This is a genomic window from Nonomuraea sp. NPDC050451 (genome assembly GCF_044458585.1).
The window spans coordinates 325789-439845 of the sequence record NZ_JBITHZ010000006.1 but is presented as its reverse complement, the minus strand read 5'-3'; the positions used below and the strand labels follow the sequence as shown (position 1 = coordinate 439845).

The following is a 114057-nucleotide window of genomic DNA, read 5'->3' as shown; positions in this document are numbered from 1 at the left end:
CCGAACATGGCCGACAGGTGGGACACCGCGACCTTGCGAGCGGCCGGGGCGAACTCGCCGGTGCTGAGGTTGTAGAGGCCCTCGCCGGTGACGAAGCCGTTGGGCATGGCGGCGATGGTCCGCATGGTGGCCTTGAGCTTCTTCTCGGCCACCGGGTCCCCGCCGCGTTCCCACTCGGTCAGCCAGGCGGCGGCCAGGCCGCTCCAGTCGGTGCCCAGCCCGATCGCCAGGGCCGAGGGGTCCGGCGTGTACGGCTCCGTGCGGATCTTGCGGAGCGGGTCGATGGCCAGGAATGTCTTGTCGGAGTCCACCAGCGCCCGCATGAGGTCGCCGGTGCGCTCGTCGGCGGTCAGGAAGTAGAAGATGCGCCGGTAGACCGCGGTCGAGATGCGCTGCTGCTTGGCGCTGCACCCCCAGTGCTGCACGTTGTGCCGGCTGCCGAGCCCGGCCCAGGGCCCGAGGTGGTAGACGTCCACCTCGCCGGTGTGCCGGGTCATCGCCTCGGCGAAGCGGAACACGTCGGCGCGCCCCGAGCGCAGGTAGGCGTACCAGAGCCACAGGTCGGGCGAGAGCTCCGAGTTGTCCCAGGCGTAGCCGCCGACGTCGTAGCGCCACACGTGCCGGTCCTCGTCGAACGTGTGCATGATGTCGCCGTAGTCCCAGAACCCGTACCAGTGCCGCTGCTCGACCTGCTTCCTGTAGTAGTCGAAGAGGAAGTCGAGGCGGTCCTCGATGGTCTTCCTGCCGGGCGTCGACCGGTCGACGGGGCTGAACAGGCCGCCGAACACCTTGGCGGCGGCCAGGTGCGCGGGCGGCGCGACGATCAGGGGCGGCGTCCGGACGGCGTCGGCCATCGCCCCGAGCCGGGCGGCGTCGGGGGTGGCGGCCAGCGCCCAGAACGTCAGCTCGCTCGTACGCGCGATCCCGAGCGGCGTGCCGAAGCCGGGCTCGTAGTCCTCGTACGTGATGTTGAGGCCCTCGATCTGCTCCGGGTAGGTGTCCTGGCCCATGCCGTCGTGGTAGAAGCGGGTGTCCATCGGCCCGGCCTCCGGCGACCAGAGCCAGACGGTGACCTCGGCCTCCTCCGAGGCGGCCCCGCGGATGTCGAGCTGGGTGGGGTGCCGCTGCCAGAAGTCACGCATGCCGAACGCGAGGCCGCCGCTCGTCCCGCCCACGTAGCCGAGCCCCGAGGCCCGCCGGCCCTGGTCGACGGCGACCCAGCCGTACCCCTTCTTGGTGCGCTTCTTGAGCGTGAAGCCCTCGGAGGACAGTTGCGCGAGGGTGTAGTCGCCCCAGTCGGGGATGAGCTGGACGCGGCTGCTGACGCGCGTGTCCCAGGTGGCGATGTCCGGCAGCCGCTGCCCGGCCACCTGCGCCTTCCGCACGGCCGCGCCGGGGTCGCGGCGCAGGCCCGTGATGCCCTTGACGGCCTCGGTGAGCAGGCCGTGCCCGTCGCCGACGAACCGGATGTGCCGGTTGTACGGCTCGTCCCGCATCGGGACGCGGAAGCGCACGCCGAGCCCGGCGACGAAGTCGTGCTGCCCGTCGCGGTCGAACACGAACGTGTGCGTCATCCGCACGCTCTCCGCGCCCGCGTAGAAGTAGAGCCTGATCGTGAACGGCAGCCACGACCGGCCCTTCTTGGAGGTGTGGCGGCCCTCGATCCGGACGACCGCGCGCACCGGGCCGGACTGCTCGACCTCCACCTTCGAGATGTCGCTCAGGTAGGAGTCGACCTCGACGGTGCGGTCGTCATCGTCGTCGATCTTGCCCTGGCGGAGGTTGACGAGTTGCCCCTTGCGGGCGATCTCCGTCTCGCCGCGCCAGATCTGGCTGATCAGCTCGCTGCCGCTCTTGCGGACGCGGGCCCGGATCACGCCGGTGTCCACGTCCACGTACTGCTTCTCGTCCTTGACGGTGACGGGCTTGGCGGGGGCGGCGGCGGTGCCGGGCCGCAGCGTGTACGTCTCGGCCGCGGGAGCCCCGGAGCCGACCGCGTGAGCCGTCCACTTCAGCGACCCGTCCGGCCAGTACGCCAGCGGCCACGTCTGCATCGGCACGGCGGCGCCGTCGGCCGCGGTGAGCGCGAACGCCTGCTCCTTGGCCACGGCGCCCTTCGGCCACGGGACGCCCCAGGTGGTGCCGGGCGCCTCGGCGGGCTTGTCCTCCAGCCAGCGCAGGGGGACGTCGGGGACGGCCAGCGCCGCCAGCGCGGGCGACTCCAGCGCCGAGGCCAGCGGAACGGCGGCTCCGGCGACGGCTAACCCCTTCAGGGCGTCGCGGCGTGAGATCTGCTCGGACACAGGTGCACCTCCAGGCGGGAAGGGACGCGCTCGGACACGCCCCTCGGGGGGTTGTGGGTGGTACCGCTCCCTTGGGGAAGCGCTTTCCAAAGCCGGATGGCGGGACGCCCGCGGGCGCCCCGCCGTCAGGCGGAGATCACGCGGATGTCGCCCGCCGCCACCGTGACCGGGTCGCCGCCGGGCGGGGTCACGACCGCGTCCTCGCCCGTGTGGTTGACGGCGAACAGGTAGGAGCGGCCGTCCGCGTGCGAGCGCCGTACGACCTCCACCCCGGCGGGGGCGGCGGCGACGGGTTCGACGCCCGCCTCCGTGGTGACGGCGGCGATGACCTCGGCCAGGCCGTCGTCGTCGAGTCGGGTGGTGAGGTAGTGCGCGAACCCGTCGCCCCACTCGTTGCGGGTCCAGGCGGGCTCGCCGGTGGCGTACGTGTCGAGGACCTTCGCGCCCGTGGCGTGCGCCACCTCGCTCCAGGCGGTCCCCGACGCGCCCGAGGCCAGCGCGATCGGCCCGTCGAGGGGGAAGAACTCCTCGACGCTCACCCCGAGCAGGTCGCGCCACGCCCCGGGGTAGCCGCCGAGCCGTACCCGGTCGTGCTCGTCCACGATCCCGCTGTACGGGCCCACGAGCGCGACCCCGCCCCGCTCCACGAACTGCGCCAGGTTGGCCGCCCCCGCGTCGCTCACCAGGTAGAGGGCGGGCACCAGCACCAGGCGGTAGCCGGTCAGGTCGCCCTCGGGGTGGGCCAGGTCGCAGGTGACGCCGGCCCGCCAGAGCGCGGCGTGCCAGCGCTTGGCCTCCTCCACCGGGTCCATGTCCACGGAGGGCTGGGCCGGGTGGTCCTGGGCCCAGACGCTGGAGTGGTCGATGAGGATCGCCACGTTGGCGCTGACGGTGCTGCCCGCCACGTCGGCGAGCGCGGCCAGCTCGGCGCCGAGCGCGGTCACCTCCCGCCAGATCTTGGTGTCGGTGCCCGCGTGCGGCAGCATCGCCGAGTGCCACTTCTCGGCGCCGGCGCGGGAGGCCCGCCACTGGAAGTACATGATCCCGTCCGCGCCCCTGGCCAGATGGGTCAGAGAGTTGCGGCGCAGCTCGCCGGGGGCCTTGGCGCGGTTGCGCGGCTGCCAGTTGACGGCGCTGGTCGAGTGCTCCATCAGCAGCCAGGGCCGGCCGCCGTTGAGCGAGCGGGCGTAGTCGGCGGCGAAGGCCAGATCGATGTGCGGCTCCGCGCGGGCGCCGATCAGGTAGTGGTCGGTGGAGACCACGTCCATCTCGGCGGCGAAGGCCCAGCAGTCCATGTCCCAGTGCGCGCCCGCCATCAGGTTGGTGGTCGCGGGCACGTCCGGGGTGATCTTCTTCAGCAGGTCGCGCTCGGCGGTGTAGAGCTCGATGAGCGCGTCGGAGCTGAAGCGGCGGTAGTCGAGCTGCTGGCCGGGGTTGGGGAAGGTGGGGGTGGCGCGCGGCGGCAGGATCTGGGCCCAGTCGCTGTAGCGCTGAGACCAGAACGCGGTGCCCCACGCGTCGTTGAGCGCGTCGAGCGAGGCGTAGTGCGAGCGCAGCCAGGCGCGGAAGGCCGCCGCCGAGGTGTCGCAGAAGCAGCGCGCGTTGTGGCAGCCGTACTCGTTGTGCACGTGCCACAGGGCCAGCGCCTCGTGGTCCCGGTAGCGGATGGCCACCTGCTCGGCGATGCGCAGCGCCTTCTCGCGGTAGATCGGCGAGCTGGGGCAGAAGCCCTGCCTGCTGCCGTGGGTCAGCCGCCGTCCGTCGGCGTCCACCGGCAGCGCCTCCGGGTAGGTGTCCCCGAACCAGGGCGGCGGGGCGGCGGTCGGCGTGGCCAGGTTGGCCTTGATCCCGTTCGTGGCCAGCAGGTCCATCACGCGGTCGAACCAGCCGAAGTCGAACACTCCCTCGGCCGGCTCCAGCAGCGACCAGGAGAAGATGCCGACGCTGACCCGGTTGACGCCGGCCGCACGCATCAGCGCGACGTCCTGCTCCCACGTCTCCTCGGGCCACTGCTCTGGACTCCAGTCCCCGCCGTAGGCGATGACGTCCGGCATGAAACCTGCCTTTCGCAAGTCTGTTAGCGCTCACAGCGTGTTACGTCAGCGTTTACGGGGGATTAAAACGTTCCTCAAGCGCGTCGCACAAGGCCCGGCTCGCCACCTCGGATGGGTTCCCGCTGATCAACAGGGGTGATTACGCAGGCAGGCCCGCCAAATCCAGGCGTGACCCGTGATGCTGGTGTTACCTTAACGTTATGAGAACCGGGGAAGGCGGCCTCTGTGCGCCTCCCGATACAAACGTTTTACTCGATTCCCGCGCAACTCTGCCCACTCCAGGCCCGGAAATGCGGTCCCACCGGTGCCGCGACTGGCGCCATAGTCGTTAGTACGTTTTAATTGGTCCCCATGGCCATGGTCAGCATCAAGGACGTCGCCGCACACGCCGGCGTCTCCCCGGGCACGGTCTCCAACGTACTGAACCGGCCCGGAAAAGTCGCCCCCGCCACCCGGGAGCGGGTGGAGGCGGCGATCAGCGAGCTGGGATTCGTCCGGCACGGCTCGGCCTCGACGCTGCGCGCCGGGCACAGCAGGACGATCGGCCTGAGCGTGATCGACATCGGCAACCCGTTCTTCACCGAGGTCGCGGCCGGGGTCGAGGACGTGGCCAGCGAGCTCGGCTACGCGGTGATCCTCGGCAACTCGGCGGGCTCGCAGGACAAGGAGGAGCGCAACCTGCGGGTGCTGGCCGAGCACCGGGTGCGTGGCGTGCTGATCACCCCCTCCGGCGAGGACCCGGGCCGGCTCGACCGGCTGCGCGAGCGCGGCATCAGCGTCGTCCTGGTCGACCACCCGGCGCACCGGCCCGACCAGTGCGCCGTGGCCGTGGACGACGTCGCGGGCGGCCGGGCCGCGGTCACCCACCTGCTGGCCAAGGGCGCGCGCAGCGTCGCCTACGTGACGGGCCCGATGACGATCAGGCAGTGCGTGGAGCGCTGGGAGGGCGCCAAGTCCGCGATGCGGGCGGCCGGGCTGGACCCCGACGACATGAAGGTGGCCGAGACCGCGACGATGACGGCCCGCGCGGGCGAGAAGGCGGCCGCCGACCTGATCGGGAGCGGCCTGCCCGAGGCCGTGTTCTGCGCCAACGACCTGCTCGCGCTCGGCGTTCTGCGCGCGTTGTTGCGGGCGGGCGTGCGGGTGCCGGAGGACGTGGCGCTGATGGGCTACGACGACATCGACTTCGCCGCCGCCTCCACCGTGTCGCTCAGCTCGATGCGGCAGCCGACCTACCAGCTCGGCCGGATCGCCACCGAGCTGCTGCTGGACGAGTGCGACAACCCGGACACGCACGCGCACCAGCACATCATGTTCCAGCCCGAGCTCGTCGCCAGGGAGTCCACACAATGAGCCGCCGTTTCGCCGCCGTCGACCTCGGGGCCTCCAGCGGCCGGGTGATGCTGGCCGACCTCTCCGACGGCCTGGAGCTGACCGAGGTCCGCCGCTTCCCCAACGAGCCGGTGACCGAGGCGGGCCGCCTCCACTGGAACATCACCGGCCTCTACTCGGAGATCCTCGACGGACTGCGCGACGCGGGCCCGGTGTCGTCCATCGGCGTGGACTCGTGGGCGGTCGACTACGGGCTGCTCGACGAGTCGTACCGGCTGATGGGCAACCCGGTCCACTACCGCGACGACCGCACGCGTGGGGTGGCCGAGCGGGTGGCCGACTCGATCGGGGCCGAGTCCCTGTACGACGTGTCCGGGCTGCAGGTGCTGCCGTTCAACACGATCTACCAGCTGCTCGCCGACCGGCTCGACGGAGCCGTGACGATGCTGCTGATCCCCGACCTGATCGGCTACTGGCTCACCGGCGAGGTGGGCGCGGAGGTGACCAACGCCTCGACGACCGGGCTGCTCGACGTGCGCACCAGGTCGTGGGCGTTCCCCCTGATCAAGCAGCTCGGGCTGCCCAACGGGCTGTTCCCGCCGCTGCGGCAGCCCGGCGAGGCGGTCGGCGGGCTGCGGCGGCACGTGGCCGACGTGGTCGGCTGGTCGGCGCCCGTCACGGCGGTCGGCTCGCACGACACGGCCTCGGCCGTGGCGGCCGTGCCCGCCTCCGGTCCCGCTTTCGCCTACATCTCGTGCGGCACGTGGTCGCTGGCCGGGGTGGAGCTGCCCGAGCCCGTCCTGACGCCCGAGAGCCGGGCCGCGAACTTCACCAACGAGGCCGGCATCGACGGCACCGTCCGCTACCTGCGCAACGTCATGGGGCTGTGGCTGCTGCAGGAGTGCCTGCGCGCCTGGCCGGGCTCCGACCTGCGCGAGCTGCTGACGGCGGCGGCGGGCGAGCGGCCGTTCGCGGCCGTGGTCAACCCGGACGAGCCGGTGTTCCTGCCGCCGGGCGACATGCCGGCCAGGATCGCCGCCGAGTGCCGCCGCACGGGGCAGGAGCCTCCGTCGTCCCCGGCCGCGTACGTGCGGTGCGTGCTGGAGAGCCTGGCGCTCGGGCACCGGCTGGCCGTGCGGCAGGCGATGGAGCTGTCCGGCCGCGACGTCGAGGTCGTCCACCTGGTGGGCGGCGGGTCACGCAACGAGCTGCTGTGCCGGCTCACCGCCGACGCCTGCGGGCTGCCGGTGGTGGCCGGGCCCGCGGAGGCGACCGCGCTCGGCAACGTGCTCGTGCAGGCGCGCTCGGCGGGACTCGTCTCGGACCTGGACGAGATGCGCTCGCTGGTCGCCGCTTCCCAGCCGCTGCGCCGCTACGAGCCCTCCGGCGACCCCCAGGCGTGGGAGAAGGCCGCCGCGCGCATCGCCTGACCCCCTTCGACCTGCGGGTTTTCGCCTCCCGGGAGCAGGGCAGGAACCCGGCCAGGGGTTTCGGGGGGCGTCATGGAGATGCGTTGGCCGCTGCTGCGGCAGCTGACCGGCGAGGACCGCAGCGGGCGGGGAGCGGCGGTGAAGTCGGCCAGGACGGCGGAGCTGCGTGCCCGCACGGCCACGGCCGACCGGGTGGTCAAGTCGATCTGCCCGTACTGCGCGGTGGGCTGTGCCCAGAACGTGTACGTACGGGATGAACGGGTCGTCCAGATCGAGGGCGACCCCGACTCCCCCATCAGCCGCGGCCGGCTGTGCCCCAAGGGCGCGGCCAGCCTCCAGCTCACCACCGCGTCCGACCGCCGGCACAAGGTGCTCTACCGCCCGCCGGGCGGCGCCGACTGGCAGGAGATCGGCCTCGACACGGCCATGGACATGGTGGCCGACCGGGTCATCGCCACCAGGCGGGAGACCTGGGAGTGGGAGAGGGACGGCAAGCGCACCGCCAGGACCCTGGGCATCGCCAGCCTGGGCGGCGCGACGCTGGACAACGAGGAGAACTACCTCATCAAGAAGCTGCTGACGGCGCTCGGCGTGGTTCAGATCGAGAACCAGGCCCGCGTCTGCCACAGCTCCAGCGTGGTCGGGCTCGGCACGTCGTTCGGCCGGGGCGGGGCCACCACGTTCATGCAGGACCTGCAGCACTCCGACTGCGTGGTCATCCAGGGCTCCAACTTCGCCGAGGCGCACCCGGTCGGCTTCCAGTGGGTGATGGAGGCCAAGGCGCGCGGCGCGGTGATCATCCACGTCGATCCGCGCTTCACGCGCACGAGCGCGCTGGCCGACCTGCACGTGCCCATCCGCGCGGGCTCCGACGTGGCCTTCCTCGGCGCGATCATCAACCACGTGCTGGAGAACGACCTGTTCTTCCACGAGTACGTGGTCAACTACACCAACGCGGCCACCATCCTCAGGGAGGACTACCGGGACGCGGAGGACCTCGACGGCGTGTTCTCCGGCTTCGACCCGGAGACCCGCGTCTACGACGACGAGACCTGGCAGTACGAGGGGATGACGGTCTCCCCCGCCGCCGGCCAGCGCGACAAGGACTACGAGCGGCGGGTGGGCAAGCTGCCGCCGGGCCGCTCCGAGATGCTCGGCGCCACCGGCCTGCCGATGGACGGGACTCCGCAGCGCGACGAGACGCTGCGCCACCCGCGCTGCGTCATGCAGGTGCTGCGCCGCCACTTCGCCCGCTACACCCCGGAGATGGTCGAGCGGGTATGCGGCGTGCCGCGCGAGCTGTTCCTGCGGGTGTGCCGGCATCTGACGGACAACTCCGGCCCCGACAAGACCGCCGAGTTCGTCTATGCGGTGGGCTGGACGCAGCACAGCGACGGCTCGCAGTTCATCAGGGCGGCGAGCATCCTGCAGCTGCTGCTCGGCAACCTGGGCCGGCCCGGCGGCGGCATCCAGGCGCTGCGCGGGCACGCCAGCATCCAGGGCTCCAGCGACGTGCCGACGCTGTTCAACCTGCTGCCGGGCTACATCCCGATGCCGCACGCGCACGAGGACCTGGGCCTGCGCAAGTTCCTGCGGGCCGACTCGCCGCACCGGGGCTGCTGGGCGAACATGCCCGCGTACCTGATCAGCCTGCTCAAGGCGTGGTGGGGCGAGTCCGCCCAGCCGGACAACGACTTCAGGTTCGGCTACCTGCCCAGGCTGACCGGGTCGCACAGCACGTACGACACCGTGCTGGCCCAGCTCGACGGCGTCTGCAGGGGCTACTTCCTGCTCGGCGAGAACCCCGCGGTCGGCTCGGCCAACACCCGGATGCAGCGCCTGGGCATGGCGAAGCTCGACTGGCTGGTGGTCCGCGACTTCAACCTGATCGAGAGCGCCACCTGGTGGAAGGACGGCCCGGAGATCGAGACGGGCGAGCTGATCACCGAGGACATCGACACCGAGGTGTTCTTCTTCCCCGCGGCCTCGCACACCGAGAAGAGCGGCAGCTTCACCAACACCAACCGGCTGCTCCAGTGGCACCACAAGGCGGTCGAGCCGACTGGTGACGCGCGCAGCGACCTGTGGTTCATGTACCACCTGGGGCGGATCATCAGGGAGAAGCTGGCGGGCTCGGCCGACCCGATGGACGCGCCGGTGCTCGAGCTCACCTGGGACTACCCACTCGAGGGCGAGCTGTCCGAGCCGTCCGCGGAGGCCGTGCTGGCGGAGATCAACGGCTGGGGCCCCGATCGGCGGCCCCTGTCGGGGGCGGGCGACCTCAAGGACGACGGCTCCACGGTGTGCGGCTGCTGGATCTACTGCGGCGTGTACGCCGGCGGCGTCAACCAGGCCGCCCGCCGCAAGCCGCACACCGAGCAGGACTGGATCGCCGCCGAATGGGCGTGGGCCTGGCCGGCCAACCGGCGGATCCTCTACAACCGGGCCTCGGCCAGGCCGGACGGCAGCCCGTGGAGCGAGCGCAAGAAGCTCGTCTGGTGGGACGCGGACGCGGGCCGGTGGACCGGGTTCGACGTGCCGGACATCGACGAGGACAAGGACCCCGGCTTCCGGCCGCCGGAGGACGCCCAGGGCGTGGCGGCGCTGTCGGGGACCGATCCGTTCGTCATGCAGGCCGACGGGAAGGGCTGGCTGTTCGCCCCGTCCGGGGTGGTGGACGGGCCGCTGCCGACGCACTACGAGCCGCAGGACTCGCCGGTGGCCAACCCGCTCTACAGCCACCAGCGCAACCCGGCGCGCAAGGTCTACCCGCACGAGGACAACCGCTACCAGCCGAGCGGCGACGAGCCGGGCGCGTCGGTCTACCCGTACGTGGTGACGACGTACCGGCTGACCGAGCACTTCACGGCGGGCGGGATGAGCCGGCACACGCCGTACCTGGCGGAGCTGCAGCCGGAGATGTTCTGCGAGGTCTCGCCCGAGCTGGCCGCCGAGCGCGGGCTCGTGCACGGCGACTGGGCCACGATCGTCACGGCGCGCAACGCCATCGAGGCCAGGGTCATGGTCACCGACCGGATGCCGTCGCTGCGCCTGGACGGGAAGGTGCTGCACCAGATCGGGCTGCCGTTCCACTACGGGCCCAACGGCCTGGCCAGGGGCGACGCGGCCAACGAGCTGTCGGCGATCTCGCTCGACCCCAACTCCCACATCCAGGAGGTCAAGGCCCTGGCGGCCGACATCCGGCCCGGGCGGCGGCCGCGCGGGCCGGCGCTGCCGGAGCTGGTCAGGTCCTACCAGCGACGCGCGGGCGTCGGCGCCGGCACGGGGACGGAGGCGTGATGGGGCGTGTGGGGTTCTTCACCGACACCAGCATCTGCATCGGCTGCAAGGCGTGCGAGGTGGCCTGCAAGGAGTGGAACGCCGTCCCCGAGGACGGCCTGGCCTTCACCGGCATGTCGTACGACAACACCGTGGGCCTGGGCTCCGACACCTGGCGGCACGTCGCGTTCGTCGAGCAGCGCCGGCCGCTCGGCCACCAGGAGCCCGGGGTCGGCGACATGGACTTCCGCTGGCTGATGGCCTCCGACGTGTGCAAGCACTGCACGGAGGCGGCCTGCCTGGACGTGTGCCCGACCGGCTCGCTGTTCCGCACCGAGTTCGGCACGGTCGTGGTGCAGGAGGACGTCTGCAACGGGTGCGGCTACTGCGTGCCCGCCTGCCCGTTCGGGGTGATCGGCAAGCGGGAGAGCAGCGGCCTGGCCGCCAAGTGCACCATGTGCTACGACCGGCTGGGCGACGGGCAGGAGCCCGCGTGCGCCAAGACGTGCCCGACGGACTCGATCCAGTTCGGGGACCTCGACGAGCTGCGCGAGCGGGCCGAGCGCCGGCTCGTCCAGGTGCGCGAGGCGGGGACCGCCTCCGCCCGCCTGTACGGGCACGACTCGGGCGACGGGGTGGGCGGCATGGGGGCGTTCTTCCTGCTGCTGGACGAGCCCGAGGTGTACGGCCTGCCGCCCGATCCCGTGGTGACCACCAGGGACCTGCCGTCGATGTGGCGGCACGCGGGGGTCGCGGCGCTCGCCCTGCTGGCGGGCGTGGCGGCGACGGCGCTCCCGATCTGGAGGAGGCGGGGATGACCAGTCAGACCGACGTGCGCCTGGACGGCTCGGCCGAGCTGCGCACCGAACGCGAGGCCACGCCGGGCTCCGCGGGCGACCGGCGCGAGCGGCGCAGGCCGCCGGAGGCGGGCCCAGAGAAGGGCTACGACTCCTACTACGGCCGGCCGGTGCTGAACGAGCCGACGTGGCAGGAGCACGACATCGCCGGCTACCTGTTCCTGGGCGGCCTGGCCGGCGCGTCGTCCACGCTGGCGGCCGTCGCCGAGCTCACCGGGAGGCCACGCCTGGCCAGGGTGGGCAGGGTGGCCGCGCTGTGCGCGCTGGGCGGCTCGTTCTACTCTCTGATCCACGACCTGGGGCGGCCCGAGCGGTTCATCAACATGCTGCGGGTGTTCAAGGTGACCTCGCCGATGAGCGTCGGCACGTGGATCCTGACCGCGTACGGCCCGCAGGCCGTGTGCGCGGGGGCGGCCGACCTGACCGGGCGCCTGCCCAGGCTGGGCCGGGCCGCCACGGTCGGGGCGGGCCTGGCGGGGCCCGCGGTGGCCACCTACACCGCCGCGCTGATCTGCGACACCGCGGTGCCCGCCTGGCACGAGGGGTTCCGCGAGATGCCGTTCCTGTTCGCCGGCTCGGCCGCGGCCGCGGCGGGCGGGCTCGGGATGCTGGCCGCGCCGCTGTCGGAGGCGGGCCCGGCCCGCCGGGTGGCGATGCTGGGCGCGGCCGTCGAATGCGTGGCCGCCACCCGGATGGAGCGGCGGCTGGGGCCGCTGGCCGAGCCGCTCAAGCGCAGCCCGCTGCTGCGCGCGGGCGAGGCGCTGTCGCTGGCGGGCGCGCTGGCCGGGGTGACCGTCGGCCGGCGCAGCAGGATCGCGGCCGTGGCGGCGGGCGCCGCCCTTCTCGCGGGCTCCGCGTGCACCCGGTTCGGGATCTTCCGCGCCGGGATGGAGTCCGCCAACGACCCCAAGTACACCGTCCAGTGGCAGCGGAGGAAGCTCGCATGAGCCGCAAAGTCATCGCTTACCTGCCGTTCTTCTGCATCGTGCTGATCACCTGCGCGGCTTCCCTGCTGGCGGGCAGGAGCGTTCCCGAGGGCCGGATCCGGGGACGTACGATCAGCAGATGACCGAAAAGACCGAAACCACGCCTGGATGGCTCTCGCCCGACGAACTCGAGTCGGTGCGGGGCCAGCTGCCCATCCTCTACGTCGACGCCGTGCCGGTGCGGGTCGACGACACCGGCGTGGTCACCCGCGTCGGCCTGCTGCTGCGCATCGCGTCAGACGGCACGGTCAGCCGGGCGCTGGTCTCGGGACGGGTGCTGCACCACGAGCGGATCCGCGACGCGCTCCTGCGTCATCTGGAGAAGGACCTCGGCCCCGTGGCGCTCCCCCACATCCCCGCCTCCCCTCAGCCGTTCACCGTCGCCGAGTACTTCCCCACGCCCGGCGTCACCCCCTACCACGACCCTCGCCAGCACGCCGTCTCCCTGGCCTACATCGTCCCCGTCGCGGGCGACTGCCGGCCCCGGCAGGACGCCCTGGACCTGGAGTGGTTCACCCCTGAGGACGCCGCGTCGCCGGCCGTGCAGCAGGAGATGACCGGCGGGCAGGGCGTGCTGCTCAAGCAGGCCCTCGCCCACGTTGGCTGCCTGCCCTGATCAAACGGCTCTGCGGAAGGAGAGGGAGCGCCCGCCCGCGTCGAACTCGGCGCGGGCGGTGATCCGCTTCCCGCTCCCGCCGGGGAGCGCGAAGCCGACCGAGATCGCCGTTCCCGGGTCCACGCGCGGCATCGTGCGGGCCCGCGCGCGGTTCAGGCCCAGCTCGACCTCGCGCCAGGGCACCGACGAGCCGTTGTACAGCGTCACCACGACCTGGCCGCCGGTGATCTCGGTCTTCAGCCCGTACGGGATGCGCGGGTCCGGGCCGATCGAGTCGTCCAGCAGGCTCATCAGCTCGTCCACCAGCTCCACCCGCTCCGCCGCCAGGTCGCGGAGCTCCCCCGGGTCGGTGGCCAGGTCGTACAGCTCGACCCGGCCCTCCGGGCCGGCGCCCGCGATGTGCGGCGCGAAGCGGACCAGCTTCCACCGGCCGCGCCGGATCGCCTGGGCCTTGCGGGGCCGGTTCCACACCAGGTGGTCGTGCTTGGGGGCGCCCGCGCCGGTGAGCAGGCCGCGGAAGGACAGGCCGTCGAGGTGCGCGGGCACCGGCACCCCGGCCAGGTCCGCGAGGGTCGGCAGCACGTCCCACGAGGCCACCGGCTGTTTCACCACGCGCGGCCGCAGCCCTGGCGACCAGGCGATCAGCGGCACGCGGATGCCGCCCTCGTACACGTCGCGTTTGTCCCCGCGCCAGGGCCCGTTGGAGTCGAACAGCTCCGGCGTCACGCCCTTCTCGCTGTGCGGCCCGTTGTCGCTGGTGAACAGCACGAGCGTGCGCTCGGCCACGCCGGCCGCGCGTAACTCCCGCACCAGCGTGGCCACGTCGGCGTCGAGCCGGGCCACCTGCGCGGCGTGCCGCCGGTTCGGGCCGCTCCACGGCCGGTCCTCGTAGCGCCCGGCGTCGCCGGGGATGACGCTCGGCGAGTGCGGCAGGTTGGTGGGGAAGTAGAGCAGGAACGGGTCGTCGCCGCCGCGCCGGATGAACTCGATCGCCCGCTCGCGGAACAGGTCCGGCGCGTACTGTTTGCCGTCGAGGCGCACCTTGGCGCCGTTGTGCCACAGGTACGTGGGGAAGTACTGGTGGGCGTGGGCGTGGCCGATGTAGCCGAAGAACTCGTCAAAGCCGCGCTCGTTCGGGTGCGAGGCCTGGCCCGGCAGCTCGGGACCGAATCCCCACTTGCCGAAGCAGGCCGTGCGGTAGCCGGACAGCCGCAGCAGCTCGGCGAAGGTGAGGTCGGCGTCGGTGAGCGAGCGCTGCGGCCCGCCCTCCGGGTTCTCGCGTACGGTGCCGTGGCCCGCGTGCAGCCCGGTGAGCAGCGCGCAGCGTGACGGCGCGCAGAGCGGCGCCCCGGAGTAGGCGGTCTCGAAGCGCACACCCTCGGCCGCCAGCCGGTCCAGGTTGGGGGTGCTGATCAGGCGCTGCCCCTGGCTGCCGATCTCGCCCCAGCCCAGGTCGTCGGCCAGGATCACGACGATGTTGGGCCGCGCGGGAAGACCCGCTGAGGCGAGAGCGGGTTTGGGCAGGCTGAAGCCGGCGAGGCTTCCGGCGAGCAGGGTACGGCGCGAGGGCCCGTCGATCACGATCCGCAACCTATCGGAGCCAAAGGCGAATAGGAGACAAATCGCAGCTGAACTTCCGTCACCGCGTGTAGCCCCACAGGCGGCAGATCTCGCGCAGTTCCTCGGGCACCTCGTCCGCCGACGGCAGGGGGCGGCCCGCGACGACCGTCCCGGTGCGGATCTTGTCGCGCCAGTCGCCGATGCCCTTGACGAAGCCGCCGTGGTCCTTGTCGCCGTAGGTGAGCATGGCCGGCTCGAACTCCACGCCCAGGAAGAGGCAGAGCCGCCGCAGCTCGCGCTCAGGGTCGGCCACCAGGTCCTCGTAACGCAGGGTCAGCCCGTCGAGGTGGGTGCGGGCCTCCTCCAGGTACGTCATGTAGCTCAGCGTGCGCGGCACGGCCTCCTCCATGGGCCGCTTGTCCGGGTCGGCCTCGTGCCAGGACTGCACGATGGACATGGGGTGGCGCAACAGGAAGAGGAAGCGCGCGTCGGGCCAGCAGGTGGCGATGCGCCGCCAGGCGAACACGTTGCTCGGCGTCTTCTCCGCCAGGACCGGCTTGCCGCTGCGGGTCAGCTCGCGGTGGAGCAGCCGGTCCCACACGATGTGCTCGATGTCGCTGTGGGTGTGGCCGAGCGCGTCCATGGCCTGCCGTACGGGGTCGGTGCCGAGCCCGACCGTGACCCGCCTGAAGTGCGTCTCGATGGGCGAATGCACCTGGGAGTGGCTGTTCAGCATGACCCGCAGGAGCGTGGACCCCGACCGTACCGACGACAGCAGGAAGACCGGCTCGCGCAGCAGCCGGTCGTGCGCGGGATCGACGGGCGGCCGCACCTCGTCGCCGGGCAGCCGCTGGAGCACCAGCGGCGGCGGTGGCGGCGGTTTCGGCGGCTGCTTCCGCGGCCGCCGCGTCAACGTGTATCCGGTCAGGCCCTCCAGCGTCGTGTTGGCCCGGTACCTCCAGCTCATGGCCCACCAAGGTAGAGACGGCCCGTGAACCCCAGGTGAATCCGGGCTGTGAAACTCACCCCCGCTTGTGGACGACCCGCTCGTGCACGACCGCGTACGTGTTGCGCAGCGCCGCCATCGACTCGTCGTAGGAGGCCTGCGCGACCCCGGTGAACAGGCAGTCCACCACCATGAGCTGGGCGATGCGGCTGCCCAGCGCGCCCGAGCGGAACTTCGTCTCCCGCGCGGCCGTCGTGAGCGTCACGTCGGCGGCCCGGGCCAGCGGCGAGTCGCGGAAGTTCGTGATGGCCACGGTCGAGGCGCCGGACTTGCGGGCGATCGACAGGAACTCCACCGTGTCCACGGTGGCGCCCGTGTGGGACACGGCGACCGCCACGCAGCCGGAGTCGAGCGTGGCCGCAGACGTCCAGGCCGAGTGGGAGTCGTGCCAGTTGATCGCGGTACGGCCGATGCGCGACAGCTTCTGCTGCAGGTCGAGCCCCACGAGGGAACTCGCGCCCACCCCGAAGCTGTCGATCCGCCGGGCCGCCAGCAGCAGCGACACGGCGGTGGCCAGCGCGTCCATGTCCAGCGAACGGGCCGTGTCGGCGATGGACAGCGTCTCGTTCATCGCCACCTTGGAGACGATGCCCTCCAGGCTGTCGTACCGGTCGATGTCGCCGGACGCCTCCGGCAGGCTCGACGTGGTCAGCTCCTCGCGCGCCACCGCCCTGGCCAGGTCGATCCTGAGGTCCTTGTAGTGGGCGTAGCCCATGCGCTGGTAGAAGCGCACCACCGAGGTCGTCGAGGTCGCGCAGCGGGCGGCCAGCTCGGCGATGGACAGGTTGGCCGCCCGGGCGGGATCGCCGACGAACTCCTCCGCGATCCGCCGCTCCGACGGCCGCAGCGCGGGCATGGCGGCCCGGATGCGGATCAGCACGGTCCCGTCGTCCTCGGCCATCCTCACCCATCCCCGCAACGGAAAGAAAATACCCCAGTGGTAGGGTCTGCGTAATTTTATGACCGACTCCCCCCAGGAGACCACATGCCCCGTGGCGCAATCTCCGCGGTCGGCATCGCCGCTGCGCTGTCCATCGCCCTCACCAGCTGCTCGTCATCCTCGTCCTCATCCTCCGGGCCCGCCCCGAGCGCCGGCGGCGCGGCCTCCGGCAAGACCCTCGTGGTCGGCGTGACCTCCGACCCGGACACGCTCTTCCCCTGGAAGGCCACCCAGTTCCAGGCCGTGAACGTGCTGCAGAACCTGTACGGGACGCTCACGGAGTTCGACAAGGACCTGAACGTGGTCCCCGGGCTGGCCGAGTCGTGGCAGACCTCGGACGACGGCAAGAAGCTCACCCTCAAGCTGAGACAGGGCGTCACGTTCGCCGACGGCAGCAAGTTCGACTCCCAGGACGCGAAGTCGTCGCTGGAGAAGATCATGGACGAGAAGACGGCGGCCGTGGCCAGGGCGTCGCTGTCGTCGGTGAAGTCGGTCGAGGCGCCCGACGCGGGCACCGTGGTGCTGGAGCTGACCGGGCCCGACGCCGCGCTGCCCGCCAACCTGGCCACGGTCAACATGGCGATGCTCTCCTCCGACGACACCGAGGAGAAGCTCAACACCGCGCCGAACGGCACCGGGCCGTTCAAGCTGCGCAACCGCGTGGCGAGCCAGTCGATCACGCTGGCCAGGAACGACGCGTACTGGGGCAGCGAGAAGCCGAAGGTGGCCGCGGTCGAGTTCCGGGTGATCCCCGACGAGTCGTCCATCGTCTCGGCCATGCAGTCGGGCAACGTGCAGCTCGCGGTCTTCAACGACCCGCTCGTCGCGCAGACCGCGCAGGGCGGCGGCACGCTCACCGTGACCAAGACGCCGCAGCTCAACTACCACGTGCTCCAGCTCAACGCGCAGCACGGCGACCTCAAGGACGTCAACGTGCGCCTGGCGATCCAGTGCGCCATCGACCGCAAGCAGGTGCTCGACACCGCCGCGCTCGGCGAGGGCGAGGTGACCGGGCCGATCACCGCCCCCGCGTTCAAGTCGGATCCGAACAAGCGCCCCTGCCCGGCCCGCGACCTGGCCAAGGCGGCCGAGTATCTCGGCAAGGCGGGCAAGTCCGGCGGGGTGACCGTCAAGACCATCGTCTCCCAGGGCGAGTACGCGACCTCGGTCAACGAGGCCCAGAACCTCAAGGCCCAGCTCGCCGAGGCCAAGATCAACCTGGACCTGGAGGTGCTGGAGTCGGGCGCATTCGTGGACCGCTGGGTGACCGCCGACTTCGACGCGGCCGTGGCGCTCAACGGCGGCCGCCCCGACCCGGACGGCTCCTACGGCCGCTACTTCACCAGCAAGGGCAATCTGAACAAGGTCGCCGGCTACAGCTCGCCCGAGCTGGACAAGCTGTTCGCCGAGGGCAAGGCGACGACCGACCAGGCCGCCCGCAAGGCGATCTACGAGCAGGTCTCGGCGAAGCTGGAGGAGAACGCCCCCTGGATCTGGCTGTTCTCCGGCTACACCTACACCGCCACGACGGCCGGCGTGCAGGGGTTCGTGCCGATGGCCAGCGGCTCGCTGCAGTTCCTGCGGACCACCTCCGTCAGCTGATGAGACGTATGCGCAACCGCGTCATCAGCACGGCGGGGACCCTGCTCGGGGTGGCCGTGCTCGTGTTCGTCATGCTGCGGGCGATCCCCGGCGACCGGATCACGGCGGGGCTCGGCACCGAGGCGGCGGCGCTCACGCCCGCCCAGCGGCAGGCCCTGGAGCAGTACTACGGGCTCGACCAGCCGCTGATCACGCAGTTCTTCTCGTGGCTGGGCAACATGTTCACGGGGAACTTCGGCTACTCGGCCCGCCAGCAGCAGAGCGTGCTCGACCTGACCCTGCACTCGTTGCCGGTGACGTTCGAGCTGGCGGTGCTCTCGATCGTGCTGGCACTGCTGATCGGGGTGCCGCTGGGCATGCTGGCGGCCTCCAGGGCCAACTCCCCCAGGGACGCCCTCGGCCAGCTGGTGAGCCTGGCGGGGCTGTCGGTCCCGGCGTTCCTGCTGGCCACGGCGCTGCTGTCGATCTTCGCGGCGTCGTTCGGGTTCAACCCCAACGGGCAGGGCTTCGCCATGCTCTTCGACGATCCGCTGCTCAACCTGCAGCAGATGCTCCTGCCGGCGCTGGTGCTCGGCTTCGGCATCGCGGCGCCGATCCTGCGCACCACCCGCACGGCGGTGCTGGAGGTGCGCTCGGACGACTTCGTCCGCACCGCCCGCGCCAAGGGCGTGCCGGAGCGGCGGCTGCAGGTCAAGCACGTGCTCGGCAACGCGCTCGTGCCGATCGTGACCATGACCGGCCTGCAGTTCGGCTACCTGCTCGGCGGCGCGGTCGTGGTGGAGCAGATCTTCTCCGTGCCGGGCGTCGGCCGGCAGGTTCTGCTGGGCATCCAGCAGAAGGAGTACGCGGTCGTGCAGAGCACGGTGCTGGTGATCGCGCTGGCGTTCGTGCTGGTCAACCTGCTGACGGACGCGCTCTACCGGGTCATCGACCCGAGGGTGAGGGCCTCGTGAGGAGGAGTCCCGCCCTGGTGGCGGGGTCGGTGATCCTCGTGCTGCTGGCGGTCGTGGCGGCGCTGTCGTTCGCCGGGCTGCTGCCGTACGACCCGGTCGCGCAGCACCCGCCGTCCCGGTTCGGGGCGCCGTCCGGCGCGCATCTGTTCGGCACCGACCAGTTCGGCCGGGACGTGTTCTCCCGGGTGGCGGCCGGGGTCGGCAACTCGGCGCTCATCGCGGTCGTCGCCGTGGCGTTCGCGACCGTGGCGGGTACGCTGGGCGGGCTCGTGTCCGGCTTCTACCGCGGCGTCGCCGACGGCGCGATCGGCGGGGTCACGAACGTGCTGTTCGCGTTCCCGCCGCTGCTGCTGGCGCTGTCGCTGGCGTCGGTGCTGGACCGGAACTGGTTCACGATCGCCGTGGCCATCGCCATCGTGTACGTGCCCATCTTCGTCCGCGTCACCCGGGGCCCGGTGCTGTCGCTCAGGGAGATCGAGTACGTGAAGGCGGCCGTCTCGACCGGCATGAGCCGCTGGCAGATCATGCTCCGGCACGTCCTGCCGAACATCACCTCGATCGTCATCGTCCAGGTCGCCCTGTCGCTGTCGTGGGCGGTGCTGACCGAGGCGTCGCTGAGCTTCCTCGGCCTGGGCACGCCGCCGCCCGCGCCGTCGCTGGGCTCGATGATCTTCGAGGCGCGCAGCCTGGTCTTCGTGGCCCCATGGACGCTGATCGCGCCGGGCGCGCTCGTCGTACTGCTGGTCGTGAGCCTCAACCTGCTCGGCGACGGACTGCGTGACACTCTCGACCCGCGAGGAAGACGATGAGAATTCTTGGGATGATCTCCGGCACGTCGCACGACGGGATCGACGTGGCCGTGGTGGACTTCGAGCTCGTCGGCGGCCTGCTGGAGGGCCGGGTGGGCCACACGGCGAGCACGCCGTACCCGGCGGAGCTGCGGGCGCGGCTGATCGCGGCGCTGCCGCCGGCGCGGACGACGCTGGCCGAGGTGTGCGTGCTCGACACGCTCATCGGGCAGAGCTTCGCCGACGCCGCGGCGTCGGCGATCACGCTGGGCGGGCCCGTCGATCTGATCGTCTCGCACGGGCAGACGGTGTTCCACTGGGTGGAGGGCACGCACGCGCTCGGCACGCTGCAGATCGGCCAGCCCGCGTGGATCGCCGACCGGACCGGCGTCCCGGTGCTGTCGGACGTGCGCATCCGGGACATCACGGCGGGCGGGCACGGGGCGCCGCTGGTGTCGGTGCTGGACGGGCTGCTGCTGCGGGCCCACGAGGGCGGGGCGGCGGCGCTCAACCTGGGCGGCATCGCCAACATGACCGTGGTGCGCGGCGGAGAGCTGTACGCCTACGACATCGGGCCCGCGAACGCGCTGATCGACGCGGTGGTCACGAGCAGAGGGCTGAACGAGCGGGGCTTCGACGAGGACGGGCGGATCGCGGCCTCGGGCCGGGTGGACGAGCGGCTGCTGGAGGTGCTGCTGGACGAGCCGTACTACGCGCTGGCGGCCCCCAAGAGCACCGGCAAGGAGCTGTTCCACCTCGGGTACGTGGAGGCCGCTCTGGCCCGGGCGGGACGCGCGCCCGGGGACGCCGACCTGGTGGCGACGCTCACCGAGCTGACCGTCCGGACGGTGGCCCGGGACGTGCGGGCCGCCGGGGTGGGCGCGCTGGTCGTCTCGGGCGGCGGCTGCCGCAACCCCGTGATCATGGACGGGCTGCGTGCCGCGCTGCCCGGCGTGGACGTGGCGCCGTCCGACGACTACGGGGCCCCGTCCGACGACAAGGAGGCCATCGCGTTCGCGCTGATCGGCTGGCTGACCGCGCACGGCCTGCCCGGCACGGCGCCGGGAGGGACGGGCGCCCGGGAGGCCCGCATCCTCGGCACGCTGACGCCCGGCGCGGGGCCGCTGGCGCTGCCGGCGCCGGTCGCCGAGCCGCCGCGCTCGCTGGCGCTGACGCGATGAGCCGGCCCGCCGGCGACGATCCGGCGAGCGCCCCCGCGGGGGTGGTCATGGCCGCGCGGACGCCGTGGTTCGACCTCACCGAGTGCGCCGGTCACCGGACCGTGCGCCGGGAGGGCGGCGAACTCGTCGGCGAGGTGCCGATGACCCTGGACACCTGCCACGACCTCGCCTCGGTCACCAAGGTCGTGGCCACCACGACGGCGCTCATCCGCCTGGTGTCCGACCGGCTGGTGGACCTGGACGCGCCGCTGAGCGCGTACCTCGCCTACTCGTACGAGGCGATCACCGTGCGGGACCTGCTCCTGCACCGCGGCGGGCTGTGGGAGTGGTGGCCGCTCTACATCCAGCCGGAGCCGCCGCCCCCGCGTTACCGCCCCGGCCGCGCCCGCCACTACTCCGATCTCGGCTTCGTCCTGCTCGGCCGGATCGTCGAGACCGTCACCGGCCTGGGCCTGGACCAGGCCGTGACCGAGCTGGTCACCGAGCCGCTCGGCCTCGGCTCGACCGGGTACGCCCGCCCGGCGGGCCCCGAGGTGGCCATGAGCGCCCTGGACGACCGGATCGAGATGGTCATGCTCGACACCGGCCGGCCGTACCCCGTGCCGTACCGCAGCTCCGACTTCGCGCGCTGGCGGCGCGGGCCGGTGCTCGGCGAGGTCGCCGACGGCAACGCCCACCACGCCTTCGGCGGGGTCGCCGGGCACGCCGGGCTCTTCTCGACCGTGCCGGACCTGCTCGCCTACGGACTGGCGATGTCCCGGTACCAGGAGTACGACCGGCTGTGGCGGCCCGAGGTGGCCAAGGAGTTCTTCACCCCCGGCCCCGACCCCGGTCAGGCCCTGGGGTTCCGCACGTACGAGCTGCGGCTGCGGGACGAGACCGTCACCGTGCTCGGTCACCCCGGCTACGTCGGCTGCGCGGTCGGCTTCGTGCCCGGCCGCGACATCGCCCTGGCCCTGGCGAGCAACCGCCTGCTCGTCGAGGGCGAGCCCACCCCCACCGCCGCCCTCTGGGCCGGCCTGCTCCAGGCCGCCACGCAACGATCGAGGACCGCATGACCCCCCTCCTGGAGATCCGTGACCTCTCGGTCGCCTTCCGCACCCGCAGGCAGGACGTCACCGTCGTCAAGGGCGTCTCGATGGAGATCCTGCCCGGCCAGACCGTCGCGGTGGTCGGCGAGTCGGGCTCCGGCAAGTCGACCACGGCCGCCGCCGTCAACCGGCTGCTGCCGGACAACGGCCGCATCACCGGCGGCCGGATCATGTTCGACGGCCGCGACCTCACCGGGCTCTCCGGACGCGAGATGACCGCGATCCGCGGCGCGGGCATCGGCCTGGTCCCCCAGGACCCCATGTCGAACCTCAACCCGCTCATGCGCGTCGGCGACCAGGTCGCCGAGGCGCTGGAGGTCCACGGCGTGGCCACCGGCAAGGCGGCCCGGGCCCGCGTGCTCGAACTGCTGGACCTCGTCGGCATCCCCGACCCGGGCCGCCGGATCGGGCAGTACCCGCACGAGTTCTCCGGCGGCATGCGGCAGCGCGCGCTGATCGCCATGGGGCTGGCCTGCCGGCCGAAGCTCCTCATCGCCGACGAGCCCACCTCCGCGCTGGACGTGACCGTGCAGCGGCGCATCCTCGACCAGCTCGAGCAGCTGACCGCCGAGATGGGCACGGCCGTCCTGCTCATCACGCACGACCTGGCGCTCGCGGCGGAGCGGGCCGACGTGGTGGCCGTCATGCACGACGGCCGGATCGTCGAGACCGGGCGAGCGCGGGAGATCCTCGCCGAACCCGCGCACGAGTACACCAGGCGGCTGCTGAACGCCGTGCCGAGCCTGTCGTCGGTCCGCGTGCCAGGTGCGGTATCTGGACCGTCCCATGAGAGCGAGGACCTGGTGGTGGTCGAGGGCCTGCGGAAGGTGTTCCCGATCAGGGGCACGGGCGAGGAGCTGACCGCGGTGGACGAGGTCTCGTTCCGGATTCCGAAGGGCCGTACCGTCTCGATCGTGGGCGAGTCGGGCTCGGGCAAGTCGACCACCGCGAACCTGCTGCTCGGCCTGGACGACCTCACCTCCGGCAGCATCCGCTTCGACGGCACGGACCTGGCGGCGCTCGGCAGGCGGGAGCTGTTCGCCTTCCGGCGGCGGGTCCAGCCGGTGTTCCAGAATCCGTACGCCTCGCTCGACCCCCGCTACCCGGTCGGGAAGTCGATCGCCGAGCCGCTGCGCGTGCACCGCGTCGGCACCGCGGCCGAGCGCAGGAAGGCCGCGGCCGAGCTGCTGGAGAAGGTGTCGCTGCCCGCGTCCATGGCCGACCGGCTGCCGCACGAGCTGTCCGGCGGCCAGCGCCAGCGCGTGGCCATCGCGCGGGCGCTGGCGCTCTCGCCCGAGCTGGTCGTGCTGGACGAGGCCGTCTCCGCGCTCGACGTGCTGGTGCAGGCGCAGATCCTGGAGCTGCTCGCCGGGCTGCAGCGCGAGCTCGGGCTGAGCTACCTGTTCATCAGCCACGACCTGGCCGTCGTACGGATGATCTCGCACGAGGTGCACGTCATGCAGAACGGGCGGATCGTGGAGAGCGGCGCCGCCGAGGACGTCTTCGACCGCCCGTCCGCGGACTACACCCGCGAGCTGCTCGCGGCGATCCCCGGCAACAGGTAGGTTGGAAATCCGGACTCTCTCGGAGGTGAGGATGCCCAGGGAATGCTCGATCGCCAACGCGCTGGCGGTGGTCGGCGAGCGGTGGAGCCTGCTGGCCATGCGGGAGGTCCTTCTGGGCGTGCGCCGCTTCGACCAGATCGCCCGCAACACCGGCGCCAGCCGCGACATCCTCACCGCCAGGCTGCGCAAGCTGGAGGAGGTCGGGCTGCTGGAGCGCGAGCTGTACGAGTCGCACCCGCCGCGCTACGAGTACGTGCTGACCGAGGCGGGGCGGGCGCTGCACTCGGTGCTGCTGTCGCTCATGGACTGGGGCGACCGGTACGTCACTAAGGGAGAGCCGCCAACGGTGTGGCGGCACAGTTGCGGCGAGCCGCTGGAGCCGCTCATGGTGTGCGCGCACTGCCGCGGGCCCGTACACGTAGAGGACATGTCCGTTATACGCGTACATCAGCCGCAGTAGGCCCTTCAGCCGTCACAGTGGAGGGGTGAAGATCCTCCTGGTTCAGCCCCCTCACTGGTCCCCCGACGGCCACGCCAACTTCGACGCGATCGAGGAGCTCGTCACCGCGCGCTCGGGAGACGTGGTGCTCCTGCCCGAGCTGGCGGGCGCCAGCCTGCCGCGCGCCGAGTACCTGGCCAGGGTGCGCACCCTGGCCAAGGCGACGGGGATGGCGGTCGTCGGCGGGTCGCACTACGACGGCCCGGTCAACCGGGGCGCCGTGTTCGACGCCGGGGGCGAGCTGCTGACGGAGTACGACAAGGTCCACCCCTACGGCCTCGAACTGCGCTCGGGCGTGGTCCCCGGCCTCCCGAGCGCGGGCTTCGAGCTGAACGGCCGCCGCCTGCACGTCCTGCTCTGCGCCGACCTGTGGTACTCGGCCAGCCTGGCCGGGCGCGACGGCCTCGACGCGGTGCTGGTGCCGGCCTTCTCGGTCACCCGCTGGGACGGCCCCGCCCCGGCGCGCGAGCTGTGGCAGCACATGACCGTGGCGCGGGCGTACGAGTTCATGACGTACGTGGCGGTCAGCGACTGGCACCACGAGACCACCTACCACGGGCATCCCTGCGCGGGGGTCGCCGGGTTCGCCAACCCCTGCCCGCAGACCCGCGCCGGCTTCTTCACCGGCACGGGCGACGCCCCGGTCTCGGCCCACGACCTGGACTTCGACCGCCTGGACGCCTTCCGGCGCGACCGCGCGGACCGCGGCTTCCGGTAGGGCTGTCCCCACCACGCAATGGGCCGCGCGCAGGTTCGATCCGGCCCGACCCCCGCTCGTAGCGTCTTGTCCATGAGAACCCTCCAGCGCAGACTCGCCACCGACACCCGCTACACGCTGCTCGGACTCCCGCTGGCCCTGATCTCCTTCGGCGTCACCGTCGTCGGGGTCTCGGCGGGCCTGGGCGGCGCCGTCGCCTTCGTCGGCCTGCCGGTGCTGGCCGCGACCGCCGCCGCCTCCAGGCACCTGGCCGACCTCGAACGCGTCGCGCTCCCCGGCGTGCTCGGCCACCCGGTCGCCCGCCCGCCGTACGCGACCGCCCCTGAGGGCGCCGGCTGGTTCCGCCGCATGATGAACCCCCTGGCCGGCGGGCAGGCGTGGATGGACCTGCTGCACGGGATCATCGCGTTCCCGTTCGCGCTGGCCTCCTTCGTGCTCACCGCCACGTGGTGGGTCGGGGCCGTCGCCGGCCTGACCTTCCCCATCTACGGCTGGGCCATCGCCCGGATCCCGGGCGTCGGCGACGGGCTGCCCGAATGGCTCGCGTTCTACGGCGACCCCACGGGGTTCGTGATCGTCAACACCGTGGCGGGCGCCCTGTTCGCCCTGACCCTGCTGCCGGTGGCCCGGATGGCCGCCCTGCTCAAGGCGGGCGTGGCGCAGACCATGCTGACCCGCGCCGCCTACCCGCGGCCCGCCGTCACCCAGGAGCAGGCTTGGATCGCCGGCCGGTGACCCGCCTGTCCCCCATGGCCGCCTCCGTCCCGCGCGAGCCCGGACGAGGCGGCCTCAGCCATGTCCGGGGGAGGGTGTGAGGGCGTCGGCGACCTGGCGGGTGACGCGGCGGCCGATGAGGGCCAGGAGCTTGCGCGGGCGGCGGGGCATCAGGTGGGCCAGGCCCAGATTGCCGCGGCCAAGCACCACGTACCCGCGGTCGCGGTCGAACGCGCGCAGGGCCGTGGTGACGACCAGCTCGGGGGTGGCGGGCTTGGCGCCGATGGCCGCCTTCCTGGTGCCTATCCTGTCGAAGAACGCGGTCTCGACCGGCCCCGGCGCGACCGCCAGCACCTTGACGCCGGTGCCGCGCAGCTCGCTCCAGAGCGCGAGGCTGAAGTTGAGCACGAACGTCTTGGACGAGGCGTAGGTCGCGAAGTACGGGGCGACGGTGAAGCCGGCCGTGGAGCCCACGTTCAGCACGCCGCCGGAGCCCTGGGCGAGCATGCCCGGCAGGAACGCGTGCGTCAGCCCCACCAGCGCGACGACGTTGACCATGAGCTCCTCGTGCTCGCGCTCCGGCGCGATCTGCGCGAAGTGCCCGGCCGTGCCGAAGCCGGCGTTGTTGACGAGCAGGTCGACGGCGATCCCGCGGGCGGCCACCTCTTCCGCGACTCGCGTGGCCGCGTCGGGGGCGGACAGGTCCTGGAAGAGCACCTCGGCCCGCACCCCGTGGGCCTGGCGCAGCGAGGCGGCGAGGGTTTCGAGCGCGGGGCCGGACCTGGCGACCAGCACCAGGTCGTGCCCTCGGGCGGCCAGCTGGCGCGCGAACTCGGCGCCGATCCCGGAGGAGGCGCCGGTGACGAGTGCGTAAGTCATGAGTTGGAAAGTTGGTGGCCAGGGCCACCGTCCACCGCAGGTTCGCCAGCCGGGAGGCGCTGATCGAGGCCATGGAGGTGGCCGCGTGGCGGGAGATCCAGGAGGCCGTGCACGCCGCCCGCCCGCACACCGCGCCCGCCCAGGTGGCGCTCCATCAGGCCACGGCCAACATCCTGCAGATCAAGCTCGGCTGGCGGTTCACGCTGGCCCGCCCGGTGCCGCTCAGCAAGGAGGCGCAGGCGGTGCAGGCCGAGGTGATGGAGCTGTGCGAGGCGGTGTTCGAGAAGCTGCTGGGCCCCGGCGGCGACACCGTCTGGGCCCGGCAGGTCTATCTCGCGCTGCTGGGGGAGGCCGCGCACGGCTCTCCCCCAGGCTCCGATCCTGACGCGCTGGCCACGAGGGTGATCGACACCCTCCTGCACGGCGTTCAGCGCACCGCGTAGGCGCGGATCACCTCCTGCGACAGGGTGTTGCCGTTGACGTCGGAGGCCTTCAGCCGCAGCGAGACGAAGCCGGACGGCGAGCGGCCGAGCGTCGTCTCGTAGGCCCGCTCGCCCTTGTCACGCAGGCGGGCCGGCTTCCAGGTGGCGCCGTCGTCGTACGAGACCTCCAGCGAGACGTCCTTGACCGGGCTCTGCCGCGCGCCCTCCTGGTGGTAGAGCGACAGGCCGAGCCGGTGCGACCTGGCCTGGTTCTTCAGGTCCACGGGCGCGTCGAACGAGGCCAGCAGCAGCGGGACCACCGTCGTCTCCGTGGTGTGCTCCGAGCCGAACGTCCACACCGCCCTCGTGCGGGTGGACAGCTTCGCCCACTCGGCCTCGTTGGCGAGGTCGTACTCGATCCGGTACGTGGCCTGCTCCGGCGGGAGCATGCCCGACCCCGAGGGCAGGTAGTTCGTCTGCAGCAGCAGCTTGTCGCCCTGGTAGAGCCGGAAGTCGGACTTCAGGCCGTGCTCGAACATGCTGGTGTACCCGTCGCCGTAGTTGCGGTCGGCGTCCACGAAGCCCTGCATCGAGATGCGCAGCCGGTCGCCGTCCCGGCGCAGCGGGTTGCGCGGGTTGATGCCGGGCATCAGCGGCTGCTTGAACAGCGTCCGGCTGACCCGCTCCCCCACCTCGTAGGGGCGGAACTCCGGCGACGACATCAAGATGCGCGGCGTGTCCGGGTGCGGCCACATGTTGTTGTAGGAGCGCTCCGGGCTGCCCGCCGACGAGCTCCACTTCAGCTCGGGGTCAGGGGTGACGTAGTCGGTGCGGGTGCGCGGCGTCTTGGCCAGGGGCAGGTTCGTGGAGATGGACGAGGTGTCCCACGGCTCGAAGACGAACCTGGCCTCGTTCATCGTCACGTCCTCGGCCAGCTGGCTGTGGTAGCCGGTCTCGAGCCTGGCCAGCGACCTCGACCTGACCACGTACGTGAGCGATTCGCGCACCCGGCCCTTCTCGCGCAGGTAGAGGTCGTAGACGTACGGGCTGGCGACGATGCCCTTGGCCAGGATCGGCACGGGCAGGTGACGCAGCCGCGCGACCAGCTTCAGCCCCTCCTCGTGCGTCAGGCGCACGGTCGGGACGGCGAGCTTGACCTTGTTGCCGCCGGTGGTGACGTCGGCGCCCGGCTGGTCGCTGTAGACGGCGACCATCTTCGCCCCGGCGGCCGCGGCGGCGTTGGACTGGGTGGAGACGGGCACGCCTTCCGTGCGGCGGATGACGGCGAGCCTGCCGCGCAGGTCGCGGGCCTTGATCTCCTCGGCGCTGCCCCGCCCCGCGTCCACGGCCAGGAGCAGCTGGGTGCCGTCCAGGCGCGGGTACTCGGTGGAGAAGTCGCTGAACTGGACCGGGTCGACGTACTGCGGCTCGAGGTCCAGGCCGGGCGTGGACAGCTCGATCTCGGGGGCCGCCAGCCGCCAGCGGGTGGCGACGGTGAAGGTGCCCTTGGTGACCTTCCTGGTGGGCTGGACGAACAATCGCTCCTCGATCTGCCCGCCGGGCGAGATCGTGGTGCCGCCGCGCAGCGCGGTGCCCTTCTCGCTGGAGCGGTACCACATGAGGGCCCCGGCGGCGCCGGTGTTCCGCTTGGTCCGGTGGTCGGGCGTCTCGACCTTCACCTCGACCGCCTTGCGGGCGTCCAGCACGACCTCGGTGTTGTCCGTGATCTTCATCTCCGGGTCGCCGAGCAGGCTCTCGTTGAGCGGCTTGCCGCCGGTGGTGCTGTCCTGCGTGGCGGGCATGGTGAAGATGTGGCCGAGCACGGAGTAAGTGCCGGGCTTGACCAGCAGGCAGGTGCCGCTGCCGTACTTCTGGTCGGTGCAGGGCTGGGACGGGTCGCCCGGGAGCAGGCGGCCGACCAGGGTGCCCTCGTCCAGGTTGAGGACGGTGAAACCGCCGCGGCCGGGGCGGCCGTCGCGGGCGATGCCGCGTACGCGCAGCTCGACCCGCTTCTCGTCGACGCTCGCGGACAGCAGCGTGCGGACCGGGCTGCCGCCCGCGACGGCGGCCGTCAGCTCCTGGCGCACCATCCCGCTCTCGTCCGCCTTGGCCGTGACCTTCACCTCGGCCGTCCCGCCCGCGGGCACGGTGAGCTTCGACGGCTCGACGGTGAACGCGTCGCCGGCCGACAGATCCAGCTCGGCGGGCGCCTGGCCGAGGTTGTGGTAGCCCACGGTGAGGCTCTTCCGCTCGCCGGTGGTGAGCTTGCCGAAGCTCGCCGAACCCGTCGAGGCCACGACCGAGCCCTTGAGCGCGGCGGCCACGTCGATGCGGCCGGCGCCCTGCGCGTCCACGGGGATGTCCTGGCCCGGCTTGGCACTGGCCATGAGCAGCGACTTCAGCTCGTTGCCTGCGATCCCCGGGCGGGCCTGGCGCAGCAGCGCCGCCGCGCCCGCGACGTGCGGGGTCGCCATCGAGGTGCCGGACAGCGTGAGGCTGCCGCCGCCCGCCTTGGCGGCGGTGATGTCCACGCCGGGGGCGGTGACGTCGGGCTTGACCGACAGGTCGGCCGTGATCGGGCCCCTGCTGGAGAACGGCGCCAGCGCGTCCCGCTTGTCCACCGCGCCGACGGTCAGCGCCTCGGGGGCGTCGCCCGGGGCGCCCACGCACCCGTCGCAGCCGTCGTTGCCGGCGGCCACCACGAACAGCGTGCCGTACTGCTTGCTGAGCTGCGTCACCGCCGCGGTGAGCGGGCCGCCGGGCTCGCGGCTGCCCAGGCTCATGTTGACGACCTCGGCGTGCTTCTCGCCCGCCGCCCACTCCATGCCGTCGATGATCCACGACAGCTGGCCGTAGCCGTCGGCGTCGAGCACGCGGCCGTTGAGCAGCCGCGCGCCGGGCGCCACGCCCTTGCCGACGCCGCCCGCGCCCGTGCCCGCGATGGTGCTGGCGACGTGCGTGCCGTGCCCGTGGGGGTCGCCGGTGACGCTCTGGCCGGTGAAGTCGCGCTGGTCCGCGACCTTGCCCGCGAGGTCGGCGTGCGCGGCGTCCACGCCGGTGTCGAGGACGGCCACGGTCGTGCCGGTGCCGTCGTACCCGGCCGCCCACGCCTCGGGGGCGCCGATCTGCGGGACGCTCTGCTCCAGGTCCGGCTTCACCTTGCGGTCGAGCCAGATCTTCCGCACGCCCGCCAGCGGGCCCGCCGCCCTCAGGCTCGGGGTGGCCAGCTTGGCGAGCTCCGCCCCGAACGCGGCGGCGTCCCGGGTGGCCACCGACACGCCCGCGCCGCCGATGCTCTCCAGCGTCCGGGCCTGCTTGACGGCGGGGAGGGCGGCCTTGGTGGCGTTGCCCTCGTAGGTGAGGATGAGCGGGATGGCGCCTGCCGCGTAGCCCTGCTCGGCCAGCGCGCTCACGTTGAACAGCGCGGTGTCGAGCCGGTCGGGGACCAGGGCGGCGACGTCGTCGGGGATGACGGTCACGCCGGTGTCCGTCTCCAGCACCTGGAACGTCGGCACGGAGCCGTCCGCCCGCGGCGCGGGGGTGACCGTCACCGCGCGGTGCTCGCCGTCCACGGCCCGCACCTGCACCTGGTCACCGGTGATCAGCGTGATCTCGCCGACCGGGGCGCTCGTGAACGCCATCGGCGCGCCGGCCACTTCGGTGCCGGCGCGCGCGGCGCCGGGTGCCGAGAATAACGATGCGACCATGACCATGGAGGCGGCCGCAACCCGCCATCGCCCCATGGACGACCTCCAGAGAATCGGTAAGCACGAATACCGAATTACTAGTCATCCGGATGGGCGTTGTCTATGAGGTTGGTGTGGCCAGATCCCGACTTGTCGGAAACCCGCCACCCCCCTCCGGGCCCCTTGGGCACCCGGCCGCAGTGCGGGCCGCACTTCGGCCGAGGTCCTTTGGGGAGGGAGGGATGGGCCGGCGCAGGGAAAGCTTGCCGCGCCGGAAGGCCGTAAAGTGAGCACTTCCTCATGCCGGAAAGGCGGACGATGCAGACTGGAATGCTCGCGGTGCCCGGTGCCGAGCTGTACCACGAGGTGCGCGGCTCCGGCCCGGCGCTGCTGGTGATCCTCGGCGGCGGCTCCGACGCGGCGATGGCCGCGCCGCTGGCGGAGGCGCTCTCCGGCGACTACACGGTCATCACCTACGACCGGCGCGGCGCCACCCGCAGCCCGCTGGCCGGGCCGCCCGCCGGGCAGCGGATCGAGGAGCACGCCGACGACGCGCTCCGGCTGCTCGCCGAGGCCGGGCCGGAGCCCGCTCACGTGTTCGCCACCCACTCGGGCGCCCTGATCGCCCTCGACCTGCTGGCCCGCCACCCCGGCCGGGTCCGGCGGCTGGTCGCGCACGAGCCGGCCTCGTTCGACCTGCTGCCCGACGCCGCGCACTGGCGGGCCGTGGAGCGGGAGGCGGTGGAGATCTGCGAGCGGGAGGGCATCGGCCCCGCCTCGCACTGGCTCGGCGAGGCGACCGGGGTGAGCGCGCCGCCCGAGCCCGCCGCCGGCCTGCCCGAGTGGGTGCGCGACATGCTGACCAGGATGACCGCCAACATCGAGACGAGCCTGCGGTACGAGATGCGTTCGTTCTGCAGGTTCGTCCCCGACGCGCGGGCGCTGCGCGGGGCGCCGCTCACGGTGGCCTCCGGCGCGGAGACGCGCGGCAAGCTCATGCACCGCTGCACGCTCGCCGTCGCGGAGCACCTCGGGGTCGAGGCGGTGGAGCTGCCCGGCGACTATGTGGGCTATCTCTCCAACCCGCCCGCCTTCGTCGAAGGGCTCCGGCCGTTGCTGAGGTGATCGGGTTCGTGCATTGCCGGGCGCGATCAAGTTGCTTAACGTGCTAAAGGCTGATCTGTCGCTTTCCGTGGGGAGCCGCCTGACATGCATGATGACCGCAACCTGGTCGAGGCCCGCCTGCAGCGGGTGCTGGACGAGCGCATCCGCCCGGCCGTGTACCCCGAGTCCGTCCCGCTGGAGGTCGCGGTCTGGCACGCGCCGGGCGAGCCCGTACCGGTCGCGGAGGGGCTGGCGGCAACGCCCGAGCCCATCGCGCCCGGCACCGCGTGGGGCGCTCCGTGGGGCACGAGCTGGTTCACGGTCACCGGCACGGTGCCCGCCGGATGGGCGGGCAGGACCGTGGAGGCCATCCTCGACCTGGGCTTCAACGAGAACATGCCGGGCTTCCAGAGCGAGGGCCTGGTCTACCGCCCCGACGGCTCCCCGGTGAAGGGCCTCAACCCCCGCAACCAGTGGGTACGCATCGGCTCCCCCGTCGAGGGCGGCGAGCGGGTACACCTGCACATCGAGGCCGCCTCCAACCCCGTCATCCTCGGTAACCCGCCCTTCCAGCCGACGCACCTGGGCGACAAGGAGACGGCGGGTGGCGACCCGCTGTACCGGCTGGCCCGCATGGACCTGGCCGTCTTCGACGAGACCGTGTGGCAGCTCGTGATGGACCTGGAGGTGCTGGGCGAGCTGATGCTGGAGCTGCCCGCCGACGGCACCCGCCGCTGGGAGCTGCTACGGGCCCTGGAGCGGGCGCTGGACGCCCTCGATCTCCAGGACGTCAACGGCACGGCGGCCGCCGCCAGGGCCGAGCTGACCGGCGTGCTGTCGTCCCCCGCGGTGCCGTCGGCGCACCGGATCAGCGCCGTCGGCCACGCGCACATCGACTCGGCCTGGCTGTGGCCGCTGCGCGAGACCGTGCGCAAGGTGGCCCGCACCGCCTCGAACATGACCGCCCTGCTGGAGGACGAGCCGGACTTCGTCTTCGCGATGTCGCAGGCGCAGCAGTGGGCGTGGATCAAGGAGCACCGCCCCGAGGTGTGGGCGAAGGTGACCAAGGCGGTGGCCGCGGGCCGGTTCGTCCCGACGGGCGGCATGTGGGTGGAGTCCGACACGAACATGCCCGGCTCCGAGGCGATGGCCCGGCAGTTCGTGCACGGCAAGCGGTTCTTCATCGACGAGTTCGGCATCGACAACGAGGAGGTGTGGCTGCCGGACACGTTCGGGTTCGCGGCGGGGCTGCCGCAGATCATCAAGGCGGCCGGGTCGAAGCGGCTGCTCACGCAGAAGATCTCGTGGAGTCAGACCAACACGTTCCCGCACCACACGTTCCTGTGGGAGGGCATCGACGGGACGCGGATCTTCACGCACTTCCCGCCGGTGGACACCTACAACTGCTCGATGAGCGGCCGGCAGCTGGCGCACGCGGCCCGTAACTTCAAGGACAAGGGCGTCGCGCGGCACTCGCTCGCGCCGACGGGCTGGGGCGACGGGGGCGGCGGCACGACGCGCGAGATGGTCGCCAAGGCGGCCAGGGTGCGCGACCTGGAGGGCTCGCCCGCCGTCACGTGGGAGCCGCCCGCCGACTTCTTCGCCAAGGCCGAGGCCGAGTACCCCAACCCGCCGGTCTGGGTGGGCGAGCTCTACCTCGAGCTGCACCGCGCCACGCTCACCAGCCAGGCCAAGACCAAGCAGGGCAACCGGCGCAGCGAGTCCCTGCTGAGGGAGGCCGAGCTGTGGGCGGCCACCGCGGCCGTGCGCACCGGCGCTTCGTACCCGTACGAGCGGCTCGACCGGATCTGGAAGACGGTGCTGCTGCACCAGTTCCACGACATCCTGCCCGGCTCGTCGATCGCGTGGGTGCACCGGGAGGCGCGCAGGACGTACGAGGCGGTGGCCGCCGAGCTGAACGAGATCATCGACACCGCCCAGCGCGCCCTGTCCGGCGAAGGCGACCGCAGGGTGGTCTTCAACGGCGCCCCGCACGCCCGCCACGGCGTGCCCGGAGGCGGCGCCCGGGCCGTCTCCGGCGTGCGGCGGACGGAGACGCGCGAGCGCGACGGCGGCGGCTTCGTCCTGGAGGACGACCTGCTCAGGGTGGAGATCGACGCCCGCGGCCTGGTCGTGTCCGCCTACGATCTGACAGCGGGCCGCGAGAGCGTCCCGCCCGGCCAGGCGGCGAACCTCCTCCAGCTCCACCCCGACTTCCCCAACATGTGGGACGCCTGGGACGTGGACGAGTTCTACCGCAACACGGTCACCGACCTCGTGGACGCCGACGAGGTGAGCCTCGACGGCGACGGGGTCCGCGTCCGGCGCTCGTTCGGGTCGTCCACGGTGACGCAGGTGCTCACGCTGGCCGGCGGGCGGCTCGACATCCTGACCGAGGTCGACTGGCACGAGACGGAGAAGTTCCTCAAGCTGGCGTTCCCGCTGGACGTGCGCGCCGACCGGTACGCCTCCGAGAGCCAGTACGGCCACGCCTACCGCGCCACGCACACCAACACGAGCTGGGAGGCGGCCAAGTTCGAGGCGTGCAACCACCGTTTCGTGCACGTGGAGGAGCCGGGCTGGGGCGTCGCGCTGGTCAACGACTCGACGTACGGCCACGACGTCACCCGGGCCGTCCGCCCGGACGCGGGCACGACCACCACCGTGCGCGTCTCGCTGCTGCGGGCCCCGCGCTTCCCCGACCCGGAGACCGACCAGGGCGCGCACCGCTTCCGGCACGCGCTCGTGCCGGGCGCGACGATCGGCGACGCGGTGCGCGAGGGCTACTTCGTCAACCTGCCCGAGCGCCAGGTGGCGGGCGCCGCGGCGGAGGTGGAGCCGCTGGTCACGGTGGACGACGACGCCGTGGTGGTGACCGCCGTCAAGCTGGCCGACGACGGGAGCGGCGACGTGGTCGTCCGCTTCCACGAGTCGAGGGGCGGCCGGGCCCGTGCCACGCTGACGCCGGGCTTCCCGGTCGCGGAGGTCGTCGCCACCGACCTGCTGGAGCGCCCCACGGGCGCGCCGGGGCAGGGACTGTCGGTGTCGCTGCGCCCGTTCGAGCTGGTCACGCTCCGGCTGAAGCGGGCCTAGTCGCTGAGGAGGGTGCCCAGGCGGGGCGCGTACGTGGCGTGGAAGACCAGTGAGGCCGCGCCGATCGCGGCGGCGTCGGCCGCGATCGGCGAGGTCTCCACGCGGACGGCGTGCAACCGCCTGGCCAGCGTCCTGGTCGAGACGGCCCGCGCGATGACCTCGCGGTAGAGCTCCCCCACCTCCCTGAGCGCGGGCCCGCCGAGCACGAGCAGGTCGATGTCCAGCATGTTCACCACGCTCACGGCGGCGTCGGCCAGCCGCTCCGCCACCCGTTCGATCACCCGCCGCGCCTCGGGCTCCCCCTTGGCGGCGGCCGCGCAGACGGCCTTGTGCGCGGCGCGTCCGCCCATGGCGGCCTCGATGGCGCTCGGACAGCAGACCGCCTCCACGCAGCCCCGGTTGCCGCAGTAGCACTCGGGGCCGTCGGGCTCGACCGTGATGTGCCCGAACTCGGCCGCGTTCAGCGACCGTCCCCGATACACCTGGTTATCCAGAAATATCCCGCCGCCGATGCCCGTCCCCAGGTACAGGTACGCGAAGCTCGGCGTGGTCCGAGCGATCCCGGCCCACCGCTCCCCGATCGCCGCGGCGGTGGCGTCGTTGTCCACGGTCACCGGGAACCGCGTGTGCTCGTGCAGCAGCGCCTTGATCGGCACCTGGTCCCATTCGGGCAGCCTGGGCGGCGAGACCATCACCCCGTCCCCGTCCAGCGGCCCGGGGCAGGCCAGCCCCACCCCCAGCACCTTGCCGTCGGCCACCCCCGCCTCCCGCAGGATCCGCCGCGCGGCCCTGGCCATCCGCCGGATCACCGCCTCGGGCCCGAGGCCGCGCCGTCCGGGCAGGCGCAGCCGCTCGACCGGCCGCCCGGCCAGATCGGCCAGCACGCACGAGATCTCCTCGGGGTCGAAGTGCACCCCGATCGCGTAGCCGGCGTCCGGGTCCACGCGCAGGATCGTGCGCGGCTTGCCCCCGCCCGACGGCACGGACCCGTCCTCGACGACGAGCCCCTCCTCCAGCAGCCTGCGCACGATCACGGACACGGTCTGCGCGGTCAGCCGGGTGCGCGCGGCGATCTGCACCCGGCTGATGCCGTCGGACGCCTGGATCGCCTCCAGGACCACGGCCCGGTTGTAGCTCCCCACCTTGGGCAGGTTCGTGCCCAGTCGCATGTGAGCCATGTCACCACAGAGTGTTGACTTAGTAAATCAAAAAGATTTACGTTCTCCGCAAACCCAAGGAAACACGGGGAGCGCGTGATGAAACGTACGCTGGCCGGTTCTCTCCTCCTCCTCACAGCCGTCGCCGGGTGCGGCGGCGGCACCCCGCAGAACACCTCAGGCGCCAAGGAACTCGAGGTCCTCTACAAGGTCGAGACGACGTGGCCGTACCTGGAGAAGATGCTCGGCGACGCGAAGAAGCAGTACGAGTCCGCCCACCCCGGCGTCAAGATCAAGCTGACGGCGGTCCAGGGCAACAACGAGGCGTACTACACGAAGCTGGCGCTGCTCAACCGCTCCCCAGACTCGGCTCCGGACCTCTACTACCACGACACGTTCCAGGTCAACGCGGACGTCGCGGCCGGCAAGCTGGCCCCGCTCGACGACTACCTGGCCAAGTGGCCCGACTGGGGCACCCAGTTCCCCGACTCGGTCAAGCAGGCCGCCAAGGGCGGCGACGGCAAGATCTACGGCGTGCCGATCAGCACGGACACCCGCGGCCTCTGGTACCAGAAGGACGTCTTCGCCAAGGCCGGACTGCCGGTCCCGTGGGAGCCGAAGACCTGGAACGACGTGCTGACGGCGGCCCGCACGATCAAGCAGAAGCTGCCCGGCGTCGTGCCGTTCAGCATGTACGCCACGAAGATCCACGGTGAGGCGTCGACCATGCAGGGCTTCGAGATGCTCCTGTACGGCACGCCGGGCGGCACCCTCTACGACGACGCGCAGAAGAAGTGGGTGGCCGGCGGCAAGAACTTCACCGACGCCCTGACCTTCGTCAACACCATCTTCCGGGAGGAACTGGGCCCGAAGCAGGCCGACGCCCACAACGCCAAGCTCGCTGACAAGGTGACCATGGAGTGGTTCCCCGAGGCCAAGCTCGGCATCTCGCTCGACGGGGCCTGGGCCGGCTCGGCCTGGAAGCCGACCGGCACCAAACCGTGGCCCGAGTGGACGGAGAAGATCGGCTGGACGCCCATGCCGACGCAGAACGGCGAGGCGCCGGGCGCGGTCAGCATGTCGGGCGGCTGGGTCATGGCGATGAGCGCGTACACCCAGCACAAGCAGGAGGCGTTCGACTTCATCACGACGGCCACGAACAAGGAGAACTCGATGGCGTACTCGGTCGGCACGGGCGACCTGGCCGCCCGCAAGGACGTGGCCGCCGACCCGAAGTACAGCGCCGACAACCCGAGCGTCAAGTTCTGGACCGACCTGGCCTCCGTCACCCACTACCGGCCCGCGTACGAGGTGTATCCGAAGGTGTCCACCCAGGTCCAGGAGGCCATGGAGGCGGTCGTGACCGGCTCGCAGACCCCTGAGGAGGCCACCGCGAGCTACGCCAAGGCGCTCCCGGCCGCGGTCGGCGGACCCGACAAGGTCATGGCGCGATGACGATCGTCACCGCCCCACCCCCGCCCGTGACGAGCCGCCCGGTACGCGGCTCGTCACGGCGGGGCGCCATGCGCTGGCTCCTGCCGCTGGGCCCCGCCCTGGTCCTGCTCGCGCTCTTCCTGGCGGGGCCGATCCTGTGGAGCGTCTACATAGCCTTCACCAACGAGACGTTGACGGGCTCGGCCTCGGTTCACTCGCAGTTCGTCGGCCTGGCCAACTTCGTCAAGCTCTTCGGCGACCCGAACTTCCTGAACTCGTTCCTCCTGACGTTCGTCTTCGTGATCGGCTCGGCGGTCATCGGCCAGAACACCCTCGGCCTGATCATCGCCCTCCTCCAGCGCGGCCGCGGCCGGGTGACCCGCAGCGTCGTCAACGGCGTGGTGATCGCCGCCTGGGTGGTGCCGGAGGTCGTGGCCGCGGCCTGCTGGTTCTCGTTCCTGGCCGAGGAGGGCACGCTCAACACGGTCCTGGGCGTCTCCCAGGAGTGGCTCTACACGGCCCCCATGCTGGCGGTGATCCTGGCGAACATCTGGCGCGGCACCGCCTTCTCCATGCTCGTCTACTCGGCCGCGCTCTCGGAGGTGCCCGCCGACCTGGTGGAGGCCGCCGCCGTGGACGGCGCGGGCCCCGGCCGCCGGCTCCTGCACATCACGCTGCCGCTGATCCGCCGCTCCATCATGGCCAACCTCATGCTGATCACGCTGCAGACCCTGGCCAGCTTCGGCCTCATCTACGCCCTGACGGGCGGCGGCCCGGGCACGGCCAGCCAGACGACGCCGCTGTACATGTACGAGCAGGCGTTCCGCTACTTCGAGATCGGCTACGGCTCGGCGATCGCGCTGGTCATGCTGGTGATCGGCGCGCTGTTCTCGCTGGTCTACCTGCGCCTGATCAAGGTGGAGGACGCATGACGAGGCTCGCCGCCCGCGCCGCCGCCCTGCTCTCCCTGGCGGTCATCACCCTGGCCTTCCTCGGCCCGTTCCTCTGGGTCCTGCTCGCCTCCGTCCAGTCCGAGGCGAGCCTGGCCGCCCAGCCGACGCTCTCCTTCTCCCTGGACAACTTCAAGGCCGTTCTGACCTGGGACACGATCATCCTGCCGCTGATCAACTCGATCGTCATCTCGGGCTCCACGGCGGTGCTGACGGTGCTGGTGGCGGGGCTGGCCGCGTACCCGCTGTCGCGCTACCAGCTCCGCTACCGCCGCCACTTCATGCTGACCCTCCTGTTCACCACGGGCCTGCCGGTGACGGCGATCCTCGTGCCGGTCTACGCCATGTTCTTCCGCTTCAACCTGTACGGCTCCGTGCCGGCCATGGTGCTGTTCCTGACGGCGAGCTCATTGCCGTTCTCTATCTGGATGATGAAGAACTTCATGGACGGCGTGCCGGTGAACCTGGAGGAGGCCGCCTGGGTGGACGGGGCCGGCTGGCTCCGCTCGCTGACGGCGGTGGTGGGCCCGCTGATGGCCCCGGGGATAGCCGTCGTGGCCATTTTCGTCTTCGTCGGCCAGTGGGGGAACTTCTTCGCCCCGTTCGTGCTGCTGGACACCCCGGAGAAACAGCCGGCGGCGGTCACCGTCTACACGTTCTTCTCCCAGTACGGGCAGGTGGCCTATGGCCAGCTGGCCGCTTTCTCGATTCTCTACACGGCGCCGGCGGTGGTCCTTTACGTGGCCGTCAACAAATATCTGGCCAGTTCCTTCAGTTTCGCCGGCTCGGTGAAAGGCTGACGGCTTATCAGAGGTAGTTGAAAGGCGTACCGTTGACGCATGGCTGCGACCCCGGACACGGTGCACTGGCGCGGCGTGCACCATCTCGCCCTCGTGACCGCGGACATGGACGCCACCGTGCGCTTCTGGCACGGCGTGCTCGACGCCCGCCTCGTCACCACCCTTGCCGTCCCCGCGTTCAAGCACTACTTCTTCGAGGTGGCCCCGGGTAACACCGTCGCCTTCTTCGAGTACACCGACCAGCCGCTCGACAGCTTCGCCAAGCCCGCCGGCGTGCCCTATCCCAAGGCGGCGCAGTTCGACCACCTGTCGCTGCACCTGCCGGACGAGGACGCGCTCAACCGGCTGCGCGACCGGCTCAAGGCGCACGGCTGCGAGGTCACCGACGTCGTCGACCACGGCTTCCTGCGCTCCATCTACTTCAGCGACCCGAACGGGATCGCGCTCGAGGCCTCCTGGTGGAGCGTCGATCCGACCGGCCGGCCGGTGGACTACTCCGACGAGCGCCTGTTCGCCGACCCGGACCCGGTGCCCGCCGTACGGGAGCTGCGGGAGGAGGGGCGGCTGCGCCGGACGGTCGCGACGCGCCTGGTGGACGGCATCGTCGAGGACCTCAGGCGCGAGGGGATCACGCTGGATCCGTGAGTTTCACGAAGGCATCACGTGGGGAAGGTCGACTCTTGACCTGCCCCACGTTAGCCTTACCTCAGTTCGCATGTACGCCACTACATGCGGCGGCCGTTTAGTCGATCATGGCTGTGGTAGCGCCGATCGCTATGACAACGGCGGCAAGTATGACGAGAAACCGTACGGTCCGGGGTGTTGACTTGATCGCATCCCGGACTATGCGTCCGAGCTCTTGCACGATCGTGGTCCCAAAGCCCGATGGATCGCACATCGTAGGTTTCACCTCCCCCCGAATCGGGCCCCTGACCTGCACCGTCCCTCCTTTCTTAATCTTGGTTCCACGGTGCATGAGGGTCTCCCAATCTGCAAGCAGCCTTCACGTGGTTCTCTGTGCGTGAAAGTAAATTTCAGTCCACAGGCGCGCCACGACCTGCCGGTCAGAAAACCGGCAGGTCGTGAAGGCCCAGGAGATCGGGCTTATGCGCAGGTGTAACCGGAGGGCGTCTGCGTGTTGCCGCTCGGCCGGCTGACCTGGAATCCGAAGGTGGTGCCGGCGTTCGGGGCCAGGTTGCCGTTGTAGGCGAGGTTCTTGGCGGTGACGGTCTGCCCGCTGACGGTGAGGGTCGCGTTCCACGAGCCGGTCAGCGTGTGCCCGGCGGGCAGGGTGAAGGTGACGGTCCAGCCGGTGATGGCGGAGGTCCCGGTGTTGGTGACGGTCACGGGCTGGACGACGTACCCGGTGGCCCACTGGGTCTGCACGGTCCCGGCGGCCGTGCAGCCACCGCCGCCGCCGGGGCCGGCCGTAGTGGTGAAGGTGCCCAGGGCGGAGTTCGCCGAGACGTTCCCGGCTCCGTCACGGGCCCGGACGTACACCTGGTACTGGGTCGAGGGGCTGAGCCCGGTGAGCGAGATCGAGCTGGTCGTGGACTGGCCGAGGAGCTGGTCGGTCGCGCCCTGCTCGCGGTAGACGTCGTACCCGGCGAGCCCGCTCCCACCGCTGTCGGTCGAGGCGGTCCAGGTGAGCGAGGCCGAGTTCGAGGTGACGTTGCCCGCCGAGGGTGTGCCGGGCGTGGTCGGCGGGGTGGGGTCGGTGGTCGTGCCGCCGGCCAGCGCGTCGTGCACGGCGGTGTACGACGGCTTCTGCTGGTAGCTCTCGTTGTAGATCAGGGCCGCGCCCTGGCCGGAGAACGTGTCGGGCACCCAGGAGTACTTGTCGGTGAAGCCCCAGATCGTCACGCCGGCGCAGGCGGTCACCGCCAGGCAGGCGTTGACGACGTTGCGGTAGTAGGTGGCCTGCGTGGCGTCCTTGGTGGCGTCCCTGGGCATCACCATGCGCACGTCCAGCTCGGTGATGCGGACCTGGACGCCGAGGGCGGCGAAGCGCTGGAGGTTCTGCTGGAAGTCGTTCGGGAAGCCGTACTGGATCGCGAGGTGCGTCTGGAAGCCGACGCAGTCGACGGGCACGCCCTGCTGGCGCAGCGACGAGACCAGGTTGTAGATCGCGGTGCTCTTGGCGTTGATCCCCTCGGTGTTGTAGTCGTTGATGCACAGCCGGGCGTCGGGGTCGGCGGCGCGGGCGGCCCGGAAGGCGTCGGCGATGTAGCTCTGGCCCAGCGTGTTGTACCAGAACGACGTGCGCAGGTTGCCGCTGTCGTCGAAGACCTCGTTCACCACGTCCCAGGAGACCACGGTCGGGTTACTGGCGTAGCGGCCGACGACCTGGCTGATGTGGTTCTGCATGGCGCTGCGCATGGCGGTGGCGCTCAGGCCCTGCACCCAGCCCGGGGTCTGGTTGTGCCAGACGAGCGTGTGGCCGTGGACCTGCTGGTTGTTCTGGGTGGCGAAGTTGACGATGGCGTCGGCGCCGGAGAAGTTGAACTGGCCCTGGCTGGGCTCGGTCGAGTCCCACTTCATCGCGTTCTCGGCGGTGACCTGGCTGAACTCGGTGGCGGCGATGTTGCGGTAGGCGGTCTCGTTGGCGAGCGGGCTGGTCGCGAGCGCCGCCCCGATGAACTTGCCCTTGGCCGCCGCGTGGGTGCGTAACGGCGCGGAGGCGTGGGCCGGGCTGGTCGGCAGGAGGAAGGCTGCGAGCATCCCCGCGAGGGCGAGGAGAACTCTGACGGGCGAGGACGAATGCACGGTCATCTACCTCCGAAAGCTTTCGATCCTGGTGGATCGCATCGAAGACGGTATTGACATGCGAGATGAGGGTCAATGCCGACCTCGCCCGGCCACTAAACCAGCAGCTAAACAACAGAAACTATCGGATAAAAAATGAAACTTTCATGAGCCTTGCCCGCGCCGGACCCCTCAGGAACATTGGTAGCAATCACCCTCATAGAAGGGCAGACCAATGGCAGACGGGCTCGTCTTACCCCCCGGCGCCGGGCAATCGCTCGGGTCCATGGGGATGACGCTTAAGGTAGGGGCGGAGCACTCGAAGACCTGGTCGGTGTTCGAGAACACGATCGCACCTGGCTTCGACGTCGGCGCCCATTTCCACCACCACGCCGAGGAGCTGTTCTACATCCTCGACGGCGAGCTGGACCTGCTGGCCTTCCAGCCGCGGGAGATCACCGGCGACCCCTGGCAGACGTGGGAGTCGGAGAACGGCGCCCGGACGGTGCGTGGCGGCCCCGGCAGCCTCATGTACGTGCCCGCGGGCTGCCCCCACGCCTTCGCCAATCCCGGCACCACGCCCACCCGGATGCTCTTCGTCGTGACCCCGGCGGGCCATGAGCACTACCTGCGCGAACTCGGCGAGCTGCTGTCCCGCTCGGGGCCGCCCGACCAGACCGCCGTGATCGAGCTGCGGGCCCGGTACGACATCCAGCAACTGTCCCCCATCGGCCTCGGCTGAGCCCGTTTCCGGCGAGCTAGCGCAACGTACCTACCGGTCGGTACTGTGATTTATCCAGAATAATCGTCCACCAGCCGGGAGTTCTGCGTATGTCCCTTTCGCATGCCCAGGTCGTGGCCCAGCTCACCGGACCCGGTCAGCTGTTCGAGATCGAGGAGATCGGCGACACCGGGATACGCACCTGGAAGCACGCGCCCACCCACTTCCGCGCGCTGCTGGAGATGAGCCGCTTCCACGGCGAGAAGGTCTTCCTCGTGTACGAGGACGAGCACATCACGTTCGAGGACCATTTCCGCCGCGCCACCACCCTCGCCAACCGCCTGGTCGAGGAGTACGGGGTGCGGAAGGGCGATCGGGTGGGTGTGGCCATGCGCAACTACCCCGAGTGGGTCGTCTCGCTGTCGGCCGCGCTGGCGGCGGGGGCCGTCGCCGTACCGCTCAACGCCTGGTGGACGGAGGCCGAGCTGGCCTACGGCGTGCGGGACTCCGGGGCCAAGGTGCTGATCGCGGACGGTGAGCGCGCCGTCCGGCTCGCCTCGACCGGCGTCCCCCTGATCGTCGCCCGGGGCGAGGTCCCGGAGGGCGCGCGCGGCTTCGACGACCTGCTGGGCGAGGTCTCCGCCGACGTCACACTCCCGGCCGTCGAGCTGGCCCCCGAGGACCCCGCCACGATCTTCTACACCTCCGGCACGACCGGCAGCCCCAAGGGGGCGCTGGGCAGCCACCGCAACCTGGGCCAGTCCCCCATGACCGTCGCCTTCGGCCTCATGCGGGCGGTGGCCATGGCGGGCAAGGACGTCGCGGCCGCGGCGGGCACCCGCCGGGTCACGCTCCTGACCGTCCCGCTGTTCCACGTCACGGGCTGCTTCTCCGCCCTGACCACCACGATGTTCGCCGGCGGCGGCCTCGTGCTCATGTACAAGTGGGACCCCGAGCAGGCGCTGCGCCTGATCGAGCGGGAACGCGTGACCGCCATGATCGGCGTGCCCACGAACGCCTGGCAGCTCATGTCCCACCCCGACTTCGGCAAGTACGACCTGTCGTCCCTGACCACCCTCGGGTACGGCGGCGCCCCCGCCCCGCCCAAGCTCCTCGAGCGCATCACGCGGAACCTCCCCAACCGCGCCCCCTCCAACGGCTACGGCATGACCGAGACGACCGCCCTGGCCATCGGCAACGGCGGCGCCGACTACCACGCCAAGCCCGACAGCATCGGCCTGCCCTCGCCCGTCGTGGACGTGCGCGTGGTCGACCCCATGGGCGCCGAACTGCCGCCCGGCGAGGTGGGCGAGCTGTGCGTACGCGGCCCGAACGTCATCATGGGCTACTGGAACAAGCCGGAGGCGACGGCGGAGACGTTCGTGAAGGGCTGGCTGCACACCGGCGACCTGGCCAAGATCGACGAAGAGGGCTTCGTCTACATCGTGGACCGGGCCAAGGACATGGTGATCAGGGGCGGCGAGAACGTCTACTGCGCCGAGGTGGAGGCGGCCCTGTTCGAGCATCCGGCGGTCGACGACGCGGCGGTGATCGGGGTGCCGCACGACGAGCTCGGGGAGGAGGTCGGCGCGGTCATCCGCCTGGCCCCAGGCACCTCGGTCGCCACCGAGGACCTCCAGTCGTTCCTCAAGGACCGGATCGCCAAGTTCAAGATCCCCTCGCACATCTGGTTCCGGGAGGGCGAGCTGCCCCGCAACCCCGGCGGCAAGATCCTCAAGACCCACCTGCGCAGGGAGATCCTGGGCGCCTGATCCCTCTTCCGGCCTCCCGGTGCCTCGCGCCCGGGAGGCCTTCGCATGCCAGGTGACGACCGTCACAACCCGAGCATCACCGCAGGTGGGACGGGCTATCGGCTGATCCCTTTACGTGGCGGGTAATCGCGCCCCCTACGTGGTGGCTGACATCTTTCAGGTGTCGCGAAAAACCGCCACCAAGGGAGCCGAGACATGAGCACCGCCCTGACCGTCACCGCCGACCGGATGAAGTTCCTGCGCCTCGCGCTGGCCGCCGACGCCGTCGTCACCGGCGGCAACGGGCTGGTCTACCTCGCCTTCGCCGGCCCCGTGAGCGACCTGCTCGGCCCCGGCGCGGGCCTGCTGCGCGGCATCGGCGCCTTCCTGCTGGTGTACGGCGCCGCCGTCGGCCTCCTCGCCACCCGCCGCGCCATCAGCCCGGCCGCCACGAGGGCCGTGATCGCCCTGAACATCATCTGGACCCTCGGCAGCGTCGCCGCCGTCGCCACCGGCGCCGCCGATCTCACCACGATCGGCGCCATCTGGACCATCGCCCAGGCCCTGGTGGTCGGCGTCTTCGCCGAACTCCAGATCGTCGGCCTCCGCAAGACCCGCAACAACTGAGCTGAACAAACAGAAGGAATGACCACCATGAACCTCATCGAGCGCTACATCGCCGCCTGGAACGAGACCGACGCCGACGCCCGCGCCAAGGCCGTGGCCGAGCTGTGGACCGAGGACGGCACCTACACCGACCCCCTGGCCGACGTGAAGGGCCACGACGCGATCGCCGCGGTGATCGCGGGCGCCCAGGGCATGTTCCCCGGCCTGGTGTTCACCCCGGGCGAGCTGTACGACGCCCACCACCACATCGCCCGCTTCACCTGGCACCTGGGCCCGGAGGGCGGGGAGCCGGTCGCGGTCGGGTTCGACGTGGTGGAGCTGGCCGAAGGCGGGCGGATCCGCACGGTCCTCGGCTTCCTCGACAAGGTCCCCACCGCCTGACCCCGCCCCTCCCCTTCCCCAAGGCCCCCGCTCCCCGCGGGGGCTTTCCACTTGCCCACCCGCCCGGTTCTTCTCCCGCCCCTTCCGGTTCGGACAGGCCGAGCCCGCAACCCAGTTCGCGCCACGGGCGTCGCTCACGGCCCGCCCCTCAGTCGTTCGCCGCACGACGAACGAGGCGTGTCTCTCATCCCTCGCCTCGCCGGTCCGCACGGCGGCTGATCGCCAGGTGTCTCCTCAGAGGAAAACGCGAGCAATGTCAAGCCACTTCTGCGCATCCTCGCCGACTGCCGTGAGGTCAGTCTGGGCTCGGGACCTGCGGTGGGTGACGCGAAGGCAGAAGTCGAGGGCACTGCCCTGAACCCGTTGCATGGCATCTTCTGGGCCCCATACCCAGGTCTGGCCATCGGGACCAGTCAGCTCGACGCGGAACGGCTCTGCCGGAACAGGCAATTGGGCAGCATAGAACGACAGCTCTCGCCCTATCACTCCCAACGAGGCCACATGCTGGAGCCGGCCCGTCGGACGGCGTGATACACCCAGCGCATCGAAAACGTCCTGCCCGTGAGCCCACGTTTCCATCAGCCGAAGCGGCACCATGAGCGCTGCGGTCAGCTGCGAGCCGTACCAGGGAAACCCATGCTCCAGTGGAACGTCACGTAGCTCCGCCGCCACCTCGGTCCGACCAGCGCGCCATTGTTCCAGCAGTACCGATCGCGGTTTGGCCGCTCCCGCGGCGGCGTCGAGATCAGCGTATTGGCTGCCTGCGGCTTCCGCCTGCTATACCAGGGCGTCAAGCTCGTCCCCTTCAGCCACCAAGTCGGGCAGAGCAAGGTCGGGCTCCACACCGGACAGGTCAAGGCCGTAGTTCAACATCGGTGTCACCTCCACACCTTTGGACGGCAAAGTTGATCTAGTGCGGTCAGGCTACCTGAGGTTGATCTCGGCAAGTGTGCGGACGAGCCGGCAGCCTTGCGTTCGAGCGGTGATCCTCACGGACGGGGCACGACTCCGCTGCTGAGGGCGTCGAACAGGCGCTCCAGGCGGGCGCGGTGGTCGTCTGCGACGGTGTCGGCCGGTTCTCCGGCAATCAGGCGCCGGGCGGTCTCCACCAGCACTGCGGTGTAGCCGGCGACGAAGAAGGCGGCGAACAGCGGGGCATCGCCGTCGAAGACCGGGTCGTCTTCGAGCTCGCTCGCGAGGGTCTGCTGGAGGTCGGCGGCGATCTCCCTGGCGCGGGCGACCAGCGCGGGCGAGGCCGCGACGGTCCGGAAGAAGGGGACGGACCCGTCCTTGAGGCCGGACAGGGCGTGCCGCTCCTCGAGGAGGCGGAACGCCGTATCGCGCAGGGACTGGAGCACTCCGGCGTCCGGGGCGCGGTCGCGTACCGCTGAGCGCAGGAGCCCGACGGCGTCGACCTCGCGGTCCAGCAGGAGGTCCTCCTTGCGCGGGAAGTGCTTGAAAACCGTCACGGCCGAGACCCCGGCCTCCCGCGCGACCTCGGTGACCGTGACCGTGTCGAATCCGCGTTCGAGGAACAGCCGGGTCGCGACCTCCGAGATCTTCGCGCGCGTCCGCGGTCCGCCTCGCGCTCCGGTCCTGGGCATCCCGACCTCACTTACTTGTGTCACTTAATTTAGTCACATAACCTAGTGGCATGCACTCCGAACAGATAACTGTCATTGTCGCCGGAGCAGGCCTCAGTGCGACCGCGTCCCGTGGGGGGTGGAAGTGATCGGCCCGCGCGAGCGGCCGGATCGCCCCGTGCCGGACCGCGCCCGTGCCGATCAGGGTCCCCGCCGGGATCACGACGTGAAGGGGGTCCTCCATGAATGAGATGGCTGCGGGCCGGCCTGGTCGTACTCCCCGGTCGCTGCGGGAGGCGTGGGTCGCGCTGGCGGGGCTGTCGGCGGTGTTCCTCTTCGAGATGCTGGACAACTCGATCCTTAACGTCGCGCTGCCCGTGATCGGACGCGAACTGCACGCCTCGACGACCGCGTTGCAGTGGGTGACGGGCGCCTATGCGGTCGTGTTCGGCGGGTCCATGCTGGCGTTCGGCGCGATCGCCGATCGGTTCGGCCGGCGGCGGATCATGCTGATCGGGCTGGTCCTGCTCGGCGTGGCGAGCCTGGCGACCGCCGTGGTCACCACCGCCGAGCAGCTGATCGCCGTCCGGGCGACGATGGGAGTCGCCGCGGCGATGACGACCCCGGGATCGATGGCGCTGGCGTTCCGGCTGTTCGACGAGGACGGCCTGCGCGTGCGCGCGCTGACCCTCATCTCGACCGTGGGCCTGGTCGGGCTCGCGATCGGCCCGACGGCGGGCGGCCTGGTGCTGGCGATCGCGCCCTGGCAGGTCCTGCTGCTGGTGAACGCGCCGGTCGCCGTGCTCGCGTTTCTCGGCGTGCGCTCCGGCATCGCCGCCGACGACCCGGCCGGCCTCCACCGCGACCCCCTCGACGTCCCCGGGATGCTGCTGGGCACGGCGACGATCGTGCTCGCGCTCCTCACGCCGACGCTGTTCGTGGACGAGGGCGCCGGCTCCTGGGCGCCCTGGGCGGGCACCGCCGCGGCCGCCGTGACGGCGATCTGCTTCGTCCTGCGCGAGCGCCTGGCCCGCCATCCGCTGCTCGACCTGAAGCTCCTCGCCCTTCCCCTGGTTTCCAGCGGCCTGGCCTACAAGGCCGCCGCCGGGCTGGCGACCGCCGGACTCGGTTACCTGGTGACGCTGCAGTTGCAGCTCGACTGGGGCTGGACGCCCGCACTGGCCGCCATCGGGATGCTGCCGCAGGTCGTCGTCCTCATCGCGGGCAGCGCGTTCGTCAACCCGTTCGTGCGGCGCGTCGGCCTGGACCGGGCCGCCTGGATCAGCACCGCGGCGGTCGTGTCCGGCCTCGCCGTCTACGGCCTGCTCGGCCGGTTCGGCTACCTGTGGGTCGCGATCGCGCTCGTGCTCGTGGCGGCCGGGATGCGCGTGGTCGGCGTCGTCGCCGGGCTCAACGTGGTCCGCGGCCTGCCCGAGAACCGGACCACAATCGGCGCCGCGCTCGTCGACACCGCCACCGAGGTCACCTCCGGCACCGGCATCGCCATCACCGGCACCATCCTCGCCGCCCTGTTCACCGGCGACATCGCCACCTCCCACTGGAGCCCGCAGCAGACCGGCGAGTTCCACCAGGCCGTCACCATCGCGGGCCTCACCCTCACCACCGTCGCGACGGCCCTCGTCGGCTGGGGGATCGCCCGCACCCGGCACGCCGCCGGCGACCAGGCGGCCGCTCCCCTCCACGACACCGTCCCCCAGGACGCCTGACACCCTCGATCCGGTCGCGGCACACCGCGGATGCGTTTTGGTCAGGAACTGGACAGCGAATGGCCTGGGAACTGGTCAGGCGAAGAGCCGACACTCGGCGGGCCGGTCCCGCGGCGGCGAACACCGTGCCGCCGGCGGTGCTGTCTTCGTGCCACTGAGGAAGGCTGATCGATCGTGACTGAACGCGTACGCGTGGCTGTGCTGGCGGGTGGGCCGTCCGCCGAGCATGAGGTGTCGTTGCAGTCGGCACAGGCTGTGCTCGATGCTCTGCCGAGGGATCTGTACGAGCCCGTCGCCGTCATCATCGACCGGCAGGGCAGGTGGCCGGTGGAGCTGCGACGCGATCTGGCGGACGTGGTCTTCCCCGTGCTGCACGGGCCGTTCGGCGAGGACGGCGTCGTCCAGGGGCACCTGGAGACGCTGGGCATCCCGTACGTGGGCTGCGGCGTCCTGGCCTCTGCCGTGGCCATGAACAAGGTCGCGATGCGGCGCACGTTCCTGGCGGAGGACATTCCGGTCACCCCACAGGTGTGGTTCACCGAGCACGAATGGCGCACCACCACCGACTACTGGGGTCTGGTGAAGTCGCTCGACTGGCCGATGTACGTCAAACCGGCCAACATGGGCTCCTCCATCGGCATCTCACGTGTCACCTCCATGGAGGAGCTGCGCGCGGGCGTGGAGCTGGCGTTGGCCTACGACCGGGTGGTCGTCGTCGAGCAGGGCGTGACCGCGCGCGAGCTCATCTGCGGCGTGCTCGGCGGCCATGACACTCCTGATGCTTCGGTGCCCGGCGAGCTCATCGTGCCCGGCGACTGGCTCGACTATGAGGCCAAGTACCTCAGCCAGGCCGAGATCGCCATCATCCCCGCCGTGCTGCCGGAACGGGTGGCCGAGGAGGTGCGCGAGCTGTCGCTGCGCGCCTTCCGGGCGATCGGCGGCTACGGCCTTTCCCGCGTGGACTTCCTCTATGAGGAGGGCACGGGACGCCTGTACGTGCTGGAGATCAACACCATGCCCGGTTTCACCTCCCGTTCCGTCTACGCCAGGGCCTGGGCCGAAAGCGGTGTCCCGTACCCGGACCTGCTGCGCCGCCTGATCGACCTCGCGTTCGCCAGGAGCGGCTCATGATCCCCATGACGCTGAACAGGATCGCGCAGGTCGTCGGCGCAAGCCTGTATGACGTGCGCGACCCGCAGGAGCTGGTGACGGCGCCCTCGGCGGTCGACTCCCGCGAGGTGGTGCCTGGCGGCCTGTTCGCCGCGACGGTCGGCGCCCGCGTTGACGGTCACGACTACGCGGCCGGTGCCGTCGCGGGCGGCGCCGTCGCCGTGCTGGCCTCAAGGCCCGTCGGCGTGCCCGCCCTCGTGGTCGAGGACGTCCAGCTCGCGATCGGCCTGCTGGCCAGGCACCTGCTCGAACACATCAGCCCGACCGTGATCGGCCTGACCGGCTCCGTGGGCAAGACCACGACCAAGGACCTGCTGGCCCAGGTGCTCGAACGGCACGCCGCGACGGTCGCCACCGACAGGTCGTTCAACAACGAGCTCGGGCTGCCGCTCACCGTGCTGCGCGCCGACGCCGCAACCCGATACCTGGTGCTGGAAATGGGTGCGGGCCGGAAGGGCGACCTGACGTACCTGACCGGGCTCGCACCGCCCGAGATCGGGCTGGTGCTCAATGTCGGCACCGCGCATGTGGAGCGTATGGGAGTCGGGCCGGCCGACGTGGCCGAGGCCAAAGGCGAGCTGGTCGCGGCGCTTCCGGCGGACGGGTTCGCCCTGCTCAACGCCGACGACCCGTACGTCATGGGCATGGCCGGCCGCACCAGGGCCCGGATTCTGTTGTACGGCGGGTCGGCGCAGGCACAGGTGCGAGCCGAGGATGTGCGGATGGACGACCGGGCGCGAACCGCGTTCGAGTTGGTGACGCCCTCCGGGCGGGCCCCGGTCGAGCTCGACCTCATAGGCGAGCACCAGGTGAGCAACGCCCTGGCCGCCGCCGCCGTCGCCACCGTACTCGGCCTGGGCGTCGCCGAGATCGCCGATGGGCTGAACGCCGCACGGCGGCGCTCCGCGGGCCGGCTGGAGATCGTCGAACGACCGGACGGCATCACCGTCGTCGACGACGCCTACAACGCCAACCCCGAATCCATGCGGGCCGGGCTGCGGGCGGTGAAGGCTCTGGCCGGCACCCGTCGTACCGTCGCCGTGCTCGGCGCGATGGGGCAGCAGGCGGAGGCCTCCCGCGCCCGGCACGCGGAGGTGGGCCGGCTCGTCGCCGACCTCCGCTTCGACGTGCTGATCGCGGTCGGAGCAGGGGATCCGCTCGCGATGGCGGAGGCAGCGGAGTCCTCGAACCCGGGCGTGACCGTCCACGCCGTCGAGGACGTGGCCGGGGCTCTCAGGCTGGCCACCGCGCTTCTCGAACCGGGAGACGTGGTGTTCGTCAAGGCTTCCAGCGAGATCGGGCTCGGTGCCTGCGCCCGTGCGCTGGCAGCGCCGCTGAGCTGAGCGAAGGCACTTTCCCCTACCTGCCCACACAAGCTGGCGAAACGGAGTTTCATGCGCACTATCGGTCTCATCGGCGGGTTGAGCTGGGAATCGACGGTGATCTACTACCAGATCATCAACCAGCGGGTACGCGAGCGACTCGGCGGCAGCCATTCCGCCAACAGCCTCATCTGGTCGGTCGACTACACGACCGTCGAGGACCTCATCTTCGCCGACCGCTGGGACGAGGTGAGTACGTTGCTGACCGGTGCGGGCAGGAAACTGGAGGAGCTCGGCGCCGATTTCCTGCTCATCTGCAGCAACACCTTCAACCGGGTCAGCGACGACGTGGAGCGGGCCGTGAGCGTGCCCGTCCTGCACATCGCCGACGTCCTGGGCGCCGAGATCCGCGCCAGGGGCATGCGCAAGGTCGGTCTGCTGGGCACTCGCTTCACCATGGAGCAGCCCTTCTACCGGGATCGGCTGGCCGCCCACGGCTTCGACGTGGTCGTCCCGCGGCGTGAGCAGCGCGAACTGGTCCATCGCGTGATCTTCGACGAACTGGTACGCGGGGTGCTCCGGGAATCGTCCAGGGACGCGTACGCCCAGATCATCGATGATTTCGCGGACGACGGCGCTGAAGGCGTCATCCTCGGCTGCACGGAGATCGAGCTGCTGATCAGTGAGAAGGACAGCGCCATCCCGGTGCTGCCGAGCGCTCGACTGCACGCGGAGGCGGCGGCCGGCTTCGCGCTCGCCGACTGACACGCCCTCGGTCGCGTTCGTTGCCGCCGCGCCGGCACGATGTGGCGGCTCAGGTGGATCGGTACGCCGGCGCGTCGGTGCCATGCAGCTCCCGGTGCCACAGGTCGGCGCAGACACGTTCGATGCCGGCCGTCAGATGGCGGCGGTAGGTGGTGAAAGGGAGGCCGAGTCGTTTCGCGGCCAGCTCCTGGGTGGGCGTGCCGCGAAGGAACGTGACGGACAGCGCCCGGTGGGACTTGACCGAGCGCGGATCCTCACGCAGGTCGTCGATCGCCTGACGGAGCAGGTCACCCAGTGCCGTGGCCGGGTTCTGCCCGGCCCGCTCGGCGATCAGTCTGGTGCGCGTCAGCGGGGAAGCGGCCAGCGCGTCCAGCCGCGACAACTGGCGCAACGCCTTGCGAACCGCCTCGGCGAACTCCGCCTGGGACAGCACCGCCAGTTCCGCCGTCGCGGCATTCGGGCCGCCGGCAGGCCCCGCGACGAGCAGTTGGTTCATCCGCTCCAGCCACGCCTGCGCGGGCACCGCGCGCCAGTCATGAACGAGCAGGGTGTACGCGTCATCCCCCGGCCGTGGCTGCTCGGAGATGTCATGCATCCCGAAATGCCGTAAATGCTCCACCCACGCTTGGTTCGGATGCCGTATCTCGATATATGACCATGCCATCCGTTCGGACCGCAGACAATTGCCGATCACTCGCCACTGGATCACATCCATCACCCGCGAGTTCCCGCGATACGGCGGCAGCGCCCACAGCCGGCTGACCGCCAGGTGTTCACCGGCGCGCAACGGCGTGGTGGCACGCGCATGCGCCCACGCCATGGCCACGACGGGATCGGCCGTCAGCTCCTCCTCATCGAGTTCCGCCAACCGCAACCACGCGGAGAAGGCCACGGGCTCGCCGGTTTCGGTCCGCCGATACAGCCGGAACGCCTCCAGTTGCCGTTCCGCCCAGAAGGCGGCGCAGGCCGCGGACGCCGCGCCCTCCGCCGCCGTCGCCACCCGGAGCAACGTGCCGATGTCCTCCTCCCGCAACGCCTCTTCCTGGAACTCGCCCTCGCCGTGGCGGCCGTGGAAATCGGCCGGGTCCCCGTTGTCGCGATGCAGGTAGAGCAGTGCCGCCACCGCGCCGAGCACGTCCGCATCGCTCGCCGTGCGCACCCTTTCCGCCAGATGCGCATGAATGCGGTCGTGCATCACCGCGTACCCCGCGGGATCCCGCCATCGCAGGTCCGCCTCCAGCACCTCCCGTACCACGTCGTGCGGAAACAGCCCGAGGCTGCTCGACTCCACGAACGGCAACCGCCGCAACCACCGGAACAACGTCCCGGCGTCCTCCGGCAAGACCGCCCGCAACAGGTCCTCCGTCGTCATGTACGCATGCGCGCAGATCTCCAGAGCACGCCGATGCGCCGCCGAAGGCAACTCGCCCACCAGCTGGTCCAGCAACGTGGCCACCACGTCCTGATTCGGCATCCACCGCCTGCCGGCCCCGCCGTCCTTCACCGCCACGGCCGCCCCCAGCAGCAGCGCCAGCGGATGGCCACCGGCGAAGGCCAGCAGCGGCTCGCGCGACTCGGCCGGCACCCCGGAGGAGTCCATCAGGGCCTGCGCGTCTCCGGCCCGCAGGTCGCGCAGCGGCAGCACCTCCAACGCGCCCGCCCATCCCGGATCCGCCTGCCACCGCATATCCGGCGGGTTCCGCCCCGCGACCACCACCAGCGCTCCCATGGGCACCCGCGGCAGGAACCGCTCGACCAGCCATCCCTCCAGGCCCTGAATCCGTTCGAAGTTGTCGACCAGCAGCACCGCGTCCGCATCGCGAAGCACCAGCTCGGACGCCGCCGGCGACGGCTCCAACATGCGCCCGTCCACCATGGACACCGGCCGCCCCGCCACCGCGGCCTCGTGAGCGAACCGCCGCAACAAGGCCGACTTGCCGATGCCGCCGGGACCGTGCACGTACAGAACGCTGCAGCCGCCGCCGTACAACGCCGCGTTGAAAACCGCGAGCTCTTCCTCCCGCCCCACGAACGCCATCTCGCGCGCTGCTTGCAGGCGCCATCCCAGCGAGCCGGGCCTGTTGTCATCCGATGACATACCCCTGACACCTCTCCGAACGCCCGGGTCGAACCCTTGGGCGCGCTGGTCGGATCATCGGTTCGGTTCTCGGGCGCAAACCCGTCAACGTCCCCGAATCGCACACGTGGACTCGGACCCGGACCTGGGCTATACCTGGTCCCCGTTCTCGATGACGTAGCCCACGCCAGGGTGAGGTCGTCGTCGTGGTGGCGTGCCGCCGCTGTCGGGGCGGTACTCGAAGTGCCACCACTCGTTGTCGTACATGCGGTAGAGGTCGTAGCGGGCGCCGTGTTCCTCGAGCCAGCGCGCGCCTTCGTGGGGGCGCACGTCCAGCGCGATGCCCTTGACATGGGAGGATTCCGCCGCCGGTAACACGAGCATGCGTGCCGAGACCGGGGAGCCGGAGCGGCGCACCTCCTCGTCGAACATCCGTTGCTGGACATGGGGATCGCGGTATCCCGAGGTGAGGCCGAGGAGCTGGCCGTGACGCCACAGCGCCTCGGTGCGCGCCGCGGTGAACGCCGCCATGGCTCCGTCGGTGAGCCCGGTGAGGTCCTCAGCGGGGAATCGCATCCCCAACGCCCAGCAGCAGGCCAGTTCGCGGGCGCGGCCGGGACGGCGGACGAACGCCGCGGGCAGCAGGAGCACGGCGAGCACCAGCGTGGCCACGGCGTACAGCCGGTCTCGGGGCCGGGGTGGGATGGTGCGTGGTTCGCTCATGACGAACCACGATCGGCGCCGAATGTGCGCGCGTCGTGCGCTGCATGTCACCGTTTTTCGACGGCGCGACCGTCGGCGGCGGCCGTGACACAACCATGACGCGGCGCGTACGAAGCGGGGACACGGACGGTCGACAGTGGATGGGATCGACCGGCGGGCGAGTTACGGAGCGTGCTGTGACCGTCCGTTGGACTACGGCGAAGATGATCAAGAAAGGAGGCAGGCCTTGGTTGGTGACGGGGAATGGGACCGGCGTTCGCTGTTGCGGGGCGCCGCCGTGCCGGCCGGCGCGGCTATGTCGGGCTGCTGTCCAACCGGTTCCCCGACGCCGAGAAATACCTCAAGATGGCCATCGAGCTGGCGCCCGGCGACAAGGACGCCAACCTGTTCCTGGGCGACTGCTACATCCGGCAGGACAAGTTCTCCCTCGCCGTACCACGTTGGCAAGCGGCCGGCAGGGAGGTCTACGCCAAATGGTTCGCGGCGGTCCGCGGCGAGCCGTACCGGATCCACGGCGACATCGCGCGGCTGCCCTGGCAGCAGACGGACCCGTTTCCGCTGGTAGAGGCCTCGATCAACGGCGGACCGCCGAAGCGCTTCACGTTCTACACCGGCGCCGGGTGGCTGGGCATGTCCTCGAAGGTAGCCGAGGCCGGGCTGAGCGCCGTCGCCAGCCAGAAGATCGATTACTTGGGCGGCACCGCGTGGCAGTACTTCGGGGTGCTGGACTCCTTCAAGCTGGGCGGCATCGAACTGCGCAACATCCCCGTGGAGTGGTCGGAAACAGATACGCCAGAGGAGCCCAACGACGGCATCATCGGCACGTGGGTCTTCTACCACTTGCTGACCATCTTCGACTACGCGGGCCGGTCGCTGATCCTGCGCCGCCGGACCCCCGAAACGGCCAGGGAGGCACGCGCCGACGCCACCCGGGCGGGCGCAGAGCCCCTGCCGCTGTGGCTGGCCCGTGAGCACATGCTGCACAGCAGGGGCAGCATCGCCGGCTCCGGAACACGGGTGGTGGCCGTGCCCATCGGCGGAACCGGCGAGATCGCCGCGGGCATGTCCGGGGACACGGCCGAGCAGTTGGGGATCCGCCTCGGCAACGCCGCCGCCAAGGAGGTCTACTGCTACGCGAACCCGAGCCAGTCGCTCGCCCCCTTCGGGTTCGACGTGCTCGCCCACTTCTCCCACAGCTTCTACAAGCCCTACAACGTCACCCTCGACTTCACCGACATGAACCTCTACATCGCCCGCGGCAAGGCCACCTGATCGCCGCGACCGCACAGGGTGGTGTCCCGGGCGCCGCGGCAGCACGGCGAGCACCAGCGTGACCGCGGCCTACAGCCGGTCTTCGGGCCGAGATGGGATGGTGCGTGGTTCGTTCATGACGAACTACCATTGGCGCCGAATGTGCGCACGTCGTCCGCCGCATGTCAGGGTTCATCGACGGCTGCGACTGTCGGCGCGACCGTCGGCGCGACCGTCGGCGCGACCGTGACGCAACCATGACACGGCGCGGACGAGGCGGGGACACAACCGGCCGACAGTGGATGGGTGAACCGGCGGGCGAGTTATGGAGCGTGCTGTGATACTCGGCGGGGTGTCGCGAGTGTTGTTGATCGAGGATGACCCGGCTGTGCGGGAGGGCCTTGACCTGGCCCTGACCCGGCATGGGCACCGGGTGAGCGCAGTGGAGTCCGGCGAGCAGGGGCTGGACCGGCTGCGTATGGACCTTCCCGACGTCGTCGTGCTCGATCTGATGCTGCCTGGCATGGACGGGTTCGAGGTCTGCCGCCGCATCCGGGCCACCGGTGACGTACCGATCATCATGCTGACCGCGCGCGGCGACGACATGGACGTGGTGGCCGGGTTGGAGGCGGGCGCCGACGACTACGTGGTCAAGCCGGTGCAGCCCAGGGTGCTCGAGGCACGCATCCGCGCGGTGCTCCGGCGGATCGGCCGTGACCAGGCGGAGCTGGAGCGGTACGGGGACCTGACCATCGATCGGGCCGGGCTGGTGGTCGCCAACCGCGGCGTGCCGGTCAGCCTCGCCCCGACCGAGCTGCGCCTGCTGCTCGAGCTCTCCGGCACGCCGGGCCGGGTGCACAGCCGCCAGCAGCTGCTGGAATCGGTGTGGGAGCACGGATATTTCGGCGACTCGCGTCTCGTGGACGCGTGCGTGCAGCGGTTGCGCGCGAAGATCGAGGACGACTCGGCGGCGCCCGTCTACGTGCAGACGGTGCGTGGGTTCGGATACCGGTTCGGGCCGGTGTGAAGCCGCCGGTGGCACCTCGGCCGAGCCTGGGGCTGCGTGCCCGCCTGTTGTCCGCGTTCGCACTGCTGTGTGTGGTCACCGCGGCGGCGGTGGCCGGCGGGCTCTACGTCCAGGCCCGCAACGACATCCTGCAGCGGACCCAGGATGCCGCGGTGCAGGCGATGAGAAGCCGCCTGGAGGCGGTCTTCCCGTTGCGGAGTGCGACGCCGGGCCCGACCGAGCTCGGCGACATCGCCGCCGCCGTGCCGGACCAGAACAGCGTGGAGTTCGCGGTCGCCATCTACCGCGAGATGCACTCGCCGGTTGCCCCGCCGGGGGGCTGGAGGCCGGGCGGGAGGGTGCTGGACTTGGATCTCGGGGTGATTTCACCAAGGTTGCGGCAGGAGGTGGCCGGCGGCGAGATCGCGTGGCAACGCGTGGTGCGGCAGGGCACGCCCTGGCTGATCATCGGTGCGCCGTTGCTGATCGTCGAGCCGGACGGGACGACGCGGGTGTCCGGCATCGAGGTCTACGGCGCGCGCAGCCTGCTTGCCGAACAGCGCAGCATCGACGGGCTCGCCGCACGCGCCTGGCTCACCGGCGGGGCGGCCCTGGCGTTCGCGGTCGTCCTGGCGTTGCTGGCCACGCGTGGTGTGCTGCGCCCGGTGCGCGAGCTCGGCCGGGCGGCACGCCTGCTGGGCGAGGGCGAGATGCGGACCAGGATCGCGGTCCGCGGCACCGATGAGCTGGCCGACGTGGCACGCACGTTCAACAACACCGCCGCGGAGCTGGAACGGCACGTCAAGCAGCTGCGCGAGATGGAGGCCGACGCCCGCCGGTTCGTGGCCGACGTGTCCCACGAGCTGCGCACCCCGCTGGCCGCGCTCGCCGCGGTCGCCGACGTCCTCGACGAGGAGGCGGCCCGGCTGCCCGAGCCCGCCGGCAGGGCCGCCAGGCTGGTCAGCCAGGAGACGCTCAACCTGACCGGGCTGGTGAACGACCTCATCGAGATCAGCAGGTTCGACTCCGGCGTCGCGGCCCTCGCGCTGAACGAGGTCGACGTGGCCGAGCTGGTGCCCGCGAGCCTGCGTACGCGGGGCTGGTCGGAGCAGGTGCACACCGAGCTGCCACCCGCGGTGACGGCACAGCTGGACCCGCGCCGGGTGGACGTCATCCTCGCGAACCTGGTCGGCAACGCCCTGAGGCACGGCGAGCCACCGGTGTCGGTACGGCTTACCGCCGACCCGCACTGGATCGCTCTCGAGGTCCGCGACCACGGGCCGGGGCTGGACGAAGCGGTGCTGCCGCACGTGTTCGACCGGTTCTACAAGGCCAGCGCGGCCAGGGCCAGGTCCGAGGGCAGCGGCCTCGGCCTCGCCATCGCGCGGGAGAACGCGCGCCTGCACCGAGGCGACCTCACCGTCACCAACGCCCCGGACGGCGGCGCCGTGTTCACGCTGCGCCTGCCACGCCGGGCACACGATCCGGACGGAGGCCCCGAGTGAGGACCGGGCTCGCCCGCCGCGTGCTCGCCGCGGGCCTCGTATCGCTCGTCGCCGTGACCGGCTGCGGCGTGCAACCCAGCGACGCCATCGGCGCCGGCGCCCCGCCGAGCGGACCCGTCGCACCGAACATCCCGCCGGCCATGAAGATCACCCTCTATCTGGTGAAGGACGGCCGGCTCAGCGCGGTAACGCGGCCCGGTCGTCGACTGCCCCCAGCGGACACGCTCGCGCTGCTGGCTGCCGAACCCACCGCGACGGAACAGGCGGACGGACTCACCACCGACGTCCCGCCCGAAGCCGGCCCGTTCTCGGTGACCACCAAGCCCGCCGGCCGCTTGGTGGTGACCCTGTCCACTCCGGCGGGCGAACTGTCCGCGCTGGCCGTCGCGCAGATCGTGTGCACGGCCGCCGCCACGGCGCCGGAAAGCCCTGCCCAGATCACCGTCGTCGGTGCAGGGCAGAGCGTCGGCCCCCGGATCTGCCCGGGGTAACGGTAACTTCGGGCAGATCGCCGTGGCCTTGGTCGGATCGGGTGGGGCGTGCGGCGGGCGGTGGTGGCGACGTCGATGACCGCAGCGGCGGATGGTGGCCACCTGGCGTTCCAGCGTGGCACGCGCGCTTACCGGGTCGCCCGGCCGGTCGCCGGGGGGTGTCACCAGGTCGGCGGGCCAGTCCCACCAGGCGGCCCGCAGCAGTCGTCCGACGTCGGCGTCGGCGAAGCGGCGGCGGACGTCCTGGCCGGGTTCCCGCCGACGATCGTGTACGGCGGGACGGACGTCGGCGGCGACCACGGCGCCGTCGCCGATGGTCACCCCGGGCATGACGGCGGCCTGGTAGCCGAACCACGCGTCATTGCCGACCAGACGCCGCGTCCGCCGTATTCGGTGTTCGTCTCACCGGGGCGCGTCATCTGCGGGTCGGCCCTGCATGAGAATCTGCTCGACTCCGGGCAGTTCGGCGAACTGGAGCAGCACTCCCTCATCCAGCAGGACGTTGGTGAACGGCCCCAGGAAGGCGCGTGACGGTCCTTGGCGGCGATGATGGCGTGGTTGAAGGTCGCGGGTATAGCGGTTTCTCCTGTTCAAGGGGGAAGTGACGTGGCGAGTGCGTTCCCACACATCGCGGTGCCGCTCAGCAGGGCGCCTTTGTCGTGGAGGCGGGTCAGCGGTGTTCGGGGGCGGCCCATTCGACGAACTGGACGATCACGCCGTTGGGGTCGGTGACCTGGAACAAGGCTTCGCCCCAGGGCTCCTGGCGCAGCGGCATGGTGATCTGCGCCCCGGCGTCGCGCAGCCGCTTTTCCTGCTCGGCCAGGCCGCCGGCGAGGGTGAAGGCGAGGATCAGACCGCCGGCACGCTGGTCGCGCTGCTCGGGCGGCAGCACCTCGATGCCGCGGGCGAGCAGAACGATGTCGACCGCGTCGTCGCGCGACAGGGAGGCGAAGCCGTCGGCGGCCTGCTGGACGGTGTAGCCCAGGTAGGTGGTGAAGAACGCCTGGGAGGCGGCGACGTCGTCGACGGTCAGCGAGACAGTGGAAGCGATGAACTGCACGGGATCTCCTGTGGTGCGGGGGGGTGGGGTGGCGTCAGTAGCTGCGGCGCCGGGGGACGATGCGCATGCCCCGGACTTGTTGCGACGCGCGGATGCTGTGGTCGGACGGCGGACGACGCAGTTCGGCGCCGTGCAGCGGGGCCCGCTCGGGCTGCTGCGACCGGGGCACGCGAGCGAACTCGACCATGGGCACGGCGGCGTCGTGGGTGGGCTTGCGCATGAGCGTCCTCCTTCGGAGTCGGTGTTCCATCGCGCATAAATTTACGACGGAGGTAAATTTAGCCCGAGACGCCCAAGGCTGTCAACATAAAGATACTACGAGGGTAAGATTGCGTCATGGCTACCCAGACTTCCGCCCCGGTCGCCGGCCTGCGCGAGACCAAGAAGCACGAGACCCGGCAGCTCATCTCCGACCACGCGACCCGGCTGTTCATCGCCCAGGGCTTCGAGCAGACGACCATCGCCGAGATCGCCGCCGCGGCCCGCGTCGCCAAGAAGACCGTCACCAACTACTTCCCGCGTAAGGAAGACCTGGCCCTGGACCACCAGGAGGAGTTCGCCGCCTCCCTGGCCCGTGCCGTCACCGCACGACGCCCAGGGGAATCAGCGCTGGCCGCGCTGCGCCGCGCGTTCGCCGACGCCGTGGTTGCCCAGGACCCGGTCGCCGGATTCTCCGGCCAGGAGTTCGCCTGCATGATCGCCGACAGCCCCACCCTGACCGCCTGCCTGCGCGGCCTGCACGACCAGCGTGAACACCACCTCACCCAGAGGCTCGCCGACGTCACTGCCGCTCGGTCCGACGACATCACCGTGCAGACCGCCGCCGCCCTGCTGGGCACCGTCCACCGCGTGCTGTTCCACCGCATCCAGACCCTCACCCTCGCCGGACACCCCAACGACCAGATCGCCCACACGATCGCCGCCGAAGCCACCCAGGCCTTCGACTTGCTGGAGCCCGCCCTGGCCGACTACGCCTCCGCCTGATGTGAGTCATCGGACCCGCTGTCCGGGCAGGCTCGGCGCCGGGCAGTCGCCGGCGGCGCCCCGGCGAGGGGGACCCGATCGAGTCGCGGCCGCGTCGCTTGGCCTCGGGCAGCCCATCGTGGCGGCGCACGTATACGGCTGCTTCGCGACCGTGGTCCCAGGCTGCCGCCTCGGAGCTGCTCGCCAGGCGCGAGCGGTTCGGTCGAGATGCCGTACACGCGGCGAAACGCCCACCAGGCGTTACGCCCCTCCAGCCTGGCGCCCTCCAGCCTGGCGCCCTCCGGCCCGGGGCCCCTCCAGCCCGGCTAAATCCGCCTGGCCCCTTCCGTCCGGCACTTCCCGCCTGGCCCCTTCCGTCCGGGGCTCCTTCCGACCCCAGGCCCCTCCGCCATGGAGCTCCTCTGGCACAGCCCTCTCCGGGCCCACCGCCTCCGGGACCGGTACCTTCCTGCCCCAGGGCCCCTCCCCGTGCGGCGCCCCTTCCCCTCCCATGGGGCCCTTCTCCGAGGGACCTCAGCCACGGTCGGCGGCAAAGGGACGCGCCAGCTCACGCCCGAAAACGATTTGCCCCGATCATCACCCGAGACGGAAAATTGACGCTCGTGCCCACCGGACTGAAGCGCCTCCTGCGCCACTTCACCATCGACCTGAGCCCCCTGCGCGACTCCCGCGACTACCGGCTCCTCTTCGCCTCGGGCGTCATCACGATGTTCGGCACGTTCATCACCATGGTCGCGGTGCCGTACCAGATGAAGCAGCTGACCGACTCCTACTTGGCAGTCGGCCTGGTCAGCCTGGCGGAGTTCGTCCCGATGGTGGTGTGCGGCCTGTGGGGCGGCGCGATCGCCGACGCGCTCGACCGCCGCAAGATCATCGTCCTGAGCGAGCTGGGCCTCCTGGTCACCACGGGCGCGCTCATGGTCAACGCGATGCTCCCCACCCCGCAGGTCTGGGTCCTGTACGTGATGGGCGCAGTCTCCACGGGCATCTCCTGCCTGCAGCGACCCAGCCTGGAGGCAGTGTTCCAGCAGGTGGTCAAGCACGAGCAGCAGGGTGCGGCGGCGGTGCTGGCGAGCATGCGCTGGAACTTCGGCGCCATCGTCGCCCCGGCGCTGGGCGGCCTGCTGGTGACCTCCTTCGGCCCGGCGGCGGCGTACGGCATCGACACGCTGAGCTTCGTGCTGTCGCTGGCGCTGCTGTGGCGGATCAGGTCGCTGCCGCCGGCCGAGGACGCCGCCCCGGCGTCGCTGCAGTCGCTGGTCGAGGGCGTGCGGTACGCGGTGCGCCGCCCCGACCTGATGGGCACGTATCTGGTGGACATCGCGGCCATGGTGTTCGCGATGGGGACGTCATTGTTCCCGTTCCTGGCCGACGAGCTGCGTGCTCCGCAGGCGCTGGGACTGCTGTACTCGGCGGGAGCGGTGGGCGCGCTGGCCGCCTCGATCACCGGCGGCTGGGCGGCCCGCGTACACCGCCAGGGCCTGGGCGTGATCATCGCGGCCGCGCTCTGGGGCGTGGCGGTGGCCTCGTCGGCGCTGGCCCCCAACGTCTGGGTGGTGTTCGTCTGCATCGCCTTCGCGGGGGCCGCCGACATGGTCAGCGGCATCCTCCGCATGACGATGTGGAACCAGACGATCCCGCCGGAGCTGCGCGGGCGGCTGGCCGGGATCGAGCTCCTGTCGTACGCGTCCGGCCCGATGCTGGGCAACGCCCGCGCCAGCCTGATGGCCAACTTCGGCGGCACCCGCTTCTCCCTCGGGGCGGGTGGCCTGCTGTGCGTGGGCGCCGTGCTCGGCCTGGCCGCCGCACTGCCTTCGTTCCGCAGGTACGACGCCAGGACCGACGAGCACGCCCTGGCGGAGAAGGCCCGCAGGGAGGCCGCCGCCGCCTAGGTGTACTTGGCGAACACCCGCAGCGCCTCGGCGTCGGAGTGGACGTCGGTCACGTAGTCGGCCACCCATTCCTCGATCCCGTCGAACCCGCTCTCCCGCACCAGCCGCTCCCCCACCCGGGCGGCGTCGAGCGGGGTCCGGCGCAGGGTCACGGCCCCGGTGTCGCCGTCCAGCAGCGCCCAGTGCGCCCCGCTCCGCCCGTACGGCATGCCGACCGACCCCGGGTTCACGACCAGCACCCGATCGGCCAGCCGTACGAAGGGCATGTGCGTGTTGCCCAGCACCACGGTGCCGGCACTCTCGCCGGCCAGCACCTCGGCCCACCGCTCCAGCGAGCTGTCCACGAGGATCATCTCCTCGTCGCTGCGCGGCGTCGCGTGCACGAACAACGTGGTCCCCAGCCGCCCGAGCTCGACCACCTGCCGATCGGGCAGCCCGGCCAGCAGCTCGACCTGATCGTCCCGCAACTGCTCGGCCGCCCACTGGGATACCGGATACGCGCTGGCCTTCCCGCGCGCCGCCTCGACCAGCTCCCTGTCGGCGTTCCCGTTGACCCACAACGCCCGCTCACCGAGCGAGACGAGCACGTCCAGCGTCTGCACCGGCATCGGCCCGGCGGCCATGTCCCCGGTCAGCGCGACCACGTCGGCCCCGGCCACCTCGGGCTCGGCCAGCACGGCCTCGAGCGCGGGCAACACCCCATGAATGTCGGACAACACTGCGATACGCATACGGCCACTCTCCCCCACCAGACCCGCCACCATGGACCGCGTTCGCGCCCGACGAACGCTCATGCTGTGTATGTGTGCATTCACAGGGCGTGAGCGCATTAGATTGGTAGCGTTGGACCATGACGGCCGAAGCGGTGATCCAAGAGATGACGCATCCCTCACTGCCCGACTGGGTGTTTCCCCCGCCTGGAGGGTTCGTCGCGGAAACTCTCGATCACATTCCGGATTTGCCTGCGCACACAGAGTTGATTGATGGAAGCTTGGTCTTCGTGAGCCCCCAAGGAGCCTTCCACATGCGCGTTGTCTCGTTCCTTGAGAACGAGCTGCGCCGTGCGGCACCGCCAGAGCTACGTGTGCGTCGCGAGATGACCATCATTCTCGGCCCCAGCCAGCGCCCGGAGCCCGACCTCACGGTGATCAAGGCCGACGCCGCACGCGACGACGAGACCTTCTACGAGGCACGACATGTAGTCCTCGCCGTGGAGGTTGTCTCTCCCGAGTCCAAGGACCGCGACCGTCACCGCAAACCGCAACTCTACGCCGAAGCCGCGATTCAACACTTCTGGCGGATCGAGAAAAACTCGGGCAAGCCTACGGTCTATGTCTATGAGCTGGATCCCGCCACCGGCTCCTACGCCATCACCGGCATCCACCACGAATGCCTCAAACTATCCGTCCCCTTCGACCTGGCCATCGACCTCACCGAGATCGACCAGCTCTGAGCCGGGCTCAGCCCGCCTCGCGCCACCCCTCGTACCGCTCCACCAGCTCGTCCACCTTGGCCAGCGCGCCCTCGTCCACCCCTTCGACGACGACCAGCCACTGCGCGTCCTCGGCGTCGTCCTCCCCGGCCAGCGTCTCCCGCACCACCCGCGGCATCCCGAGCGCCGGAAACCACTCCCCGAGCGTCTCCGCGACCTCCTCGGCGTCGTCCCGCTCGGCGAACACCAGCAACTGCCTCATGCGACGGCATTCTGCCATCCCAGCCCGTTCACCTCGAACGACTGCCCAACCACTCCGGGCTGATCGACGGCAGCGTGGTCTTCTTCGCCCCCAAGGCCGCCATCCCCTCCTGCGCCGTGTCCCTCGCGACACCAGGTCCCGCGGCAGGAAGCGCAAGCCGCGCCTCCACGCCGAGGCCGGGATCCCGCACTTCCGGCGCGCCGAGACCGGCCGGCTGGTCGTGCACGTCCACGAACTGGACCCAGCCACCGGCGCCTACGCTCTCACCGGTGGCCACCGGGACAGGCTCAAATAAAAGGGGCTGGTACGGCGTCCGCCGTACCAGCCCCGTGAACGCGAGTCAGGAGCTACGGAGCTGAGCGCCCACGCGGTCGGCCGCCATGGCCACCCCCGCGTCGCGAGCCGCCGTGGTCTCCTCCACCGTCAGCGTCCGGTCCGCGGCGCGGAAGCGCATCGTGTAGGCGAGCGACTTGTTCCCCTCGCCCACCTGCTCCCCCGCATAGACGTCGAACAGCCGGATCGACTCCAGCAGCTCCCCTGCCCCGTCGCGCAGGGCGGCCTCCACGTCGGCCACCGGGGTGAAGTCGGGCACGATCAGCGCGACGTCCTGCGTGGCCACCGGGTAGGCCGACACCGACGGCGTCTGGACCGGGCCCGGCATGGCGGGCTCCAGACGCGACAGCTCCAGCTCCATGGCCGAGGTGCGCGGCGGCAGCCCGTACGCTTCGATGACGCGCGGGTGCAGCTCACCGGCGTGCCCCACCAGCGTGTCGCCCACGTAGAGGGCGGCGCACCGGCCGGGGTGCCAGGGCGCGTGCTGGTCGGCGCTGATGGACAGCTCCAGCCGCGCCTCGCCCGCGACCAGCCGCGCGGCCTGCACCGCGTCGGCCCAGGAGGCGGCGCGACCGCTGCCCCACCAGCCGGACCGCTCGAACTCCCCGGCCAGCACCACCGCGACTCGCAGCGGCTGGTCGGGCAGCGCCGACTCGATCGAGGCGAGCTCCTCGGCGGTCGGCCGGCGCTCGATCCCGAGCACCGGCGCCACCTCGGGAGCGCCCTCGCGCGGCCGGTAGACCGGCCCCATCTCGAACAGCGCCACGTCCGAGAACCCGCGCCCGGCGTTGCGCACCAGGGTCTTGAGCAGCCCTGGCAGCAGCGTCGTGCGCATCAGCGGCTCGTCCTCCGACAGCGGGTTGGCCAGCCGCATGGCGCGGCGGCGCGCGTCGTCGGCGGGCAGGAGCAGCCGGTCGAAGTCGTCGGGGCTGATGAACGGGTAGCTGAGCACCTCGACGTAGCCGCCCTCGGCCAGCGCCCGGCCGACCCGGCGACGCAGCCGCTGGCCCTCGGTGAGCCCCGCCCCGGCGGGGGCGGAGGGCAGCATCGACGGCAGGCTCTCGTAGCCCTCCAGCCGGATGACCTCTTCGGCCAGGTCGTTGGGGTCGGTGAGGTCGGGCCGCCAGGACGGCGGCGTCACCGTGATCATGTCGTCGCCAATGACGGCCAGCTTGGCCGCCAGGGCGCCGCCGGTCACGACCCCGGTCGGGTCGACGCCGCCCTGGCGCACGGCCGGGTCGTCGCCGTCGACCACGACGCAGCCGACCTGCTGAAGCCGGGAGACGACGGTCTCCTTGGAGTAGGCGACGCCGGCCACGGTGCCCGGGTAGCTCGACGGGATCGCGATGCGCGCGGGCGACACCTCGACCTCGGCGTGCGTGACCCCGGGCTGGATGCTCCCGCCACCCAGCTCGGCCAGCAGCTGCACGGCCCGCCACGAGGCGACGAGCGGCAGCTCCCGGTCGACACCGCGTTCGAAGCGCTTGGACGACTCCGACACCAGCCCGTTCCTGCGCGACTCGCGCGAGATGCCGGTCGCGGAGAAGTGGGCGGCCTCGATGACGATGTCGGTCGAGGCGTCGGAGATCTCGGTCTCCAGCCCGCCCATGGTGCCGGCCATCGAGATCGGCCCCGACTGGTCGGTGATCAGGATGTCGTCGGGGTCGAGCTCGCGTACGACATGGTCGAGCGTCTCGAGCCGCTCGCCCGCGGCGGCGCGGCGCACGACGATCTCGCCGCGCAGCTTGCCGCGGTCGAACGCGTGCAGCGGCTGCCCGAGCTCCAGCATCAGGTAGTTGGTGATGTCGACGGCCAGCGACACGGACCGCATGCCGGCGCGCGTGAGGCGTATCCGCATCCAGAGCGGGCTCTGCGCGGCGGGATCGAAGCCGGTGACCTCGCGCAGCACGAACCTGTCGCACGCGGTCGGGTCGGCGATCGACGCCGGCCACGCCGTGCCGGTCTCGGCGGGCAGCTCGACGTCGGCGGGGTCGCGGAACGCCACCCCGAACCCGGTCGCCGCCTCGCGGGCCACGCCCCTGATCGACAGCGCGTAGCCGATGTCGGGCGTGATCTCCAGCTCGATCACGTCGTCGCGCAGGCCGAGCAGCTCGACCACGTCGGCGCCGATCGGGGTGTCGGCCGGCAGCACCATGATGCCGCCGTGATCGTCGCTCAGCCCGAGCTCGCGCTCGGAGCAGATCATGCCCTCCGACATGCGCCCGTACGTCTTGCGCGCCCCGACCTCGAACCCGCCGGGCAGCACGCCGCCCGGCAGCACGACGGGCACGCGGTCACCGGCGACGAAGTTGGTGGCGCCACAGACGATCTCGCGCGGCGTCGCCTCGCCGGTCTCGACCTTGCAGTGCCGGATCGGCTTCTTGAAGCCGCTCAGCTCCTCGATCTCGAGCACCTCGCCGACGACGACGTTCTTGACGTCGTGGCCGTGCGAGGTGATCGACTCGAGCTTGAGCCCGGCGGCCGTGAGCTTGTCGGCCACCTCGTGGGCGGTGACCGCCGGGAGATCGACATACTCCCGCAGCCAGGAAAGCGGGACCTTCATCAGATCTCCATTCCGAACGGGAGCGTGAAGCGCACGTCTCCCTCGACCATGTCACGCATGTCCTCGGCGTTGTGGCGGAACATCAGCGTCCGCTCGATGCCCATGCCGAACGCGAACCCGGAGTATCGCGACGGATCGACGCCGCAGGCGATGAGCACGCGCGGGTTGACCATGCCGCAGCCGCCCCACTCGATCCAGCCCTCCGACTTGCAGGTGCGGCAGGGCGGGTTGCCGGGGATCGCCGAGCTGCCGCGGCAGACGAAGCACTTGAGGTCCATCTCGGCGGACGGCTCGGTGAACGGGAAGTAGTTGGGCCGGAAGCGGGTCGTGATGCCCTTGCCGAACATCACCTCCGCGAACCGGTCGAGCGTGCCCTTGAGGTGGGCCATCGTCAGGCCCTCGTCCACGGCCAGCCCTTCGGTCTGGTGGAAGACCGGGGTGTGGGTGGCGTCGAGCTCGTCGGTGCGGAACGTCTTGCCCGGCGAGATCACGTAGACCGGCAGCTCGCGCTGGAGCAGCGCGCGGATCTGCACCGGCGAGGTCTGCGTGCGCAGCACCATGCCGGAGTCGGTGGACCCGACGAAGAAGGTGTCGTGGTCCGAGCGAGCCGGGTGGTCCTTGGCGATGTTGAGCGCGTCGAAGTTGAACCACTCGCCTTCGAGCTCGGGGCCCTCGGCCACTTCGTAGCCCATGGCGACGAACGCGTCGGCGATGCGCTCCTGCAGCGTGGTCAGCGGGTGGCGGGCGCCGCGCGGCCGCCGGTCCCACGGCAGGGTGACGTCGACGGTCTCCTCGACGAGCACCCGCGCGTCGCGCTCGGCCTCGAGCTCGGCCTGGCGGGCGGCGAGCGCTTCGTTGATCGCCTTACGGGCGGTGCCGACGCGCTTGCCGGCCTCGGCGCGGGCGGCGGGCGGCAGGGCGCCGATCTCGCGGTTGGCCAGGGCGATGGGCGAGCGGTCGCCCGCGTGCGCCAGCCTGGCCTGCTTGAGTGCGTCGAGGCTGTCGGCCGCCTTGATCGCCGCGATGGCGTCGGCCTCCATGCGGGACACCTCGTCGGCATGCAACGGTGTCACCTCGACGGGGTCGTAGTCAGACAAGAGTGAGCTCCGTATCCAGGGCTTGAGCGGAAAAGAGTCTAGTGGGGCCCGCCCACCGGGGCCGACTCGATCGCTAAGGGGTGGCGAAGTCGGGCGTGCCGGTGGGCACGGTAAATCGGAACTCCGCCCCGCCCTCGGGCGCCCGCTGCACGGTGATCGTGCCGCCGTGCGCCTCGACCAGGCCCTTGACGATGAAGAGGCCGAGCCCGGTGCCACCGCGACGGCGGCTGTTGCCGCCTCGCCAGAACTGCCTGAAGACGCGCGGAGCCAGCTCGGGCTCGATGCCCTCGCCCTCGTCGCGCACCGACACGGCAACTCCCCATCCGACGGACTCGATCTCGATTGTCACAGTGCCGCGCCCGTGGCGCAGCGCGTTTTCCACCAGGTTACCCAGGATCTGGTCGATCTTGTCCTGGTCGAGCCACATCTCCGGCAGGTCGTCGCCGACGATCAGGCGAAAACGGCCCTCGGTCTCGCCCGCCGCGACCCGGCCCGCGACGAGCCTGCGTACCCTGGCGGGGATGTCGACGACCTGGCGGCGCACCTCCAGCCGCCCCGACTCGATGCGCGAGACGTCGAGCAGCTCGGTGATGAGCCTGGTGACGCGGTCGGCGTCGTTGTTGACGGTCTCGAGCATGACGCGCTTCTGCTCGTCGGTGAAGCGCTCCCACTTGGCCAGCATGGTCGCGGTGAAGCCCTTGACGCTGGTCAGCGGCGAGCGCAGCTCGTGGGCCACGGTGGAGACCAGGTCGGCGCGGCTGCGCTCCAGCCGTGCGCGGGCGCCGCCGTCGCGCAGGGTGATCGTGACGCGCTCGACCTCGCCGCCGCGCTCCGGCTCGCGTACGAGCCTGGCCGCGACGTAGAGCTCCTGGCCGCCGGGCAGGTGCAGCGGCCGCTCCGGCACCCTGCTCCTGATGCGCAGCCCGCCCTCGGGGTCGAGCGCCTTCCACCAGTCGCGCCCGTCGTGGTCGCGGAACGGGAACACATCGCTCATGTGCCCGCCCACCGCGCGCTCCATGGCGACGCCGGTGAGCCGGGCGGCGGCCCGGTTGACGGCCAGCACGCAACCGTCTCGGTCGGTCACGATGAGGCCGTCGGGAAGGTCGTCGATGGCTATCGTGCACGCGGCGGCCACTACTCGCCCGTCGGTGTCTGCGCCGTGCACGACCTCGCCCCCTCCGCCTACAACGCCGACAATAGCGGGTTTCCCGCCGCCTAGGGCACTCGCTGAGCCCTAGCCGAGGAGTAAAGGCATACCGCCGCGGCGGTGGCCAGGTTCAGGCTTTCCGCCTGTCCGTAGATGGGCACTCTGACCACATCGTCGGCCTCAGCCAGTACGTCCTCCGGCAGTCCCCAGGCTTCGTTGCCGAAGATCCACGCGGTGGGTCCGCTAAGATCAACATCGTCGAGCGTGTGCTTGCCCGCGCCGTCGGCCGCCAGCACGCGCAGGCCCCGCTCCTTGAGTTGACGCACGGCGGCGCTCACCGGTGCACCGATGACGACGGGCAAGTGGAAAAGGCTGCCGACGCTGGCGCGTACGCACTTGCCGTTGTACGGGTCCACGGAGGCGTCGGTGAAGATCACCGCGTCGGCGCCGGCGGCGTCGGCCGCCCGCATGACGGTGCCGGCGTTGCCCGGGTCGCGCACGTGGGCGAGCACGGCGACCAGGCGCGGCTGCTCCGGCAGCGCCTTGTCCAGGGGCACGTGCACCAGCGTGCAGACGGCCACCAGCCCCTGTGGGGTCACGGTCTGGGACAGCTCCGACATGACCTCGCCGCTGGCCCGGTGCACGGGCACGCCCTTCAGGCGGGCCTCCGTGATCAGCTCGGGGTGGCGCAGCTCGGCCTCGGCGGTGCTGAACAGCTCCAGCGTCACGCCGTCGAGCTTGAGCGCCTCGCGCACCGCCTGCGGCCCCTCGGCCAGGAACCTGCGGTCCTGTTCCCTGAAGGCCCGCTTGGTGAGCCGCCTGGCCGCCTTCACCCGCGGCGACTTCACGTTGGTCAGCTCGGACCCGGCCATGCTCTCTCCCTGTCCCACACGGCGGCGTCACTCACGGCAACGCCTTACACAGCAGCGTCCCTCACCGGAACGTCCCACCTGGCGACGTCGCTCACGGCAACGCCCCACACAGCAACAAAGGGCCCACCGTCATCGGTGGGCCCCTCGATTAAGACGATCGCCTCAGCTCGCGGTTCTTCAGCTCGCGGCCGGAGCGTTCACGTTCGCCGGAAGCGCCTTCTTGGCGGCCTCGACGAGCGTGGCAAAAGTCTGGCTGTCGTTGACCGCGAGGTCGGCCAGGATCTTGCGGTCGACCTCGACGCCGGCCAGGCGCAGACCCTGGATCAGGCGGTTGTAGGTCATGCCGTTCTGGCGGGCGGCGGCGTTGATCCGCTGAATCCACAGACGGCGGAAGGTGCCCTTGCGGTCCTTGCGGTCCCGGTAGGCGTACGTCATCGAGTGGAGCATCTGCTCCTTGGCCTTGCGGTACAGACGCGACCGCTGGCCGCGGTAACCGCTCGCCCTCTCGAGGACGACCCTGCGCTTCTTCTTGGCGTTGAGCGCCCGCTTCACGCGTGCCATGTTTCTTCTCCCCGGGGAATCGCGCTACTTAGCGAGCAGCTTCTTGATCTTCTTGGAATCGGCGTCGGAAAGGACGACCTCGTTCTTGAGACGGCGCGTCAGCGTGGACGACTTCCACTCGTTGTAGTGCGCGCGGTTGGCACGGCGACGCTTGATCTTGCCGGTGCCGGTAAGCCGGAACCGCTTCTTCGCACCGCTGTGCGTCTTCATCTTCGGCATGTCGCCGTCTCTCCTCGTTTCGGTCGTGCCACGGGCCGGGCCGGTGCTGGGCCGACCCGGTCGCGGCGTCTTCGTCTGCTGGTGGCTGAATCGGGGCGCTCTGTAAGGCTAACCCCAACCGCGGGTCATCCTTCCTGTGGGGAAGTGTCCTCGCTGCCACGCTGTGCCTTGGCGGCGGCCTTTTCGGCCTTGGCCTCGGCCTTCTTCTTGTGCGGACCGATCACCATGATCATGTTACGGCCGTCCTGCTTGGCGTGGGACTCCACGAAACCGAGCTCCTGGACGTCGTCCGCGAGCCGCTGCAGAAGCCGGAAACCCAACTCCGGCCGGGACTGCTCGCGACCACGGAACATGATCGTGACTTTGACCTTGTCTCCCGCCTTGAGGAACCGCACCACATGACCCTTCTTGGTCTCGTAGTCGTGCGGGTCGATCTTCGGCCGGAGCTTGATCTCCTTGATGATCGTGTGCGCCTGATTCTTGCGCGCCTCGCGCGCCTTCATCGCGGACTCGTACTTGAACTTGCCGTAGTCCATGAGCTTGCACACGGGCGGTCGAGCCGTGGCCGCGACCTCGACGAGGTCGAGGTCGGCCTCCTGGGCGAGCTTCAGGGCGTCGTGAATCGAGACGATGCCTACCTGCTCGCCGTTCGGGCCCACGAGGCGAACCTCGGGAACTCGGATACGCTCGTTGATGCGGGGCTCAGTGCTGATGGGGCCTCCTAGGTTTGCGATCCCTACGTGCTCGTCGTGCCGGGAGCTCCTCGCCAACGCGAAAAGCCCCGCACGTCGCGCATGCGGGGCCACTGAGCTCTTCGGCTTTCGTGGCCTTTGAGCTCCCCGGAGTAGTCCGGCGTGATCCTGGACCCGTCCGCCTTCCGGCGACTCAGGTGGGAGGGAGACCTCCGCTTGCGCGTCCAGCAATGGCATGCCGGACCGATCAGAGAGCTACATTACCACAACGACCAGGCGTCCTCGAATCATCCCTGCTGGCCCAGCCCCGTCCACCAAACTTCTGTCTAGTCTAGACAGGAGTGACCAAATGACAGCTGCAAGAGGCCAAGCAGCACTTCAGTGAAGTCGTCAGGAAGGCTCACGACGAGGGGCCGCAGATCGTCACGAAGCACCGCAAGGACGTGGTGGTGATCCTGGACATGGAGGAATACCGCCAGCTCAAGGGCAAGCAGCCGGACTTCAAGGAGTTCCTGCTGTCGGGTCCCGACCTGAGCGCGCTCGACCTCACCCGCGACAGGAGCACCGAGATGCGCGACATCGATCTCGGAGACGACGAGTGAGCTACCTCCTCGGCACCAACGTCGTGTCGGAAATGACCAAGCGCACCAAGGACGACAGCGTGCAGGCATGGCTGGACACCATCACCGGGCCCAGCCTCTACCTGAGCGTCATGGTGTTCGGCGAGATCCGCAAGGGCATCGAGCTCCTGCGCCGCCGCGACGTCGTGCAGGCGCACGGCTGCACCCTCGTTACCCGCAACGTCAAGGACTTCGTGGGGCTCGACGTCGAGACGATCAACCCGTTCGACTGGCCGACCGCCTAGCGAGCTCCGCCTCGCCGGCCGCGCGCATGGCCTCCACCGGCACATCCGTCCGGCCCGTCATCAGCTCCACCTGCCGCACCGCCTGGTGCAGCAGCATCGCGAACCCCCCGACCACGGTGCCGCCCGCAGCCCGGACGGCCTCCGCCGCGCTGGTCGGCCAGGGTGAGTAGACCACGTCGAAGAGCGCGGGCACCCGCGCCAGCCGGTCGGCGAACGCGTCCGCCGCCCCGCCCGGCAGCGTCGAGACCACCAGATCCACCCGCGTGAAGGCGTCGAGCTTGTCGAAAGTCTCCACCGCCAGCGCCACGCCCAGCCGCTCGGCCACCTCCACCGTCTCCCCCGCCCGCGCGGGGTCGCGTACCAGCAGCGTCGCCGAGAACAGCCCGAGGTTACGCAGCGCCGCCAGCGTCGAGGCCGCCGTGGCGCCGCCGCCCAGCACGGTCGCGGAGCGCGGCGCGGGCACGCCCGCCTCGGCCAGCGCCTGCTCGATGCCGTAGACGTCGGTGTTGTGGCCGTGCCGCCGCCCGTCGCGGAAGACCACGGTGTTGGCCCCGCCGACCTCGACGGCCAAGTCGGACACGGTGTCGAGCAGGGGCAGCACGGCCCGCTTGAGCGGCATGGTCAGCGACAGCCCCGCCCACGGGTGCTCATCGTCGGTGACCTGGCCGCGTACGGGCACCAGCTCGCCCAGCAGCGCGGGCAGCCGCGCCTCGTCGCACTCGAACGCCTCGTAACTCCACCCGTCGAGGCCCATCGCCTGGTACGCGGCCCGGTGCAGGTAAGGCGAGAGCGAATGACCGATGGGCGACCCCATCACCGCAGCCCGCATCCACACTCCTTCCGAACATGACGACCCTATCGCCCCGTCACCCACGCTTCGCCGCTCGGACGGCCCAGGGGGCGCGCGTCACGGCGGGTCGTCGCATCACCTGAGGAGCGTCCCTTGGACGGGCGGCGGCGCGCGTCGGCGGGAGGTGCCCACCGTGCGCAGCCGTAAAGGATGGGTGTCTCCCCCACGAGCCCGCAACCCGCCGGACGGCGGCCCGCAAGGACGGGTGTCCCGCGCGGGCTGGATCGCACGGAACCGGCCCCAAAAGGACGCCCGCCCACCGTGGGGTGGGCGGGCGGGTGGAGCGTCGGACCGCCGGTCAGCCGCCGTTCTTGCGGTATTCGGCCAGCAGCGCCTGCCGCTCGGCCTCCGTGGTGGCGAACTTGGTGACGTTGCTCTTGGGGTCGGTGGCGACGAAGTAGAGCCAGGGCCCCTTGGCGGGGTTGAGGGCGGCCTCGATCGCGTGGTCCCCGGGGTTCGCGATGGGCCCGGGAGGCAGGCCGAGGTGCAGGTACGTGTTGTACGGGCTCTTGGTCTTCGTCTCCGCGAACGAGGCGGCCGTGCCGTACTTGTTCAGCGCGTACATGACCGTGCTGTCCATCGCCAGCTTCATCTGCGGCTTGCTCTCCAGCCGGTTGTAGATGACGCGGGCGATCTTCGGCATGTCCTCCTGACGACCCGCCTCGGCCTGCACGATGCTGGCGATGACCATGATCTCGTGCGGCGTGTGGCCGAGGGTCTTGGCGCCGCTCTCGAGGTCCAGCTGCTCAGCCGTCTGGTTGAACCGCTTGACCATCGCCGCCAGGATCTGCGTCGGCGTGCTCTTGGGCTGGACCTCGTACGTGGCCGGGAAGGCGTATCCCTCAAGCTTGCCCTTGGCGTATTTCGGCAGGTCGAGCTGGTCCACGTCCTTGGCCGCCGCGGCGAACTCCTTGACGGGCTTGCCGGTCTCCTCGGCCAGCGTCTTCAAGGTGTCGGACAGGCGCAACCCCTCCTTGAGGGTCACCTTGGCGAGCAGCCGGTTGTCCGGGATGAGCAGCGCCACCGCGCTCGCGGCCGACATCTGCTTGCGCAGCTTGTACGAGCCGGGCTGCAGCGAGCCGCTCCTGTTGGCGTTGCCGATCGCGTTGGTGAACGCCCTGGCGCTGGCCACGACTCCCAGCCGCTCCAGCTCCTGCGCCACGTCCGAGGCGCTCTGGCCGTCCTTGATCTCCACGACGACCTCGCCGGTGCCCTGGCCGGTGTAGTCGTCGGGCACGAGCGCGTCGCTGAGCCACAGGTAGCCGTAGTAACCGCCACCGCCGATGATGCCCGCCAGCACGACGAAGGCGAGCAGCGGCGCAATGAAGCCGCCACGGTTGCGGCGCCGACGCCGCCGGCGGCCGCCACGGCCGCCGCGATTGCGCCGGGTACGACCGCCGTCGTCCTCGGCGCCGAGGAGAGTGTTCAGATCGAGATCATTCATAGGTGCGCTGGCCAATCTCCCGGTACGACCGGCCTGGCGTCAAGCGAAACCGCCAAACCGGCTTGGGTCACCGAGCGGAACTGGGGGGTCCGCCGGACATGCTCCCACGACCAGCGGAGATCACTCTGGGTAGCCATGCTAAGGGATGGAAAGAGGGCGCATGCCCCGTTTTGGGGCATTTGCGCCGGGACGGAGGGGGTCCCGTCGAACATCAACTCGTCCCGAGGTTCTTGTTCAGCTCTTCCCGGTATCTCACGAACTCGCTCTCTTTGTTAGTGAATTTGGTGATTCTATGCGCCGGATCCGTCGTCACAAACCAGTGCCAATCGCCTTGGGCTGGGTTCAGGGCTGCCAACAGCGCCTTCTCCCCCGGATTCGCGATGGGTCCGGGCGGCAGCCCTTTGTGCCGGTAGGTGTTGTAAGGAGAGTCGACCTTGGTGTCACGCTCCGTAATCTTCAGACTCCGCCGGTTCTGCGCGTACAGGACGGTGCTGTCGATCTCCAGCGGGGTGCCCTTCTGGAGGCGGTTGTAGATCACCCTGGAGATCTTCGGGTAGTCGGCGTCGACCCCGCCCTCGGCCTGGATCATGCTGGCCACCGTGACGGCCTCCAGCGGCGTCAGGTGCTTGCGGGCCGCCTCCCGCTCCAGCCCGATCTGGCGGGCGGCGAGCCGGAAGCGTTCGACCATCGCCGCGAGCACGTCCACGGCCGTGTCGCCGGGCTCGATCTCGTACGTCGCGGGGAACAGGAACCCCTCCAGCCCCTCGGCGTACGAAGGCAGGCCGACGAGAGCCTTGTCGACGCCCTGCAGCTCCTTGAGCGGCAGCCCGGCCAGTTTGGCGACGCGGGCCAGCACTTCGGACGTCCGCAGGCCCTCGGGAACGGTGACGCGCCGCACCACCCTGGACGACGGCGCGAGCAGCAGGTCGAGCGCCGCCTTGGCGGCCATGCCCTTGCGCAGCCGGTAGTGTCCGGGCCGCAGCCGGTTGGTGACCGCGCGCTCCTCCGTCTCCCGTACGAACGACTGCGCGCTCGCCACCACCCCGGCCTCGGCCAGCGCGGAGCCGATGGCCTGCGCGCTCGAGCCCGGCGCGATCCGCACCGTCACGGCGCCGCTGCCGGGGCCGTCGAAGTCGTCGGGGCTGAGGTACGGCTTGAGCACCGCGATCCCACCAGCCCCCAGGCCCACCAGGGCCACGATCAGGCCCGCGGAGACCATCCCGGCCTTGCGCATGGCCCGCTGCCGGGGCGCGGCCGGCCCTGCGACCTCCGCCTCCGCCGTATCAGGGTCCGTCGTAGCATCGGGCTCGGGCCGCCGTGGCTCCTGCCTCGGCTCGCGCTCCGCCGGGTCCTCCGGCGTCCCCTCCGCGGAGTCGCCGGAGGAGAACGGGATCACGTCGCCGAGGTCATCCTCACCCTCGGGCCTGCCGTTCACGCGGCCACCCCACCGTCAGCCGAGCAGAGGGCCGGAAGCCCCGCAGCCGCACGGTCGCCCTGAACCCTCGTAGGCGCCCCGCCGTCAGCCGAGCAGAGGCTCCGATCCTTCGAGGCCGTGCCCCGCGCGCCTGTGCGCGCCGCCCGCGCGTGGGCGCCCCGGCGGACCTGCGGCCACGTCGTGGCCGTGTCCCGTGCCGTGTGCGCCGCGGGCGCGACCCCCGTGTCGCGCGCGCTCATGAGGCAGGTCCGTCGGCCGCTGGGGGCGGTACGACGGGCCTGCCTGGGGGTCTTTCGGTGGCGCGTTCGGAGTCGAGCGCGTCCTGCAGCAGCACGACGGCCGCGGCCTGATCCACGACGCCGCGCTGCTTCTTTGCCTTCATGCCGCTGGCCCGCAGCCCGTGCGTCGCGGCGACCGTGGTCAGCCGCTCGTCGAACAGCCGCACGGGCGTCGGCGCGAGCCGGACCGCGAGATCGGCGGCGAACTGGCGGGCCAGCCCCGCCGCCTGTCCCTCGCGTCCGGACAGCGAGGTGGGCAGCCCCACGATCACCTCGATCGCCTCGTGCTCCGCGACGATCGCGGCGATGCGGTCGAGGTCGCCCTTGCCTCGCTTGACGGTCTCGACCGGCGTGGCCAGCAGCCCGGAAGGGTCACTGCGGGCCACGCCGACGCGTACGGATCCGACGTCCACGCCGATCCGCGTGCCGAACCTCATATCAGCCGAGCTGATCCGCGATAGCCTGCTCGACCAGCTGCAGCGCGTCGCCGATCGCCTCCGGCCGTGTGCCGCCGCCCTGCGCGACGTCGTCCTTGCCGCCACCGCCACCCCCAAGAGCCTTGGCGGCGACGCCGACCAGCTGCCCGGCCTTGAGCCCCCGCTCGCGCCCCGCCTCGTTGACCGCGGCAACCACCACAGGTCGGTCGGAGGGGACGCCGGCGATCACGACGACCGCCGGCCGGTCCGCCGGGAACCTGCCACGCACATCCAGCGCGAGCTTACGCAGATCATCCGCACCGGTGCCATCAGGCGCGCGGTGTGTCACAACGGAGACTCCGCGCAGGTCACCGGCCTTGGCGGCGAGATCGCCGGCCACCTGGAGCACCTGGGCGGAGCGGAGCTTCTCCAGCTCCTTCTCCGCCGTGCGCAGCCGGGTGACGATGCCGTCGATGCGCTCGGGCAGCTCCTCGCGGCGCGCCTTGAGCTGCTCGGTGAGCTGCGCGACCAGCACGCTCTCGCGCGCCAGGAAGCGGAAGGCGTCGATGCCGACGAGCGCCTCGACGCGGCGCACGCCCGCGCCGACCGACTGCTCGCCCAGCACCTTGACCAGGCCGAGCTGGCCGGAGCTGTGGACGTGGGTGCCACCGCACAGCTCGCGCGAGTAGTCGCCGATCTCGACGACGCGGACCTCGTCACCGTACTTCTCGCCGAACATGGCCAGCGCGCCCATCGCTCTGGCCTCCGCCTGCGAGGTGTAGAAGGCGTTGACCTTGAGGTCGTTGATGAGCACGGCGTTGACCTCGTCCTCGACGTCGCGCAGCACGCTGGGCGGCACCGCGCCCGCCGCGGTGAAGTCGAAGCGGAAGCGGCCGGGCGAGTTCTCCGAGCCGGCCTGGGCCGCCGTCTCGCCGAGCGCGTTCTTGAAGCCGCGGTGGACGAGGTGGGTGGCGCTGTGGCTGCGCGAGATCGCGCGGCGGCGCTCGAGGTCGATCTCCGCCTGCGCGTCGTCGCCGACCTTGAGCTCGCCGCTGCGGATCTTGCCCCGGTGCACGACCAGGCCCGCGAGCGGCGTCTGCACGTCGACGATCTCGACCTCGCCGCCGCTGGTGCGGATCACGCCCTGGTCGGCGAGCTGGCCGCCGCCCTCGGCGTAGAACGGGGTGCGCCCGAGCACGACCTCCACGGTCGTGCCCGCACCCGCCGCCGGAACAGGCACGCCGTCGACGAGGATGCCGACCACGCTCGTGTCGGCCTCGGTCTGGTCGTAGCCGAGGAACTCGACCTTGCCCGCCTTCTCCAGGAGCTGCCCGAAGACGGAGATGTCGGCGTTGCCGGTCTTCTTCGCCGCGGCGTCGGCCTTGGCCCGCTCCCGCTGCTCCTTCATGAGCCGGCGGAAGCCCTCCTCGTCGACCTTGAGCCCCTGCTCGGCCGCCATCTCCAGCGTCAGGTCGATCGGGAAGCCGTAGGTGTCGTGGAGCTGGAACGCCTGGTCGCCGGAGAGCGTGGTGCCGGACTTGCGCTTGGTCTCCTCGACGGCCACGTCGAAGATCGCGGTGCCGGTGCGCAGCGTGCCCAGGAACGACGCCTCCTCGGCGTCGATGACCGCGTGGATCTGCGGCGCGTCGGCCTTGAGCTGGTCGTACTGCTCGCCCATGACGTTGATCGCGACGTCGGTCAGCTCGTGCATGTAGCGGTCGTCGCCGGAGCCGAGCAGGCGCAGGTTGCGGACGCTCCTGCGCAGGATGCGGCGCAGCACGTAGCCCCGGCCCTCGTTGCTGGGCAGCACGCCGTCGGCCACCAGCATGGTGCCGGTGCGGACGTGGTCGGCGATCACGCGCAGGCTCACGTCGGCCCGCGCGTCGCGCCCGTAGCGGGTCTTGGTGAGCTCGGCCGCCTTGTCGAGGATCTTGTACGTGGTGTCGATCTCGTAGATGTTGTCGACGCCCTGCAGGATCGCCGCCATGCGCTCGAGGCCCATGCCGGTGTCGATGTTCTTCGCCGGCAGCTCGCCCGCCACGTCGAAGTCGACCTTGGTGCGGACCTGGCTGAGCTGGTACTGCATGAAGACGAGGTTCCACACCTCGAGATAGCGGTCCTCGTCGGCGACGGGACCGCCCTCCTTGCCGTATTCGGCGCCGCGGTCGTAGTAGATCTCCGAGCAGGGTCCGCCGGGGCCGGGCACGCCCATGTGCCAGTAATTGTCCTCCAGGCCGCGCCGCTGGATGCGGTGGTCGGGCAGGCCGACGCGGTTGCGCCAGATGTCGTAGGCCTCGTCGTCGTCCTGGTAGACGGTGGCCCACAGCTTGTCCTCGGGGAAGCCGAAGCCGCCGTCGGACTCGGAGCGGGTGAGCAGCTCCCACGCGAACGGGATCACTTCGGACTTGAAGTAGTCGCCGATGGAGAAGTTGCCCAGCATCTGGAAGAACGTCGCGTGCCGCGTGGTCTTGCCGACCTCGTCGATGTCGGGGGTGCGCACGCACTTCTGCGCGGTAGCCAGCCGTGACGCCGGAGGCTTGCGCTGCCCCAGGAAGTACGGCTTGAACGGCACCATACCGGCATTAACCAGGAGAAGCGTGGGGTCCTCAGCGATCAGGCTGGCCGAGGGCACTACCTTGTGCCCACGCTCCTCGAAGAAGCGCAGGAAGCGGCGGGCGATCTCTGCCGACTCCATGTTGGCCATCCTTTGCGTTAGTTGTTGTCTTCAGCGTTGTCGAGCCCGAAGCGTGCTCGCAACTCGGTTTCGCGCTCCGCGGCCTCGCCGAGCGCGTCGGAAGTAAAGTCTCTCACCTGCCGGAGCATCCCCGCGGCGCTGTTGGCCGTCCTGCGGGCGACGTGGTCGGGGTGGAGCGCCTGCAGCCTGCGCATCACCCAGAAGGTGAGGAACGCGCCCAGCGACAGGTAGAACAGCCGCCTGATCATCGTGCCTGCCCCTGACGCGTCCTCGGGACGGCCTTGCGGGGCCTGCGGGCCTCGATGGCTCGGCGGACGCCGTACGCGAGCGAGGACACCTTGATCAGCGGCCCGGTGAAGATGGTCTGCGTCACCGCGCTGAGCTTGGCCGCGTGGCCGCTGACCTGCTTGACGTCCTTGGTGATGGCCTCGACGGCGATCAGCTGCCTGTTGGTCTCGTTGACCGTGACGCTCATGTCGTCGAGCAGCGGCGTCAGGCGGTCGTTCAGGTCGGAGACCGCCTTGGTGGCCTCGGTGAGCAGCCTGGCCAGCTTGAGGAGCACCATGGCGAGCACGCAGACCAGGACTATCCAGCCCGTGGCCGCGATCAGGCCGGCGACCTCTCCAGCGGTAAGCATGCGCTCATCTCCCTCGTACGCTGGGCCGGAACGGCAAGACCTTATCGCGTTCGAGTGACAACCTTGGTGAGGACGCCGAGCTTGATCGTGCTGCCGCGTCGGCGTCCGGCGCTTCCACGACCGCCCGCGTGCCGCCCCGATCCCGTGCGCCACCAGCCGTCCCCGGCCCGGCCGTGTCCAACGCCCGAGCACCCCAAACTTACGCCATCCCCCACCCTGCCACACACGCCTTCCCCGACGCCCCCACACCCCACGGCGTTCGAAGACACCCCACCACCGACCCCACCCACCGCACGAGTCGCGACAACCCCGCCGCATGTGCACCGTCACTCCACCGACCGCATTGCGCCGAGCACCACCACACCACGACCCGACAACCCCGGCACCGGGAAGACGAGAGTGCCGGCACCAGCGGCCCTGACTCGCCGCGTCGGCGCCGGAAGAGCTCAAGCCGCGCCTCAACGACGCCGACCCTGCCGACCGCGTTACGCCGACGGCCACCGCCACCGCGTTACGCCGACCGCCACCGCCACCGCGTTACGCCGACGGCCACCGCGCCGCCAAGCGCCGGTGGGACCCCGGGTTGAGTGCGACGTCAGGAGCCGCGGAGGAAGTCGCGGATCTTGGCCCAGCGGTCCGCGACCGGGGCCTCGGCGCCATGCCGGGTCGGCTCGTAGTAGCGGCGCTCGCGCACCTGTTCGGGCGCGTACTCCTGCCGCACCAGCCCATGGTCGAAATCATGCGGGTACTTGTAGCCGTCCCCGTGCCCGAGCTTGGCCGCCCCCGGATAGTGGGCGTCCCGGAGGTGGCCCGGGACCTGGCCGATGAGGCCGCGGCGGACGTCGCCGATGGCCGCCCCGATGGCCTTGACCACGGCGTTGGACTTGGGGGCCATCGCGCAGTGGATGACCGCGTGCGCCAGGTTGATCTGCCCCTCCGGCAGCCCGATGAGCTGCACCGCCTGGGCGGCGGCCACCGCGGTCTGCAGGCAGGTCGGGTCGGCCATGCCGACGTCCTCGGAGGCGAAGATGACGATGCGGCGGGCGATGAAGCGGGGGTCCTCGCCGGCCTCGATCATGCGGGCCAGGTAGTGGAGGGCCGCGTCGGCGTCGGAGCCGCGCATCGACTTGATGAACGCGCTGATCACGTCGTAGTGCTGGTCCCCCTGGCGGTCATAGCGTACGGCCGCCTTGTCGACGGCTTTCTCCACCACCTCCACGGTGATGTCGTCGGCCAGCAGCGCGGCCGCCTCCAGGTACGTCAGCGACCTGCGCGCGTCACCGCCCGCCAGGCGTACGAGATGCTCCAGCGCCTGGGGCGCGAGCGTGGCGCGGCCGCCGAGGCCGCGCGGGTCGGAGACGGCCCGCTCCAGCACGGCGCGGATGTCGTCCTCGGACAGGGACTCCAGGGTGAGCAGCAGCGAGCGCGACAGCAGCGGCGAGATGACCGAGAAGAACGGGTTTTCGGTGGTCGCGCCGATGAAGGTGACCCAGCGGTTCTCCACGGCGGGCAGCAGCGCGTCCTGCTGGGCCTTGTTGAAGCGGTGCACCTCGTCCACGAACAGCACCGTCTGCCGACCGCTCATGCCGAGCTCGCGGCGCGCGTTGTCGATGGCGGCGCGTACGTCCTTGACGCCCGCCGACACGGCGGAGACCTCGACGAAGCGGCGTTTGGTGACGTTGGAGACGACGTAGGCGAGCGTGGTCTTGCCGGTGCCCGGCGGCCCCCACAGGAACAGCGACATGGGAGCCTCGCTCTCGACCAGGCGCCGCAGCGGGGTGCCCGGGCCGAGCAGGTGCCGCTGACCGATCACCTCGTCGAGCGTGCGCGGTCGCATCCGCACCGCGAGAGGCTGCGGGGTGGCCTCTTCGGCCGCGGAATCGAACAGGCTATCCACATCATGAGATTACACGCGCGGACTACGCACCCCAGACCGCTCGCGCGCCCGAGTCCCCGGCGCGGAAGACGTAGTAGCCGGCCACCGCGGCCAGCACCAGCGTCAGCGCCGACAGGGTCAGCGTCGCGGCCCGGCCGAACCGGTCGCGGCCGACCGAGCCGCGCGCCGGGCTGGTGGCGTACACGAGCAGCAGCGCGGCCACGGCCAGCCCCAGCACCGACAGCAGCAGCGGGTTGGCGAAGCTCTGGTGCGTGGTGATGCGGGTCCCGAGCTCGCCGTCCGCCGTGGCGAAGCGGGCCGCCTTGAGGCTCTCGCCGCTCTCCTTGGCCGCGAAGACCGCCGCGGGAGCGGCCAGGGACAGCAGCACCACAGCCCACGCCACGTACGTACGCCAGCGCGGGACGAGCGCGTAGACGGCCGCCGCGACCACCAGCAGCGGGGTGAGCACGACGGCGAAGTGAATGATCAGTGGATGCGCCGGCAGGCCGAGGATCTGGTCGAACATGAGGTGCTCCTTAGTTCTCATTTCAACTACGAATCTCAGCACCATATGGTTCGCGACCTCACATGTCGCCCTCTGCCGCTTTCGCCACTTACGTCCGGCACATATCGAAGGCCGGTAGCATGCGCGGAGTTGTTTGGTCATGCACGGGCAAAAATGAGAGGACATAGCGGTGAGCGGCGACGACCGCCAGAACGAGGAAGACCGCCAGAGCGAGCTGGCGCGGGAGCACAAGGAACGGCAGGCGAAGCGCGCCGCCGCCCAGACCACCAAATCAAGGCGGAACACCTTCATCGGCGCGGGCGTGGCCGTCGTCGTGGTCGCGGGGGGCATCTTCGCCGCGACCACTCTGGTCAACAAGGAACCGGGCAAGGCCTCGGCGGAGAGCAGCCCTTCCGCTTCGGCCTCCGCTTCCGCCTCCACGGAGCCGTCGACCACACCGTCGGCCAAGACCGGCCCGGTCACCTGCACCTACAAGCGGGAGACGGGGGTGCCGAACAAGTTCGTCGGCCTGCCGGGCAAGAAGCCCAACATGAAGCTGAAGAAGATGACGATCGTCACCAACCGCGGCACGGTCGTCATCGACCTCATGACCGACGCCGCGCCGTGCTCGATCAACTCGCTCAGCTTCCTGGCGAAGAAGAAGTTTTACAACAACATGAAGTGCCACCGCCTGGTCACGCCCGACGTGTCCGGCGTGCACCTGCTGCAGTGCGGCGACCCGCTGGCCAAGGCCGACGGCAAGAACCCGACCGACGGCCAGGGCACCGCGGGGTACGTCTACGGCGACGAGAACGCCGACATCTCCCTGTCGAAGGGCGTGGTGTTCATGACCCAGGCGGGTGACGCGATGGGCCAGAACAACAGCCAGTTCGCCATCTCGCTATCGGACGAGAACAACCAGATCGGCTCGGGCTACAACGTGATCGGCGTGGTCAGCGAGGGCATGGACATGCTGCAGGGGCTGGCCACCAGCGGCAAGGACCTGCTCCTCAACGATGCCGACATCACCGGCGACGGCGGCACCACGGCGCCCAAGAACCCGGTGATCATCAAGACCATCACCTTCAAGTAGGGCGACGGCGAAAACGGCGGGCACCGGCTCCGGTGCCCGCCGTTTTCACATGCCTAGACCTCGGTCTTGGGCTTGGCGTCGACGCCCGCCTCCTTGCGCTGCTCTCCCGTGATCGGCGTGGGCGCGCCCGTGAGCGGGTCGAAGCCGGAGGCCGTCTTCGGGAACGCGATCACGTCACGGATCGAGTCGCCGCCGGACAGCAGCATGCAGATGCGGTCCCAGCCGTAGGCGATGCCGCCGTGCGGCGGGGGTCCGTACTTGAACGCCTCCAGCAGGAAGCCGAACTTGCTCTCCGCCTCCTCCTTGGAGATGCCCAGCACGTCGAAGACGCGCTGCTGCATCTCGGCCCGGTGGATACGGATCGAGCCGCCGCCGATCTCCATGCCGTTGCAGACCATGTCGTACGCGTACGCCAGCGCCTCGCCCGGGTGGTCCTGGAAGTTGTCGGCCCACTCCGGCTTGGGCCCGGTGAACGGGTGGTGCACGGCGGTCCAGCCGGTCTCGCGGCCCACCTCGTCGTACACGGGCTCGAACATGGGGGCGTCGACGATCCACAGGAACGACCACGCCGACTCGTCGATCAGGCCGCAGCGGCGGCCGATCTCCAGGCGGGCCGCGCCGAGCAGGTCGCGCGAGGCGTGCTTCGGGCCGGCCGCGAAGAAGATCGCGTCGCCCGGCTCGGCGCCGACCTTGGCCGCGAGCCCGGAGAGCTCCCCCTCGGTGAGGTTCTTGGCGACCGGGCCGCCCAGCGTGCCGTCCTCCTGGACGAGCACGTAGGCCAGGCCCTTGGCGCCGCGGCTGCGTGCCCAGTCCTGCCAGCCGTCGAGCTCCTTGCGCGTCTGCGAGGCACCGCCCGGCATGACCACGGCCCCGACGTACTCGGCCTGGAAGACGCGGAACGGGGTGCCCGCGAAGTAGCCGGTCATCTCGACCAGCTCCTGGCCGAAGCGCAGGTCCGGCTTGTCGGAGCCGTAGCGGGCCATCGCGTCGGCGTACGTCATGCGCGGCAGCGGCGTCGGCAGCTCGTAGCCGGCGATCTCCTTCCACAGCCGGCCGATCAGCGTCTCGCCGACCTCGATGACGTCCTCCTGGTCCACGAAGGACATCTCGACGTCGATCTGCGTGAACTCCGGCTGCCGGTCGGCCCGCAGGTCCTCGTCGCGGTAGCACTTGGCGAGCTGGTAGTAGCGCTCGAGGCCGGCGACCTGGAGGAGCTGCTTGAACAGCTGGGGCGACTGGGGCAGGGCGTACCAGTTGCCGGGCTGCAGGCGCACTGGCACCAGGAAGTCGCGCGCGCCCTCGGGCGTGGAACGGGTCAGGGTCGGCGTCTCGACGTAGACGAAGCCCAGCTCATGCATCACCTCGTTGGCGAGGTAGGTGGCCTTGGAGCGGGTGCGCATGGCGTTGGCCACCTGCTGGCGGCGGATGTCGAGGTAGCGGTACTTGAGCCGGGCCTCCTCCGAGACCCCCACGTTGCCCTCGATCGGGAAGGGCAGCGGCGCGGACTCGCTCAGCACCTCGACCTGCTCGGCCACGACCTCGATCGCGCCGGTGGGCAGGTCGGGGTTCTCGTTGCCCTCGGGGCGGACCCTGACCTGGCCGACGACCTTCACGCAGTATTCGGCGCGCAGGTCGTGGGCGTGGTCCTCCTCGCGGAAGACCACCTGCGCCGAGCCGGAGGCGTCGCGCAGGTCGATGAAGACCACGCCGCCGTGGTCACGGCGGCGAGCCACCCATCCTGCGAGCGTCACCTGCTGCCCGGCGTGCTCCTCGCGGAGCGACCCGGCCTTGTGCGTGCGGATCACTGCAGTTTCCCTTTCAAAACGTCGACGACCGCGGCCAAGGGCACCTCGGTCTGCTCAGCGGTGGTCAGGTCCTTCACTTGCACGGCCTCGGCCGCCAGGTCACGCTCGCCGAGGATCAGCGCGAAGCGGGCGCCGGAACGATCGGCCCCCTTCATCGCGCCCTTGAGCCCCTTGCCGCCGAAGGACATGTCGGCGGCGACACCGGCCGCGCGCAGCCCGCTCACGAGCTTGAACATGGCCCGCGCCGCCTCGTCGCCCAGCGCCACACCGTACACCTCGCAGCGGGCCGGGGTGTCGAGCACGACGCCCTCCCGCTCCAAGGCGATGACGGTGCGGTCGAGCCCGAGGCCGAAGCCGATGCCGGGCAGCGGCGGCCCGCCGATCGCCTCGGAGAGCCCGTCGTAGCGGCCGCCGCCGCCGATGCCGGACTGCGCGCCCAGCAGCGGGTGGTCGAACTCGAAGGTGGTGCGGGTGTAGTAGTCGAGCCCGCGCACCAGCCTGGGCGTGTCCTCCCACGGGATGCCCAGGTCGGCCAGGAGCTGCTTGACCCGGTCGTGGTAGGCCTTGCAGTCGGCGCAGAGGTGGTCGCCGATGAGCGGCGCGTCCTCGAGCTGGGCGCGCACCTCCGGACGCCGGTCGTCGAGCACGCGCAACGGATTGATCTCGATGCGGGCCCTGGTGGCCTCGTCGAGGTCGAGCGCGCGCAGGAACTCCTGCAGCCGGGCCCGGTAGATCGGGCGGCACTCCTTGCAGCCCAGCGAGTTGAGCAGCAGCCGCACCCGGGTCAGCCCGAGCGCGGTGTACCACTGCCAGGCCAGCGCGATCGTCTCGGCGTCGACGGCCGGGTCCTCGCTGCCGACGGCCTCCAGGTCGAGCTGGTAGAACTGGCGGTAGCGGCCCTCCTGGGGCGCCTCCGCGCGGAACACCGGGCCGTCGGTCCAGACCTTCACCGGGAGCTGGCCGCGGTGCAGGCCGTATTCCAGGACCGCGCGCAGCACGCCGGCGGTGAACTCCGGGCGCAGCGTCAGCGACCTGCCGCCGCGGTCGGTGAAGGTGTACATCTCCTTGCTGACGACATCGGTGGACTCGCCGACGCCACGCGCGAACAGCTGGGTGTCCTCGAAGACCGCGGTCTCCAGGTAGGAGTATCCGGCCCGCCTGGCCGTCTCGGCGAAAGCTCCGCGAATCGCGTAGAACGTCGAGGCCTGCGGTGGAACGTACTCTTTGACACCTTTAGGTGCTTGGAAGCTCATTAGATCCCTCGTGTGGGACCGGACTGCGGCGCCGCTTCCTTCAAGTATGGGTTGGTAGCGCGCTCGCGGCCGATCGTCGTCTGTGGTCCGTGGCCCGGCAGGACGACCGTATCGTCAGGCAGCGTCAGGCACTTGGCAGCCAGGCTGCGCAAAATGGTCGCGTAGTCACCGCCGGGCAGGTCGGTGCGGCCGATGGAGCCGGCGAACAGCAGGTCGCCCGAGAACATGATCTCGTCGCCGGGCAGCCGGAAGCTCACCGACCCCCTGGTATGGCCGGGCGTGTGGTCGACCACGAGCTCGAGGCCCGCCAGCTCCAGCACCGCCCCGTCGGACAGCTCGCGCACGTCGTCGGGCTCGCTCAGCGTCAGCCCGCCGAACAGCGAGGCGCTCGTGCCCGACCAGCCGGCGGCCGGGTCGCTCAGCAGATGGCGGTCGTCGGGGTGGATCCACGCGGGGACGTCACGCGCGCCGCAGACCGGGGCGACCGACCAGACGTGGTCGAGGTGGCCGTGGGTGAGCAGGACCGCGACCGGCTTGAGCCGGTGCTCCCGCAGCAGCTCGTCGACGCCCTCGGTCGCGTCCTGACCTGGATCGACGATCACGCATTCCTCGCCGGCCGCGGGCGCGACAACGTAACAATTGGTCTGGAAGGCCCCTGCGGGGAAGCCGGCGATGAGCATCTGCCTCAGGTGATCTCGTCGAAAAGCCAATGGGAATGTAACCGAAGGGTACCGGTGCGGGTCGCCGGGCTGCGAATCATTACCCGTTGGCCGATACGATTCGCCCACCTCAGTTGATTGACTATGGGAGGCAAAGCGGTGGCCACGGGGAAGGACCGGCAGAGGCAGCTCGCTCGTGAGCACTACGAGCGGCAGATGCAGCGCCGGGTCGAACGCGAGCAGAAGGCCAAGCGCACGGCGATCATCGGCTCCTCGGTGGGCGTCGTGATCGTGATCGGCGGCATCGTCGCCGCGGTCGCGCTACTGGGCGGCAACGGCGCGGGGACCGACGCGGCCGCCTCGCCCTCGGCGTCGGCCGCCGACACCGCGGCGCCTTCGGCCTCGGCCTCGGCTTCGGCCGCGGCGGGGCCCAAGCCGTACGACGCGGCGACGGGCACCTGCGACTACGTCAAGGACGCGGGAGGCGGGCAGGTCAAGGACGTCGGCATGCCGCCGGCCAAGGTCAAGACCACGCCGGCGACCAAGACGATGACGATCAAGACCAACCAGGGTGACATCGTCGTCGAGCTGAACAACGCCAAGGCGCCCTGCACGACCAACTCGCTGGAGTTCCTGGCGAAGAAGAAGTACTACGACGGCAGCAAGTGCCACCGGCTCGGCAGCGGCCAGTTCCCGATGCTGCAGTGCGGCGACCCGACGGCCAAGGCCGACGGCAAGAGCCAGGACGGCACCGGCGGCCCCGGCTACGTCATGGCCGAGGAGAACCTCCAGGGTGCCCAGTACAAGCGCGGCGTGATGGCCATGGCCAAAACGCAGGCGCCGGGCAGCACGGGAAGCCAGTTCTTCCTCGTTTTCGGCGACATCGGACTCACCCCGGATTACACGCCGGTGGGTACGATCACCAAGGGGCTCGACATCCTGGACAAGGTGAACAAAGCAGGCGTCATCGCGGACGCGGGCGACGGGACGGGGGCGCCGAAGCAAACCGTCGAAATCAAAGACGTGACATTCGCCAGCAAGAGCTGACGTAATACAAACTAGGGACGAAGTAGTCCCGAAGGGTCTGATGGAAAGTGCGGGAGGACACGGTGAGCACCGACCCGTGGGGCCGGGTAGACGACGACGGCACCGTCTACGTGCGTACGGCTGAGGGAGAGCGGGCCGTCGGCTCCTGGCAGGCCGGTGAACCCGAAGAGGCACTGGCCTACTTCCATCGCAAGTACGACGAGCTGGCCGGTCAGGTACAGCTGCTGGAACAGCGCGTCAAGGGCACCGACCTGGCTCCTGCCCAGGCCGAGGCGAACATCGTCAAGCTGCGGGAGGCCGTCGCCGACGCTCACGCCATCGGCGACCTCGACGCGCTGACGGCCCGGCTCGACGGCCTGACGGAGCTGGTCGCCCAGCGCCGCGAGGAGGTCAAGGCGGCCCGCGAGCACGCGCGCGCCGAGGCCAGGTCGGTCAAGGAGCGCATCGTCGCCGAGGCCGAGCGCATCGCCGACGAGACCACCCACTGGAAGTCGGGTGGCGAGCGGCTGCGCCAGCTCGTCGAGGAGTGGAAGGCCGCCGACCGCATCGACCGGGTCACCGAGGCCGCGCTGTGGAAGCGGCTGTCGGCGGCCCGTACGGCGTTCGCCAAGCGGCGCAAGGCGTACTTCGCGGGGCTCGACGAGCAGCGCGAGGGCGTGCGGGCGGCCAAGGAGCGCATCGTCGCCGAGGCCGAGGCGCTGGCCGACTCGACCGACTGGGGCCAGACCGCGGCGATCTACCGCGAGCTGATGCAGCAGTGGAAGAGCGCCGGGCGGGCCTCGCGCGAGGCCGAGGACGAGCTGTGGGCCCGCTTCAAGGGCGCGCAGGACCAGTTCTTCCAGGCCCGTTCCGCAGTCTTCGCCGAGCGTGACGCCTCGCTGGCCGCCAACGCGGAGATCAAGGAGGAGCTGCTGGCCGAGGCCGAGAAGATCCTCCCGGTCACGGACGTGCGCACGGCCCGCTCGGCGCTGCGGCACATCCTGGAGCGCTGGGAGGCCGCCGGCCCGGTGCCGCGCGAGCAGCGCGATCGGCTCGAGGGCGGGCTGCGCAAGGTGGACGACGCCGTGCGCAAGGCCGAGGACGCCGAGTGGAAGCGCTCCAACCCCGAGGCCAGGGCCCGCGCGCAGAGCACCGTCGACCAGCTGCGCACCTCGATCGAGCAGCTGGAGAAGCGGCTGTCCAAGGCGCAGGCCGCCGGTCGCGCCAAGGACATCAAGGAGACCGAGGAGGCGCTGATCGCCCGGCGCTCGTGGCTGGAGGAGGCCGAGCGCACGCTCGCCGAGTTCAGCTGACCCCAGTGAACAGGCCCGTGGAGGCCCCGTCCGGCCTCCACCGGTCCGTGCGACCGTGCGCGAGCGAGTGGCGGCGGTGCGTGAAATGGGGCGGCGGCGGAAGGGGCTGAGACCTAGGCTGGCGGGCATGGATCCCGTCAGCGCCGCACGCGCCCTCGTCGAGGAGATGTTCCCGGGGGCCCTGTACGCCTTCGTCGGCGGCAGCGCCCTCACCGAGCGCCGCACCAGCACCTCCGACCTCGACGTCGTCGTGGTGCTCGACGGCCTGCCCACCCCCTACCGCGAGTCGCTGCGGTGGCGGGAGTGGCCCGTGGAGCTGTTCGTGCACAGCGAGACCAGCCTGCGCGCCTACCTCGACAAGGACTTCGACCGGCGCCAGCCGAGCCTGGCCCGCATGTGCGCCGAGGGCGCGGTGGTGACCGACCGGACGAGCGGCCGGGCCAGCGACCTCCAGGCGGCGCTGAGCGAGCGCCTGACGGCCGGACCGGGCGGTCTGACCAGCTCACAGGCCGAACGGGCCAGATACGCCCTGTCCGACCTCCTCGACGACCTCTCGGGAGCCACGGACGCGGGCGAACGGACGTTCATCCGGTGGCAGGTGGTGCAGGAGACCGCCAGGATGGCGCTCGGGCTGGGACGCAGGTGGCAAGGGAGCGGCAAGTGGCTGCTGCGCGAGCTGCGCGCCCACGATCCGGTGCTGGCGGAGGCGCTGCTCGGCGCCGTCGACGACTCGGCACGGCTGGCCGCCGTCGCCTCGGGCGTCCTGGAACGCGCTGGAGGGCGCCTCTGGGAGGGTTACAGGGCGGAGGGTGACCCGTTCCACCAGCCGCTGCGTCACGTGCCCTCAGGAGAGCTCTCGGGCGAGACGGCGCAGAGCTCCGGCATGCGCAGGCTCGCGGCGATCAGCGGGGCCACGGCCGGGTCCGCCCGCCTGTGGATGGGCCAGACCCACGTCGCGCCCGCCACGCGCTCGTCCGACCACCACCACGGGGCCTCGGAGACGGCCATCTACGTGGTCAGCGGCACGCCGTCGTTCGTGTTCCTGGAGGACGGGCGGGAGGTGCGGCTGGACACCAAGCCCGGCGACTACATCTTCGTGCCGCCGTACGTGCCGCATCGCGAGGAGAATCCGGACCCGTCGCAGGAGGCCGTGGTCGTCATCGCCCGCAGCACCCAGGAGGCCATCGTCGTCAACCTCCCCGACCTCCGCCCCCGCTGACCCCCACGGGCCACCCAGGAGACCGGCCACACGCCGGCGCCCCGCCGCGACGCTCCTCCAGCGGGGTGCGACGGAGGAGCCGGGCCCGTCGCGCGGACCCCGCCTCGTGCGCGCCTCCCCTGGATCGACGCCCGCCCGAAAGGGGTCAGTTGCCGGCGCCGCTGACGCGGTAGACGTCGAACACGCCCTGGATGCTGCGCACGGCCTTGAGCACGTGCCCCAGGTGCTTGGGATCGCCCATCTCGAAGGTGAACTTGCTGATCGCCACCCGGTCCCGCGACGTCGTGACCGACGCGCTCAGGATGTTGACGTGCTGGTCGGAGAGCGTACGCGTGACGTCGGACAGCAGCCGCGGCCGGTCCAGCGCCTCCACCTGGATCGCGACCAGGAACACGCTGTCGTCGCTGGGCGACCAGCTGACCTCGACGAGCCGGTCGGGCTGCTCCTTGAGCTGCTGCACGTTGGTGCAGTCGGCCCGGTGCACGGACACCCCGTGCCCCCGCGTGACGAACCCGACGATCTCGTCGCCCGGCACCGGGGTGCAGCACTTCGACAGGCGTACCCACACGTCGGCGTCGCCCGCCACGACCACGCCCGCGCCGCCACCGCCGCGGGGACGGCCGCGCAGCCGGGTGGGCAGCGAGGTCTCGGCGATGTCCTCCTCGGCGCTGTCGACGCCGCCGATCGAGGCCACCAGCTTCTGCACGACGGCCTGGGCCGCGATGTGCCCCTCCCCCACGGCCGCGTAGAGCGCGGACACGTCGGGGTAGCGCAGGTCGCGGGCGAGCGCCAGCAGCGCCTCGCCGGACATCAGCCGCTGCAGCGGCAGGCCCTGCTTGCGCATGGCCCGCCCGATGGCTTCCTTTCCCGCCTCGATCGCGGTCTCGCGGCGCTCCTTGGAGAACCACTGCCGGATCTTGTTGCGGGCCCGGCCCGACTTGACGAACTTGAGCCAGTCGCGCGACGGCCCCGCGTCCGGCGACTTGGAGGTGAAGATCTCGACCGTGTCGCCGTTGCCGAGCCGCGACTCCAGCGGCACCAGCCGCCCGTTGACGCGAGCGCCGATGCAGCGGTGGCCCACCTCGGTGTGCACGGCGTACGCGAAGTCGACCGGCGTGGCCCCCTCGGGCAGCGCGATGACCTGCCCCTTCGGGGTGAACACGTAGACCTCGGACACCGACAGGTCGAACCGCAGCGACTCCAGGAACTCGCCCGGGTCGGAGGTCTCCTTCTGCCAGTCGAGGAGCTGGCGCAGCCAGGCCATGTCGCTGCCCGGCTTGACCTTGCCGGTGGGGCCGGGGCTGCCGACCTCCTCCTTGTACTTCCAGTGCGCGGCCACGCCGTACTCGGCCCTGTGGTGCATCGCGTGGGTGCGGATCTGCAGCTCCACCGGCTTGCCCTCGGGACCGATCACCGTCGTGTGCAGCGACTGGTACATGTTGAACTTGGGCATCGCTATGTAGTCTTTGAACCGCCCCGGCACCGGGTTCCACCGGGCGTGGATGGTGCCGAGCGCGGCGTAGCAGTCGCGCACGCTGTCGACGAGGACGCGGATGCCCACCAGGTCGTAGATGTCGTCGAAGGCCACGTCGCGGGCGATCATCTTCTGGTAGACCGAGTAGTAGTGCTTCGGCCGGCCCTTGACGACGGCGCGGATCTTGGCCTCGCGCAGGTCGCCGGAGACCTTCTCGATGACCTCCTGCAGGAACAGGTCGCGGCGCGGCGCCCGCTCCGACACCATGCGCGCGATCTCGTCGTAGCGCTTGGGGTAGAGCATCGCGAAGGCGAGGTCCTCGAGCTCCCACTTGATCGTGTTCATGCCCAGGCGGTGGGCCAGCGGGGCGAAGATCTCCAGCGTCTCGCGCGACTTCTGGTGACGCTTGTGCTCGGGGAGGTAGCGCATGGTGCGCATGTTGTGGAGCCGGTCGGCGAGCTTGATGATCAGCACGCGAATGTCGCGCGACATGGCGACGACCATCTTGCGCACGGTCTCGGCCTGCGCCGCGTCGCCGAACTTCACCTTGTCCAGCTTGGTCACGCCGTCGACCAGCGACCCGATGGTGTCGCCGAAGTCGCCGCGCAGCTCGTCGAGGCCGTAGGCGGTGTCCTCCACCGTGTCGTGGAGCAGCGCGGCGCACAGGGTCTCGTCGTCGGTGCCGAGCTCGGCCAGGATCGTGGCCACCGCCAGCGGGTGGGTGATGTACGGGTCGCCGGACTTCCGCTTCTGGTCGCGGTGGTGGTAGGCGGCGACGTCGTACGCACGCTCGATCAGGCGCAGGTCGGCCTTGGGGTGGGTGGCGCGGACCGTGCGGAACAACGGCTCCAGCACCGGATTCATGGCCCCACCCCCAAACCGCCTTCGACGCACCGCTGGAACGCCGGACGCCTCGGCGTTGCCGGAGTCGGTTACGTCGGGCACGACCACATCACGGGGCACACAGACTCCTCACGCAATGGCTCCTCACGTTCGAGTCCAGATCCCCCAGTGTATCCAGGCGGCGAACCTGGGCCGTCGCGGGTCGGGCTCAGACGATCACGAGGGAGTGCAGGTCCACTCCCGTCAGCCGCTCACGTCCCTTGAGAAAGGCCAGTTCCATGAGCACGGCGATGCCGACGACCTCGGCGCCGGCCCTCTTCACCAGTTCCACGGCCGCCTTCGCGGTGCCGCCCGTGGCCAGCACGTCGTCGACCACGAGAACGCGGTCGCCGGGCGTGAAGGCGTCACGGTGGACCTCGATGGTCGCGGAGCCGTACTCCAGATCGTAGGACTCTTCGAGGGTTTCGGCGGGCAGTTTCCCCTTCTTCCGTACCGGTACGAAACCCGCCCCCGCCCGGTACGCCACCGGAGCCGCGAGGATGAACCCGCGCGCCTCGATGCCCACGATCTTGTCCACCTGGTGGAGCCCGGCCAGTTCGTCCACCACGGCCGCCATCGCGACCGGGTCGCCCAGCAGCGGGGTGATGTCCTTGAACATCACGCCCGGCTTGGGGTAGTCGGGCACGTCCCTGATCCTGTCCAGGATCAGCGTGCTCAGGTCTGTCATAGGGGTTCCTCGCAATTCTCCACCGGCGGTGTGCCGGGCTCCATCGGACCTCGAGAGGGTACTGCCGGGATCATCCGGCTGAGGAATCGCCTCCCTGATAGCGTTTCCTCGTGCCCCAGCAGGGCACCGGTCAGGGCTTGGCCGTCGCCGACTCCGGTTACCTCTCCGGGGAAAGCGAGAAGCCGCTTCCTCTAAGGGAGCGGAGGAGTCACGATGGTGCATCCCGCGCACACAACGACGCCCCCATCCCGTGAAGGCTGAGGGCGTCGTACGTGTGTGCGCCTGCTATCCCTTGGCTACGGCCGCGCTTTTGGAACCCTTCGGCCCCTTGCCGCTTCCCGTCGAGGCCAGCCTCCTGGCGATGGCCTGGTACTTCGGCTCCCGCTCCTTCAACGTCACCAGCAGTGGCGTGGCGACGCACAGCGAGGAGTACGTACCGACGATCATGCCGACGAACAGCGCCAGCGACAGGTCCTTCAGCGTGCCCGCGCCGAGCAGCGTGGTGCCGATGAACAGGATCGCCGCCACCGGCAGGATCGCGACCAGCGAGGTGTTCAGCGACCGGATCAGCGTGTGGTTGAGCGCGTTGTTGGCCGCCATCGAGTACGTCATCTTCGACGTGTGCCCCAGCTTGGCCGTGACCTCCTTGATCATGTCGAACACCACGACCGCGTCGTAGAGCGAATAACCGAGGATGGTCAGGAAGCCCAGCAGCGTCGCGGGCGTGACCTCGAAGCCCGACCAGGCGTAGATGCCGGCCGTGATGACGAGGTCGTGGACGAGCGCGACGATGGCCGACAGCGCCATCTTCGGCTCGAACGCCATCGACAGATACAGGATGATCGCCAGCATGAACACGCCCAGACCGATCCAGGCCTTCTGGGAGACCTCACCGCCCCAGGACGGGCCGATGGCCTGGACGCTGACCTGCCCGACCGGGGTGTTGAAGTCCTTGGCGATCTGGGACTGCACCTGCTCCCTGGTGTTCTCCGGCAGGCTCTCGGTGGTCACCCGCCAGCCGCCGGTGCCGGCCGACTGGACGATCGCCTGGTGCGCGCCCTCATTGAGGACGACCTCGCGGACCTGCTGGACGGTGGCCTGCTCGGACTTGAACGAGAAGACCGTGCCGCCTCTGAACTCCACGCCCAGGTTGAGCCCGTTGAACAGCAGACCCGCGATCGAGATGAGCAGCAGAATGCCCGACAGGCTGTACCAGAGCCTCCACTGGCCGACGAAGTCGACGTCGATCTCGCCTCGGTAGAGGCGGCGCCCCAGTCCCATCTCAGGCCTCCTGCGGGGTGGTCGGGCGGCCGGACGAGCCGACCTCGCTCATGCGCTCGGCGTCGAGGCCGGACAGCGGGTGCCCCTTGGCGAAGAACTTGAGCCTCGCCAGCAGGGCGATGAACGGCTTCGTGAACAGGAACACCACCACGATGTCGATCAGCGTGGTCAGGCCCATCGCGAAGGCGAACCCGGCAACACCGCCCACCGCCAGGAAGTAGAGCACGATCGCGGCGATGAACATGACGGCGTCGGCGATCAGGATCGTGCGCCGGGCGCGGACCCAGGCCACCTCGACGGCCGCGCGGAGCGTCCGGTGGCCCTCCTTCATCTCGTCACGTATGCGTTCGAAGTAGACGATGAAGGAGTCGGCGGTGATGCCGATCGAGACCACGAGGCCGATGATGTGCGGCAGCGAGAGCCGGAAGTTGGCGTTGTGGCCGAGGACGACCACCGCCGTGTACGTCAGGATCGTGGCGACCACGAGGCTCAGCACCGCCACGATGCCGAGGCCGCGGTAGTAGAGCATCGAGTAGACCACGACGAGCACGAGGCCGATGAGCCCCGCGATCAGACCGCCCTGCAGCTGGTCCTGGCCCAGCGTCGAGGAGACCGTGTCGACCGAGCTGCGGTTGAACTTCAGCGGCAGCGCGCCGTACTTGAGCTGGTCGGCCAGCTGGGTGGCGCTGAGCTGGTCGAAGCCACCGGTGATCTCGGCCCGGCCGCCGGGGATCGGGCTGATGATGTTGGGGGCGGTGATGACGACGCCGTCGAGCACGACCGCGACCTTGTTACGCGGCTCCTGGGAGTTGTAGGCGGCCGTGGTGAGCTTGCTCCACTCGGCAGCGCCCTTGCTCTTGAAGTCGAGCTGGACGACCCACTCGACGGTGCCCTGGCGGACGCCCGCCGAGGCCGTGTCGATGTCGGTGCCGACGACCTTGGCGACGTCGAGGACGTACTTGTAGCTGCCGTCGGTCTCGCAGCCGGCGAACTGCTTCTTCGGGTCGTCCTGGACGCCCTGGCCGCGGTTGGCCGGGTCGGCGCAGTTGAGCTTGTTGAACTGGGCCAGCACCGCCGGGTCGATGCCCTGGGTGTTGACGCCGGCGTTGGGGTCCTGCGCCGGCGGCGTGCTGGGCTGGCCGGACGGAGCCGCCGTCGGGGTGGCCTTGGCGTCCTGGCCCTTCTTCTGCTGCTTCTGGGGGTTGTCCGTGGCGGCAGGCTGCGCCGTCCCCGACGCGGCGGGCGTCGGCGCGGTCAGCGCGGACGACAACGCCTTGCCCGTCGGGGACGCGCTGGGCTTGGGCGTGGAGACCGCGGGCGAGCCGGACTTGTCGGACCTGGGGGTGGTGGACTTGTCAGACTTGGGGGTGGCGGACTGGCTCGCCGAAGCCGACGGGCTCGGCGTCGGCGCGTTGGTGGCCAGGTTCTGCGGAACCTGCGTGGCCTCCATGGCCAGCACCTGGCGGAAGCGCAGCTCCGCGGTGGTGGCGACCAGCTTGATGGCCTCGCTCTGTCCGACGCCCGGGATCGAGATGATGATGTTGCTGCCGGACTTGGCGACCTCCGCGTCGGAGATGCCGGTGCCGTTGACTCGATCGCGGATGATGTTGACCGCGCGGTCGAGGATCTCATCCGGCGGTGCCGCGTTGTTCTGGGTCACCGGGGACAGAGTCACCGTCGTGCCGCCGGCGAGGTCGAGACCCAGCTTGGGCGTGAACGCCTTCTGCAGGAACATCGTCCCGCCCAGGGCGAGGATGAGCGCCAGCAGCACCAGGAGCGTTCGCCCCGGTCGGCTGTGGCGGCTGGTCGGTCGGGCCACTGGTCGTCAGTTCTTTCAGATAGAGGTTTGTCGCAGAGCTTAGTCAGGACTGCTTGGTGCTGGAGTCCTGGTCATCGTTGCGATCCACGGTGGCCTCGGACTCCTTCTTGCCCTCCTCACCCGGTGCGGCCTCGTCGTCGGAGGACTCGTCCGCCGCGGGAGCGTCCCCGGGGGTGACCACGCGGCCGATCGCGGCCTTCACCCAGCGGGTCTCGATCCCCGGCGCGACCTCGAGGATCACGTCCTCATTGTCCACCGCCTTGACGGTGCCGAACAGTCCGGTCGTGGTCATGACCCGGGCGCCGGGAGCCAGGGAGTTCTGCATCTGAATCGCCTCTTGCTGGCGCTTGCGCTGAGGGCGGATCAGCAGGAAGTAGAACACCACCACCAGCAGAATCAGCGGCAGGATGCTACCGAGTTGTCCCATGTCCATAAGGGGCGACCTTCCATTGTCGTACAAGAAGTTGACACCGGCCTCGCGCCGGAAATTCCGTGCGTTGCGTCGGGCCGCGCCGCTCAGCCCGTCAGCCTACACAGCCAGCCAAGCCACGGAGTGTAGGCCGTTGTTGCGAAACGCGGCAACGAGGCAGCGTTTCGGCGCGCGGGGAAGTTCCCATTTTGAAACGGTTGCAACCGTTCTGTGATCAGCCGTCTGAGTCGAATACCGCGGCTCCGAACGCGTCGGGGGGCGGGGTCATGCCCAGGTGGCTCCAGGCGGCCGCCGTCGCGACCCGGCCGCGCGGGGTCCTGGCCAGCAGGCCCTGGCGTACGAGGAACGGCTCGGCCACCACTTCGACGGTCTCCGGCTCCTCCCCCACGGCCACGGCCAGCGTGGACAGGCCGACCGGGCCGCCGCCGAATTTCTTCAGCAGCACGCCGAGCACAGCCCTGTCGAGCCGGTCGAGCCCTTCGGCGTCGACTTCGTACAGGTTGAGGGCCGCCGCCGCGATTTCCCTATTTATCACCCCATCGGCCCTCACGTCCGCGAAATCCCGCACCCGCCTGAGCAGCCGGTTCGCGATACGGGGCGTCCCGCGGGATCGCCTGGCGATCTCGTGCGCCCCATCCGTGGGCAGGACGACGCCGAGCAGCCTGGCCGACCGGTAGAGCACCTGCTCGAGCTCGCCGACCTCGTAGAAGTCCATGTGCGCGGTGAACCCGAACCGGTCGCGCAGCGGGGCGGGCAGCAACCCGGCCCGGGTGGTGGCGCCGACGAGCGTGAACGGCGCGATGTCGAGCGGGATGGCCGTGGCACCCGGGCCCTTGCCGACGACGATGTCGACCCTGAAGTCCTCCATGGCGAGATAGAGCATCTCTTCGGCGGGCCTGGCCATCCGGTGGATCTCGTCGATGAACAGCACCTCGCCCTCGGCGAGCGTCGACAGGATGGCGGCCAGGTCGCCCGCCCGCTCCAGCGCGGGCCCGGAGGTGATCCTCAGCGGCGCGTTGAGCTCAGCGGCGACGATCATGGCGAGCGTGGTCTTGCCGAGCCCCGGCGACCCGCTCATCAGCACGTGGTCGGGCGGCCGCTGCCTGCGCAGGGCGCTCTCGAGCACGAGGGAGAGCTGCTCGCGCACCCGGCCCTGGCCGATGAACTCGCCGAGCCGCTTGGGCCGCAGCGCCGCCTCGATCTGCAGCTCGTCGCCACCGGCATCGGGCGACACCAGCTCCCGCTCAAACCCCACAGCCACAGCCCCTCACACCAGCCGCACCATCGATGCCACGCCACACCTTCACACCGACGCCCAGCCACCGCGACATCACCGCGCCGCGACGGCGGGACCTGGTACGACGGAGGCCGGCGCCACTCGGTCGGCGGCCGGCCGGACCACGGTGCCGGGGCCACGACTCGCTCGTCACGGCGAGCAGCCCGTGAGCCTTCACGACCGGCCATGACAGACGGAAACCGGCGTCGGCGCGTGCGGTGACCTTGGCCCCGCCGTAAAGACCGGGCTTGAGAGCGGCACCCGCACGGGCGGTCGCCTTGGCACGGAAGATCCCGCGGCGGGTCATCGGACGCTCAGGGACTGGAGGGCGGCCTTGAGGAGCGTGGCGACCTGGGGCCGGCGTCCGGCGGCGAGGTCGGCGTCGGCGACCGGCTCAACGGCGGCGACGGCCTCGTCGGCGTCCTTGCTGGAGTAGCCCAGCCCCACCAGCCCCGAGTGGACCTGATCGCGCCACGCCGCCACCCGCCGCTCCCCGTTGAGCGCGGCGTTGACCGCCTCCTCCGGCGTGCCGAGCCGGTCCTTCAGCTCCAGCACGATCCGCTGCGCCCCCTTCTGCCCGATCCCCGGGACCTGGGTGAGCGCCTTGAGGTCGGCGCCGGCCACGGCGACGCGCAGCGCGTTGGGCGTGTGGACGGCGAGCATCGCCAGCGCCAGCTTGGGCCCGACCCCGCTGGCCGTCTGCAGCAGCTCGAACACCGCCCGCTCGTCGTCCGTGGCGAACCCGTAGAGGGTGAGCGACTCCTCCCGCACCACCAGCGACGTGGCCAGGCGCGCGCCCTCCCCGATCCGCAACGTGGCGAGCGTGCCCGGAGTGCAGTGGGTGAGGATGCCGACGCCACCGACCTCGATCACGGCTCCGTCGGGAGCGATCGCGGTCACCTTGCCCGACACTGACGCGATCACAGCCCACCATCCTTCCACGCCGCCAGGGCCCGCACGCCACCGGCGAGAGTCACAGCCCGACATCCTCCCGCATGATCGGGGACGACACGCCGCGGGCGCGCGGGCCGGCGGCGCATGGCCGCCGTGTCGGCGGACGGCGCGCCACCCTCAAAGCCCCCAAAGCTCCCGAAGCCCCCGAAACGCCTGGTCACGGCCGGGTGTCCTTCCGGGTGGCCTTGGCCAGGGCGGCGGCGAGGCGGTGCTGGGCGCCGCCTCGCCACACGTGGCAGATCGCCAGGGCCAGCGCGTCGGCGGCGTCGGCGGGCTTGGGCATCTCGGTCAGACGCAGCAGCCGGGTGACCATGGCGCCGATCTGCTTCTTGTCGGCGGTGCCGCTGCCGGTGATGGCCGCCTTGACCTCGGACGGCGTGTGCAGCGCCACGGGAAGCCCGCGCCTGGCCGCGCACAGCACGGCGATCCCGGCCGCCTGCGCGGTGCCCATGACGGTGCGTACGTTGTGCTGGCTGAAGACGCGCTCGACCGCCACCGCGTCGGGCCGTACGTCGTCGAGCCACTGCTCGATGCCGGCCTCGATGCCGACGAGCCGCGCGCCGAGCTCCTCGTCGGCTCCGGTGCGCACCACCCCGACGGCCACGAGCGTCAGCGGCGCGCCCGGCCGCCCCTCGACAGCGCCCAGGCCGCACCGGGTCAGCCCCGGATCGACGCCCATCACCCGCACCGGCCCGTCCTCCCGTCGCCGAACACCTGTTCGGCACGAGACTTTACCCCGGCCGGGGCGCCCACGCACCGGTAATCGCCCGCACGCCGGGGAACGCCTCGGATCAGAAGTAGTCCAGCATGTACGGCCTGGCGGCGAACGCCGTGTCGAGCGCCTCGTCGTAGCGGTCGTCACCGGACATCAGCCCGCTCAACCGCAGCGTCGCCGCCGGCACCCCCGCGTACAACGCCGAGAACCCGTTCACTGACAGCACCACCCCAGGCTCCGCCACGGGCGTCACCGCACCGGAACCGCCCGCGACCTCCAGCCGCCACGACCCGCCGCCGCCCAGCGGATCGTCCACCGTGACCACGGCCTCACAGCTCACGTACGCCGGATAACCCCGCCGCTCGACCGCGGCCGCCACATCCAGCACCCGGAACATCCACCGCGCCTGCCGCACCTCTTCGCTGGACCGCTCCCGCAGCATCCACAAGACCGGGTCATCCGGAGCCACCGCAGCGATGACATTGCGGGCGATCGACGACGCGCTGCCCACCAGCGACCACAATGCCCGCGCGGTCTCCCCCGACCCGGCGACCAGGTTCTCCACCTGCATGTCGTCGCCTCGCCACCGGTAGACGACGAAGCCGTCCTCGGCCAGGTAGAGGAAGTCGTCCTTGTTCTCCAGCCACAGGCTCCACGTGCCCTCGTCCCAGGAGATGGGGCCGCTGGCGCGGGTGGCCGAGTGGACGCGGTGCAGCAGGGAGACGACCTCGCCCGCGTCATCGGGACCCATCCTGCGCAGCTTGACCTGCCCGGACGGCCGGATCTGGCGCAGCGCCTCGGCCGGGAGCCGCATCTTGTGCTGGGCCCCGGCGTGCTCGTAGCCGATCGAGCGGTAGATCGGCGTGGTGGCCGGATAGAGCGCGGAGACCGCGTCGCCGAGCACGGCGGCCCGCTCGACGACGGCCCGCATCAGCATGCTGCCGACGCCACGGCCGCGGTCCTCAGGACTGACGGTGACACCCGCCACGCCCGCCATCGGCTGCGGCCTGCCGTGCCACCACTGCGTGAACCGGCGCAGCCGGGCCGACCCGGCGAGCCTGGAACCGTCGAACACACCCAGGTAGCGACCCTCGCCGAGCGCCGGGAGCACCGCCCGGCGCCACTTCTCGTTGTCGCCCGGGGGCAGCGGCCCGAAGGAGCGCCTGCGCAGGTCAAGAACGTCGTCGAGGTCTTCAGCGGTCAGGTTGCGAATCTCCACGAGGATCCAACCTATGGCGGGCCGCGCCGCCGGTCCACTCGGGCGGCGGGTGTCACGCCTGCGCGGCGGCGGTGCGCGCCCGCGAGCCGTTCGTCGTGATGGCGAGCCTGTCGAGGTAGAGCAGCTGGGCGGCCACGACGGCGATCAGCGCGACGGCGACCACGAGCAGCGGCGTGGCGGCGCCCACGTCGGGCCCGGCCGAGGAGAAGGAGCCGAGCTGGGCCACCTGCGCCACCGGCGCGGTGAACAACGTGGGCTTCTGGGCGACCAGCAGCGGCCAGAGCAGGTCCTGGGCGTTCATCAGGGCGACGGCCCCGGCGAGGATGCCCGCCATGGGGAGCGACGGGAGGAACACGCCGCCGAAGAAGTCCTTGTCGGTGCGCTCGGCCAGCCCCTTGCACAGCAGCGTGAGCACGAGCAGGGCCGGGACGCTGACCAGGAGAGGCGGGAAGAGGGCCAGGAAGGAGTCGATGAGGCCCATGTTGCGCATGTTCTGCCAGTTCGCGACGCCAAGGGGCCCCGTGCCGACGAACAACCACGGCGCGAACACCAGCAGCAGCCACTCGCTCCCGCGCCCCAGCGGTCGCAGGCCGCCGATCCCGAGCGCGGCCAGGTAGGCGACGCCCACCGAGACGACCGCGCCGCCGATCGCGGGCACCCACGTGTTCACCTGGGAACGCAGGGAGCCCGCCTCCGAGCTGGGCGAGGCGAGCACGCCGTCGATCCACGGCCAGGCGCACACGAGCGCGACGGCGAGGAAGACCACCAGCGCCACGATCCCGACGGCCATGCCGACGGAACCGGCACCGCGTCCTGCGCCCGCCACCGGCCCCGCCGCGGAAGCAGCCCCCGGCGCGACCGGCCAGGCCGCAGGGGCCGTCCCCTGCGCGGTCGATCCCACCGCAGGGGCGGTCGGCGCTCCCGCAGGGGCCGCGAGCGGGGTCGGGCCCGACTCGGGCGCGGTACGCGAGGTGACCGTGATGCTCAGCCGGGAGGCCGCCGCGACAACCGTCGCGACGATGCCCAGCACGCCGAGGATCACCCCCGTGAGCGTCGCAACGGACGCGCCAGGGCCGAACTCGGCCATCCGGAAGGCGGAGTCGTACTGCAGCCCCGCGAGCGTCTCTGTGGAGCGCTCAGGGCCTCCCCGGGTGAGCACGAGGCCGAAGGAGAACGTCTGGAGCCCGACCGCGACCGTGGCGATCGCGACGACCACGCCCACGACGAGCATCCCCGGCGCCACACCACCGCCGGGCGCCCCGGAGGAGCCGGGCGCACCAGTGAAGCTGGACGCGCCGGAGAAGCCCTGCGGGACGGAGCCGGCGCGCAGGGCGGGCAGGAACGCCATGACCGCCAGCGCGCACACCACCCCGAACGTGCCCGCCGCGACGATCAGCCGGAGCGTTCCAGGCGCGGTCGCGGGATCGCGCAGCCCTTCGGCCAGCCCCGCCAGGCCCGGCGCGTCCGGCGCCAGCCCGCGCATCCAGGCCGCCGCCACCCCCACCGGCGAGAACGTGACGATCGCCAGCGACAGCACGATCCGCCCGGCCCGCCGCGGCCACGTGCCCGCCCGGTCGAGCGCCACCGCCAGCAGCGGCGCCACCACCACGGCCACCAGCAACGGCACCGCGACCAGCGACAGCGTGAACCACGCCGCCCGCCAGAACTCGCCGTCGCCCAGCAGCTTGCCGTAGTTGGCGAACCCCACGTACGTGCTCTCGCGCAGCACGCCGCCCCTCTGCAGGCTGAGCCAGATCGTCTGGGCCGTGGGCAGCACGAGCGAGATCAGCGTGCCGAACAACGCGGGAACGGCCAGCAGCCAGCCGAGCGCCGGAGAAGGAGCCTGAGGAGGGGTGGGGGAAGTCACGTCGCCCGACCCTACGCTGCCCCGCCCCTTCTCGCACCCGAAGAAAGCCCCGGAGCCCACCCGCGCCCGAAAAGCCCCGAGGCCCTACCCACGCCCGGAGAAAGCCCCGAGGCCCTACCCACGCCCGGGAGAAAGCCCCGGAGCCGGGAACGCCCGAGTGAGGGCGGGCGCGCATGAGTAAGGGCCCGGCGTTGCCGAGCCCCCTCGTCGTCCTGCTGCTAGTCGAGCGCCGCCAGCACGTCGTCCGGCACGTCGAAGTTGGCGAAGACGTTCTGGACGTCGTCGCTGTCCTCCAGCGCGTCGATGAGGCGGAACACCTTCTTGGCGCCCTCCTCGTCGAGCGGCACGCTCATCGTCGGCAGGAAGCTCGACTCGGCCGAGTCGTAGTCGAGCCCCGCGTCCTGCAGCGCCTTGCGGACCGGCACCAGGTCACCGGCCTCGGAGACGACCTCGAACGACTCGCCCAGGTCGTTGACCTCCTCGGCGCCCGCGTCGAGGACGGCCATGAGCACGGTGTCCTCGTCGAGCCCGTTCTGCTTGGGCACGATGACGACGCCCTTGCGGTTGAACATGTAGGAGACGGACCCGGGGTCGGCCAGCGAGCCGCCGTTGCGGGTCAGCGCGACGCGGACCTCGGAGGCGGCGCGGTTGCGGTTGTCGGTGAGGCACTCGATGAGCACCGCGACGCCACCGGGCGCGTAGCCCTCGTACATGATGGTCTGCCAGTCGGCGCCACCGGCTTCGAGGCCGCCGCCGCGCTTGCGGGCGCGCTCGATGTTGTCGTTGGGCACGGAGTTCTTCTTCGCCTTGAAGATGGCGTCGAAGAGGGTGGGGTTGGCGTCCGGGTCAGGGCCACCGGTCCGTGCCGCCACCTCGATGTTCTTGATGAGCTTCGCGAACAGCTTGCCGCGCTTGGCGTCGAGCGCGGCCTTCTTGTGCTTCGTCGTCGCCCATTTGGAGTGGCCGGACATTACCTAGAGCTCCCTCACCATGTCTACGAAGTAACGGTGCACGCGCGTGTCCCCGGTCAGCTCGGGGTGGAACGACGTCGCGAGCAACGGCCCTTGACGGACCGCGACGATCCTATCCCCAGGCTCGCACCTGCCCAGCACTTCGACGTCGCCGCCGACGGATTCGACCCAGGGCGCGCGGATGAACACCGCGTGCACCTGCTCCCCCGCGAAGTCCAGGTCGGACTCGAAGGAGTCGACCTGGCGGCCGAACGCGTTGCGCCTGACCACCATGTCGATGCCGCCGATCGTCTGCTGCCCGGCGATGCCGTCCTCGATCCGGTCGGCCAGCATGATCATGCCGGCGCAGGAGCCGTAGGCGGGCATGCCTTCCTTGATCCGCAGCCGCAGCGGCTCCAGCATGTCGAAGGTCTCGGCGAGCTTCCACATGGTGGTCGACTCCCCACCGGGGATGACCAGGCCGTCGACCCCGTCCAGCTCGGCCGGTCGGCGCACGGCGGTGGCCGACGCTCCTGCCTCCTGAAGCATGCGCGCATGCTCGCGCACGTCTCCCTGGAGAGCGAGTACACCGATCGTGGGCACAGTCGATCCTTCCGTCTGGGTGCGGGTTCAGACAATTCAACACCAGAATTGCCTGGGATCTTCCTACAGGGCCACTTTGACGTGGACAGGCTTGTGATCGGACAGCGTCACGTCCTTGGCCACGCGGCAGCCGCGCACCGTGCCCTTGGGGGCGAACAGGTAATCGAGCTTTTTGCCCTCCCTGGTCTGCCGTCCGGTGCGCCGCGCGCCGCGCTGGTCGCATTCCTGGTACGCCCGGTAGAGCGGCGCCACGGCCCGGCGGCCGGCGGCGCTGCCGTATCCGCTGTCCGGGGGCGACACGTTGAGGTCGCCGCCGAGGATCGTCCGGAGTCCCGGCTTGGCCGCGATCTCGAGCAGCCGCCTGATCTGCCTGGTCCGGTAGGGGGCGCCGGGCCGGCGGTCGTCGTCGGCCCGGCCGGAGGACAGGTGGGTGCCGCAGGCGCGCACCTTCCTGGCGGGGACGGTGGCGCAGAGGACGGCGCGCGTGACGTACCAGGGCGGGGCGGGCAGCGGGTCGGTCTCGAAGGTGGCGTCGCCCGCCACGGCGACCGCGATGCTCTGCGCGCCGCGCGGGCGGCCGAGGCGGTCGGGGTGGCAGGCGTACGGGGTGCCGTCGTGGGAGGTCAGGCCCCATGAGCCGATCGTCCAGTTCCGGCCGGTGCGCTGTTCGAGCCAGAGTTCGAGCGTGCCGGCCGCGCCCGTGCAGAACTCCTGAAGGAAGATCACATCAGGGGGGCCGTTCTTGACCGCGTACCCGCCGATGCTCTGCGCCAGTTCGAGCGGGCTCGCCCGGTAGAGGGGGCAGGCCGAGTTGGTGCCCGCGCAGACGTTCCAGGTCATCACGGACAGCTCGGCCCGTGCGGGCGCCGCGAGCAGGCCGGCCACGAGTAACAGGACAGGTCCCACCATGTCGGGAAATTATCAGCCAGCGGGAGCCGCGGCGTCCTGGAGCGTGTGGTCGACGTCCACCCGGGCCAGGACGCGCAGGTGGTGGCGCCGGACGTAGAGGATGGCCATGCCGACGAGGCAGCAGGCCGCGCCGAGCGCGTACGGCACGGCGACGCCGATCTCCTCGCCCAGCTTGGTGGCGATGAACGGGGCCAGCGCGCCGCCCATCCAGCGCACGAAGTTGTAGCCCGCGGAGGCGACGGGCCTGGGCGCGTCGGAGACCTCCATGGCCGACTCGGTGAAGACGGTGTTGTTCAGGCCGATGGGGATGCCGGACAGCACGGTGAACACGATGATCCCGGTGTGTCCCGACAGCGCGATGCCGATCTGGAACACGGCCAGCAGCGCCAGCGACAGGTGCAGCACGTTCACCGAGCCGATCTTGCGCTGCAGCGGCGGCGCGCCGAACACCGAGGCCAGCGCCACGCAGACGCCCCACCCGAAGAAGACGGCGCCGATGCCGTAGGGGGACATGTGCAGGATGAACGGGGTGAAGGCCAGCACGGTGAAGAACGCGAAGTTGTAGAAGAGCGCGGTGAAGGCCGTGGTGGACAGGCCGCCGTGGGCGAGCGCCTTGATCGGGGCGGCGAGGCTGGTCCTGGCCGCGGGCTTGGGAGTGGCCCTGAGCAGGGTGACGATCAGTACGAAGCCGACGGCCATGAGGGTGGCGGTGCCGAAGAACGGGGCCCGCCAGTTCCAGTCGCCGAGCAGGGCGCCCACCAGCGGGCCGGCGGAGATGCCCAGGCCGAGCGCGGCCTCGTACAGGATGATCGCCGCCTCCGCGCCGCCGCTGGCCGCGCCCACGATGACGGCCAGAGCGGTGGCCACGAACAGCGCGTTGCCCAGGCCCCAGCCCGCACGGAAGCCCACGAGCTCGCCGACGCTGGTGGAGGTGCCGGCGAGCGCGGCGAAGACGATGACGAGCGCCAGCCCGGCCATCAGCGTCCGCTTGCCGCCGATGCGGCTGGAGACCCAGCCGGTGATCAGCATCGCCACCGCCGTCACCAGGAAGTAGCTGGTGAACAGCAGCGACACCTGGCTGGGCGTGGCCTTCAGACCTTGGGCGATGGAGGGGAGGATGGGGTCGACGAGGCCGATGCCCATGAAGGCCACGACCGCGGCGAACGCGGTGGCCCAGACGGACATGGGCTGGCGAAGAATTCCGCCACCGGATTGCATGGTGCTCCTTTACCTGGGATTACGGCTTCACCGGGGGTTGCGGCCGAGCTTGGCCAGGACGGGCAGCGCGGCCGCCAGCGTGGCGCGCTCGTCGTCGGTGAGCGCGGCCAGCTCCTGGCTGAGGTGGGCGATCCTGGCCCGCCGGACGGCGAGCAGCCGGTCGCGGCCCTCGCCGGTCAGCTCGACCGTCCTGACGCGGGCGTCGGCCGGGTCGGAGCCGCGGGCCACCAGGCCGGCGTCCTCCAGGCGGTTGATCTGCACGGTCATCGTGGGCAGCTGGACGGCGTGCTCCTCGGCCAGCTCGGTCATGCGGCGCGGGCCGGGTTCGAGCGAGCCGAGGACGGCATACTGCTGGCTGGTGACGGGCTGGCCGGCGACGGTGCGCCTGAGCAGGAGGACCAGGTGGCGCAGCACCGTGGAGACCTGCTCGGCCAGGCGGGTGGGGTCGTCCCTCATGCTTAGCCCAACTAACTTAGTCTGGCTAATATTCCGGTCAAGAAAAAGAGCGGCACCCCGGCCGGGGGTGCCGCTCACGGGAGCGATCGTCAGGGACGCTCGGTCTCCAGGCGGACCGTCTCCTCCACGGTCAGCTGCTGCTGGGCGCGCAGCGTCGGGTCGAGCGACCGCAGGTACGTCTGCTGCACCCCCGGCACCCGGTCCTCCACGACGAACGTGGCCCGCGTGTAGACCTCGGCGCCCGGGGTCTGCACCTTCGGCACCACCCTGAAGTCGGCGGTCAGCTGGTCCCGCTCGATCTTCGTCAGCACGTAACCGCGCTGGTTGTTGTAGAACTTCAGGTGCGGGTTGATCGCCAGGAACGGGTGCGTGGACGGGTCGGAGTCCGCCCCGTCGCCGCCCGTCGAGATCGAGGTGGCTACCAGCTCGGAGCCCACCGACGGCCCGGTCGGGTCGTCGTAGTTCAGCTTGAGGTCGCTGGCCCAGTGGGCGTGCACGTCGCCGGTCAGCACGACGGCGTTGCGCACCTTGGCGTCCACCCAGCCCTGGGTGATGCGCTGGCGGGAGGCGACGTAGCCGTCCCAGGCGTCCTGGCTGGTGATCTTGGCAGGGCCGGCGTTGTTGTCACGCTGGGCGAAGAAGACCTGCTGCCCGATGATGTCCCACTGCGCGCGGGAGTGGTGGAAGCCGTCCAGCAGCCAGGACTCCTGCTCGGCCCCCGTGATCGAGCGCGCCGGGTCCACGGAGGCCGGGCAGTCGCGGTAGCCGTCGCCGCAGCCCTGGTCGTCGCGGTACTGGCGGGTGTCGAGCATGTGGAACATGGCCATCCGCCCCCACCGGATCCGCCGGTAGAGCTGCATGTCGATGCCGCGCGGGATGGAGGTGCGGCGCAGCGGCATGTTCTCGTAGTAGGCGCGGAAGGCGGCCTCGCGCCTGGCCAGGAAGTTCGGCTGGGGGACCTCGGGCTTCTCGGGGATCTCGTCGGCCCAGTTGTTGTCGATCTCGTGGTCGTCCCACACCACCAGCCACGGCGCGGCCGCGTGCGCGGCCTGCAGGTCGGGGTCGGCTTTGTACTGGGCGTGGCGCTGGCGGTAGTTGGCCAGGGTCTCGGTCTCGGGGCCCTCGTGGTCGCGGATGTTGCCGCCGGGGATGTTGTAGGTGTCCTTGGTGTACTCGTACTGGTAGTCGCCCAGGTGCAGGACGAGGTCGGGGTTGTCCTCGGCCAGCCTGCGGTACGAGGTGAAGTAGCCGTGCTCGTACTGGGCGCACGAGACGAACGCCATGGCCAGCGAGCTCCCGTACGAGAGCGGGTGCGGCGCGGTGCGGGCACGCCCGACCGGCGAGACGTACTTGCCGACGCGGAAGCGGTACCAGTACTCGCGGTCGGAGCCGAGCCGGTCGACCTCGACGTGCACGCTGTGGCCCCACTCGGGCGTGGCCACGCTCACGCCGGAGCGGACGACGCGCCGACAGCGCTCGTCGGCGTACACCTGCCACTGCACCGGGAACGGCCGCTGCGGCATGCCGCCGAACCCGTCCTCGGCCAGCGGCTCCTGGGCGAGCCTGGTCCACAGGACGAAGCCCTCGTGGTCGGGGTCGCCGGAGGCGACGCCGAGCGTGAAGGGGTCGGTACGCAGCTCGCGTGAAGCCGCTTCGACGGCGGGGTCGGTGCCAGGATCGGCGCCCGGATCGGCGAAGGCGGCGGTCGCGGGGATGGTCACGGCGGCGCCCGCCGCTAACCCTGTGACCAGAAAGTGCCGGCGGTTCAGCTTGGACACGAGACGCTCCTGTGACGATCAAGGGTGAGGGGGACGCCAGGTAGCTTTACTGAAGATCATGACTACTTGGTGAACGCCACACAACACCGAAAAGGCGACATCCTTCGCGGATGCCGCCTCTCCTGGCGATTTTCATCGTCACACTGTGGTGTGCCCCCGCCTGCCGTACGTGATCATGTCACACGGGCAGGACGGCCGACCTGCAACGACGCGCCGCCTACCAGCCGCGCTCGGCCAGGCGGTGCGGCTGCGGGATCTCGTCGACGTTGATGCCGACCATGGCCTCGCCCAGGCCGCGCGAGACCTTGGCGATGACGTCGGGGTCGTCGTAGAAGGTCGTGGCCTTGACGATGGCCGCGGCGCGCTTGGCCGGGTCGCCCGACTTGAAGATGCCCGAGCCCACGAACACGCCCTCGGCCCCGAGCTGCATCATCATCGCGGCGTCGGCCGGAGTGGCGATGCCGCCCGCGGTGAACAGCACGACCGGCAGCTTGCCGGTCTTGGCGACCTCGACGACCAGCTCGTACGGGGCCTGCAGCTCCTTGGCCGCGACGTAGAGCTCGTCCTCGGGCAGCGAGGTGAGGCGCTTGATCTCGGCGCGGATCGTGCGCATGTGGGTGACGGCGTTGGAGACGTCGCCGGTGCCGGCCTCGCCCTTGGAGCGGATCATGGCCGCGCCCTCGGTGATGCGGCGCATGGCCTCGCCCAGGTTGGTGGCCCCGCACACGAACGGCACGGTGAACTGCCACTTGTCGATGTGGTTGGCGTAGTCGGCCGGGGTCAGCACCTCCGACTCGTCCACGTAGTCGACGCCGAGCGCCTGCAGGACCTTGGCCTCGACGAAGTGGCCGATGCGGGCCTTGGCCATCACGGGGATCGACACGGCGCCGATGATGCCGTCGATCATGTCGGGGTCGCTCATCCTCGACACCCCGCCCTGGGCGCGGATGTCGGCGGGCACACGCTCGAGGGCCATGACGGCCACCGCGCCGGCGTCTTCGGCGATCTTGGCCTGCTCGGGGGTGACGACGTCCATGATGACGCCGCCCTTGAGCATCTCGGCCATGCCACGCTTGACACGGGCGGTTCCGGTGACGGGGGTGCTTTCAGGCGTGCTGGTCGACACGGTCATCCTCACGGCTCTCACGGCTTCGGTAAGTTATCAACCCCATGGTAGGTCCTGAAGGACCCCTCCCCCGACATGCCAAGATGTCAGGATTTATCGCCATTCTTGGACAGAAAGGCGCTAGGGGATGACGGGCTTGCGGCTGGCGAGCGCGACCCAGACCTGGCCGGGCGCGAAGTTCATCGGCTCGCCGCTCTCCGTGGTGAACGTCGTACCGGTGTCCTCGGATTCCCGCTCCCAGTTCGCCTTGTACGCCTTGCCGTCGCGCAGCACGATCGCCTTGCCCTTGCCCGTGGTGTGCACGAGCGGCGTGTAGCTCTGGTTCTTGTCGTGGAACTCCGAGCGCTCGGTCTTGGTGTACTGGATGACGATCGTCGGCGCGCCGAGCTGGCCGCCCTCGGCCGCCATGTCCTTCTTGCCGTCCTGCCAGATCAGCCACTGCTCCTTCTCCGCCGACCAGGCGAAGGTGAAGCGCGCCGCGGGCCACTTGACGGTGTACGACTTCTTGTCCACGCCGCCCTCGGCCGGGGCCTCGCCGAAGGTGAAGCCGATGTCCTTGGCCTTGCTCGCCTTGGGGGCCTTGGCGAAGAGGTCCTTGGTGTTGGCGAAGAGGTTGTAGGGGGCGACGCGGCCCGGCTGGCGGAAGTACGCGCCGGGGTTGCGCGTGTCGCCGACGTCGAACAGGGACGCCTTGGCCACGAACGGCAGCATCTTGGTCTGCACGCCCGAGTAGGCGAAGGCCGGCTTGCCGAACTGCGGCGTGATGTGCAGGTCGGAGATGCGCGCGCTGCGGACGGGGCCCACCTTCGCCGGCACCTTGGAGGAGAAGATCGCCATGAGCCTGGTCAGGCCCGCCTCGACCTGCTCGATGTAGACGATGTCCGCGCTCTTGAGGCCGAGCTGCGGCTTGCCCGCCGCGGTGTTCTCGATCTTCACCGCGAGCACGGGCTTCAGGCCGTCGTACGGCTTTCCGGTGAACGGGTGCCCCTCGGCCGGCGCCTCGGTGGCCTGCTCGCTGGGCGCGGCCGTGGCGGCCTGGGGCGCCTTACCCGGGGCGGGCTCCTCCGAGGAGCAGGCCGCAACAGGCAGCAGCACCGCCGCTCCGGCCAGTGTGACCGTGATCATCCGGGGTAGCCGCACGTGAACACTCCTCGCTTCAGCCCGAAAAACGGGATGAAGCTTACTGGCTTCCCCAAATCAGTTCATTCAGTTGCCATAGCCGCGGGCGGATTGTCATCGATTTCGAAGAATTGTGGATATTCGGTATGGCCCGCCAGGCGGAGGGTTCTGGCCAGCCAGCGCCGCTGCGCCGTACGCGTGACCGCAACCGCATTGTTGTAGAAGCGGCGCGAGTAGACGACCTTGGCCACCGCCGTGTCGAGCTCGTCCAGCAGGTCGCCGCCGCCCGGCGACTCCGCCAGCTTCTCCCTGAACCGCTCCTGGTCCACGACCGCGCGCAGCGTGCGCGACAGGTCGCTCTCGGCGTGCTCGCGCTCCTCCGGGCCCGCCGTCCTGGCCTCGTGGGCGGCGGCGGCCAGCACCAGGGAGGTCGCGGGGTCGAGCAGGCGCGAGCCGGCCAGCTCCAGCACCACCGCCCTGCGCCGCATCAGCGCGGCGTCCAGCGACTCCTGGGCCAGCTCGAGCCGGATGTGCAGGCGGTCGAGCCGGCCCGCGCGCCAGGAGATGTAGACGGCCGTGAGCACCACGACGATGCCCACGACCAGCACGATGATGGTGGATGTCACAGATCTTCCTCCACGCGCCCCGCCCCGCTCGTGGCGACCGTCTCGTAGACGCGTACGACGTCCCGCGCGACCGTCGACCAGTCGTACTTCCGCACCGCCACCAGCGCCTCGGCGGCCAGCTTGGCCCGCCGCTCGGGCGCGTCGAGCAGCGCGGCGGCCTCCCGGGCCAGCGAGTCGGCGTCGCCGTTGGCGAACAACGCGCCCGCCTGCCCCTCGCCCAGCACCCGGCGGAAGGCCGGGATGTCGCTGGCCAGCACCGTCGCCCCGGACGCCATGGCCTCGGCCAGCACGATGCCGAAGCTCTCCCCGCGCGTGTTGGGCGCGCAGAACACGTCGACCGAGTGGTAGGCGCGGATCTTGTCGGCCTCGCTCACCATGCCCAGGACGGTCACCCGGTCGTGGAACTCCTTCGGCACCCGCTCGTAGACGTCCTTGGCGTCGCCGGGGCCGGCCAGGAGCAGCTTCAGACCGGGCCGCTCCGCCGCGAGCGTCCTGAACGCGTCGAGCAGGATCGGCAGGCCCTTGCGCTCCTCGTCCATCCGGCCGAGGAAGCCGATCGTGGCGCCGTCGGGACCCCAGCCTTCGAGCGGCTCGGCCTCGGTGTAGCGGGAGACGGTGACGCCGTTGGGGATCAGCACGGCGTCGCCGCCGAACTGCTCGACCAGGCTCTTGCGGGCCGCGTCGGAGACCGCGATGCGGCCCGCCAGCTTCTCCAGCGCGCTGCGCAGTAGGGGCTCGGCCACCGCGATGGCCCGCGAGCGCGTGAACGAGGCGTGGAACGTGGCCACGATCGGCCCCCTGGCCGCCCAGCAGGCCAGCACGCCCAGGCTCGGGATCAGCGGCTCGTGGATGTGCAGCACGTCGAACCCGCCCGTGCGCACCCACCGCCGCACCCGCGCGGCCGACAGGAAGCCGAACGACATCCTGGCCACCGAGCCGTTGTACGGCACCGGCACCGCCCGGCCCGCGCCCGTCACGTACGGGGGCAGCTCGTCGTCGTCGGCCGCCGGCGCGATCACCGACACCTCGTGCCCCTGCGCGATCAGCGCCTGGGCCAGGTCGTCGATGTGCTGCTTGACCCCGCCCGGCATGTCCCACGAGTAGGGGCAGACGATGCCGATGTTCATCGCGAGAGGTCTTCCAGCCAGAGCCGCTGCAACATGTGCCAGTCCTCCGGGTGCTCGGAGATGCCCTTCTCGAACACGTCGGTCAGCCCCTGCGCCACCGCCGCGACCTTCTCCTGCCGGGTGCCCTCGGCCGGGACCGGGACCTCCTCGTGGATGTGGATGCCCCAGTCGTCGCCCACGTTGTAGACGATGGCCGGGAGCAGCGCGGCTCCC

At 70.7% G+C, this 114057-nt stretch carries 102 protein-coding genes and 1 pseudogene (2 of these 103 cut by a window edge); 45 read left to right on the top strand and 58 right to left on the bottom strand.

Annotated elements, in window-relative coordinates; all coding sequences use genetic code 11:
• On the bottom strand, positions 1 to 2303 hold the 5' portion of the coding sequence (locus tag ACIBI9_RS22880) for a twin-arginine translocation signal domain-containing protein (RefSeq protein WP_397224165.1). Its footprint begins 397 nt before the window's first position; 2303 of the gene's 2700 nt are visible here — the first part of the coding sequence; the start codon lies at positions 2301 to 2303; its stop codon lies beyond the left edge, outside the window.
• A gap of 125 nt (positions 2304 to 2428) precedes the next feature.
• The gene (locus tag ACIBI9_RS22875; RefSeq protein WP_397224164.1) at positions 2429 to 4357 is read right to left on the bottom strand and encodes a beta-galactosidase; all 1929 of its coding nucleotides are present in this window, start codon (positions 4355 to 4357) and stop codon (positions 2429 to 2431) included.
• A 351-nt stretch (positions 4358 to 4708) separates the two neighbouring features.
• Between ACIBI9_RS22875 and ACIBI9_RS22870 the strand changes: the two genes are divergently transcribed.
• From ACIBI9_RS22870 to ACIBI9_RS22840, 7 genes are all read left to right on the top strand, one after another.
• Positions 4709 to 5710 (top strand): LacI family DNA-binding transcriptional regulator, encoded by a 1002-nt coding sequence (locus tag ACIBI9_RS22870; protein ID WP_397224163.1) that lies wholly within the window; start codon positions 4709 to 4711, stop codon positions 5708 to 5710.
• Positions 5707 to 7119: a rhamnulokinase family protein gene (locus ACIBI9_RS22865; protein ID WP_397224162.1), complete on the top strand. Its 1413-nt coding sequence runs from the start codon at positions 5707 to 5709 to the stop codon at positions 7117 to 7119. Before ACIBI9_RS22870 ends, ACIBI9_RS22865 begins: the two co-directional genes overlap by 4 nt.
• Before the next feature lie 72 nt (positions 7120 to 7191).
• Positions 7192 to 10419 (top strand): formate dehydrogenase, encoded by a 3228-nt coding sequence (gene fdh / locus ACIBI9_RS22860; RefSeq protein ID WP_397224161.1) that lies wholly within the window; start codon positions 7192 to 7194, stop codon positions 10417 to 10419.
• Positions 10419 to 11216, top strand: a complete 798-nt coding sequence (locus ACIBI9_RS22855; protein WP_397224160.1) for a 4Fe-4S dicluster domain-containing protein — start codon at positions 10419 to 10421, stop codon at positions 11214 to 11216. Before fdh ends, ACIBI9_RS22855 begins: the two co-directional genes overlap by 1 nt.
• Positions 11213 to 12202, top strand: a complete 990-nt coding sequence (gene nrfD / locus ACIBI9_RS22850) for an NrfD/PsrC family molybdoenzyme membrane anchor subunit (protein ID WP_397224159.1) — start codon at positions 11213 to 11215, stop codon at positions 12200 to 12202. The genes ACIBI9_RS22855 and nrfD overlap by 4 nt, the downstream gene beginning before the upstream one ends.
• Positions 12199 to 12324, top strand: a complete 126-nt coding sequence (locus tag ACIBI9_RS22845) for a hypothetical protein (RefSeq protein ID WP_397224158.1) — start codon at positions 12199 to 12201, stop codon at positions 12322 to 12324. Before nrfD ends, ACIBI9_RS22845 begins: the two co-directional genes overlap by 4 nt.
• Positions 12321 to 12857 (top strand): NUDIX hydrolase family protein, encoded by a 537-nt coding sequence (locus tag ACIBI9_RS22840; RefSeq protein ID WP_192785778.1) that lies wholly within the window; start codon positions 12321 to 12323, stop codon positions 12855 to 12857. The genes ACIBI9_RS22845 and ACIBI9_RS22840 overlap by 4 nt, the downstream gene beginning before the upstream one ends.
• On the opposite strand, the gene ACIBI9_RS22835 is transcribed toward ACIBI9_RS22840, so the two are convergent.
• The 3 genes from ACIBI9_RS22835 to ACIBI9_RS22825 are packed head-to-tail and all read right to left on the bottom strand — an operon-like array spanning position 12858 to position 16324.
• The gene (locus tag ACIBI9_RS22835; RefSeq protein WP_397224157.1) at positions 12858 to 14438 is read right to left on the bottom strand and encodes an arylsulfatase; all 1581 of its coding nucleotides are present in this window, start codon (positions 14436 to 14438) and stop codon (positions 12858 to 12860) included.
• A gap of 58 nt (positions 14439 to 14496) precedes the next feature.
• Entirely contained in the window at positions 14497 to 15384 is an 888-nt protein-coding gene (locus ACIBI9_RS22830; RefSeq protein ID WP_397224156.1) for a sulfotransferase family protein, read from the bottom strand.
• A gap of 55 nt (positions 15385 to 15439) precedes the next feature.
• Positions 15440 to 16324, bottom strand: a complete 885-nt coding sequence (locus ACIBI9_RS22825; RefSeq protein ID WP_397224155.1) for a MurR/RpiR family transcriptional regulator — start codon at positions 16322 to 16324, stop codon at positions 15440 to 15442.
• A gap of 84 nt (positions 16325 to 16408) precedes the next feature.
• Here ACIBI9_RS22825 and ACIBI9_RS22820 point away from each other — a divergent pair, with 84 nt between their 5' ends.
• From ACIBI9_RS22820 to ACIBI9_RS22780, 9 genes are all read left to right on the top strand, one after another.
• On the top strand, positions 16409 to 17965 hold the full coding sequence (locus tag ACIBI9_RS22820; protein WP_397224154.1) for an ABC transporter substrate-binding protein: 1557 nt from the start codon (positions 16409 to 16411) through the stop codon (positions 17963 to 17965).
• A complete protein-coding gene (locus tag ACIBI9_RS22815) occupies positions 17965 to 18918 on the top strand; it encodes an ABC transporter permease (protein ID WP_397224153.1) in 954 nt (317 codons plus the stop codon). Before ACIBI9_RS22820 ends, ACIBI9_RS22815 begins: the two co-directional genes overlap by 1 nt.
• Complete coding sequence (locus ACIBI9_RS22810) at positions 18915 to 19727, top strand: ABC transporter permease (protein ID WP_397224152.1); 813 nt, start codon at positions 18915 to 18917, stop codon at positions 19725 to 19727. Before ACIBI9_RS22815 ends, ACIBI9_RS22810 begins: the two co-directional genes overlap by 4 nt.
• Positions 19724 to 20887 (top strand): anhydro-N-acetylmuramic acid kinase, encoded by a 1164-nt coding sequence (locus tag ACIBI9_RS22805; protein WP_397224151.1) that lies wholly within the window; start codon positions 19724 to 19726, stop codon positions 20885 to 20887. Before ACIBI9_RS22810 ends, ACIBI9_RS22805 begins: the two co-directional genes overlap by 4 nt.
• Positions 20884 to 21945 (top strand): serine hydrolase domain-containing protein, encoded by a 1062-nt coding sequence (locus tag ACIBI9_RS22800; RefSeq protein WP_397224150.1) that lies wholly within the window; start codon positions 20884 to 20886, stop codon positions 21943 to 21945. Before ACIBI9_RS22805 ends, ACIBI9_RS22800 begins: the two co-directional genes overlap by 4 nt.
• Positions 21942 to 23543, top strand: coding sequence for an ABC transporter ATP-binding protein (locus ACIBI9_RS22795; protein ID WP_397224149.1), 1602 nt, complete (start codon positions 21942 to 21944; stop codon positions 23541 to 23543). The genes ACIBI9_RS22800 and ACIBI9_RS22795 overlap by 4 nt, the downstream gene beginning before the upstream one ends.
• Before the next feature lie 31 nt (positions 23544 to 23574).
• Positions 23575 to 24003 (top strand): winged helix-turn-helix transcriptional regulator, encoded by a 429-nt coding sequence (locus ACIBI9_RS22790; RefSeq protein ID WP_397224148.1) that lies wholly within the window; start codon positions 23575 to 23577, stop codon positions 24001 to 24003.
• A gap of 25 nt (positions 24004 to 24028) precedes the next feature.
• Positions 24029 to 24760 (top strand): carbon-nitrogen hydrolase family protein, encoded by a 732-nt coding sequence (locus ACIBI9_RS22785; RefSeq protein WP_397224147.1) that lies wholly within the window; start codon positions 24029 to 24031, stop codon positions 24758 to 24760.
• 72 nt (positions 24761 to 24832) lie between these two features.
• The gene (locus ACIBI9_RS22780) at positions 24833 to 25495 is read left to right on the top strand and encodes a sensor domain-containing protein (protein WP_397224146.1); all 663 of its coding nucleotides are present in this window, start codon (positions 24833 to 24835) and stop codon (positions 25493 to 25495) included.
• A gap of 54 nt (positions 25496 to 25549) precedes the next feature.
• On the opposite strand, the gene ACIBI9_RS22775 is transcribed toward ACIBI9_RS22780, so the two are convergent.
• Positions 25550 to 26353, bottom strand: a complete 804-nt coding sequence (locus ACIBI9_RS22775; RefSeq protein WP_397224145.1) for an SDR family NAD(P)-dependent oxidoreductase — start codon at positions 26351 to 26353, stop codon at positions 25550 to 25552.
• A gap of 14 nt (positions 26354 to 26367) precedes the next feature.
• Here ACIBI9_RS22775 and ACIBI9_RS22770 point away from each other — a divergent pair, with 14 nt between their 5' ends.
• Positions 26368 to 26796: a TetR/AcrR family transcriptional regulator gene (locus ACIBI9_RS22770; RefSeq protein ID WP_397224144.1), complete on the top strand. Its 429-nt coding sequence runs from the start codon at positions 26368 to 26370 to the stop codon at positions 26794 to 26796.
• Here ACIBI9_RS22770 and ACIBI9_RS22765 read toward each other — a convergent pair.
• Entirely contained in the window at positions 26781 to 30482 is a 3702-nt protein-coding gene (locus tag ACIBI9_RS22765; protein WP_397224143.1) for a S8 family peptidase, read from the bottom strand. The genes ACIBI9_RS22770 and ACIBI9_RS22765 overlap by 16 nt on opposite strands.
• A 297-nt stretch (positions 30483 to 30779) precedes the next feature.
• Here ACIBI9_RS22765 and ACIBI9_RS22760 point away from each other — a divergent pair, with 297 nt between their 5' ends.
• Both ACIBI9_RS22760 and ACIBI9_RS22755 read left to right on the top strand, forming a co-directional pair.
• Positions 30780 to 31586: an alpha/beta fold hydrolase gene (locus ACIBI9_RS22760; protein WP_397224142.1), complete on the top strand. Its 807-nt coding sequence runs from the start codon at positions 30780 to 30782 to the stop codon at positions 31584 to 31586.
• 84 nt (positions 31587 to 31670) lie between these two features.
• Positions 31671 to 34658 carry an alpha-mannosidase gene (locus tag ACIBI9_RS22755; protein ID WP_397224141.1) on the top strand — a complete coding sequence of 996 codons (2988 nt, stop codon included), beginning with the start codon at positions 31671 to 31673 and terminating at the stop codon, positions 34656 to 34658.
• On the opposite strand, the gene ACIBI9_RS22750 is transcribed toward ACIBI9_RS22755, so the two are convergent.
• On the bottom strand, positions 34655 to 35827 hold the full coding sequence (locus ACIBI9_RS22750) for an ROK family transcriptional regulator (RefSeq protein ID WP_397224140.1): 1173 nt from the start codon (positions 35825 to 35827) through the stop codon (positions 34655 to 34657). The two genes, ACIBI9_RS22755 and ACIBI9_RS22750, sit on opposite strands and share 4 nt — an antisense overlap.
• Positions 35828 to 35914: 87 nt before the next feature.
• On the opposite strand from ACIBI9_RS22750, the gene ACIBI9_RS22745 reads away from it, so the two are divergent.
• The 4 genes from ACIBI9_RS22745 to ACIBI9_RS22730 are packed head-to-tail and all read left to right on the top strand — an operon-like array spanning position 35915 to position 39644.
• Entirely contained in the window at positions 35915 to 37270 is a 1356-nt protein-coding gene (locus tag ACIBI9_RS22745) for an extracellular solute-binding protein (RefSeq protein WP_397224139.1), read from the top strand.
• A complete protein-coding gene (locus tag ACIBI9_RS22740) occupies positions 37267 to 38181 on the top strand; it encodes a carbohydrate ABC transporter permease (RefSeq protein ID WP_397224138.1) in 915 nt (304 codons plus the stop codon). Before ACIBI9_RS22745 ends, ACIBI9_RS22740 begins: the two co-directional genes overlap by 4 nt.
• Positions 38178 to 38999, top strand: a complete 822-nt coding sequence (locus ACIBI9_RS22735; protein WP_397224137.1) for a carbohydrate ABC transporter permease — start codon at positions 38178 to 38180, stop codon at positions 38997 to 38999. Before ACIBI9_RS22740 ends, ACIBI9_RS22735 begins: the two co-directional genes overlap by 4 nt.
• Positions 39000 to 39038: 39 nt before the next feature.
• Complete coding sequence (locus tag ACIBI9_RS22730; protein ID WP_397224136.1) at positions 39039 to 39644, top strand: VOC family protein; 606 nt, start codon at positions 39039 to 39041, stop codon at positions 39642 to 39644.
• Between the two features lie 459 nt (positions 39645 to 40103).
• Here ACIBI9_RS22730 and ACIBI9_RS22725 read toward each other — a convergent pair whose 3' ends face one another.
• Positions 40104 to 41771, bottom strand: a complete 1668-nt coding sequence (locus tag ACIBI9_RS22725) for an endo-1,4-beta-xylanase (protein WP_397224135.1) — start codon at positions 41769 to 41771, stop codon at positions 40104 to 40106.
• A gap of 265 nt (positions 41772 to 42036) precedes the next feature.
• Here ACIBI9_RS22725 and ACIBI9_RS22720 point away from each other — a divergent pair, with 265 nt between their 5' ends.
• The 4 genes from ACIBI9_RS22720 (at position 42037) to ACIBI9_RS22705 (ending at position 45224) form a co-directional block, all read left to right on the top strand.
• Positions 42037 to 42486 carry a cupin domain-containing protein gene (locus ACIBI9_RS22720; RefSeq protein WP_397224134.1) on the top strand — a complete coding sequence of 150 codons (450 nt, stop codon included), beginning with the start codon at positions 42037 to 42039 and terminating at the stop codon, positions 42484 to 42486.
• 89 nt (positions 42487 to 42575) lie between these two features.
• Positions 42576 to 44237, top strand: coding sequence for a class I adenylate-forming enzyme family protein (locus ACIBI9_RS22715; RefSeq protein ID WP_397224133.1), 1662 nt, complete (start codon positions 42576 to 42578; stop codon positions 44235 to 44237).
• A gap of 195 nt (positions 44238 to 44432) precedes the next feature.
• Positions 44433 to 44843 (top strand): hypothetical protein, encoded by a 411-nt coding sequence (locus ACIBI9_RS22710; RefSeq protein ID WP_397224132.1) that lies wholly within the window; start codon positions 44433 to 44435, stop codon positions 44841 to 44843.
• A 27-nt stretch (positions 44844 to 44870) separates the two neighbouring features.
• Complete coding sequence (locus ACIBI9_RS22705) at positions 44871 to 45224, top strand: nuclear transport factor 2 family protein (protein WP_397224131.1); 354 nt, start codon at positions 44871 to 44873, stop codon at positions 45222 to 45224.
• 234 nt (positions 45225 to 45458) lie between these two features.
• Here ACIBI9_RS22705 and ACIBI9_RS22700 read toward each other — a convergent pair.
• Positions 45459 to 45983, bottom strand: a pseudogene (locus tag ACIBI9_RS22700) (maleylpyruvate isomerase family mycothiol-dependent enzyme); the annotation flags it as partial.
• A gap of 230 nt (positions 45984 to 46213) precedes the next feature.
• A complete protein-coding gene (locus tag ACIBI9_RS22695) occupies positions 46214 to 46828 on the bottom strand; it encodes a TetR/AcrR family transcriptional regulator (RefSeq protein WP_397224130.1) in 615 nt (204 codons plus the stop codon).
• Positions 46829 to 47049: 221 nt separating this feature from the next.
• Here ACIBI9_RS22695 and ACIBI9_RS22690 point away from each other — a divergent pair, with 221 nt between their 5' ends.
• From ACIBI9_RS22690 to ACIBI9_RS22675, 4 genes are all read left to right on the top strand, one after another.
• Entirely contained in the window at positions 47050 to 48534 is a 1485-nt protein-coding gene (locus tag ACIBI9_RS22690) for an MFS transporter (protein WP_397224129.1), read from the top strand.
• Between the two features lie 174 nt (positions 48535 to 48708).
• Entirely contained in the window at positions 48709 to 49665 is a 957-nt protein-coding gene (locus tag ACIBI9_RS22685) for a D-alanine--D-alanine ligase family protein (protein ID WP_397224128.1), read from the top strand.
• Positions 49662 to 51047: a UDP-N-acetylmuramoyl-tripeptide--D-alanyl-D-alanine ligase gene (murF, locus tag ACIBI9_RS22680; protein WP_397224127.1), complete on the top strand. Its 1386-nt coding sequence runs from the start codon at positions 49662 to 49664 to the stop codon at positions 51045 to 51047. Before ACIBI9_RS22685 ends, murF begins: the two co-directional genes overlap by 4 nt.
• A gap of 51 nt (positions 51048 to 51098) precedes the next feature.
• Complete coding sequence (locus ACIBI9_RS22675; protein ID WP_397224126.1) at positions 51099 to 51791, top strand: aspartate/glutamate racemase family protein; 693 nt, start codon at positions 51099 to 51101, stop codon at positions 51789 to 51791.
• Positions 51792 to 51840: 49 nt separating this feature from the next.
• Here the strand turns inward: ACIBI9_RS22675 and ACIBI9_RS22670 are convergent, their stop codons facing one another.
• A complete protein-coding gene (locus tag ACIBI9_RS22670) occupies positions 51841 to 53829 on the bottom strand; it encodes an ATP-binding protein (protein ID WP_397224125.1) in 1989 nt (662 codons plus the stop codon).
• A 189-nt stretch (positions 53830 to 54018) separates the two neighbouring features.
• Positions 54019 to 54591: a D,D-peptidase/D,D-carboxypeptidase VanY-N gene (vanY-N, locus tag ACIBI9_RS22665; RefSeq protein WP_397224124.1), complete on the bottom strand. Its 573-nt coding sequence runs from the start codon at positions 54589 to 54591 to the stop codon at positions 54019 to 54021.
• Between the two features lie 243 nt (positions 54592 to 54834).
• Here vanY-N and ACIBI9_RS22660 point away from each other — a divergent pair, with 243 nt between their 5' ends.
• The 5 genes from ACIBI9_RS22660 (at position 54835) to ACIBI9_RS22640 (ending at position 59375) form a co-directional block, all read left to right on the top strand.
• Positions 54835 to 55863 (top strand): aspartyl protease family protein, encoded by a 1029-nt coding sequence (locus tag ACIBI9_RS22660; RefSeq protein WP_397224123.1) that lies wholly within the window; start codon positions 54835 to 54837, stop codon positions 55861 to 55863.
• 331 nt (positions 55864 to 56194) lie between these two features.
• The gene (locus tag ACIBI9_RS22655; RefSeq protein ID WP_397224122.1) at positions 56195 to 56869 is read left to right on the top strand and encodes a response regulator; all 675 of its coding nucleotides are present in this window, start codon (positions 56195 to 56197) and stop codon (positions 56867 to 56869) included.
• Positions 56870 to 56877: 8 nt separating this feature from the next.
• Positions 56878 to 58353, top strand: coding sequence for an ATP-binding protein (locus ACIBI9_RS22650; protein WP_397224121.1), 1476 nt, complete (start codon positions 56878 to 56880; stop codon positions 58351 to 58353).
• Entirely contained in the window at positions 58350 to 58844 is a 495-nt protein-coding gene (locus ACIBI9_RS22645; RefSeq protein ID WP_397224120.1) for a GerMN domain-containing protein, read from the top strand. The genes ACIBI9_RS22650 and ACIBI9_RS22645 overlap by 4 nt, the downstream gene beginning before the upstream one ends.
• A 48-nt stretch (positions 58845 to 58892) precedes the next feature.
• Complete coding sequence (locus ACIBI9_RS22640) at positions 58893 to 59375, top strand: hypothetical protein (RefSeq protein ID WP_397224119.1); 483 nt, start codon at positions 58893 to 58895, stop codon at positions 59373 to 59375.
• A 139-nt stretch (positions 59376 to 59514) separates the two neighbouring features.
• Here ACIBI9_RS22640 and ACIBI9_RS22635 read toward each other — a convergent pair whose 3' ends face one another.
• Positions 59515 to 59904, bottom strand: coding sequence for a VOC family protein (locus ACIBI9_RS22635; protein ID WP_397224118.1), 390 nt, complete (start codon positions 59902 to 59904; stop codon positions 59515 to 59517).
• A gap of 34 nt (positions 59905 to 59938) precedes the next feature.
• Positions 59939 to 60154, bottom strand: coding sequence for a hypothetical protein (locus ACIBI9_RS22630; protein ID WP_397224117.1), 216 nt, complete (start codon positions 60152 to 60154; stop codon positions 59939 to 59941).
• Positions 60155 to 60240: 86 nt separating this feature from the next.
• Here ACIBI9_RS22630 and ACIBI9_RS22625 point away from each other — a divergent pair, with 86 nt between their 5' ends.
• Both ACIBI9_RS22625 and ACIBI9_RS22620 read left to right on the top strand, forming a co-directional pair.
• A complete protein-coding gene (locus ACIBI9_RS22625; RefSeq protein ID WP_397224116.1) occupies positions 60241 to 60888 on the top strand; it encodes a TetR/AcrR family transcriptional regulator in 648 nt (215 codons plus the stop codon).
• Positions 60889 to 61490: 602 nt separating this feature from the next.
• Positions 61491 to 62780, top strand: a complete 1290-nt coding sequence (locus tag ACIBI9_RS22620; protein ID WP_397224115.1) for an MFS transporter — start codon at positions 61491 to 61493, stop codon at positions 62778 to 62780.
• On the opposite strand, the gene ACIBI9_RS22615 is transcribed toward ACIBI9_RS22620, so the two are convergent.
• On the bottom strand, positions 62777 to 63511 hold the full coding sequence (locus ACIBI9_RS22615) for a metallophosphoesterase family protein (RefSeq protein ID WP_397224114.1): 735 nt from the start codon (positions 63509 to 63511) through the stop codon (positions 62777 to 62779). The genes ACIBI9_RS22620 and ACIBI9_RS22615 overlap by 4 nt on opposite strands.
• Positions 63512 to 63630: 119 nt before the next feature.
• Between ACIBI9_RS22615 and ACIBI9_RS22610 the strand changes: the two genes are divergently transcribed.
• On the top strand, positions 63631 to 64233 hold the full coding sequence (locus ACIBI9_RS22610; protein ID WP_397224113.1) for a Uma2 family endonuclease: 603 nt from the start codon (positions 63631 to 63633) through the stop codon (positions 64231 to 64233).
• A gap of 7 nt (positions 64234 to 64240) precedes the next feature.
• On the opposite strand, the gene ACIBI9_RS22605 is transcribed toward ACIBI9_RS22610, so the two are convergent.
• The 9 genes from ACIBI9_RS22605 to infC all read right to left on the bottom strand — a co-directional run bounded on the left by ACIBI9_RS22605 (position 64241) and on the right by infC (position 71979).
• Positions 64241 to 64474, bottom strand: a complete 234-nt coding sequence (locus tag ACIBI9_RS22605; protein WP_397224112.1) for a hypothetical protein — start codon at positions 64472 to 64474, stop codon at positions 64241 to 64243.
• Positions 64475 to 64502: 28 nt separating this feature from the next.
• Positions 64503 to 64751: a hypothetical protein gene (locus ACIBI9_RS22600; RefSeq protein ID WP_397224111.1), complete on the bottom strand. Its 249-nt coding sequence runs from the start codon at positions 64749 to 64751 to the stop codon at positions 64503 to 64505.
• A gap of 63 nt (positions 64752 to 64814) precedes the next feature.
• Positions 64815 to 67370, bottom strand: a complete 2556-nt coding sequence (locus ACIBI9_RS22595; RefSeq protein ID WP_397224110.1) for a phenylalanine--tRNA ligase subunit beta — start codon at positions 67368 to 67370, stop codon at positions 64815 to 64817.
• Positions 67370 to 68410, bottom strand: a complete 1041-nt coding sequence (gene pheS, locus ACIBI9_RS22590; protein ID WP_397224195.1) for a phenylalanine--tRNA ligase subunit alpha — start codon at positions 68408 to 68410, stop codon at positions 67370 to 67372. Before pheS ends, ACIBI9_RS22595 begins: the two co-directional genes overlap by 1 nt.
• A gap of 130 nt (positions 68411 to 68540) precedes the next feature.
• Complete coding sequence (locus ACIBI9_RS22585) at positions 68541 to 69632, bottom strand: ATP-binding protein (RefSeq protein WP_397224109.1); 1092 nt, start codon at positions 69630 to 69632, stop codon at positions 68541 to 68543.
• Positions 69633 to 69682: 50 nt separating this feature from the next.
• The gene (locus ACIBI9_RS22580; protein WP_397224108.1) at positions 69683 to 70486 is read right to left on the bottom strand and encodes a TrmH family RNA methyltransferase; all 804 of its coding nucleotides are present in this window, start codon (positions 70484 to 70486) and stop codon (positions 69683 to 69685) included.
• Positions 70487 to 70663: 177 nt separating this feature from the next.
• Positions 70664 to 71047, bottom strand: a complete 384-nt coding sequence (gene rplT / locus ACIBI9_RS22575) for a 50S ribosomal protein L20 (protein ID WP_185077087.1) — start codon at positions 71045 to 71047, stop codon at positions 70664 to 70666.
• Between the two features lie 24 nt (positions 71048 to 71071).
• Positions 71072 to 71266, bottom strand: coding sequence for a 50S ribosomal protein L35 (gene rpmI, locus ACIBI9_RS22570; RefSeq protein WP_043622108.1), 195 nt, complete (start codon positions 71264 to 71266; stop codon positions 71072 to 71074).
• A gap of 125 nt (positions 71267 to 71391) precedes the next feature.
• Positions 71392 to 71979, bottom strand: a complete 588-nt coding sequence (gene infC, locus ACIBI9_RS22565; RefSeq protein ID WP_090945400.1) for a translation initiation factor IF-3 — start codon at positions 71977 to 71979, stop codon at positions 71392 to 71394.
• Positions 71980 to 72314: 335 nt separating this feature from the next.
• Between infC and ACIBI9_RS22560 the strand changes: the two genes are divergently transcribed.
• Both ACIBI9_RS22560 and ACIBI9_RS22555 read left to right on the top strand, forming a co-directional pair.
• The gene (locus ACIBI9_RS22560; RefSeq protein ID WP_397224194.1) at positions 72315 to 72560 is read left to right on the top strand and encodes a type II toxin-antitoxin system Phd/YefM family antitoxin; all 246 of its coding nucleotides are present in this window, start codon (positions 72315 to 72317) and stop codon (positions 72558 to 72560) included.
• A complete protein-coding gene (locus ACIBI9_RS22555) occupies positions 72557 to 72823 on the top strand; it encodes a hypothetical protein (protein WP_397224107.1) in 267 nt (88 codons plus the stop codon). The genes ACIBI9_RS22560 and ACIBI9_RS22555 overlap by 4 nt, the downstream gene beginning before the upstream one ends.
• On the opposite strand, the gene ACIBI9_RS22550 is transcribed toward ACIBI9_RS22555, so the two are convergent.
• From ACIBI9_RS22550 to ACIBI9_RS22510, 9 genes are all read right to left on the bottom strand, one after another.
• A complete protein-coding gene (locus tag ACIBI9_RS22550) occupies positions 72795 to 73652 on the bottom strand; it encodes a shikimate dehydrogenase (protein ID WP_397224106.1) in 858 nt (285 codons plus the stop codon). The genes ACIBI9_RS22555 and ACIBI9_RS22550 overlap by 29 nt on opposite strands.
• 319 nt (positions 73653 to 73971) lie before the next feature.
• Positions 73972 to 75117: an endolytic transglycosylase MltG gene (gene mltG, locus ACIBI9_RS22545; protein WP_397224105.1), complete on the bottom strand. Its 1146-nt coding sequence runs from the start codon at positions 75115 to 75117 to the stop codon at positions 73972 to 73974.
• A gap of 211 nt (positions 75118 to 75328) precedes the next feature.
• Complete coding sequence (mltG, locus tag ACIBI9_RS22540; RefSeq protein ID WP_397224104.1) at positions 75329 to 76552, bottom strand: endolytic transglycosylase MltG; 1224 nt, start codon at positions 76550 to 76552, stop codon at positions 75329 to 75331.
• A gap of 235 nt (positions 76553 to 76787) precedes the next feature.
• On the bottom strand, positions 76788 to 77267 hold the full coding sequence (gene ruvX, locus ACIBI9_RS22535; RefSeq protein WP_397224103.1) for a Holliday junction resolvase RuvX: 480 nt from the start codon (positions 77265 to 77267) through the stop codon (positions 76788 to 76790).
• 1 nt (position 77268) lies between these two features.
• The gene (gene alaS, locus ACIBI9_RS22530; RefSeq protein WP_397224102.1) at positions 77269 to 79941 is read right to left on the bottom strand and encodes an alanine--tRNA ligase; all 2673 of its coding nucleotides are present in this window, start codon (positions 79939 to 79941) and stop codon (positions 77269 to 77271) included.
• 17 nt (positions 79942 to 79958) lie between these two features.
• Entirely contained in the window at positions 79959 to 80189 is a 231-nt protein-coding gene (locus tag ACIBI9_RS22525) for a hypothetical protein (RefSeq protein ID WP_397224101.1), read from the bottom strand.
• Entirely contained in the window at positions 80186 to 80578 is a 393-nt protein-coding gene (locus ACIBI9_RS22520; RefSeq protein ID WP_394499512.1) for a DUF948 domain-containing protein, read from the bottom strand. The genes ACIBI9_RS22525 and ACIBI9_RS22520 overlap by 4 nt, the downstream gene beginning before the upstream one ends.
• A 595-nt stretch (positions 80579 to 81173) precedes the next feature.
• Complete coding sequence (locus tag ACIBI9_RS22515) at positions 81174 to 82415, bottom strand: replication-associated recombination protein A (RefSeq protein ID WP_397224193.1); 1242 nt, start codon at positions 82413 to 82415, stop codon at positions 81174 to 81176.
• A gap of 82 nt (positions 82416 to 82497) precedes the next feature.
• The gene (locus ACIBI9_RS22510; RefSeq protein WP_397224100.1) at positions 82498 to 82980 is read right to left on the bottom strand and encodes a DUF2231 domain-containing protein; all 483 of its coding nucleotides are present in this window, start codon (positions 82978 to 82980) and stop codon (positions 82498 to 82500) included.
• Between the two features lie 169 nt (positions 82981 to 83149).
• Here ACIBI9_RS22510 and ACIBI9_RS22505 point away from each other — a divergent pair, with 169 nt between their 5' ends.
• Entirely contained in the window at positions 83150 to 84052 is a 903-nt protein-coding gene (locus ACIBI9_RS22505; RefSeq protein WP_397224099.1) for a peptidylprolyl isomerase, read from the top strand.
• Between the two features lie 53 nt (positions 84053 to 84105).
• Here ACIBI9_RS22505 and aspS read toward each other — a convergent pair whose 3' ends face one another.
• From aspS to ACIBI9_RS22490, 3 genes are read right to left on the bottom strand one after another with little or no spacing between them, the layout of a single operon-like run.
• Complete coding sequence (gene aspS, locus ACIBI9_RS22500) at positions 84106 to 85857, bottom strand: aspartate--tRNA ligase (protein WP_397224098.1); 1752 nt, start codon at positions 85855 to 85857, stop codon at positions 84106 to 84108.
• A complete protein-coding gene (gene hisS, locus ACIBI9_RS22495) occupies positions 85854 to 87110 on the bottom strand; it encodes a histidine--tRNA ligase (RefSeq protein WP_397224097.1) in 1257 nt (418 codons plus the stop codon). The genes aspS and hisS overlap by 4 nt, the downstream gene beginning before the upstream one ends.
• Positions 87110 to 87790, bottom strand: a complete 681-nt coding sequence (locus tag ACIBI9_RS22490; protein WP_364843101.1) for an MBL fold metallo-hydrolase — start codon at positions 87788 to 87790, stop codon at positions 87110 to 87112. The genes hisS and ACIBI9_RS22490 overlap by 1 nt, the downstream gene beginning before the upstream one ends.
• Positions 87791 to 87928: 138 nt before the next feature.
• On the opposite strand from ACIBI9_RS22490, the gene ACIBI9_RS22485 reads away from it, so the two are divergent.
• From ACIBI9_RS22485 to ACIBI9_RS22475, 3 genes are all read left to right on the top strand, one after another.
• Positions 87929 to 88816, top strand: a complete 888-nt coding sequence (locus tag ACIBI9_RS22485) for a peptidylprolyl isomerase (RefSeq protein ID WP_397224096.1) — start codon at positions 87929 to 87931, stop codon at positions 88814 to 88816.
• Positions 88817 to 88878: 62 nt separating this feature from the next.
• Positions 88879 to 90108 carry a DUF349 domain-containing protein gene (locus tag ACIBI9_RS22480; RefSeq protein ID WP_397224095.1) on the top strand — a complete coding sequence of 410 codons (1230 nt, stop codon included), beginning with the start codon at positions 88879 to 88881 and terminating at the stop codon, positions 90106 to 90108.
• A 127-nt stretch (positions 90109 to 90235) separates the two neighbouring features.
• Positions 90236 to 91327 carry a cupin domain-containing protein gene (locus tag ACIBI9_RS22475; RefSeq protein WP_397224094.1) on the top strand — a complete coding sequence of 364 codons (1092 nt, stop codon included), beginning with the start codon at positions 90236 to 90238 and terminating at the stop codon, positions 91325 to 91327.
• A 145-nt stretch (positions 91328 to 91472) separates the two neighbouring features.
• On the opposite strand, the gene ACIBI9_RS22470 is transcribed toward ACIBI9_RS22475, so the two are convergent.
• The 21 genes from ACIBI9_RS22470 to ACIBI9_RS22370 all read right to left on the bottom strand — a co-directional run.
• Positions 91473 to 93665, bottom strand: a complete 2193-nt coding sequence (locus ACIBI9_RS22470; RefSeq protein WP_397224093.1) for a RelA/SpoT family protein — start codon at positions 93663 to 93665, stop codon at positions 91473 to 91475.
• A 187-nt stretch (positions 93666 to 93852) separates the two neighbouring features.
• Positions 93853 to 94371, bottom strand: coding sequence for an adenine phosphoribosyltransferase (locus tag ACIBI9_RS22465; protein ID WP_397224092.1), 519 nt, complete (start codon positions 94369 to 94371; stop codon positions 93853 to 93855).
• A 285-nt stretch (positions 94372 to 94656) separates the two neighbouring features.
• Positions 94657 to 95652, bottom strand: coding sequence for a protein translocase subunit SecF (secF, locus tag ACIBI9_RS22460; protein ID WP_397224091.1), 996 nt, complete (start codon positions 95650 to 95652; stop codon positions 94657 to 94659).
• A 1-nt stretch (position 95653) separates the two neighbouring features.
• Positions 95654 to 97471, bottom strand: a complete 1818-nt coding sequence (gene secD, locus ACIBI9_RS22455; protein WP_397224090.1) for a protein translocase subunit SecD — start codon at positions 97469 to 97471, stop codon at positions 95654 to 95656.
• A gap of 43 nt (positions 97472 to 97514) precedes the next feature.
• Positions 97515 to 97898, bottom strand: a complete 384-nt coding sequence (yajC, locus tag ACIBI9_RS22450) for a preprotein translocase subunit YajC (RefSeq protein WP_397224089.1) — start codon at positions 97896 to 97898, stop codon at positions 97515 to 97517.
• A 217-nt stretch (positions 97899 to 98115) separates the two neighbouring features.
• A complete protein-coding gene (gene ruvB, locus ACIBI9_RS22445) occupies positions 98116 to 99156 on the bottom strand; it encodes a Holliday junction branch migration DNA helicase RuvB (protein WP_397224088.1) in 1041 nt (346 codons plus the stop codon).
• Between the two features lie 324 nt (positions 99157 to 99480).
• The gene (gene ruvA / locus ACIBI9_RS22440; RefSeq protein ID WP_397224087.1) at positions 99481 to 100101 is read right to left on the bottom strand and encodes a Holliday junction branch migration protein RuvA; all 621 of its coding nucleotides are present in this window, start codon (positions 100099 to 100101) and stop codon (positions 99481 to 99483) included.
• Positions 100102 to 100288: 187 nt separating this feature from the next.
• Complete coding sequence (ruvC, locus tag ACIBI9_RS22435; protein WP_394499496.1) at positions 100289 to 100819, bottom strand: crossover junction endodeoxyribonuclease RuvC; 531 nt, start codon at positions 100817 to 100819, stop codon at positions 100289 to 100291.
• Between the two features lie 103 nt (positions 100820 to 100922).
• Positions 100923 to 102065: an enhanced intracellular survival protein Eis gene (gene eis / locus ACIBI9_RS22430; protein WP_397224086.1), complete on the bottom strand. Its 1143-nt coding sequence runs from the start codon at positions 102063 to 102065 to the stop codon at positions 100923 to 100925.
• A gap of 52 nt (positions 102066 to 102117) precedes the next feature.
• Complete coding sequence (locus tag ACIBI9_RS22425) at positions 102118 to 103932, bottom strand: hypothetical protein (protein WP_397224085.1); 1815 nt, start codon at positions 103930 to 103932, stop codon at positions 102118 to 102120.
• 218 nt (positions 103933 to 104150) lie between these two features.
• Positions 104151 to 104903 (bottom strand): YebC/PmpR family DNA-binding transcriptional regulator, encoded by a 753-nt coding sequence (locus tag ACIBI9_RS22420; protein WP_397224084.1) that lies wholly within the window; start codon positions 104901 to 104903, stop codon positions 104151 to 104153.
• 3 nt (positions 104904 to 104906) lie between these two features.
• Positions 104907 to 105485 carry a pyridoxal 5'-phosphate synthase glutaminase subunit PdxT gene (gene pdxT, locus ACIBI9_RS22415; RefSeq protein WP_397224083.1) on the bottom strand — a complete coding sequence of 193 codons (579 nt, stop codon included), beginning with the start codon at positions 105483 to 105485 and terminating at the stop codon, positions 104907 to 104909.
• A 63-nt stretch (positions 105486 to 105548) separates the two neighbouring features.
• A complete protein-coding gene (locus ACIBI9_RS22410; protein ID WP_397224082.1) occupies positions 105549 to 106394 on the bottom strand; it encodes an endonuclease/exonuclease/phosphatase family protein in 846 nt (281 codons plus the stop codon).
• A gap of 12 nt (positions 106395 to 106406) precedes the next feature.
• Entirely contained in the window at positions 106407 to 107579 is a 1173-nt protein-coding gene (locus ACIBI9_RS22405; protein ID WP_397224081.1) for an MFS transporter, read from the bottom strand.
• 60 nt (positions 107580 to 107639) lie between these two features.
• Positions 107640 to 108068, bottom strand: a complete 429-nt coding sequence (locus tag ACIBI9_RS22400) for a MarR family winged helix-turn-helix transcriptional regulator (RefSeq protein WP_185077116.1) — start codon at positions 108066 to 108068, stop codon at positions 107640 to 107642.
• A gap of 89 nt (positions 108069 to 108157) precedes the next feature.
• The gene (locus ACIBI9_RS22395; protein WP_397224080.1) at positions 108158 to 109846 is read right to left on the bottom strand and encodes an alkaline phosphatase D family protein; all 1689 of its coding nucleotides are present in this window, start codon (positions 109844 to 109846) and stop codon (positions 108158 to 108160) included.
• A 217-nt stretch (positions 109847 to 110063) separates the two neighbouring features.
• Complete coding sequence (gene pdxS / locus ACIBI9_RS22390) at positions 110064 to 110978, bottom strand: pyridoxal 5'-phosphate synthase lyase subunit PdxS (RefSeq protein ID WP_397224079.1); 915 nt, start codon at positions 110976 to 110978, stop codon at positions 110064 to 110066.
• 114 nt (positions 110979 to 111092) lie between these two features.
• On the bottom strand, positions 111093 to 112112 hold the full coding sequence (locus ACIBI9_RS22385; RefSeq protein WP_397224078.1) for a DUF3048 domain-containing protein: 1020 nt from the start codon (positions 112110 to 112112) through the stop codon (positions 111093 to 111095).
• Positions 112113 to 112174: 62 nt separating this feature from the next.
• Positions 112175 to 112717, bottom strand: coding sequence for a hypothetical protein (locus ACIBI9_RS22380; protein WP_394499487.1), 543 nt, complete (start codon positions 112715 to 112717; stop codon positions 112175 to 112177).
• A complete protein-coding gene (locus tag ACIBI9_RS22375) occupies positions 112714 to 113844 on the bottom strand; it encodes a glycosyltransferase family 4 protein (RefSeq protein ID WP_397224077.1) in 1131 nt (376 codons plus the stop codon). The genes ACIBI9_RS22380 and ACIBI9_RS22375 overlap by 4 nt, the downstream gene beginning before the upstream one ends.
• A protein-coding gene (locus ACIBI9_RS22370) for a phosphatidylinositol mannoside acyltransferase (protein WP_397224076.1) crosses the window boundary here: on the bottom strand, positions 113841 to 114057 show its final stretch. The gene runs 692 nt beyond the window's last position; the window shows 217 of its 909 coding nt (coding positions 693-909); its start codon lies off the right edge, out of view; it ends in the stop codon at positions 113841 to 113843. Before ACIBI9_RS22370 ends, ACIBI9_RS22375 begins: the two co-directional genes overlap by 4 nt.

Excerpts from the sequence above, each read along its gene's own strand:
- ACIBI9_RS22875 (WP_397224164.1), bottom strand. The coding sequence starts at position 4,357 with ATGCCGGACGTCATCGCCTACGGCGGGGACTGGAGTCCAGAGCAGTGG.
- ACIBI9_RS22870 (WP_397224163.1), top strand. The coding sequence starts at position 4,709 with ATGGCCATGGTCAGCATCAAGGACGTCGCCGCACACGCCGGCGTCTCC.
- ACIBI9_RS22865 (WP_397224162.1), top strand. The coding sequence starts at position 5,707 with ATGAGCCGCCGTTTCGCCGCCGTCGACCTCGGGGCCTCCAGCGGCCGG.
- fdh (WP_397224161.1), top strand. The coding sequence starts at position 7,192 with ATGGAGATGCGTTGGCCGCTGCTGCGGCAGCTGACCGGCGAGGACCGC.
- ACIBI9_RS22855 (WP_397224160.1), top strand. The coding sequence starts at position 10,419 with ATGGGGCGTGTGGGGTTCTTCACCGACACCAGCATCTGCATCGGCTGC.
- nrfD (WP_397224159.1), top strand. The coding sequence starts at position 11,213 with ATGACCAGTCAGACCGACGTGCGCCTGGACGGCTCGGCCGAGCTGCGC.
- ACIBI9_RS22845 (WP_397224158.1), top strand. The coding sequence starts at position 12,199 with ATGAGCCGCAAAGTCATCGCTTACCTGCCGTTCTTCTGCATCGTGCTG.
- ACIBI9_RS22840 (WP_192785778.1), top strand. The coding sequence starts at position 12,321 with ATGACCGAAAAGACCGAAACCACGCCTGGATGGCTCTCGCCCGACGAA.
- ACIBI9_RS22830 (WP_397224156.1), bottom strand. The coding sequence starts at position 15,384 with ATGAGCTGGAGGTACCGGGCCAACACGACGCTGGAGGGCCTGACCGGA.
- ACIBI9_RS22825 (WP_397224155.1), bottom strand. The coding sequence starts at position 16,324 with ATGGCCGAGGACGACGGGACCGTGCTGATCCGCATCCGGGCCGCCATG.
- ACIBI9_RS22820 (WP_397224154.1), top strand. The coding sequence starts at position 16,409 with ATGCCCCGTGGCGCAATCTCCGCGGTCGGCATCGCCGCTGCGCTGTCC.
- ACIBI9_RS22815 (WP_397224153.1), top strand. The coding sequence starts at position 17,965 with ATGAGACGTATGCGCAACCGCGTCATCAGCACGGCGGGGACCCTGCTC.
- ACIBI9_RS22805 (WP_397224151.1), top strand. The coding sequence starts at position 19,724 with ATGAGAATTCTTGGGATGATCTCCGGCACGTCGCACGACGGGATCGAC.
- ACIBI9_RS22800 (WP_397224150.1), top strand. The coding sequence starts at position 20,884 with ATGAGCCGGCCCGCCGGCGACGATCCGGCGAGCGCCCCCGCGGGGGTG.
- ACIBI9_RS22795 (WP_397224149.1), top strand. The coding sequence starts at position 21,942 with ATGACCCCCCTCCTGGAGATCCGTGACCTCTCGGTCGCCTTCCGCACC.
- ACIBI9_RS22790 (WP_397224148.1), top strand. The coding sequence starts at position 23,575 with ATGCCCAGGGAATGCTCGATCGCCAACGCGCTGGCGGTGGTCGGCGAG.
- ACIBI9_RS22780 (WP_397224146.1), top strand. The coding sequence starts at position 24,833 with ATGAGAACCCTCCAGCGCAGACTCGCCACCGACACCCGCTACACGCTG.
- ACIBI9_RS22775 (WP_397224145.1), bottom strand. The coding sequence starts at position 26,353 with ATGACTTACGCACTCGTCACCGGCGCCTCCTCCGGGATCGGCGCCGAG.
- ACIBI9_RS22765 (WP_397224143.1), bottom strand. The coding sequence starts at position 30,482 with ATGGTCGCATCGTTATTCTCGGCACCCGGCGCCGCGCGCGCCGGCACC.
- ACIBI9_RS22760 (WP_397224142.1), top strand. The coding sequence starts at position 30,780 with ATGCAGACTGGAATGCTCGCGGTGCCCGGTGCCGAGCTGTACCACGAG.
- ACIBI9_RS22755 (WP_397224141.1), top strand. The coding sequence starts at position 31,671 with ATGCATGATGACCGCAACCTGGTCGAGGCCCGCCTGCAGCGGGTGCTG.
- ACIBI9_RS22750 (WP_397224140.1), bottom strand. The coding sequence starts at position 35,827 with ATGCGACTGGGCACGAACCTGCCCAAGGTGGGGAGCTACAACCGGGCC.
- ACIBI9_RS22745 (WP_397224139.1), top strand. The coding sequence starts at position 35,915 with ATGAAACGTACGCTGGCCGGTTCTCTCCTCCTCCTCACAGCCGTCGCC.
- ACIBI9_RS22740 (WP_397224138.1), top strand. The coding sequence starts at position 37,267 with ATGACGATCGTCACCGCCCCACCCCCGCCCGTGACGAGCCGCCCGGTA.
- ACIBI9_RS22735 (WP_397224137.1), top strand. The coding sequence starts at position 38,178 with ATGACGAGGCTCGCCGCCCGCGCCGCCGCCCTGCTCTCCCTGGCGGTC.
- ACIBI9_RS22730 (WP_397224136.1), top strand. The coding sequence starts at position 39,039 with ATGGCTGCGACCCCGGACACGGTGCACTGGCGCGGCGTGCACCATCTC.
- ACIBI9_RS22725 (WP_397224135.1), bottom strand. The coding sequence starts at position 41,771 with ATGACCGTGCATTCGTCCTCGCCCGTCAGAGTTCTCCTCGCCCTCGCG.
- ACIBI9_RS22720 (WP_397224134.1), top strand. The coding sequence starts at position 42,037 with ATGACGCTTAAGGTAGGGGCGGAGCACTCGAAGACCTGGTCGGTGTTC.
- ACIBI9_RS22715 (WP_397224133.1), top strand. The coding sequence starts at position 42,576 with ATGTCCCTTTCGCATGCCCAGGTCGTGGCCCAGCTCACCGGACCCGGT.
- ACIBI9_RS22710 (WP_397224132.1), top strand. The coding sequence starts at position 44,433 with ATGAGCACCGCCCTGACCGTCACCGCCGACCGGATGAAGTTCCTGCGC.
- ACIBI9_RS22705 (WP_397224131.1), top strand. The coding sequence starts at position 44,871 with ATGAACCTCATCGAGCGCTACATCGCCGCCTGGAACGAGACCGACGCC.
- ACIBI9_RS22695 (WP_397224130.1), bottom strand. The coding sequence starts at position 46,828 with ATGCCCAGGACCGGAGCGCGAGGCGGACCGCGGACGCGCGCGAAGATC.
- ACIBI9_RS22690 (WP_397224129.1), top strand. The coding sequence starts at position 47,050 with ATGAATGAGATGGCTGCGGGCCGGCCTGGTCGTACTCCCCGGTCGCTG.
- murF (WP_397224127.1), top strand. The coding sequence starts at position 49,662 with ATGATCCCCATGACGCTGAACAGGATCGCGCAGGTCGTCGGCGCAAGC.
- ACIBI9_RS22675 (WP_397224126.1), top strand. The coding sequence starts at position 51,099 with ATGCGCACTATCGGTCTCATCGGCGGGTTGAGCTGGGAATCGACGGTG.
- ACIBI9_RS22670 (WP_397224125.1), bottom strand. The coding sequence starts at position 53,829 with ATGGCGTTCGTGGGGCGGGAGGAAGAGCTCGCGGTTTTCAACGCGGCG.
- vanY-N (WP_397224124.1), bottom strand. The coding sequence starts at position 54,591 with ATGAGCGAACCACGCACCATCCCACCCCGGCCCCGAGACCGGCTGTAC.
- ACIBI9_RS22660 (WP_397224123.1), top strand. The coding sequence starts at position 54,835 with ATGGGACCGGCGTTCGCTGTTGCGGGGCGCCGCCGTGCCGGCCGGCGC.
- ACIBI9_RS22630 (WP_397224117.1), bottom strand. The coding sequence starts at position 60,154 with ATGGAACACCGACTCCGAAGGAGGACGCTCATGCGCAAGCCCACCCAC.
- ACIBI9_RS22625 (WP_397224116.1), top strand. The coding sequence starts at position 60,241 with ATGGCTACCCAGACTTCCGCCCCGGTCGCCGGCCTGCGCGAGACCAAG.
- ACIBI9_RS22615 (WP_397224114.1), bottom strand. The coding sequence starts at position 63,511 with ATGCGTATCGCAGTGTTGTCCGACATTCATGGGGTGTTGCCCGCGCTC.
- ACIBI9_RS22610 (WP_397224113.1), top strand. The coding sequence starts at position 63,631 with ATGACGGCCGAAGCGGTGATCCAAGAGATGACGCATCCCTCACTGCCC.
- ACIBI9_RS22605 (WP_397224112.1), bottom strand. The coding sequence starts at position 64,474 with ATGAGGCAGTTGCTGGTGTTCGCCGAGCGGGACGACGCCGAGGAGGTC.
- ACIBI9_RS22595 (WP_397224110.1), bottom strand. The coding sequence starts at position 67,370 with ATGAAGGTCCCGCTTTCCTGGCTGCGGGAGTATGTCGATCTCCCGGCG.
- pheS (WP_397224195.1), bottom strand. The coding sequence starts at position 68,410 with ATGGAGGCCGACGCCATCGCGGCGATCAAGGCGGCCGACAGCCTCGAC.
- ACIBI9_RS22580 (WP_397224108.1), bottom strand. The coding sequence starts at position 70,486 with ATGGCCGGGTCCGAGCTGACCAACGTGAAGTCGCCGCGGGTGAAGGCG.
- rplT (WP_185077087.1), bottom strand. The coding sequence starts at position 71,047 with ATGGCACGCGTGAAGCGGGCGCTCAACGCCAAGAAGAAGCGCAGGGTC.
- rpmI (WP_043622108.1), bottom strand. The coding sequence starts at position 71,266 with ATGCCGAAGATGAAGACGCACAGCGGTGCGAAGAAGCGGTTCCGGCTT.
- ACIBI9_RS22550 (WP_397224106.1), bottom strand. The coding sequence starts at position 73,652 with ATGCGGGCTGCGGTGATGGGGTCGCCCATCGGTCATTCGCTCTCGCCT.
- mltG (WP_397224105.1), bottom strand. The coding sequence starts at position 75,117 with ATGAATGATCTCGATCTGAACACTCTCCTCGGCGCCGAGGACGACGGC.
- ruvX (WP_397224103.1), bottom strand. The coding sequence starts at position 77,267 with ATGAGGTTCGGCACGCGGATCGGCGTGGACGTCGGATCCGTACGCGTC.
- alaS (WP_397224102.1), bottom strand. The coding sequence starts at position 79,941 with ATGGAGTCGGCAGAGATCGCCCGCCGCTTCCTGCGCTTCTTCGAGGAG.
- ACIBI9_RS22525 (WP_397224101.1), bottom strand. The coding sequence starts at position 80,189 with ATGATCAGGCGGCTGTTCTACCTGTCGCTGGGCGCGTTCCTCACCTTC.
- ACIBI9_RS22520 (WP_394499512.1), bottom strand. The coding sequence starts at position 80,578 with ATGCTTACCGCTGGAGAGGTCGCCGGCCTGATCGCGGCCACGGGCTGG.
- ACIBI9_RS22515 (WP_397224193.1), bottom strand. The coding sequence starts at position 82,415 with ATGCGACCGCGCACGCTCGACGAGGTGATCGGTCAGCGGCACCTGCTC.
- ACIBI9_RS22510 (WP_397224100.1), bottom strand. The coding sequence starts at position 82,980 with ATGTTCGACCAGATCCTCGGCCTGCCGGCGCATCCACTGATCATTCAC.
- hisS (WP_397224097.1), bottom strand. The coding sequence starts at position 87,110 with ATGAGCTTCCAAGCACCTAAAGGTGTCAAAGAGTACGTTCCACCGCAG.
- ACIBI9_RS22490 (WP_364843101.1), bottom strand. The coding sequence starts at position 87,790 with ATGCTCATCGCCGGCTTCCCCGCAGGGGCCTTCCAGACCAATTGTTAC.
- ACIBI9_RS22475 (WP_397224094.1), top strand. The coding sequence starts at position 90,236 with ATGGATCCCGTCAGCGCCGCACGCGCCCTCGTCGAGGAGATGTTCCCG.
- ACIBI9_RS22470 (WP_397224093.1), bottom strand. The coding sequence starts at position 93,665 with ATGAATCCGGTGCTGGAGCCGTTGTTCCGCACGGTCCGCGCCACCCAC.
- ACIBI9_RS22465 (WP_397224092.1), bottom strand. The coding sequence starts at position 94,371 with ATGACAGACCTGAGCACGCTGATCCTGGACAGGATCAGGGACGTGCCC.
- secF (WP_397224091.1), bottom strand. The coding sequence starts at position 95,652 with ATGGGACTGGGGCGCCGCCTCTACCGAGGCGAGATCGACGTCGACTTC.
- yajC (WP_397224089.1), bottom strand. The coding sequence starts at position 97,898 with ATGGGACAACTCGGTAGCATCCTGCCGCTGATTCTGCTGGTGGTGGTG.
- ACIBI9_RS22420 (WP_397224084.1), bottom strand. The coding sequence starts at position 104,903 with ATGTCCGGCCACTCCAAATGGGCGACGACGAAGCACAAGAAGGCCGCG.
- ACIBI9_RS22410 (WP_397224082.1), bottom strand. The coding sequence starts at position 106,394 with ATGGTGGGACCTGTCCTGTTACTCGTGGCCGGCCTGCTCGCGGCGCCC.
- ACIBI9_RS22405 (WP_397224081.1), bottom strand. The coding sequence starts at position 107,579 with ATGTCCGTCTGGGCCACCGCGTTCGCCGCGGTCGTGGCCTTCATGGGC.
- ACIBI9_RS22400 (WP_185077116.1), bottom strand. The coding sequence starts at position 108,068 with ATGAGGGACGACCCCACCCGCCTGGCCGAGCAGGTCTCCACGGTGCTG.
- pdxS (WP_397224079.1), bottom strand. The coding sequence starts at position 110,978 with ATGACCGTGTCGACCAGCACGCCTGAAAGCACCCCCGTCACCGGAACC.
- ACIBI9_RS22375 (WP_397224077.1), bottom strand. The coding sequence starts at position 113,844 with ATGAACATCGGCATCGTCTGCCCCTACTCGTGGGACATGCCGGGCGGG.